We start from the raw sequence: 115,343 nt of genomic DNA, 5'->3' as shown, positions 1-115,343 counted from the left end.
ACTTTATTTACTACTTCTTTAAAGTCAAATTCATTGTAGAATTTATCTGCACTATTAAAGAATACTTGACCTACAAATTTATAAGTTCTAGTTTCACTTTGCTCATCAAAACTTTTCTCAACATACATAAAGTGAGAGATTTTATTTGCAAAGAATAGTGAAGCTAAAAGTACACCTGTAACTACACCAAGTGCTAAGTTATGAGTATAAACTGTAACAGCAACTGTTGCAAGCATTACGATGTTTGTTGAAACAGGAAGTGTTTTTAAGTTTTTAATACTTCCCCAATCAAATGTACCAATTGAAACCATAATCATAACTGCAACAAGTGCTGCCATAGGAATGATTGAAATAATATCTGCAAAGAATACAACCATGATTAGAAGTAAGAAACCAGCTATAAATGTAGATAATCTTCCTCTACCTCCTGATTTGATATTGATGATTGATTGCCCAATCATCGCACATCCAGCCATACCACCTAAGAAACCAGTTGCAACATTTGCAATACCTTGACCTCTTGCTTCTGTTTGTTTATTACTTTTTGTATCTGTTAAATCATCAATAATTGTTGCAGTCATAAAAGACTCAAGTAAACCAACAATGGCTAAAGCAAATGCATAAGGAAAAATGATTTGTAATGTTTCTAAATTAAATGGGATATCAGGTAATAAAAACACTGGTAATGTATCAGGTAATTCTCCCATATCTCCAACATTTCTAACATCCCATCCTACAAAATAAACAAAGATTGTTAAAACTACGATTGTAACAAGCGGTGATGGTAAAAGTTTACCAATTTTAGGAACATAAGGGAAAAGATAGATAATCCCAAGACCAACTGCAGTTAGTGCATATACATGCCATGTTACGTTTGTTAGTTCAGGTAATTGTGCCATAAAAATTAAAATTGCTAAGGCATTAACAAATCCAACAACAACAGCACGTGCTACAAAACTCATAAGTTTATGAATACCAATGTATGATAAAACTATTTGAATAACACCAGTAAGTAAGGTAGCTGCAAGTAAATATTGTAGTCCATGCTCTTTTATTAGTGTAACCATAACAAGTGCCATAGCACCAGTTGCAGCACTAATCATACCAGGTCTTCCACCTACAAATGCAATTACAACTGCCATAGAGAAAGATGCATAAAGTCCAATTTTTGGATCAACTCCTGCAATAATAGAAAATGCGATAGCTTCAGGGATTAAAGCTAGGGCAACAACTAAACCAGATAAAAAATCTGCTCTAATATTTGAAAACCATTCTCTTTTCATGGTTTGATACATAAGATTCCTTGTTTGATGATTTTGAAAGTAAGTATTTTCGCGATTGTATCCAAGTTGTAGTTAACATAGTATAAACTACTTCTTTAATAAGTAAAGAGTTTAACTCTTGACTTTGTATAAAAAAATATATATACTTTCAAAAGTAAAGAGTTTAACTCTTAACTTTTAGAGGAAACAAAATGAAAATTATAGAAGATAAAAAATATTATAAGATGTCTGAATTAGTAGAACTTACAGGGCTTAGTAATCACACAATCTCTTTTTATTTTAAAAAAGGATTATTACCAGATACACTAAGTACTTCAAAAAATATGAAATATTACCCAGAGATTACAATCACTGTTTTAAACCTAATAAAATATTTTAAAGATAATCTAAACTTTTCAATTGATTACATAAAAGAGTTGTTTGATTACTACAATATAAATTTTGATGAAAGATCAGAATTAATACTTCAATCAATTCAGATGTTAAGTAGTGAGATTAAAAATCCAGTTTCAAAAAAAGATTTAGATGAACAAACTTTAAAAGAAGCGATTGATTTGGAGTTAGTAGAATCAAAAGATATTTATTTTAAAACAGAAGTAGGGGTTTTAAAAACATTTGAACAGTTACGAAAATATGAAATCACAAGTCAATTAATCAGTGAATATATAAAAACAAGTAAAAGTTTAGCAAAGTTAGAGCGAGAATTATCTTCAAAAGTATTAGAAAAAACGGGAGTTTTACCTGAAATTTTAGTTTTAGATATTTTAAACTCATTAAAACCGTATATCTTTAATAAATCAACAATTCAAGAGTTTAAGAAGGAAGTATAATGGGAAAAATAAATAATATTAAAACAATAAAGTTCGCCTTTTTATTTGTAGTATTTTGTAATGTTGTAGTTGATGTTGCTCATAAAGTGTTGTTGCAAAATATTGCATTTAAAATTTTTGATGGAAGTACACAAGTTATTTGGATATCTATTATCAATGCCATGATAATAATTCCTTTTTTACTTTTATTTACTGTAAGTGGATATTTATCAGATAAATATAATAAAAAGAATATCTTGATATACGGTGCTATTTCTTCTTTTTCACTGTCTGTTTTAATGATATTTGCATATCTTAGTTCGAATTTTTATTTTGCGATGATTACTTTAGTTTTACTTGCTGTTCAAAGTGCTATTTACTCACCTGCTAAATTTGGTTTAATTATTGATATTTATGGGAAGAAAAATTTATCATCAGGAAATTCAGCACTTCAAGCAACTTCAATTATTGCTATTTTATTCTCAATTGCAAGTGCATCATTTTTCTTTGAAGCATTTTATAATGCAAATAATTTAATTGAACTACAAACTAAAGAGGAGTTACTATCTGCCATATTACCTCTTACATACTATATTTTGCCAGTTGCATTTCTAGAAATGATAGTTTCAGTGCTAGTTTTAAAAAGAGTTCATACCTACTATAAAAAAGATGAAAGTTTAACACTTGATAAAAAAGAGTTATTTCAAGGGAAACTTTTAAAGAAAAATATAAATACAATTTTTTCACATAATGTTATATTCTTATCAGTTATTGGACTATCAGTTTTTTGGGGTGTATCACAAGCTATGATGGCTGTATTTCCATCTTTTGCAAAGCAGTATTTAGGGGTTGTTGATGTATTTGTGATAAATGGTGTTATTGGAGCATCTGGTATTGGTATTGCAATTGGTTCTATTATTTATTCTAGAATCTCAAGACACTATATTGAAGTTGGTACTATTCCTTTAGCAGCATTTGGTATGGCTGGGTCAATATTTGCTGCAACTGTTGTTGGAGAGCCATTTTTAATTGGAGTTTCATTTTTAGTATTTGGTATTTTTGGTGGTATGTTTGTCGTTCCTTTAAATGCCTTAATACAATTTAATGCAAAGAAAAAGACACTAGGAACTATCTTAGCAGGTAATAACTGGTTTCATTCACTTGCTATGTTTATAATGCTTTGTATTACTACGATTGTTTCATATTATGATTTAGACCCATTAAATACTATTTATTTGATTTTATTAATAACAATTGTAGGAACACTTTATACAGTTTATAAACTACCTCAATCTCTTGTTTTACTATTTTTAAAAACAGTTGTAGGATTAAAATACAAACTTGAAGTAAATGGTATAAAAAATATCCCATCAAATGGTGGAGTTTTATTACTTGGAAATCATGTATCTTGGATAGATTGGGCAGTGATTTTAATGTCAGTTCCAAGAGAAGTCAAGTTTGTAATGCATAAACCAATTTATGAAAAGTGGTATTTAAACTGGCTTTTAAAGATGTTTAAATGTATTCCTATTTCAAACATTGGAAGTAAAACCACTATAAAAACAATTGCAAAAGAGCTTGATAATGGAAGTGTAGTAGTACTTTTCCCTGAGGGAAGTATTACTAGAAATGGTCATTTAGGTGAGTTTAAAAGAGGTTTTGAGATGATTTTAAATCTTACTAATAGTGATAATATAACTGTGGTTCCTTTTTATATTAGAGGTCTTTGGGAAAGTTTATTCTCAAGAGCAAATAAAAAATATAAAGACTCTAAAAAAGTAAAAAGTGTAACTGTATCTTTTGCTAAAAGAATGAAAAAAAATAAAGCAAATGTAGTTAGTGTGAAAAATGAGGTAGTAGAACTATCAACAAAATCGTGGAAGAGTCATATAGATGAAATTGAGCCATTAAATGAAGTGATTTTTAATAGATTAAATCAAGTTGGTGATGATATGATATTTGCTGATTCTACAGGACTTGAACTTAGTGGATATAGATTTTTAACTGTTTCAGTTCTTTTTAAAAGATTAATTGAGCAAAGAGTAAATGAACAAAATATAGGTTTACTTTTACCTTCAACAGCAGCTGGGGCTTTTATAAATAATGCAGTTTTAATGATGGGAAAAACAGCAGTAAATCTTAACTATACTAGTGAAATAAACTCTATAAAAGCAGCAATACAAAGTGCACAGATTAAAACTATTATTGCATCAAGCAAATTTGTAGAAAAGTTAGAGCAAAAAGGCATAGATGTAAGTGAGATTTTTGAAAGTGTAAATGTGATTTATGTGGAAGATTTAAAAGAAGAAATTTCAAGACCAATAGGTATTTTAACTTACTTTAGTGTTAAGTTCTTACCAAACTTTATTTTAAAAGCGATGCATTTAACAAAAACAAAAAAAGATGATACAGCTTTAATACTATTTTCTTCAGGAAGTGAAGGAACGCCAAAAGGTGTTATGTTAAGTGGGGATAATATCTTAGGAAACTCTCAACAAGTATCAGCTGTATTAAACTGCAATAATGAAGATAGTATTGTAGGTTCTCTTCCATTATTTCATGCCTTTGGTATAGTTGTGACTACATTTTTACCACTTATTGAAGGTATTAGATGTGTGGCACATCCAGACCCAACGGATGGTTTTGGACTAGGTAAGTTAATTGCAAAATATAAAGCTACTATTATGTGTGGAACTTCGACATTTTTTAGACTATATACAAAAAATCCAAAAGTAAAAAAAGAGATGTTTGAAAGTTTAAGACTTACAGTTGCAGGAGCTGAAAAGTTAAGAGATGATGTAAGAGCTGATTTTGAAGCTAAATTTGGGAAAAGTGTTTTAGAAGGATATGGTACAACTGAAACTGCACCTGTTGCAGCTTGTAATTTACCTGATGAGGTAAGTGAAAAAGGAGAAATCCAAGTAGGAAGCAAGTTAGGAAGTGTAGGTATGGCAATACCTGGAACTACTATAAAGATAGTTGACCCACAAACTTTTAAAGAATTAGATACAAATGAAGAGGGAATGATACTTATTAGTGGTATTCAAGTGATGAAAGGATATCTAAATGATAAAGAAAAGACTTCTGAAGTTATAAAGAAAATTGGAAATAAAAAATACTATATAACTGGTGATAAGGGAAAAGTTGATGAACACGGTTTTGTAACAATTGTAGATAGATACTCAAGGTTTGCAAAACTTGGTGGAGAGATGGTTAGTCTTGGAGCTATTGAAGAAAAAATATCTCAGATTTTAGATTTAGATGAACAAAGTGAAACAGACTATATTGTAACTTCTATTGAAGATGAAAAAAAAGGTGAAAAAATAGTATTATTGATTTCTCATGTAAATGAAGAGAAAGTTGTTAAATTAAAAGAGGATATGATTGCTACTTTTGATAATAAATTAATGATTCCATCATCTATAAAAATTGTTGATGAGGTTCCAAAGTTAGGAAGTGGTAAAAAAGATTTTAAAGGTGCTAAACTTTTAGCTGTAAGTTAGATAAAAAGGTTATTTACCCTTTTTATCTTCTGTATCATTTGCACAGATTAAATTTACAATTTCATCTTGGTTTGAACAAAAGTTCCCATTTTTTTCAATTAAAAATAAGTCCCTTGCATAACCTTTTAAAGTGTGAAGTTTTGCACTTTCAATCTCTACATTAAAGTCATCGAAAATCTTTGCAATATATGCAAATAGACCTTTTTGATCTTTTGCTCTAATTTGCATAGATGCTAAATACATTGTATGATTACAATCAACTGTTACATTCTCTTTTTTGATTATTGGGGCTTTTAATGGCACTTTTTTATTCATATCAAAAGAATCATCAATAATTTTTCTTATATAAAATATTTCATCTTCATCAACTTTTTCAGTAAATGTAATATAAAAGGCTTTTTTGTCATCAAAAAGTTTATAAATATCCATTGTTGCTAGGTTTAATGATTCTAGTTTTCCTAATAAATATCCTAAATTTAGAGGTGTTTTTCTTATAATTCTAATTGTTAATTGTTGTTCATTTGTAATTTTATATTTGTATGTATCTGTTTCATAAGCAATTTTTGCTATATTTAATATATCATCAGCTTTAAGTCTTAAAAATATTTGATTTGAAGAGATATAATTGATTTTCTTTTTAAGAATATTTGGAGACTCTTTATATTTTTTCAATTTTTTTATAGTATCAATTTTTGCTACTCTTCTTTTCCCTTCATTTAGTAACTCTTCATTTTCAAATGCAGGAAGTGAGTTCATATATAACTGTTTTAAAAGTGATGCAGTTGAACTATTGAAAATATTTTTCCCAACAGCTGAAATATCACAATAAGTAACTACATATAGCATTTGCATAGTCTCTTTTGTTTTTACAAGTCCTGTAAATGAAAGAATAGTTTTTTCTGAATAAATATCATCATGTGTTGCCATATAAGACATCATGTTGTGGTACCTTACTAGTCTTGCTCCAATTTTGATTAATTCTTCATCAAAGTCAAAAGATTTAAGCATCTCTTTGAATAGTTTTTCTCCAATTATATGATGGTCTTCTTTTCTTCCTTTCCCTATATCATGAAATAAAGCAACTAATCTAACTATAATTTTTTTCTCTTCACTTAGGCCATCAAAAACCTCTTTAATATGTTCATTATCAATATATTTAGAGAATTTAAGTGTATTAATTGAATGCACATCAACTGGATGTTTATGATATCCATCAAATTGTGGTTGATCCATTATTAATTTTGCTTGGGGAATTAAATAGTCAAATAATCCTGCATTATAAATAAGCTTAATTACTGGATGTAAATTTGGTTTTGAAAGTAAAGCTTTCATATTCTTTTTAAGTTCTTTATTATAAGAAGTTGGAAGTTTACTTTTACTTGCATGATAAATATAAGACCTATCAAATCTCTCAACACTATCAGGTAGTTCTATTAGTTCTTTTAATAAGTTATTCAATGCAGTAGGTTTTTCATTAAATGACCTAAAAATAGTGTTATCAATAATATATTGATTTTTTTTGTATCGTACTTTTCTAAGTTCAGGAATATTTTTAGCTTCAAACATAGCAACTCTTGTAAATTTTTTAACCATTGTTGCTGTAAAAGAGTGAATATTATGTAAGCATGTCATTAATTTGGACATACATTGTCTCTCTTTTGTATATCTAGGTTTATTTTTAAACCCTAATTTAGATGCCAATTCTGGTAAAATATCAAATGTCACTTGGTCTTGTTTTTTCCGTGCAACATTATGTAAAGCATTTCTAACTTGAAAGATATATTCTAAAGATTGTCTATATTTTCTATATTCATCTTCTGTATAGTGAATTCCTATTAATTCTCTTGTATTTTTTATTCCATATAAAACATTAGAAACCCAATAAAGCATATTCGCTTCCCTAACACCTCCATAACCATCTTTGATATTTGGTTCCATTATTAGTGGGTATTTTAAAAGTCTTTGTTTATGCTCTTCTAATTTTTCTAATATAAACTCTTTTTGCTTAGTTAATCTTATACTTTTTAAAGCATTTTCATATCTAAACCATAAAATTTTAGAACCATAAATCATTCTTGATTCTAAAATAGAACTTTTAATAGTAATATCCTCTTTTACAGCATCTTTTATATCTTTTACTTCATGTACTCTTGATCCTAATTTAAGACCACAATCCCATGCTAAAGTTATAAACTCTTCCATAATAGATTTTAAGTTATAACCAGGAATTTCTTCATACAAAAGCATAATATCAATGTCAGAATATATACACAATTGCTCTCTTCCATACGAACCAAGTGCTATTAAACTAATTGGTATTGAAGTACTCATTGGTTGATATGAACCAAAATATTTTCTTAGGATAAATTTATAAAGTGCAACTAAAAACTTATCAGTATGTTTTGTATGTTTTATAAAAAAATCTTTGCCACCTGTTGTTTCAAGAGTAGTGTCTATTGAGTCTACATATTTTCTATAATAGGTTTTGAAAACCTTAGCAATTTCAAAATCTTTAGCGCCACTATCAATTAGTTCTTCTATTTGTATATTTAATTCTGTAATCATATTAATACTTTTATAAAGAGTCTTTATGTGCATCTAGCTTTTTTCTAAGAGTAATTCTGTTTAAACCTAAATGTTTTGCTATTTGAACTTGTGATTTATATTTTTCAATACATGCTTTTAGTAATGGCACTTCAAAAATATAAAGCAAATCTTTATATGAGTTTTCTCCTTCTAAGTTTTCTCCAAAATATTTTTCTAAGAACATTAATATTTCATGCTCTCCAATAGTTTCAAATAGATATGAGAAATAGATAGATTTTCTAAGACTATGTGCATTGTTTGAAATATTAACTATTAATTTATTTGAATTGATATATGGCATATCTAAAATAGAACTTGCTTCTTTTGAGAATTTTTCCACTAAAGATTTTGTATCTTCGCTTCTTTTAGAAAGGTTGGGGATTTCAAGATTTATTGAGAAAATATCTTTTAGTTTTTGATTTAAGTTATCTGTATTTGATATAGCAATGATTCTAATATTATAATCATTTAGCCAGTTAAGAAATAGGTCTATATTGGTTATTTCATTAATTTTGTCTATGATTATAGCTTCATCTTTAAAGGTTAAAATATCATCTTCAATATCTTTTTGGAGGTTTCTTGCTTCATATATTTCTGATTGTGGGAGGATAAATCTAGCTAATGATTTTTTACCAACTCCCATTTCTCCTAAAATAAGGGCATTTACATTTACAGCTTGCAATAATTTAGCAGAGTTTAATATTTCCCTTGATATCTCATCTTGTGCAATATATTCTTGCATATTTTCTCACCTCTCATTATTATATTTAGTATACAAAAACTTTTCGTTAGTTTTTATTATACTGTATAGTTTTAAAATAATTTATTTAAATTGTATAATAAATATACTTACTTGGTTTTCTTTTTTGTAAAATATATAAATACTGTTAATGAAATTAATATAACAGCAATTCCTGCAATCAAATAAAATGCATGAATCATATGGTCATAATTATCAATTGCAATTTTGAATACTACTATAAGAGCTTCAATTGATAATGCAATAATAATCGTAATTAAAAACTTAGTTAACATTTTTGTTTCAACATTTGAATTTTTAGAGTAGGATTTGAAAAATACCTCTTGTTCTAATATTGTTTTAGCTAAATCAAAAATAGCGATACCTAAAGTTAGTGCAATTATAGGTTTAAAAATCATCTCAAGATTTAAATTTGTTTTTGCAAATAGGTAAGTTACAAAATCATATAATGAAAATATAATTGTAAAAAATGATAATGCCATTAGTGTAAAACCAGCAACTATATAAAAAGCTTTAGTTAATCCATGAAATGATTTATTTAACTCTAATAGACTTAGTTTTTCTAATAAAATTTCAATTCTAAAGTCTAAAAAATAGATTTTATCACCTTCTTTTACAGATACTGTAACACAACTACTTCTTGTTGCACTACTAATATATGGTTTTGAAAAAGCTATATTATTTTCTGTGAAATGAAGTTTTGAGATTAGGTGTGATCTATTCTTACCTTTCCCCATGCTATCAGATTTATTTCTTCCAATATTATCTGATATTTGTTCTTTACTATTTTTATCAATAATGTAGACAAGTTCTAGTGAAGGGAAAAGATTATATAAGTGCTTAAATCCTTTTTCTTCATAATTTGAAAGATTACCAAGATTTTTAATACTCTCTTGTAAAAAATACTCTATATCATCTTGATTTTGGTTATAAGTTTCTAAAAACTCTTTCATGAATATCCTGTATATTTTTTATCATATTATACATAAAGTGATAAAAAATATACTAGAAAATACTGTTTATTTATTAGACATTTTAAATTTATATGTAAAAACATTTTGATTTTCAATAAAATCAACTTCATATAAAATATCATATTTATTACATATTGAACTTACCATAGAAAGACCTAATCCTAAGCTCTTTTTACCATTATCATTCTCTTTAAAGTTTCTTTTGAAAATTTTATTTGTATCTTTGATTTTATCTCCATATGAGTAGAAGCTAAGAATGATAAAAGAGTCTTTTTCATAAAGTTTAAAAGTTATTAAAGATAAATTATGACTATGTTTAATAGCATTTGAAATATTGTTATCTATTAGCCTTTCAAGTTCTGTATCACTAATATCAACATAAAGATTCTCTTCAATCTCTTTTTTTATTGTTTTAGCTCTTGTCTTTAAAATATTTTCGAAAAAATCAATTCTTTCATTTATAAAACTACTTATATTTATTTTTTGTTTTTTATAAGAAATTTTTTCATTATCGACTATATATGTTAAATCATCATAAGAGTTTTTAAGCATATCAATAGCTGAATTTGTTTGTCTTAAATATTTATTTAATTCTTTAGTGATAGATTTTTCAATAAATGCAACATTATTCATAATAATTGATAGAGGTGTTTTTATTTGGTCTGTTATAGCCATAATAAAGTCTTTATTCTCTTCTAGTAAATTATGATTTTTTTCTGTAGTTTTTTCTAGTTCTACTAAAGCTTCATAATATTTTTTTGTTGAATAAAATATAATCAATAGAAAAGTTATATGAAATATTAAGAAAATATAAAAATAAAAATCAATTTTTTCATCTAACTCTTTTTTATATGTCATATCAATATCTAGTTTTAAAACAAAATCTCCCATAAGTTCTAAATATTCATTAGATTTTTTTATTAGAGGTGTAAAAATTAGTAAAGAGTTGTCTTCTTCTTTTCTTAATTCTTTTTGTAATCTATTAGAAAGAATAACAAAGTCATCAGTAGCCTTATCTTTTGGGTACATTTTTTTAGATGATATATACTCTTCTTTAGTTTTAGTGAATTTTTTCTCTAAAATATTGTCATAATATTCATCCCCATTTAATTTTCTTTCAATTCTATAAAGATTACTTTTTTTATTTGTTACAAGTTGAACTTTTTCAATGGTATCTTTAAGTATTTTATTAATTTTTTTATTTATAAATCCCATTTCAAAATACAATTCATCATTTATTTTTGAATAGGAATAACTTTTTATTTCAGAATTAATTATATCAATAGATACACTTTGTGATTGGTAGACATTTCCATCATGAGTTCTGTCTAGTTCTAGTCTTGCATCTACTATTAAACCAAGTTTAAAGCCAATGTCAGGTTCATAGGTTGCATCAGTTACTGTATACTCTTTATTTAATAAAAAAAGATGAACATCTTTATTCGTTAAGTCATATTTAGAGTAAATTTCTTTTCTTAAATCTCTAATCTCAAGTTTTGGATTTTCTCTTAGTTTTTTTGTGTAGTATGTATGAATCTCTTTAAAAATTTTTCTATCTGCTTCAATAGCATCTCTAATTGTAGTGAATGTATTTATAATAATACTTTTATTTCTTTCAATAGACTTTTCTATATAAGCATTCACTTTTTTTTCTTGAGACTTTTTATACTCAAAATATACTGCATAAGTAAAATATATTGAGATGATAGTAATGAAGATATTTAAAAGTATAAATTTATATTTATTATTCATGTTAGTTTTCTATAATATAACCTTGTTTTATTTTTGTTTTGATTATATCATATGGTAGTTTTTTTCTAACATCTGCAAGTAATTGTCTTAATGGAAATGAATCTTTTTCCTCACCTTCCCAAACATAATCATAAATTATTTCAACAGGCACTATTTTATTTATATTTTGTAAAAGTACTTCAACTAGTCTTTTTTCTTTATTTCTTAGTTCTATTTCGTTTTCTTTATAAAAAAAGCTTTTTGTATTAAAGTTATAGTATAAATCATCATCAAATTGGATAGTAGAAATATTATTATTTAAAAGTTTATTTACCCTAACTTCTAACTCTTTTATATGAAAAGGTTTTTTTATGTATTCACTGCAACCATATTCAAAAGCTTTGATAAAATTTTCAATTTCTAAAGATGCTGTAATTATAATAATTGGTGTTGTTGAATCTTTTTCTCTAATATATTTTAAAATATCAATACCATTTAGGGAAGGTAAATTTATATCAATTACATATAAATTAATATCTCTATTTGTAATTTTATCAATTTCATCAATAGCTTCAATCCCATCATGAATACTAATTGTGTTGTAGCTTTTCATTTTAAAATATTCAGAAATTACAAAGTTTAATTGAACATCATCTTCAATTACTAATACATTAAAATCCATATTATTAATCCTTTTTATATAAAAAAGTGTACCTAAAAGAAGTAATATTCATGTCACTTCCATGAGTACTTAAATGTGAAACTATCATCTTTCTTTTCACATTTATATATAATTTTATTTTTTTCACATATTTTTTTAATTACATAAACTCCTAAACTTGTATTTGAAGTATCTTTTAGTAATGTTTCTTCGCTTTTTTTAAATAGATTATTTAGAACTAGATTTTTAGAATAGGCTTTGAATTCTAAGTTGTAAATATCATCTTTTTTATAAAAACGAATAATTATATTTGTTTCAATATCACCATTTTTTAGTGCATTTGAAATATTATTATCAATTAATCTTTCTAACTCTATATCATTAAAATCAATTTCATATTTCTCTTTTATATTTAATAGAATACTTTTTTTATTTGCTTGTGCTATTTCATCAAAAAATATAACTCTCTCTTTTATAAAATTTGATATGTCTATTTTTCTTTTTGTATATTTCAAGTTTTTATATGAAATATAATAAGAAAGATTTTCATATGAGTTTGAAAGTGAATTAATTGCTGCATTAACTTGACTAGAATATTTAGAAACATTTGTTTTTAATAAGGTTTCCATAAAAGAAATATTTGTAAGAATAATTGATAGAGGGGTTCTAATTTGATGAACCATATTTGAAATAAAGTTTTTATTATAATTAACTAAATCTTTGTGTTTATTGTTTTCTTTTTCAAGTTTTTCTTGAATTGATTGATATTTTTTCGTAAAGTAAAAAATAATGAAAAGTAAAATGAAGTGTATAACTATAAATAAAATTAGTTTAAATATGATTGTTTGGAAAAACTCTTTTTCTTGTGATATATCTAAGTCTACTTGAAGAATTATATCCCCAGGTATTCCCATAATAGGATTATCTTCTTTTAAAAGAGGTATGTAAAACTTTAAAGTATTATCTTTTTTTACAGACATCTCCTCCCAGTTTTTTGAGGTTTTTATAATTGGATTATTTGTGATTTCATCTTTTGCATATCTTTTGATGTTTGAGTTGTAATCAGCAGTTGTTTCATAAGGCTTTTTATGGGCAACCAAACTTTCATAAAAAAGATTATTATTACTATCTTTCATCACACAAAATAAATCAATATGTGTGTTTGCAACTTTTCTCATTTCATCAAAATCTTTTCTATGATCTAAAGCTTCTTTATAAATAACACCAAGTCCTAAGTAAAGCTCTTCCTCCAATTTTGAGTAAGAATAGTTCTTAAGTTCATAATCTAAAAAGTCTACAGATACATCATTTGAACGATTATATTGGTCAATATATGATAATGAATCTAAACTCTCTTTTGATTTTTTATTAAAACTTAGATTTCTATTTAAGTTTTTTGCTTCTGTTGAGTCTATAACTCTATAATAATACTTATCTACTAAGAAAACTTCTATATCTACTTTTTTATTTTCTAATTGAAACTCTTTTTTTATATTATTTCTTAACTCTTGCAAATTAGCTTTAGGATTTTCCTTTAAGTGATTGTGTAAAGACAAATGTATTTCTTGAGTTAATTCTTTTTTATTTTCTAGTAATTGATTTATACGAACTAAGCTTTTTTGCATATGTGCTTGATTTAAGTTTAAGATTCTTGTTAGTTGTTTTTTTATTTCATCTTTTTGACTTAATACATATGTATCATAAACCATATATATAAAAAATATCGTGATAAAACTTACTGCAATGTGTAGTATAGAGATTTTAAATTTTAAATTCAAAAATAATCCAATTTTGTTTTTTATATTAAATCAAAGAGAAGATTAACTTCTCTTTAATTAAAAACTAAATGCTTTCTTCAAAGAATCACCAACAGCTTTTATCTCTTCGATTTTATCCATAGGATTCGAAGAACTACTATTGTTTTGAGTTGTATTTTCCATAGCTTCTTTTGGAGATGGAACTGAACCTATTGAAGTTGCTTGACCAGAAGCTGGTTTAAAAGTTATTGTTTTCCCATCAATTTTCTTTAAAGGAGCATTATAACTATATTCCATAGGAATTAAAACTTTATATAAAGCTTCACCTTTTTGATTTGTTAATGCACATAAAGCTGTGTCTCCAACTTTACCTTCTTTAAAGAATCTTGGCTCTCTAATATATCCTGCACAAACTGATTCCATTTCCCATTTGTTTTTCTTTAACATTGAAGTAAAGTCATTACCTCTTTTAGAGTTTGAGTCATTTGAACATTTTGAAATACCATTTTCATTTGGACATCTCATTTTTATCATTCTCTCTGCAACTTTGTTTTTATATGCAATTTCTCCAGTTGGAACAGTTTGACCAGTTCTTAAATTTACACAAGAAAATTCTGGATTACTTGTACCAAATTTTTTCTCCCAATTTTCATCTAAAAACATCGTTAAACACTGATGTTGAGTAAGTTTAACTTCGCAAGAGTTTTTACCCTTTGGAGTTAATTTTTTTGTATCAAAATAACCTGTACTTTTAGTGATTTGATTAAGGCCTTTTTTCCACTCATAATCACCCTTTGAACCTATATACATTTTTTTATAATCTTTTGCATCCATAGCACAAGGAACAGATGCTGGATCAAATGCATTTGCATAAGCAGTAGAACTAAATAATAGACCAAATGTTAATAGAGTTTTTAAATATTTTTTCATGTTTTTTCCTTTTGTGTTTTAAAGAGAAGTTTTACTTCTCTTTTTATTTATATTAATCTACAGGGAATGTAGCTTGGTTAGCTGTACTCATACCTGACCATGAATACATACCTCTATTCACAGATAAACTAGAGTTTTTTGTGTTCATCCAGTTTGATAAATCTTGATTGAATACTGTTGCATTTTGGAACATAGAACTTATGTTTGTTACGCTAGAGATATCCCAAGCCCCAATAGGTTGGTTAAATGAAGAGGAACTATTATTTGAACCAAAGAACATCATACTCATATTTGTCACATTACTAACATCCCATCTGCTGATATCTTGATTAAAGGCTAATGCTCCTTGGAACATTGATTCCATTGTTGTAACAGAACTTACATCCCATGCTCCAATATCTTGATTAAATGCTGTTGCATTTGTAAACATTCTTCCCATATCTAACACACTACTAACATTCCATCCACCAATATATTGATTAAATGATGAAGCATTATTAAATAACCAGCTCATACTTTGAACACTACTAACATCCCATCCACTAATATCTTGATTAAACGATGAAGCATTAAAAAATGTATAAGCTAAGTTAGTTACTTTAGATACATCCCAGCTAGAGATATTTCCATTAAAGCTTGTTGCTCCACTAAATAAAAAATCCATTCTTTCTATATTTGATACATTCCATAAATTTAAGTCTGCATTAAATGAAGATGCATATTGAAATAAACCATATAGTGATGTTGCTCTTGTTAAATTTGGAACACCTGCATTTGAAGCAATTCCTGTTAAATTATTTGCATAAGCAAATAACCTTTGCATATTAGACCATTCTATGTCACCCCAGCTAGAAACCTGAACAATTTTATGAGTTTCTTTTTTATTATTTGAATCTAGGAAACTTAAAGCACTTCCTACATAATTAGAATCATTTTTAGCTTCTTCTTTTATTGATACTTGATAACTGCCAGCTGATGGATAAGTACATGTATAGATAGTATTATATGCAAGTGATGTTGTTTCTTGCGTACCATCATTCTCACAATCTATACTTAGTATACTTCCTATATGAGTATTTTTTATACTAAACTCTGTATCCGTAGTATTTGAATTATTAGTTGCATATGATAAAGGAGCTTTAGTTGTATCAATATCTATAATTAATGGATTATTAGTCGTATTCCCACCAGTATTACCACCAGCAGGTGCAGCATTAACAGTAATAGTAACAGTATCAGTGTGAACACCATTGTTATTATCAGTAACAGTTAAAGCTAAAGTATGAGTACCAACTGTAAAATCAGATTTAGTAAATGAAGCATTGTTTGATAATAAAGTACTACCTTCCATCCATTGATAAGAAACAATAGACCCATCACTATCAGATGAAGCTGAACCATCAATAGTAACAGTAGAACCTTGAGTTACAGTTTGGTCAGCACCAGCATTAGCAACAGGAATAACATTCGCAGCAGCATTAACAGTAACAATTACATCATCAGTAGAAGTAGCACCGTCATCATCAGTTACTGTTAAAGTAATATTATGAGTTCCAACAGAGAAATCAGATTTGCTAAATGATGAGTTTGTAGAAAGAACAGTAGAACCCTCCGCCCAAGAATAAGAAGCAATAGTACCATCACTATCAGATGAAGAACTTGCATCTAAAGTTACACTAGTTCCACTAGTTACAGTTTGATCAGCACCAGCATTAGCAACAGGAGCTAAATTAGCTGCAGCTTCAGTAGAGAAAGTAATAACTTTGTCAGTAGTACCACCTAAATCAATATCAGTTCCTGCATAGTTTTTAATAGTATTTTTAATAGTTAAAGTATAATTAGTACTATTGTCTAAATCAGCAAGAGGTGTAATAGTTACTACAAAATTACCATTAGAATCAATTTCTGTATCAAATTCTACAGCAACTGTTGAATTATCAGAATCGTTTGTTAATATAAAGTAACTGTCTGTTAGATATTGTCTTGGAATATCATCATTAAATACAAGCTCAAAATCAGCTTCAATATCAACATTAGTATCTCCATCACTGATATTAGATGCTTGATCATCAAATGTTAATGTAGCAGGTGTAGTACTTGCAACACCATGGAATTCTAAAATATTTTCAATATGTCTTCTAGCTTTTTCTTCACTAACAATTGCCTTTCCTGAAAACCCTGCATTACCTAATAAAGTATCAACAACAGTTCCACTATCTAATAAATCTGTTTGCGTATCATTTGGATCTTCAAATAAATCAAAGTTAGTTTGATCAATTTCAATAGCATCAGTAGATGGGTCAGAATCTAGTGATTGTAAAAATCTACCTAATTTTATAACATCAGCATTAGAAGTATCAGTTCTAGGAACACCTATAATATCTTGTAAAAATATTTTCCCATCAACTGGTACTGCAGTTACTGTACCAAGTTTTACATCTCCTACATAAAACTCAACACTACCATCTGTATATGGGAAGTTACCATTTGCATCTGTATAAGCATCTGCTGAGCCATTTGAGTAAACTACTTTTACTCCTTGTACAAAATCATCAATTAAAGTTGCAGATGATGAGGTATCACTTGAAGAACTACCTCCACAACCAATAAGCATACCAGCAACAACAACTGAAAAACCTAATTGTTTAAATCTGTTCATAACATTTCCTTTTTTAAAGTCTTTAGGAAATGTTATAATTTAAATGTAATTTTTATGTAAGTAAGATGTAATATCTATGTAAGTTTCTTAATTATTTAGTTATAAAGTTTAAATATACTAAACCATCTTCGATTTTTGATTCATAGACATTAGTACAACCAGAATCATTACCAAGTGCTTCGCCACTTGCTAAATCTACATCCCAATTATGTAGGGGACAAGTTACTACATTTTCATGCACTAAACCTTCACTAAGTTTTCCTTGTTTGTGAGGGCATATATTATTAATAGCAAAGATTGAGCCATCTTTTGTTTTAAAAATAGCAATTTCTATTTCACCAATTTTTACAATCCTTGAACCCATTGAAGGGATGCTTTCTACTTCTGTGATTTTGTACCATGCCATTTTTATACTCCTTTTGGCTCAAAACTATGTGAATCTTCTGGATTAATTACGATTTTATCAAACTCTTTAGTAAATCCATCTTCGATTGCTTTTGCCCATGGGTCAACTTGTGCTGATTTTTGTGATTCATCAAATCTAGCTGCCCAGTATTTTCTTTTCTCTTCATTTAACATATCATCTTTGATATATTGTAATCCAACTCTTTCAATCCAGTGAGCTGTTCTTTCTAAGTAGTAAGCATCTTCTCTATAGAATTGCATAAATGCTTTTGTATATTCGTAAACTTCTTCTTCAGTCTCTACTTTACATAGTAAATCTGTAACTCTAACTTTGATACCACCATTTCCTGCAATATGTAATTCCCATCCTGAATCAACACCAATTACACCAAAGTCTTTGATTGTAGCTTCTGCACAGTTTCTAGGACATCCTGATACTGCAATTTTATATTTGTGCGGTGTCCATGAACCCCAAGTAAGTTTTTCTAATTTTACACCCATTCCCATAGAGTCTTGTGTTCCAAATCTACAATAAGTATTTCCTACACATGTTTTAACAGTTCTTAAACCTTTTGCATATGCTTGACCAGATACAAATCCACAATCATTTAAATCTTTCCACATAGGTGCTAATTGCTCTTTTGTAACACCAAACATATCAAGTCTCTGACCACCTGTAAATTTAATAGTAGGAACTTCATATTTAACAGCAATATCAGCAATATCTTTTAACTCTTTTGGAGTTGTAAGACCACCCCAGATTCTTGGAACTACTGAGTATGTTCCATCTTTTTGGATATTTGCAAAGTTTCTATCATTTACTAAAGCACTTCTTTTATCATTCATATATTTATCATCATTGTATTTTGCTAATAAGTAGTAGTTAACTGCTGGTCTACATTTTGCGCATCCATCTTCAGTCTTCCATTGTGCTTTTTTAAATACATCATAAACATTATCAAAGTCACCTTCATCAATGATTTGTTTAATCTCTGCGTGACCTTTATCTGTACATCCACAAATCCCTTGTGGAGTGTTATCATACTCATCACCTAAAGTATTTACTAAAATTTGCTCAACTAAACCAATACAAGACCCACAAGAAGCACCAGCTTTTGTACACCCTTTTACATCATCTAAAGATTTTAAATCTTTGTCTTTAATAGCATTTACAATATCACCTTTACAAACACCATTACATCCACAAACTTCTTCATCATCACTCATAGAGTTTACATCATCACCACCGTGACCTGAATCACCAAGAGCTGATTTTCCAAATAAGATTTTTGTTCTTAAATCACTTATATCTGTGTGTTCTTTTAAAAGTTTTAAATACCAAGATGCATCAGCAGTATCACCATAAAGTACGATACCAATAATTTTATTATCATAAATTACAAGTTTTTTATATACTCCAACTTTTTCATCAAGTAAAATTAATTCTTCAGTTGTTTCATCACCTAAGTAATCTCCTGCACTAAATAAATCAACTCCAGAGATTTTAAGTCTAGTTGATAGTGTTGAACCACTATAACCTTCAACTTCTTTTCCAGCTAATTTTTTAGCTAAAACTTTACCTTGCTCATATAGTGGTGCTACTAATCCATAAGTATTTCCATTGTGTTCAACACACTCACCAACTGCAAAGATTGATTCATCAGAGGTTTTCATGAAATCATCTACTAAGATACCTTTTTTAGATTCAAGTCCTGCATCAATTGCTAACTCTTTATTTGGAATAATCCCTGTTGCAAATACCACGATATTAGATTCAACAGATTTTCCATCACTAAAAGTTACTGTTTCAACTTCAGTAGTACCAGAGATTTCTTTTACAGTTGTGTTTAATTTAAACTCAATTCCATAACTCTCTAGATTTTTTTGTAAAAGTCTTCCACCAGTAGTATCTAATTGTTGAGATAAAATAGAACCACTTCTATGAACTAAGATAGTCTTAACTCCATGCATAGCAATACCATAAGCAGCTTCAAGCCCAAGTAGTCCACCACCAACTACAACAGCAGTTTTAGATTTATCAATAGTTGAAATAATTGTATCAACATCAGCTTTGTTTCTAAAAGCGATTACATTATTTAAATCACTTCCAGGTGTTGTAGGAATAAAAGGATTAGAACCAGTTGCAATTAAAAGTTTATCGTATGATTCTATTTTTCCACTCTTTGAAGTAATAGTTTTATCTTCTTTATTTATTGATACAACTTTATCACCTTTATTTAAAGTAATATTGTTTTCATCATACCAAGATTGGTGATTGATGATAGTATCTTCAAATGTTTTTTCTTGTGATAAAATATATGAAAGCATGATTCTATTATAGTTTACGTAAGGTTCATCCCCATAAACAGTAATATCATACTTGTCATTTTCTAGTTCAAGAAGGTCTTCAATAACCCTTAAACCACTCATTCCGTTACCGATAACTACTAGTTTTTCTTTCACTTTTAATCCTTTTAATCTATTAAATTTATTATTCCATATTAAATGGAATTTGTTGTGTAAAATTTGTATATTTTCTATTCATTAAATCTTAAATTTACATTATATAAATCTCTTATAATATTTATAGTGATCCTAATTAATATCCTAAAGCTTAATATTACATTAATTTAATACTAGATAAGTATTTATTATTAATAGTATTAATGCAACTACTTTCCAAAAAGTCACAGGATCTTTTTCCATAATTGCTGGAGTGTGTTTAGAAGAAAAATTCTTATTTGGTTTTTCTAAATCATAAATAAACTCACTAAGTAAGTTATATCTATTTATAGAACTAACACTCAATCCTTTTTTTAAAGCTTCTTCAAACCATTGTGGTACTTTTACTCTACTGTGAACTAAGGGTTTATACTTTAGTCTGTTCTGTGCTGATTTTGATGTTGATTTTGCAACATCATTTCCATATGGGAACTCTCCACTTAGCATATGATAAATTATTACTGCAAGTGAGAAAATATCTGATTTTGCACTTCCTTGTTCACCTATAAAATATTCAGGTGCAGTGTATAAAGCTGTACCTTGGATATTAAACTGTTCAGCAAAACTATCAATCTCCATAATACCTTCAACTTTAGTTGCCCCAAAATCTATAATCTTAATTTGATTATCTTTATTTATTAAGATATTCTCTGGTCTTAAATCTTGATTTACCATCTCTAAAGTATGAAATGCTTGAAGTCCACTTGCTATTTGACTAATTATTGCTCTTATTTCTTGTAAAGCTGGTTTTGGATTGTCTCTCATCCATTGAGTTAGAGTTTGACCTTCAAAATATTGAGTTAAAATATATAGATAATCTTTTGGTCTATCTAAATCATAAGCTTTTACTACATATTTATTATTGATTCTTCTTGCTATCCAATCTTCAAGTAAGAAACTTTCTAAATAAGCAATATCATCTCTTTTTTCATGAGATGGAGCTTTTAGAACTACTTTTTTATTAGTTTTTTCATCTCTTATTAAATACACATGGCTTCTTGAGTTTTTATTTAAAACTTTTAAAACTTCAAATCCATCAATCTTGTCACCTTCACTTAAAAGTTCTGGTGTTGGTTTTTCAGTGATTTCATTTACTAATTCATTTGAGTCTTTATTTGGTAAATTATCTATTTTAACTATTTGCAAAGTTAAATTATCATCACTACCATTTTCTAAAGCAAGGTTTACTAAGTCTTCACTTAGTAAATTTAAATCACCTTCATAGAAGTTTACTTTTTCTATAAATGTTTCATTTGAAATAAACTCATAAACACCATCACTCATTAGTAAAAAAACATCATCTTTTTCCAAAGATGTTGACTTGTAATCAATATTTAAAACACAATCAATACCCATAGCCCTAGCTAAGTAACTTTTTTCATTTGATACCCATGTCCTATGATCAGTTGTTAATTGAGTTAGTTCATTGTTTCTTAGTTTATAGATTCGAATATCTCCAACATGGAAGATATGAGCAGTAGTAGATTTTAAAACTAAACCACTAAATGTACATACAAAACCACTATCTTTTTCAAGATGGTATCGGTTTTCTTTATTTTTAGCATATAGCCAAGAGTTATTTGCACTTAAAACTTTAGTCCCTGAAGTCTCAACACTCCAAGCTTCACTTGTACAGTAATAATCTTCTAAAAAAGATTGTACACTAACACGACTAGCTTCTTGACTAACGTTACTACTACTAATACCATCAGCAATACATACAGTTATACCTTTTGTTGTTAGAAGTGGTTCTTTAGGAATTACATAATCATGATAATCTTGATTGATTTGTTTGATTCCTTTAGTTGAATAGTGACCATATGATATGGATAGATTTTTATTCATATTAAAGTCCCTTTTTAATATCTTATTAATTTAAAAAAAGGGAAGTAGCGCGAATACTTCCCTATATGTATATAAAATTAAATAATCTGTTTAGCTCTTATGCAGCTTTTTGTTCTTCTTTTGTATTTCTTGTTAAATTTCTTTTTGCACCAGTTTTAACATGAGTGTAGTAAATCATTAATCCAACAAATACTAATCCACCAACTAAGTTACCTAATGCAACTGGAAGTTCATTCCATAATAAGTAATCAACAACTGTGAAATCTCCACCCATAATCATAGAAAATGGGAATAAAAACATATTAACAATTGAGTGTTCAAACCCCATGAAGAAGAACAGCATAATTGGCATCCACATTGCTAACCATTTACCAGAAACAGAAGTTGAAATCATAGCTCCAACAACACCCATAGATACCATCCAGTTACATAACATACCTCTAATAAATACTGTTAACCAACCATCAGTCCCATAAGCAGCATAACCTAAAGTTCTAGATTCACCAATTGTAGAAACTTTTTGAGCAATTGCTCCACCATCAGTATTAAAACCAACTGTAAAAATAAAAGCCATCATACAAGCAACAGTGAAGGCCCCACCAAAGTTACCAAGTGCAACTAATCCCCAGTTTCTTAAGATTTGAGGAATTGTAACTCCAGGTCTTTTATCAATCCATGCTAAAGGTACTAAAGTAAATACACCTGTTAAAAGGTCAAATTTCATGAAATATAACATGATAAAACCAACAGGGAATAAACATGCCCCTAAGATTGGTGAACCTGATTTCATTGCAACTGTGATTGCAAAAACTGCAGCTAATGCTAAAATTGCGCCAGCCATATAAGCTCTAATTAAAGTATCTTTTGTAGACATAAACACTTTTTCTTCACCAGCATCTACCATTTTTGTAGCAAATTCTGAAGGGTTAATATACGACATTTCGAACTCCTTTTTTTATTTTTTCTTGTCTTATGTTTTTCACATAAGCATTAAAACAAGAAAAGTGAGGAAAAAAATAGGATAAATAAAATTATCTGTATAAAAAATAAACAAATGAGTTGTTTTAATTATTGTATAATTGAAATAAAAAGGAATTTTTATAAAAAGGTCTTTAATTTATCTATTTGTATTTTTCTTATTATCTTTATTTGCTTTAATTGGACATACTATTAAAAGTTCATATCAAGTTCAAGAAGAGTTGCTTGAAGAGAGTTTAAAAAATAAAGCCTTGGCAATATTTAATCTAATAGTTGATATGAGACATTGGAATGCTCAATATGAAGGTGTTTATGTAAAGTCTGATAAGCTTGAACCAAATCCATATTTAAATCCTGGATATATAAAATCAGAAGATGGTGAGAAATTAGTTTGGGTAAATCCTGCATTTATGACAAGACAAATTTCAAACATAGCAAGTCAAAGGGATGGTTTTAAACTAAAAATAACAAGTACAAAATTAATAAATAAAAATAATGCTCCAGATGAATTTGAAGAAAAGATTTTAAACTATTTTGATAAAAATATAAAAGCACCATACTATTGGGAAATAAAAGATGATAGTTTTAAGTTTATGGGTGCACTTGTTACTGAAAAAGAGTGTTTAGCTTGTCATGCCCACCAAGGATATAAAGTAGGGGATATTAGAGGTGGAATATCTGTATCCTTTGAAGTAAAAGATGAGTTTGAGAAATTAAAGTTAATTAATGAAGATAAAGAGCAGAGTTTGTTTTTCTTAATTGCAGCAGGTATTGGAGCAATTTTAACTTTATTAATTCATCAAAATATAAAAAGAGTTGATGAAGAAAAAATTTCTGAACTTAATGCATCCCTTGAAGCCAAGGTAAATGAGTTAGATGAATTTAATAAAACACTTCATAAAAAAGTAGAAGTTGAGTTATCAAAACAAAGGGAAAAAGAGAATCTTTTAATACAACAGTCAAAATTAGCAGCACTTGGTGAAATGATAGGAAATATTGCCCACCAATGGAGACAACCTATAAGTGCAGTAAGTGCTATTATGATGAATATTAAATGGACTGCAATATCACAAGGAGCTGATAAAAACTTCATGGATAAAACTATGGGTGAGGCAAATGAACAATTAAAATATATGTCTCAAACTATTGATGATTTTAGAAACTTTTTTAAACCAAATAAAGAAAAAGAGATTTTTGATATAAGAACTGAGGTTCGAAAAGCATATAAAATCATGAAAGCAACTTTAGAAAACTACAATATAAATCTTCAAATATATAATAGAAAAGAGATAGATGTATTTGGATATCCAAATGAGTTTTCACAAGTTGTTTTAAATATTATCTCAAATGCAAAAGATATTTTAATAGAAAAAAGAGTTGAAAAACCAAAGATAGAAATACATTTATCCAAAGATGATGCTTATGCTTATTGTGAAATAAAAGATAATGGTGGAGGAATTCCTTTTGAAGATTTAAATAAAATCTTTGAGCCATATTTTACTACTAAAGATAATAGTGGTACTGGAATTGGTTTATATATTTCAAAAGAGATTATTGTAAAACATATGCAAGGTACACTTGAAGTTGAAAATACAAGCGTTGGTGCAAATTTTATAATATCTGTTCCTTTATATGAAGATTTGGAGGCTTAAGATGGAAAGACTAAAATCAAAAACGATACTGATTGTTGAAGATGAAAAAACTATTAGAGAAAATTTAGCTTCTATGTTAAAGTTCTTTTTTAAAGAAGTACACACTGCAATTGATGGACATGATGGATTAGATAAGTATGAACAATATTTACCTGATATAGTTATGACAGATTTAAAAATGCCAAATATGAGTGGATTTGAATTACTTGAAGAACTTATAAAAAGAGATTCTACTTCATATAAAATAATTGTTTCAGCTCATACTGATAAAGAGTTACTATTTAAAGCAATTGAAAAAGGAATAAATAGATATCTTGTTAAGCCTATCATTGAAAATGAACTCTTTGAAACCTTTGAAGCCTATTTAAAAAATCTTGAAAAAACTCAACCTATGATTATAAAAATTGATGACGATATATATTTAGAAAGTGATAAAAAATCTTTATTTATTAGTGAGCTTGAAATTCATTTAAATAAAAAAGAGTTTTTATTTTTAAAATTATTACTTTCTAATGATAATAAAACATTCACCTATGAAGAGATAGAGAATATTGTTTGGGGTGGTGCTTTAATGAGTCAGTCTGCAATTAGAAGTGTAGTGAGAGATTTACGAAAAAAAATAGGTGAAAAGTATATTATTAATGTTTCAGGAATAGGATATAGATTAAAATAAACATATTATTAATTATTCATTAACTAAGTATTAGGTTACTATTAATTATTAGGGTTTATAATTACTATAAGAGTTAAGAAGGAAACGCGAAGCCTTTTTAATTTAGACTAATTTTATTCATTTGAACTCCTAAAATAAAAAGGTAAATACCTACCTTTTTATTTACTAAATCCTAATTTTTTTCTATTTTTACAGCAGAGTGATTATAATCAGGTTGCAATGAGTCTTTATCTAATAAATCATTTGTTAGATAGTTGATTTCTCTATTACTTATTGGAATAAATATTGTTCCTGTATTAATTGAGTCAGTAATTAAGGCTTTTGTAGTGATCTCACCTCTTTTAGAACTAACTCTTATTTCATCTCCATCATCTATATTTAGTTTTTTAGCATCTTCACTACTTATTTCACAAAAATTTAAATCTTTGTACTTAAGTAAAGTTCTTGGAAGATTTGTTTTTGTTCCACTATGCCATTGATCTCTTGTTCTTCCTGTTAATAAAATAAAAGGATATTTTAGATTTGTTTTTTCACTAAGAAGTTTATTTTCAACAAAATGTAAATTTGCTTTTTTATTTGGAGTAAAAAATTGTCTGTTTTTTCTAATATCTTCTCCCCAAATGAATGGCTCTTTTTCTAACTGTTCATAAGAAGTATCATACATATTGATATGAGGATTTAGTTTTGTCATCTCTTGATACTCTTTGAAAATATCTTCTGGACATTTATAGTTAAACTCATTTTGGAAACCTAATTGATGAGCAATTAGCATAAATATTTCCCAATCAGGTTTACAATCAATTGAGGTTCTTGTTAGTTTTTCTTGTTTAGTTACAGTTCTATCTAGATTAGTTTGCGTTCCTTCCTTTTCACCCCAAGGAGCTGCTGGTAATCTTATGTGTGAAAACTTAGCACTCTCAGAATTTTCATATGCATTTATTTCTACAACAAATGGAATTTTCTTGATTAATTGCTCTACTTTATTTCTATTTGGTAAATGATAGACAGGGTCTGTATGACAGATGATTAAAACATCAAGTTTATTATCTAACATTTCAGTTGCAGTTAGACCTTTTGAATCATTTACTTTATTTGTTTTCCAAAACTCATTTACTTTTTTAATAGACTCTTTATCAAAACCTAAATGAACAGCAAGCATAGTGGATAGTCCACCAACTTCTCTCCCTCCCATTGCATTTGGTTGTCCTGTTAATGAAAGAGGACCATTACCAAGTTTGAATATTTTACCAGTTAATAAATGAATATTAATAAGTGCCAGATTTTTATCAACTCCTTGAACACTTTGATTTAGTCCCATAGTCCATGCAGAGATAATATTTGGGCTTTCTTTAAATAATATCCAGAAATCTTCAAATTGTTCTTTTGTAAGACCTGTTCTTTTTAACATCTTAGTAACAGGGATTCTTTTAAATTTGTTAACTAATAAATCAAAATTATTAACATGATTTGAGACAAAATCATGGTCAATTAAATCCTCATCAATAATTCTTTTTGATATAAGATTTAAAAGATCAATATCACTTCCTGGCTTTATAGGTAAATATAAATCTGCAATTTTTGCAGTATCTGTAAATCTTGGGTCAATTACAACTATTTTCAAGCCAGCTTTTTTAGCTTTTTTTATTCGGTTGTGAAATACTACATGTGCTTCAGCTGTATTTGCTCCAATTAAAATTAGAAGATTAGATTGAAAAATATCATTCATACTAACTGGAACATAATCAATTCCAATTGATTTTTTATATGCAACTACTGCACTTGCCATACAGGTTCTACTATTTGTATCTACATTATTAGTTCCAATAAATCCTTTACCTAATTTATTTGCTATATAGTAATCTTCTGTTAAAAGTTGACCTGATAGATAAAAACCAATTTTCTCTTTTGGTGTTTGAAGAATCTTTTTTGCAATTGTATTTATTGTATCTTCCCAAGAACTAACTTTAAAATCATCATTTATATCTTCTCTTATATGAGGTCTTAATAATCTTGTAGGTGTTTGTATACTTATAAGTTCTGAAACACCCTTTGAACATACTTTTCCTTCATTAGTTGGATAAATTACATCTCCGACTAATCTATCTTTTTCGAATTCTAAACCACAGCCAACACCACAGTAGCCACAAACAGATTTTATTAACATTTTAAACCTTTTAAAATAATATAAGAATTAATGTATAATTAAGTTTATATAATATAAAAATTCACATAAAATCAGTATTATACTAATAAACAATCTATATTCTACTATATTTTAATGAAAAATTAAGAAAAAACTGTACATAAAATAAACAATAAAATTGTAAATTTAATAAAATTTTGTTGTTATAATTGTTTTATCACAACATTCAAGGAGATAAAATGTTAAAACAAGCGTTAAAAGTTGGTTTGGGAATTTCTATTGTTGCTAGTTCTTTACTTGCTGCACCTGAAAAAACAAAATTGAAAATTGGTTTTATTGCACTAACTGATTGTGCTCCATTAGTAATTGCAAAGGAAAAAGGTTTTTTTGAGGAAGAAGGTTTAGATGTTCATGTTGCTAAAGAAGGTGGAGGATGGCCTGGTATTCAGCAAAAAGTTATCTCTGGTGAGTATGATTTTTCTCATGCCTTAGCAGGTATGCCAATTGCTGCAACTTTAGGTATTAATGGAGATGCTCACTTACAAGCGCTTTTATCACTTGATTTTAACGGTAATGCAATTACTTATGGTAATAATATTATTAGTGAGATGGAAAAATATGGTTTAGATAAAACAGCTCGACCTGTATCAGCTGATAGTTTAAAAAAATATATTGATGCAAAAAAAGCAGCTGAAGATAATAATTATCAACCATTAAATTTTGGTATGGTACATCCAGTTTCAACTCATAACTATGAGTTAAGATATTGGATGGCTGGGTCTGGAATTAAACCAGATGAAGATACAACTATTAAACCATTTCCTCCACCAACAATGCCTCAAAACTTAATAGCTGGAAATATTGAAGGTTACTGTGTTGGTGAGCCTTGGAATTCAAGAATAGTACTTAAAGGTCAAGGAAGTGCCCTTGTAACTAATTATGATATTTGGAACAACAACCCTGAAAAAGTTTTACAAGCAAGAGCTGATTTTGTCGAAAAATACCCTGAAACTACAAAAGCAGTTATGAGAGCAGTTATTAAAGCTCAAATGTGGTTAGATGAATCTTGGGAAAATAGAGAAGAGGCTATTAAATATTTAGCTCAAAAGAATTATGTAAAAGCTCCTAAAAATGTTTTACAAAAATCTATGTCTGGAACATTCCTTTATAACAAAGGTGTAGACTCAGCAAACCCAATGTTCAATACATTTGCTAATTACTATGCATCTTACCCATTTTACTCTCATGGTATGTGGTTTATTACACAAATGTATAGATGGGGACAACTTGAAAAACCTGTTGATATGAAAGCAACTATTGAAAAAGTTTATAGACCTGATTTATTCTCAGATGTTGCAAAAGAGGTTGGATATACATTACCTCCAAGTCCTTGGAAAAAAGATGGTGTTGATGAATACAATAAATTTATTGATGGAAAAGTTTGGGATCCAAATAAAGCAGTTGAGTATATCTATGACACATTTGCTGTAACTAACCCAAAAGTTTCAAAAGAAGAATTATTAAAAGTTAATAACTGGAAAGTTGATACTAAACAACCTTCATATGTTTGTCCATATGGACCAGCAGGTTGTGCAGATCCAAAATATGTTACTAAGAAGTAATGACAAACTCGAAATTATTTTAAAGGAAAAGCTCATTTGAGCTTTGTCCTTTTGAATGTTTATTTTTTAGACATTCAAAAGGACAATTTAGTAGTAAAAAAAGGAAGAGTGATGAATAAAGAGTTATTGAAAAAAATAGTATTGCCTTTAATTGTATTGGCAATTATTATACAAGTTTGGTCAACTGTATCAAATATGATTCCAGGTTTTCCAACGCCAGGTGATACATATGTATATGCCTTTGGTGGAGTTACTAGTGATGGTGAAGAATTAGAAGGTGTTTTATCTGATCCATTTTATATAGAAAACCAAGATGATAAAGGGATTTTCTGGCAAGTGATGGAATCACTTAAAAGAGTATTCGCTGGATTTATTATCGCAGTAATTGTCGGTGTTCCAGTAGGACTTGCTATTGGTATGAGTAAAAATATTCAATATGCCCTTGATCCATTTATTCAAATATTCAAGCCAGTTTCTCCACTTGCTTGGTTACCTTTATTGCTATTTGCTTTTAAAGATATTGATAGCACAGCAATGTCTACAATTTTTGTGACATCGATTTGGCCTATTATTATAAACACTGCACTTGGTGTAAAAAATGTTAGTGATGATTACTTAAATGTTGCAAAGGTTTTAAGGTTTAATCCACTTGAAAAGATTACTAAGATTATTCTACCAGTTGCTGTTCCTTATATCTTTACAGGTATGAGACTATCACTTGGAATTGCTTGGCTAGTAATAGTTGCAGCTGAGATGTTAACAGGTGGTATTGGTATTGGATTTTGGATTTGGGATGAGTATAATAACCTTGCATATCACAATATTATCATTGGTATTATAGTTGTTGGTTTAGTTGGATTTATTCTTGATTTAATCATGGGTAAAGTAGCAGATTATTTTGACTACAGAAAAAAGATGTAAGGTAAAGGATATAAAATGAGCGCAAATAATAAATTTGAAAAATTCTTACAATTAGAAAATATTGATAAAACTTTCCCACTGCCAGGTGGAAAAGAGTACAAAGCTGTAGTTAATGTAAATGTAAATATTAAGAAAAATGAAATTATCTCAATTATTGGGCATAGTGGTTGTGGTAAATCAACACTTTTAAATATGATTGCAGGACTTGATGCACAAACTGGTGGAAATATTATTTTAAATAATAAAGAAATAACTGGACCAGGTCCAGAGCGAGCTGTAGTTTTTCAAAACCACTCATTACTTCCATGGTTAACTGTTTATCAAAATATCGAAATGGCAGTAAAAAAAGTAATGCCAGGACTTTCAAAAGCTGAATTGAAAGAAAGAGTAGAACATTTTGTTTCTATGGTAAATTTAGATCATGCAAAAGATAAATTCCCTGGAGAGATTTCAGGTGGTATGAAACAAAGAGTTGGTATTGCAAGAGCTTTATCAATTCAACCAGATGTTTTATTAATGGATGAGCCATTTGGCGCACTTGATTCATTAACAAGAGCAAACTTACAAGAACACTTAATGAGAATTCAACAAAAAGTTCAAAATACAGTTATTATCATTACTCATGATATTGATGAAGCTGTTTTATTAAGTGATAGAGTTATTATGATGACAAATGGTCCAGAAGCAACAATTGGTGAAATCTTAGAAGTAAAATTAGATAGACCAAGAGATAGAGTTGCACTTCAAAGTGACCCAGAATATATTAGATGTAGAGAAGCAATTTTAGACTTCTTATATAAAAAGTTTGCAAAAGAAGATGAATAATATTTAGTTAGATGAGATATTAAACTCATCTTTCATTGTATTTATTAATAGGTTTAAATTTGTTTTATCAACTTCTTGTGCGATGCCTTGAGTAAGATTTAATACATTTTTATGATATTTAGAAAAGAATTCAACCATTTTAGGATCTTTCTTTTCTGGATTATTTACAATCGCTCCGTCATCAAGCATTTTTATTACAAGTTTTCTTTGTCCCATAAATGCAGCATAGTTTATAGGTCTAAATCCATATGAATCAACTATATCAATAATCTCTTTATTAAAATGGCTAATAAGTTTAAAGTATTTGATTCCTTTTTTCTTTAATATTGCAACATGCATAATAGTCCTACCAAAATTGTCCCTTGCAAGAATGTTAATCTTTGTTGTTAAAAGGAGTTTAAATGTATATTCATCTTTTTCTGCAATTGCTTTGTGTAATATTGATTCTCCTGTTTTATTTTTTGCAGCTACATTTACTCCTAAATTAACTAATGATTTTAAAGTATTTAAAAATAACTTTAACTCTTCTTTTGTTTGAGCATCTTTTGTTTCCATTAGTTTAAATAAAATATTATTTCCATTTTTATCTTTTTGATTTATATCAATATTGAATTTTCTAAGAAGTTTAAAAATTTTAAAATTATAATGCATTATAGGTTGAAAAAATAATGGTTCAAATTTAGAAGTTAATTGATCTAAATCAACAGTTCCATACTTTAAAATAAATGCAAAGACTGTTAAATATTCACCTCTTGGAGTTATTCTTCTTTCTAATTCTTCATCAATCTCTTTATTATTTTCAAAATATAAAATCATAAGAAGTAAAATTTCAATAATAGTTTGGTTATTGTGGTTTTTGATATTTGGATTAGCACCTTTTTCTAAATAGAATTTGATTAAATCTAAATATTCAGCTCCTCCTTTTAAAGCTAAATCAAATAAAACTGTTTCCCCAGAAATATTTTTGTGATTGATATTTATTCTATTGTGTTCAAGTAAAACATTAATAAGCTCTTTATCTAAAGATCTAGTTGCTTCAAATAATACATTCTCATTTTTCGCATCAACTGCACTTGCATTAACTCCAAGAATTAGTAACTCTTTTATCATTTCTAAATGACTATGTTTTGTTTCAATATCTTCTTTTGGAGTATTTTTATAGTAACTAATAGATTCCATGAGAAGAGTTTTTTCATCTGCACATTTACTATTAATATTACATCCTAATTCAACAGCTTTTTCTATTAACTCAATATTTTCAGCACCTTTTGAAACTGCATAAAATAAAAAGTTTTTTCCATTGCTATCTTGAATTGTAGGATCTGCACCTAACTCAAGTAGTTGCATAGCTAAATCTTTATCTTTTAAAACTACTTCTTTATGTAAGATTGTATTTTTTTCTTCATTAATTTGATTAATATTTATACTATCAATTTTAGCTATTTTGTCAATGACATCTCGACTTCCATTTGCAATTGCATCAAAAATTAAGTTATTTCCATGAATATCACTGTTATTTAAATTTTTTGTATGTTGTAAAAGTATATCGATAAATTTGTTACTAGCTGTTATTACAGCTTCTTGAAGCACTGTACGCTTGTATTTATTTAAATGATTAACATTAGCTTTATATTCAAGTAATATGTATATAACTTCTCTATCTTTAGCTTGTATAGATTTAAATATTGGTGTTTCTTCTTCATCTGTAAGTGCTTCTATATTTGCACCATGGGATAATAACCATTTTACAGATTGGGCATATCCTTTTTTACAACAATGATGAAGCATAGTTTCATTATTTTCATTCAACCACTCAAGATTTATTTTATTATCTTTGTATAATTGATTGATTTTTTCTTCATTAAATATGTTACTTGAAAGCTCTTTTAGGAATTCTTCTTCATTTATTTCTTTTTTAGATAAAAGTTTTTTTAACATTATTTCACCAATATTTAATTTAGTCGTATTATATATAAATTCTCTTGAAAGAAAACAACTGTATAAATAATATACAATAAAATATTTACAATAGGCTAAAAAATATTTATAATGGTGTTATATAAATTGACAAAGGAGTCTTATGGAAAATTTCACAGATTTAAAATACATATTAGATGGTTTCTTATTTGTATTTTCTGGTGTATTAGTTATGTGGATGGCTGCAGGTTTTGCAATGCTAGAATCAGGTTTAACAAGAACAAAAAATAATGCGACAGTATTAACTAAAAATATCGCTTTATTTGCTATATCTTGTATTATGTACTACTTCGTAGGGTATAATTTAATGTATGGTGATGGTTCATCATTTATGGGAAGTTTCTCAACTATCTCAATGGAAAACGGTGCTGATTCAGCATATCCTGCTGCTGCAGATTTCTTCTTCCAAGTAATGTTCGTTGCAACTGCAGCTTCAGTTATTTCAGGAACAGTTGCAGAAAGAATGAAATTATGGCCATTCTTAATATTTGTTGTTTTCTTAAGTGGATTAATTTACCCAATTCAAGGTCACTGGACATGGGGTGGATCTGAATTAGGTGGTTTAATTGCTGGATTCTCTGACTTTGCTGGTTCGACTATTGTTCACTCTGTTGGTGGATGGGCTGCATTAGCTGGTGTATTAATTCTTGGTGCTAGAAAAGGTAAATATGGTAAAGATGGACAAGTTAGACCAATTCCAGGTTCAAACTTAACATTAGCTACATTAGGTACATTCATTTTATGGATGGGATGGTTTGGATTCAATGGAGGGAGCCAATTAGCATTAGGTTCAAAAGCTGATATTGATGGAATTGCTTTAGTTGTTGCTGATACAAATATGGCTGCTGCTGCTGGTGCTATTGCAGCTGCACTTTTAACTCAACTAATCTATAAAAAAGTTGATTTAACTATGGTTTTAAATGGTGCATTAGCAGGTTTAGTATCTTGTACAGCAGGTCCAGACTTAGGTATGGTTGTAGCGTTTATTGAAGGTATCATTGGTGGAGCATTAGTTGTATTTGCAGTACCATTCTTTGATAAATTAAGAATTGATGATCCAGTTGGTGCTTTATCTGTTCACTTAGTTGCAGGTATTTGGGGAACATTAGCTGTAGGTATCTTTAATCCAGATGTAACAATCATGGCTCAATTAAAAGGTATTGTTGTTATTGGTGCATTCGTATTCATTGTTTCATTTATTATCTGGAAAATCTTAGATATCGTTATCGGATTAAGAGTTGATGAAGAGACTGAAGTAAATGGTCTTGATATTCATGAAACTGGATTAGAAGCTTATCCAGAGTTCAAAAGAGCATAATATAAGTTAGGTAAGGATAAATTATATGAAAAAAATTGAAGTAATAATTAAACCATTCAAACTAGAAGATGTAAAAGATGCTTTAGTTGAAGCTGGAATTACAGGTATGAGTGTTTACGATGTAAAAGGTTATGGTAGACAACAAGGTCACTCTGAATTATACAGAGGGGCTGAGTATGTAGTTGATTTTTTACCAAAAATCAAAATTGATATTGTGGTAAAAGAAGATATGGTTGATGCAGCAATAGAAGCTATTGTTAACTCAGCAAAAACAGGGAAAATTGGTGATGGAAAGATTTTTGTATCTTCTTTAGATGAAGTAGTAAGAATCAGAACTGAAGAAAGAGGAAGTGAAGCTATCTAATTTTTCTACTACAATTTGAGAAAAGTTTACTTTTTCTCAAATTGTATATTTTTTATACAATATAAAAAAACTTACACAGATAATACTGTTATAATAGATCTTATAAATTTACATAAAAGGTCTTAGAATGGATATTCAATCAGTATCTTACATAATCGATACGTTGTATGCAATTTTTGCAATGACGCTAATTATCTTTATGGTTCCAGGTTTTGCAATGTTAGAAGCAGGAATTGTTAGAACAAAAAACGTAACAGCAGTATTAACAATCAATACTCTAATTTATGCAATTGCTTCTATGGCATTTTTACTAATTGGTTACTCTATAGCATTTGGTGATTTTGGAGCTGATGGTATGAGTAAATGGGCAGCATTTTTATTTCAAATGGCATTTGTAGGAAAAGTTGTAAATATTATGAGTGGAGGTGTTAGTGAAAGAGCAAAAGTTATTCCTCTAGCATTTTTTACAATCATAATGGCAGCTATTTTATATCCAATTGTTGTAAATGTTTCTTGGGGAAGTGATTTTTTAGATGGTACATTTTTAGATTTAACTATGTATGACTTAGCTGGTTCTACAGTTATTCACTCAACTGGTGGTTGGGCACTACTTGCAGCAATTTTAATAATTGGAGCTAGAAAAGGAAGATATACAAAAGATGGTGGGATTAGAGTAATTCCAGCTTCAAATATTCCTTTATTAACATTAGGTGCATTTTTACTATGGATTGGTTGGTTTGGATTCAATGGTGGTTCAGTTGGTTCAATTGCTTCAAAAGAGAATGCAGATGCAGTTGCTCTTACAATTATGAATACAAACACTGCAGGTTTAGCAGGTGCAATTATGGTTGCAATTATTATGTATTTCATGTACAAAAAACTAGATTTAACTATGATTTTAAATGGTGCTTTAGGTGGATTAGTTGCAGTAACAGCAGGTCCTGATTTATATGATATTTATACTCCAATCTTAATTGGTGCTGTTGGTGGTGCTTTAGTTGTATTTGGTGTATCTTTCTTTGACAAATTAAGAATTGATGATCCAGTTGGTGCATTATCAGTACACTTAGTAAATGGTATTTGGGGAACATTAGCAGTTGGTATTTTTGCTTCAAATGGAACTGATATTACACTTCTTGGACAAATTAAGGGTATAGTTGTAGTAGGTTTATTTGCTTTTATATCTTCATACATTATATTGTTTATTATTAATAAAATTGTTTCTTTAAGAGCAGATGAAGATGAAGAGATGCAAGGACTTGATGTAGAAGAATGTGGTATTGAAGCTTATCCAGAGTTTAAAAGAGCATTCTAATATCAAAGTAATTTAAGTTTAATAAAAATTTGATAAAATAAATCAATTAAAAAAAGGATTATTAAGTGAAAAAAATTGAAGCTGTAATTAAACCGTTTAAATTAGAAGATGTAAAAGATGCATTAGCTGAAGCTGGTGTAACAGGTATGACTGTGTCTGATGTTAAAGGATATGGAAGACAACAAGGTCACTCTGAGTTATATAGAGGTGCTGAATATGTTGTTGATTTCTTACCAAAAATTAAAATTGAATTAGTTGTTTCTGAAGATCAAGTAGATTCTACTATTGCAATTATTATTGATGCTGCAAAAACTGGAAAGATTGGAGATGGAAAGATTTTCGTTTCAGCTGTTGAAAAAACTGTTAGAATTAGAACTGGGGAACAAGATGAGGATGCTATTTAATGAGCATCACAACATTTGAGATAAATGAACCTTTAGACATGCACCTTCACTTACGTGATGGTGATATGTTAAAATTAGTTGGTCCACTAACATCAAATACGTTTAGTGGAGCACTAATCATGCCTAACTTAGTTCCTCCTGTTACTACAAAAGAGGACTTATTAGCTTACAAAAAAAGAATTTTAGAAGCTTGTGATGGTGATGCTTTTGAACCATATATGACACTATTTTTTAAAAATGATTATACTTACGAATTTTTAGAAGATATAAAAGATGATATTATTGGAATAAAACTTTACCCTGCAGGAATTACAACAAACTCTGAAACAGGTGTTGCTTCTATGGATGTTGAAGTATTAAGACCTACATTAGAATCAATGAGTAAATTAGGAATTCCTTTATGTATTCATGGTGAAACTAATGGTTTTGTTATGGATAGAGAAAAAGAATTTATGCCAATTTATGAATCAATTGCTTCTGCATTCCCTGATTTAAAAATCATTATGGAGCATATTACTACAAAAGATGCAGTTGAATTACTTGATAAATATGATAATTTACATGCAACTGTAACTTTACATCATTTATTAATTACTCTTGATGATGTTGCTGGTGGTATGTTAGCTCCTCATTTATTCTGTAAGCCAATTGCAAAAAGACCAGAAGATAGAAGTGCATTATTAGATGCTGCTTTAAAAGCTCATCCAAAATTAATGTTTGGAAGTGATAGTGCTCCACATCCTAAACATAAAAAAGAGTGTTGTGGTTGTGCAGCAGGTGTATTTACTTCACCAATTGCTTTACAAGTATTAACTGATTTATTTGATAAGTATCAATGTTTAGATAATCTAAATGCATTTGTATCATTAAATGCTCAAAAAATTTATGGGAAAAATCCTGTAAAGAAAACTATAAAATTAATAAAAAAAGATTTTGTAGTTCCTGCTATTTATGAATTTGAAAATGAAAATGTAGTTCCTATGTTTGCAGGAGAAACAATTCCTTGGAGTTTAGAAGATTAAACGATTATTTCGTTTTTTCTTCTAATAATCTTTCTATTGTTTCTTTTCTTTGTTTAGCTTTTTGTTCTCTATCTTTTCTCATTTCTCTTAAAATATCTAAAGTACTTTGCTTTTCTCTATCAAGATTTGATTTTAATTGAATAGCTTTTCTATTATTTGATATTCCAGAGATTGCTGAGAACTTCTCTTTTTTATTGATATAAATCTTTGCAGATGCTGAATTTGCATTTTTATTAAATACAATAACATCATCTACTTTTAATCCTAAGATATCTTCTGCTGTTAATTCAGTCTCAGCCATTATAGATTCAATAGTCATTCTAGCACCAGAAATAAGTGTTTTTATATCTTGTTTTCTAGAAGATTTTCTATTTTTTCCTTCACTAAATACTTTTTCAACAATTTTTGTTAGTAAAGGTTCGAAATAAGAGATTGGATAACAAATTGATAAGAACCCTGATTCTTCATCAACTGTAATTTCAAGAACTACAAGTAAAACAATCTCATGATCTGATACAATTTGAATTGCATTAGCATTTGTATCTCTTGATTCAATTTTATAGTTTATATTTGAAATCTCAGCCCAAGTTTTATTAAGATTCTTGATAAAAACTTTATAAAAATGTTCAAGTATTTCAATTTCAATTTCTGTTAGTTCTCTATTTAAATTGTCACTTGTATTAATTGCACCTGAACCTAAAAGTTCAGCAATAATTTTATGAGAAATTGCAGGGTTACACTCAATTACTATTCTACCTTCAAGTGGTTTTATAGATAATGTATTTAATGAAGTGATTTGAGGAATAGAAAGAATAAACTCACCATAAGTCATTTGCTCAATTGAATATAATTTAACATCAACAATTTTTCGCAGCATCGCTGAAAGGTCAGTAATAAAATCTCTAAGCATTTTATCATGCATAGTATTAAATGCTTTAAATTGTTCAGGTGTTATTCTATTTGGTTTTTTAAAATCATAAATTGAATAATTTTTTTCTTTTGATATAGGCTTTTCTATTGGAGAAGCATCAATATCTTCACCTTGTTCGGCAATATCTAAAAGTGCGTCAATTTCATCTTGACTTAAAAATTCAGCCATATTATCCTCTTACTTCTATTTCAACATCTAACGCACCCATCTCTTTAATCATCTTAATTGTATCAATAATTTCAGTCATAGGTAGTTTCATAACTTTCATTGCTCTTACTAAATCTGTTACAGTAGGCGTACCTTTAGTATTTATCATTGCATTATTTATGTCAATAGCTGGCTTATCTGCAATTTTTACATCATCTCCAATATCTACACCTTTATTGATTTTCAGGTCATTCCACTGTGTATTTGATAGAGGAGATTGTTTTATTCTAAGAGTAAATGAATCTCTAGCAATTGTAACTGGGTCAATTGTTATATCCCCACCTGCAACTACAGTTTCCCTGCTCATATCAATAATAAGCTTCTTTTTAAAAGTAGAATCTAAAGGAATATTTTCAACCATAGATATAAATTTAACCATAGACATATCTCTAGGTTTTTTTACATCAATTGTTCTTGTATCCAAAGCTTGAGCTAATTTTGTTCCAAATAGGTTATTGATTTTTGTTTGAATTAAATCAGCAGTTTTAGCAGAACTTTTATAAAGACTTAGTTGAATAGAATTTTCTTGAGATAAATCATAATCTATTTCATTTTCAACAGTAGCTCCATCATATATAAAACCCGTCGTAAGATTGTTTTCATTTGCAACAATAGTTCCTTGAGCTAATGCATAAACATTTCCATCAACTCCTTTTAATTGAGTAATTAAAAGTTCACCATGATCTACAGATTTTGCATCACCAATAGTTGATACTTTTACTTTGATTTTATCACCTTGTCTTGAAAATGCTGGAAGCTGAGCTGTTACCATCACTGCAGCAATATTTTTAGAATTAATAGAACCAGATGGAATTTTGATATAAGAATTTCTAAGAAGATTTTGTAAGCTTTGCATAGTAAATTTAGCTTTGTCTCCTGTCCCTGCAAGTCCAACAACTAGACCATAACCAATAAGTTGGTTATCTCTTATTCCAATTATGTTTGATATATCTTTTACTGTTTGTGAGTACAAAGATGAGAATAATAGTATAAAAATCAATAAATATTTCAAGTAGTATCCTCCTTTGTTAATTGATATTATTTTATCGAAAATTTAATAAAAAAAGGTATAATCTATCAATAAAATTATTTTTAGGGTTTATAATTTGAATATTTATATTTACGGGAACAGTGGATTTAAAAAAGAGATTCATTCAACATTAGATCATGCTAACATAAAGTTCAAACTTGATGATAACTCTATAATTAAAGATATAAATACTCTTGAAGAGTTGCAAGATACTATTAAAAATAATCCTAATGACATATATTTAATTGATGATGAAAAAATTATAAAAAAGAATTCAAAAATTAAGTTTTTAAATCCAAAAGATGGAATTGAAGAATCTTTCTTATTGGATCATGGAATACCTGATGTTTCAGTTGATTCATTATCTGATATCCCTAAATATATTATCAAAAAACATGATGAATTGTTAAATGAAAAAGAGGATATTCAAAATTCAATTATTGATATAGTAGATGAAGCATATGAAAATGATAAAGATTCAGAAGATGATGAATCTTTTGAATTAGATGAAGAGTTATCAATGCTTTTGGCTAAAGAAGATGATTCTCAAGATGAAAAAATAGATGTTGATAATAATAAAGAAATAGATATTAATTTAGATGAACTTGATGATATATTAGGTGATGATGATTTGGATAGTGAAAATCTCTTAGATGATGAAGAACTATCTAAAATTATGAGCTTTGATGAAGATGTAGGCTTAGATAATATAGATTCAGATTATGATTCTGAAGAGAATTTAAATATAGAAAATGAAGATGGTGATATAGAAGAGTTTTCAGAAGATTTCAATAGTGAAGATTTACTTAATTTTGATACAATAGAAGAAACAGATGAAGTTGATGAAAAAACAGAAGATAAACTAGAAAATATTGAATCTTTACAAGGAGAAAAAATGGGTGATGAATTTTCAGAGTTAGATGCTCTAAGTGAAAATGACATATTAGATGCTTTGGGTGAATTAGATACTCAAGATATTGAAACTTCTCTTCTAGAAGAAAAATCTGTTTCAAAACAAAAAAACAGTGTTGAAATAAATAGTAACAGTGTGAACGAATTAAGTACACTTATAAGTCAACTATTACAAAATAAAACTTTAGAGATTACAATCAAGATAAAAGATTAATAATGGATCTATTGGGAATCGCTGAGAATACTGTTAAAATAATTTTAATTTTGGGCTTGCCTTCTTTAATTGTTAGTATGATTATTGGACTTTTAATATCCATTTTCCAAGCGGTTACCCAAGTTAGTGATGCTTCATTATCTTTTGTACCTAAAATGATATTCGTATCTGCATTTATTTTGATTTCACTTCCTTGGATAGGGGATCATATTGAAACTTATACAAAAGATTTGTGGGATTTGATTTTAGTTTTTGGAAATTAGTATGATTGAAAAACTATATAATTTAAAAAAAACTCAGACAGATCAAAAACTTATGCAAAAAGCTCAGATTCAATCTGAAATTGAAAAGATTGATACGGAGATTTTACTTACTAAGAATAGTATTGATACTGCAACAGTTCAGCAGTTTGGTGCAATTTCAGATTTTACAATATTAACTATTCATAAAAATACAATGAGGGCACATATAAAAAAACTTGAAGGAAACAAAGTTATATTAAATGAAAAATTGGAGACACTAATAGCTGAAATAATTGAATTACAAAAAGAGACTGAACAGTTTGCTTATTTACTCGATGAAGAAAAAAAAGAAGCAATCAAAAAACTTTTATTAGCTGAACAAGAAGCTTCAGAAGAGTATATTCAAAGTAAATATATAAGTGGATAAAGGATTTAAATTTGAAAAAGATTTTATTATTAACTATTTTAACAATATTTTCATTTGCACAAGAAGATACAATTAGTTCATTAACAAAAGAAAAATTAGAGGTTATGGCTTTAAAAAAAGAGTTAAATGATTTTTATAACCAAAAAGAAAAAGAGTATGAAGAGAGAAAAAAAGAATTAGAATTAATACAGTCAAAAATTGAGAGTGAAAAAAAAGCTATCCAGAAAATCCATGATAAAAATTTAGCCTTACTGCAAGATATAGAAAATACAGTTGCTAGTAAAACAGCCAAGATTTATAATGGTATGAAGCCTAAAACAGCTGCATCAATTTTTGATGAGATGATTAACGAAGGCAAAATTGATGATGTTTTTGATATAATATTAAAATTAAAAGAGAAAAATGTAACTGCATTGATGAAGTTTTTGAGCGTTCAAAGTGCTATGCAAATTACAGAAAAACTAGAAAACTTTAATGTGAATGATGTGAAGGAATAATTATGGCAGAAGAAGAAAATAAAGAAGAAGTAAAGCAATCTGGTGGAGGAAAAGGTTTAATTATTGTATTGATTGCCTTAGTGGTAATTTTATTACTTGCTGTTGTTGGAGGTGGATATTTTTTATATTCACAAGGTGTACTTAATGGAAATCAAACTCAACAAGAACAAGTTGTAAAAGAGGATGGTTCTAGAGATTCAGAAACTTTTAAGGCAGATATTAATGATTTAGTTTTAAATATCACTAACTCTAAAGGAAAAGAAAAACTAATGAAATTATCTTTTTCTATTAAAAGTAGTGAACCTACAATTGCAGCTTTAGTTGAAGAGTATAGAGCTGAAATAATTGATGTGGTAATTGCACAAATTAGTGCAAGAAGTTCAGAAGAGTTATTAACAGTTGGTGGTAAAAATTTACTAAAAGATGAGCTAATTTCAGATATTAATAATGTAATTGATGAAGTTACAGCATCTAATGATGATATAAAAAGAAATAGTGTTCAAAAAATACTATTTACATCATTTGTAATTAAATAATAGATTATGATAGTAGCTGTTAAAAGAAATAAAAAACAAAAGTTTTTTAAATATGCTTCTGTTGCATTTGTATTGGCAATGTTTTTTGGTTATTACCAATATATGAGTGCTGAGTTTGAGCAAAAGCAAAAAATTGAACTTGAAGAAAAAAAAGCTATGCAAATACAACAAGAGCAAGAAGCTACTATGAAAAAAAATTTTGAAAAAGCTTTATTATCTGAGATTGAAAAAGCAGTAGATTTAATTGGACAAGCTTATGTTAAGCATGTTAAAATTATTGAAAATAAACTTGTAATAGTTTGTGAACCTAATACAAATTTAGAAGCATTAATGGTTAGATATGGAACTATGGCTTTGACTAAAAAAACTTTAAATGAAATAATTATTGCAATTGATATTAATTATGTAGTAGAGAGTAAATTAAATGCAAGTTAAACTTAAATACCTTATCCCTTTATTTTTTATTAGTTTTTTCACAGCTTGTAGTGCAACAAATCAAAATGAAATCATTTTTGAAAAACCAAAAGCACAAATACCTAAAAAAGCACCTGTTATAAAAAAGAATAAAGGTTCTTTATATTCAATGCAAGGTACATCTTTATTTGCAGATAAAAAAGATTTACAAATTGGTGATATTATACAAATTATAATTGATGAAGAATTAGATTCTAATTCAAATAATAAAAGAGAACTTTCAAACTCTAGTAATACTAATTTAGGTGGTGGTGTTTTCTCTTCAACGGGTGGTGGAGTAGTTGGAAGTGTTACAAATGAATTAAATAGAAACTTAGGAGTTAATTTTGGAACTAATAGTTCTAATAGTGATGCAGGTTCTGTTAAAACACAATTAGATGAAACCTTTTCTACAACAATCTCTGCAATAATCCAAGAAACATATCAAAACGGAAACTATTATATTAGAGGTACAAAAGAGCTTTTAATTGAGGGGCAAAAACAAAAAATTATAGTTACAGGTGTAATTAGACCTTATGATATTACATCTGATAATTCAATAAACTCTTCACAAATTGCTAATTTAAAACTTTTATATGATAAAGAAGGTACAGAATCTGATATCTTAGAAACACCATGGGGAACAAAGCTACTTAGAGCAATATGGCCATTTTAATCTAATATTAAGAAATGTAATGTGATAATTAAGAAAATATTCTAAAAGGAGTCTCAATGCTAAATTCAATAAATGTTTCAAGCACAGGACTTAGTGCTGCAAAAACTGCCGTTGAAAATGTATCTAATAATATAGCTAATGAGAATACTCCTGGATATAAAAAAAGGGTAGTTCAGTTAAGTGAATTAGAACATATGGATACACGATTTACTGGTCGTGGAGTTGACTCAAGTAGTGCATACAGAATTACTGATCAGTATATGTTTGATAAACTGTTGTCTGAAAATACCACAACTAATTACTATGATAAGTTATCTAGCATGCTTGGAAATGTAGAATCAATTTTTTCTGAGACAGATTCTAGCGGATTTTCATCTGATTTAGATAGATACTTTCAATCTGTTGAAAATTTAAGATCTAACCCTAATTCTGAAGTATATAGAACAACTTTAATTTCCCATGGTAATGCTTTAGTTGATTCTATGCAAAATCTTTATAGTTCCATTGAACAACAACAAAAACTAGAGCGATCTGAAATAAATGAAAATGTTGACATTGTCAATAATATATTAAAAGATATAGGACTTGTTAATCAAAAACTTGGTCAATTAAATGAATCTTCAAATGATTTACTTGATAAAAGAGATCAGTTAGAAACAGAACTTGCAAAATATGTTGATATAGAAGTTGATAGAACAGATGGAGATTATGAATTAAGTATTGCAGGAGTAGTTGCTGTAAGATTTAATACTAATGTAAGAGATGTTTCAATTGATGAAGAGAAGATTACTCAAGTTGATAAATATGTAAAAGACAATTCTTTGAATGAATCTATAATTGAATTGTCTGATGGAGTATTTAATAATGGAGATACTTTATCATATAAGTTAAATAACGAGCATGAAGTTAGTGTAACTTATGGAGAAACATTTACTGATAATGAAGGTAATAGCATAACTGTTGGTAGTGATAATTATATTAGAGCATTAGTAGCAAAAATTAATGTTGATCCTGATATGAATGATTATGTAACAGCTTATAATGGTACAAGATATTTAGACTCTTCAGGTGAACTTATTACTGATGATACTCAAGATAATTATTTAAGAATAGAATCAAATATAGCAGGTTTGGATGGTTCTTTTGATGGAAGAATATCTTTAGTAGAAGATAATGATACAAATATCACTGATGATATTTATGATATTCAGGCTAGAAATACTTTTTATAAAGATGATTATCAAAGTACTGAAGCTGAAGATAGAGTATACTTAGCTATTTATGGACAAGAGATATCAGCAAAAGATGGTATTATAAAAGCACAGGTAGAGAATTTAAGTTCTGATAGTTATAACAATAAATACCAATCTTATTTAGATAAATTAGACGCTTTTGCTAAAACTTTAAGTGATTTGACAGATAGTTATATTCAAACAGGAACTGATGAATATATTTATGGAGAGAATGCAAGTGAGAAAAGTTTAGGAACTATTAATGAAATAGGTTTGTTTTCTGGTTCAAGTGTTAGTGATTTAAGATTTAACAGTTCAAGGGTAAATGATTTAAATCAACAAGATTTAGATTATTTAGCAACTATGCAATGGAAAAAAGATATCTCTTTTACCGGAAAAGAACAAGATTCAACTTTGGATACAGTTACTTCTTTAGCGGAGTTCTTTCAAGATATTAAAGTTGGTGTATCCTCAGATGTTGAAACTAATAATTTTTTATTAGAGACACAAGAAAATGTTGAATTATCATTAAAATCATCATATGATCAATTAGTTAAAGTTGATAAAGATGAAGAAATGATAAATTTAATGAAGTTTCAATCTGCTTATACTGCTAATGCAAAAGTAGTAACTGCAATTGATGAAATGATTCAAGTTTTACTTGGACTTAAAAGATAAAGGATAAGTCATGGCTGATGGTATTTTAGGGTTAGGTTCAGGGCAAGCTGCTTCTTTAAACCAAGATTTAATAGATAAATTAAAAGATGCAGAGCGAAAAGCTACGGTTGAACCAATTGAAACAAGTATAGAAGATATCACTTTAGAAAAAGAAGTTTTTACTGAAATAGAGAATAAAGTTTCTGAATTACTAGAAGCTATAAAGCCATTTGATTTATTTGTATCAGGTGGAGTTAATGCCTTTGATGAAAAATCTGCTACAACATCAGGAACATCTGTAGTTTTTGACGCAGCTGATGTATCTGCATTAAATAAAGGGGTTACAACTGTTGAAATAGTTGATTTAGCTCAAAAAGATGTCTATCAAACAAATGCAGTAGATGAAACTACTAAAGATACAGTTATAAACGCTGGAAATTTAGAAATAACTGTAAATGGAGTTTTAGAAACTTTTGATACTACAAACTTAACATACGATCAATTAGCTGAAGAGATTAATGCTAAAGATGGTATGAATGCTTCAGTACAATTAGTTGGAACTGATTCATATAGAATTGTTATTAAAAGTTCAGAATCAGGTGTTGATAATGCCCTTACTATTAGTGGAGCAGCTGCAACAACATTAGGATTAGATTTAGCTGAAAATCATAAATTAACAGCTCAAAATATGGATGCAATTATTGATGGAGTATCATATAGTGTCTCTTCAAATGATATTACTGTTGATGGACTAAAAATTTCTGCAGTTGAGAAAGGAACGTCTTCAATTAATGTAGTTGATGACACTACAACAGTAACAACTCAAATGCAAAATTTTGTTACTTTATACAATGAACTTGTAACAACTATTGATGATGCAACTGGAGCTGATTCTCCTATTTCAAATAGAAGTGGTCTTAGAGAAATTGTTAATCAAATAAAAGATAAATTATTTGGAACTTATGGTGCTAATTCAGATAAATCAATATTTAATTATGGTTTTGAATTAAATAAATCAGGTACACTTAGTATTGATGAAACAGATTTTAACAAAGCTATTGAAGAAGATATGGCCGGATTAAAAGAACTGTTTATTGGTGTAGCTGAGAATGAGGGATTAGGTACTCAGTTAAAAGCAGTTGTAGATGAAATGAATTTTAGTGGTGGAATTTTATCAATATATGAAAATAATATGACAAGTAGGGAATCAACACTTGAAGAAGATAAAACAAAGGCTGAAGAAGCTTTAGATGCTAAATATGAACAATTAGCATTACAATTTAGTTCTTATGGTGCAATTATAAATCAAATGGAAGCATCATTCTCAGGTCTTAAATTAATGATTCAACAATCAACTGCAAGTTAGTAATAACTATTGAGAAAGAAAAGTTATTTTCTTTCTCTTTTTGTATTAAATTAAGGAAATATATATTATACTGTATGGCTAATTTGATTATTATGGAGTAATTATATGGGTTTAGAAATCTATAATCAGCAAAATGCAGTGTCTGATGATCCTTATGTTTTAGTATTAAAGTTATATGAGGGTGTTATAAAATATCTTTCATTTGTAAAAAATGCTATGGAAGAGAATGATGTAGAGACAAAATTTACTTATATAAATAAAACTATTGCTATTTTTGATGAGTTAAGAAATGTTCTTGATTTTGATGGTGGAGATGTTGCATACTATTTAGATGGTTTATACTTATATCAAATCGAAACACTATTTAGTGCTGGAATTGATGATAATTTAAATTCAGTTAATCAAGTTATTAAAGTTACTCAAGGTTTAATAGACGCATGGAAAGACGAGACTGGTCTTTAAAGGCCTTAAGTGAATTAAATTATATTGATTCACTTGAATCTTTTGAAAAAGCAGATGCACTAGTTAGATGGTATAACAACTATTTGACTGATAATTCAATAAATGATTTTGATTTAGAAATTGAAGATTTGAAAAAGTTACAAGAACTTTTTTTTAAAAATATTAATTTTTTGAAAGATCATAAAGAAGAGACAAGACAAGAACTCGTTAATATAAAAAAAATGCAACAGTTTTTAAAAAACTAAATCTTTTGGATTAATACTATTTTCAAATAGATAAGCCCTTATATTTTTAGGGACTTTGGTAATTCTACATATTTCTTTAAATTTTTTATCCATACTAACTTCACATCTTGGACATATATAAATATATTTTTTATTTATTGCAATATTTATTTTATGTGATATTGTTAATTCGCTTTGTTTGAAAATCTCTTCTCTTGCTGCTTTACTTAGTAAAATCCCTCTTTTTTTCAAGCTAGTATCAATAATTCTGATATTTAAATTATTATCATTTTTATTTTCAAAGATTTCCAAATCTTGAAATTTATAAATTGCTTTATCTTTTATGTTTAGGGAGTTTAAGTCATTTTGTAAATACTCAAATGAGTTTTTAATTCCATCTTTAAATTCATTGATTAGTTTATCACTAAAATTATGTCTAAAGTAGTTTCTTTTATATTTTTCATTACTATTTGATTCATCATAAAAGTATTTGATATTTTGCTCTTTTAGATAGTTTTCTAGTTCATCTTTTGAGACATTTAATAGTGGTTTATATATTCTATAGTTCTCTTTATCTTCAAACTCATTAAAACCAATAAGTTCTGCTAATCCTGCACCTTTTGTTAGCTGCATTAAAAACCATTCTAATTTATCATTTAATTGATGAGCTGTGATTAAAGTATCATAAGAGTTTTCTTCTATAATTTCTTCAAAAAATGCATATCTTATATCTCTTGCATTTTTTTCAAAGTTTGAGTTTGATTCTAGCTTAGTATTTTTGATAAAAATTTGTTTATTGTATTTTTCTGCAAGCTCTTTTGCATAAGTTACTTCTTCAATAGACTGCTCTCTTGTATTATAATTAACAATTGTAATATCAAAGGGAATATTTTCATTTAATAGTAAAAAAAATAGTGCAGTAGAGTCAATACCACTTGAGAATGCTAAAAGATTTTTTGACTCTTTAATTGCACTAAAATTTAGATTCATATTTATTTAATCACTGTTGCTAGTAATTTATCTCCAACAAGTTCTGTTACTTTTACAGTGTAGATTTGACCAAATTTGATTTGTTCACCCTCAGGCAATTCATTATCATTGATATAAATCTCACCATCAATATCAGGTGCCCAAATAGTTTTTCTAGCACTTAATAAATACTCATGCTCTTCACTCTCACCATCAACATAAACTTCAAAAGTTTGACCAACTTCTTTTTGTAGTGATTCTTCAGTTGTTTTAGCAATAATCTCACCAAGCTCTTGGGCTCTATCATCAATAATTTCTTGCTCAATTAATTCAGTTGATTTAGCAGCTGCTGTTCCTTCTTCTGTTGAGTATGAAAATACATTTGCTCTATCAAATTTATAGTTTTCAATATAGTGTGCTAATGCTTCATGGTCTTCTAATGTTTCACCTGGATGACCTGCAATAAAAGTAGTTCTTACAAAAGAGTTTGGTTTTGATTTCATATGATCCATAAGCTCATTTAATTGATTAACACCTTTTCCTCTTTTCATAATTTTAAGCATTCTTGGCGTGATGTGTTGTAATGGCATATCAAAGTAGTTTACAAACACTTTTGAATCTGCAATTTTATCAATTAGTGATAAAGTTGTAGTTGATGGATATAGATATAAAATTCTAGCTGTTTTAATACCTTCAATTTTTTCAACTTCAGAAATTAGTTGCTCTAAACCATCTTTATGACCTAAATCTCTTAAAAATGATGATGAATCTTGAGATACAAAAGAGAAATCAATATATCCTTTTGATACTAATGATTTTACTTCCTTTACAAGTGACTCTAAAGTTCTTGAGTGTAGCTTTCCTTTAAATGATGGAATCGCACAAAATGAACAAGTTTGATTACATCCTTCACTTAATTTTACATAAGCATGATAACTTGAACCTGTAATTACTCTTTCGTTTGTATCATTTGCTAAAAATACTTCATTTGTGAAGTTACTTCTTTTTTCATTTACAAGTTCATCAATTTTGTCATAATCACCAACTCCTGTAAATACATCGATTTCAGGTAATTCTTGTTGTAACTCTTCTTTATATCTCTCACTTAAACAACCTGCCATTACTAAAACAGACTCTTTTTTTCTATCATCATGAAGATTTAAAATTGTATTGATACTCTCTTGCTTTGCACTATCAATAAAACCACAAGTATTTACGATAATAACATCAGCATTTTCACTATCACTTGTCATCTCATAATCACTTAGTTTTCCTAACATTACTTCTGAGTCAACTAAGTTTTTTGTACAACCAAGACTTACCATATGTAGTGTTTTTTTAGGTTTTTGTGTTGAAAATTTCATTAATTAATTTTATCCATATATATTTTTCGCGAATTTTATCATAATCCAGTTTTTTTGTAAAATTTAAAGCCAAAAATTATCAAGTAATCTTGTATTTCCAAATCTAGCAACTACTAAAATTATTGTATTTTTTGGTTCAATTGTCTCTATTTCATTAAAATTTCTATCAACAACTGCAACATACTCTACATCAAGTGGTGACATAACATCATAGATTTTGTTTTTTACAACTTGTGAATTTCTTTCACCTTTTGAGATTAAATTTCCTGCCATATAAAGTGATTTAGAAATTAAAACAGCATCACTTCTTTGTTGTGCTGATAAGTAAACATTTCTACTGCTCATTGCTAAACCATCCTCTTCTCTAACTATTTCACAAGGAATAATATTTATAGGTAAGAAGAAGTTTCTTACCATTTGTTGGATTAGGCTTAATTGTTGTGCATCTTTTTTCCCAAAGTATGCGTTTGTTGGTTGAACTAGATTAAATAGTTTTAATACAACTTGCAATACACCATCAAAGTGACCAGGTCTAGTTTTCCCTTCAAGTACATAAGAGTTATTAGGTGCTTTTACCAATACTTCTTCTTTTGTATACATTGTAGAAATTTCAGGCATAAATATATAGTCAACTTTACACATAGAACAGATTTTTTTATCTGCTTCATCCTTTCTTGGATATGCATCTAAATCTTCACCTGGTAAAAATTGGGTAGGGTTTACAAAAATAGAGACAATTACAATATCATTTTCTTCTCTTGCTTTTTTTATAAGTGAGATATGACCATTATGTAGGGCACCCATAGTTGGTACAAATCCTACACTTCCTTTAATATTTTTTCTAATATTTTGTAAATCTTCAAGTGTTTTTAAAACTTCCAACGCTTTATTTCCCTTATTTAAAATTTATTTTTCTTCATAATTTGGATTTAATTTTAGTAGAACTAAATCTGCAATCATATTTCCAATTAGCGTTAAAAATGCACCAATAATAAGTATTCCCATAATAACTGGATAATCATGGCTTAATGCACTTTGATAGAATAGTAATCCCATTCCATCTATTGAAAATATTGTCTCTAATATAACCGAACCACCAATAATTCCTGGAAGTGAAAGTCCAAGTAGCGTGATAACTGGTGGATATAAATTTGGTAAGATATAATATCTTAAAATCTGTTTTTGACTTAATCCTCTAGCCCTTGCAAAAAAAATGTAGTCAGATTTTAGTATCTCAATTGTTAAACTTCTAATATAAAGTATTAAACTTCCAATTCCACCAAATACAATGATGAAGATTGGTAACACTAAATGCCAAGCATAGTCTAAATAGTAAGCTAAACTTCCATCATTTGGAACACTATGAAGTCCAGCAATTGGAACAATCTCAAAGTTTATAGCAAATACTAAAACTAAAATTAGTGCTAAATAAAATGATGGCATTGAAAAACTAAGTAATGATAGTTGTCCTGTGAATCTATCAAAAAATGAGTTTTTATTTAATGCTGATTTAATACCAAAATATAGTGATATGATAAATATTAAAACCATTGAGATAATATTTATTGTTAGGGTTACTGGAATTCTAGTTAGAATTTCATTTTTTACCATCTCACCACTTGAAAAAGAAATACCAAAATCAAGTTGAAGTATTGAAGTAACCCATGAAAAGAACTGTACATATAGTGGTTTATCAAGTCCATAAATAGCTTTTAATTGCTCAATTGATTCAGGTGTAATATTGGGGTTTAACTCTCCACTTGCAAAAAATGAGTTTGGTGCAGCATTTATTGCAATAAATGAAATCAAACTAATTATAAATAACATTGTAAAAAGATATAATACTTTTTTAATAAATAATTTCATAAGAGCATTATACAAAAGATAGGTTTAAAATGATAGGAATAGATGTAACTTCAGTAGATAGAATAGAAAGAATGTATGAAAGATTTGGTTTAAAAGCATATGAGAAATTTTTAAATCCAGAAGAGATAGAACTAGTAAAAAAGCCTGAAACAGCAGCAGGTTTTTGGGCTGCAAAAGAAGCTGCTAGTAAAGCAATTGGGACTGGAATAGGAGCTAGTTGTAGTTTTCATGATATTAAAATAAAAAAAGATAAAAATGGAGCGCCTAAAATAAAGTATAGAAAAAAGGTACGAGATATGTTTAATATCAAAGAGTCACACCTATCAATTACTCATGATAGAGGTTTTGCAATAGCTGTTGTTGTAAATACTTTTAATTAGATTAGTTTTTTGAAGATTTTGCTAGGTATCGCTCAAGTATTATTTTAGCTGCAAGGGAATCAACTCTTCCATCTCTTTTATATTTGATTTCACCTTTCATCATATCTTCTGCTTCAACTGAACTTAGATTCTCTTCTTGAAGTTCATAGGGAATTTTTAGTTCTAGTAGTTTTATAAAGTGATTTATTCTTTTTTGCATATCTTCGCTAGCACTTGGATATCCAACTATTAGTTTTTCTATCTCCCACTCTTTTAAAAAAGCATTAACATCATTTGAAGCTTGATTTCTATTTTTTCTTAAAATTGCAGGCTGTGGAGTTACTATGTTTGAACTTAAACATATAGCAACTCCGATTCTTTTTAGACCAACATCAATGCAGGCTAGTTTCAAGAGATAACCTCATTTGCCACATCAAATCTATTTGCAGTCATTAAGTGAATTTTTGGATGGAATTTATTTAACTCTCTAAATAAATCTCTACTTAAATCCATTCCTACTTTATACTCTTCCTCTTCAGAAATATTATGAGCAGATTCAAGGGCATCAATCCAATATTGAGGTACTTTGATACCTGGAACTTGTGCAGATAAAAATAGTGCAGTTCTAAGTTTCGTGATTGGAAAAACACCAAAAATTAATTGAGCTTTTTGTTTTTCACCTTCAACACCTTCTTTTGCATTTTCAAAAGTTTCTAAAAGTTTTTTAGCAGTTTCTACATCAAAAACTGGTTGAGAGATAATTCCTAAAGTTCCATTTTGAATCTTATTATGCATTTTCTTTTCAATTGAAGCATAAGATTTTGCATAAGAGTTTGTAACAGAAAATGGGAAAATCTGTTTAGGTTCTATTTTAAATGGTCGTCCTGCAAAGTCCATACCATAGTTAAATGATTTTATCATTTTTAAAAGCATAATTGAGTTTGCCTCAAATACACCTTTTGAGTGTGGTTGGTCACTCATTTTTGCTGGATCTCCTGTAAGGGCTAATATTGCTCTAACATCAAAATCATTTGCACCCATTAAATCTGATTGTAATGCTATTTTATTTCTATCTCTCATAGACATTGTTGCAATTACTGGTTTATTAAACTCTTGTTGTAACTTTAATGAAGCAAAAAGAGCGTTATACTTTAGTTTTGCAAGGGGATTATCTGTTGCCGAAAATCCATCAACTTTATCTTGTAAATTAAATTTTTTTATTTTTTCAATAATGTTATGCATTGATGGTTCGTGCTGAGGTGTTGTTTCAAGTGTTAAAAACTTATCCTCTTGCAGTTTTTTAATTAGTGTTTCAAACATCAAAAAAATATTCCTTTTATAATATTTAGTAAAATTTAGTTAATATTATACCTTTTAAAGACTAAAACTAGGGAAAATATATGAAATTAGCAGTATTTGATTTTGATTCAACATTAATGGATGGTGAGACAATAGACTTTTTAGCCGATGAACTGGGAATTGGTGAACAAGTTGCACAAATTACAGAAGAAGCTATGAGTGGAAGATTAGATTTTTTTGAATCTTTAACTACAAGAGTAGGGCTTTTAAAAGGTATGGATTACAACAAGGTAGTTGAAATTTGTAAAGATTTACCTTTAATGCCAGGAGCAATGCAACTTGTGCCAGAACTTCAAAAAATGGGTTATAAAGTAGTATGTTTCTCAGGTGGTTTTAGATTAGGAACAACTCCAGCTAAAGAAAAACTAGGACTTGATGCAGATTTTTCAAATGTTTTACATGAAAAAGATGGAGTATTAACTGGTTATGTTGGTGGAGATATGATGTTTGGTTATTCAAAAGGTGATATGTTAAGAAGACTTCAATCACTTATGGGAATTACAAGAGCCGAAACTTTAGTTTGTGGTGATGGTGCAAATGATTTATCAATGTTTGAAGAAGCTGATACTAGAGTTGCGTTCTGTGGAAGAGATGTATTAAAAAAAGAAGCAAATATTATTATTGATACAAAAGATTTAACACAAATTTTAAATAAAATACAAGGATAATTCAAATGAGTTTAAAAGAAGATATTAACTATTCATTATGGTGTGACTTTATTGAAAGAGATTTCTTAGAAAATAGATTTCAAGAGATTATAAATGATGGAACAATTCAAGGTGCTACATCTAACCCAGCTATCTTTGAATCATCAATTACAAACTCTGTTGCATATAAACAACAACTAGATATGTTACAAGCTAATAATGCTAAAACTATTTATGAAGAGTTAGCTTTAACTGATATTAAAAGAGCTGCTCAACTATTATCAAATTTACATAAAAACGATAGTGATGATGGTTTTATATCTATTGAAGTAGACCCATTATTGTGTGATGATGCTGCTGGGACTATAGAAGAGGGTATTAGATTAAACTCATTAATTGGTGCAGAAAATGTGATGATTAAAATTCCTGCAACTGAGGCTGGATATATAGCTATGAGAGAGTTAACTTCAAAGGGTATTCATGTAAATGCAACATTGATTTTCTCAGTTGAACAAGCTATTAAATGTGCTCAAGCACTTGATGAGGGAATTAAAGAATCAAATAAAGATATAAAAGCTGTTATTTCTGTATTTGTTTCAAGATTTGATAGATTAGTTGATGGTGAATTTGCAACAAAAGGTTTAGAAACTTCTAAATTAGGTATCGTAAATGCAACTAAATGTTATTATGAAATTAATAAGTTTGCAAATCCAAATATTAGAACATTATTTGCAAGTACAGGTGTAAAAGGTGATGAATTATCTCCTAGTTATTATATTGATGCATTGATTTATCCAAATTCAGTAAATACTGCTCCTTTAGGAACTATTGAAGAGTGGTTAAAAGATGGAGCCAAAGAGCAAACTGAAATTATGAGTGAAATAGCTTGTGATGAATATTTTGAGAACCTTTCAAATAAAGGAATCAAAATGGAAGAAATCTATGCAAAACTATTAAAAGATGGATTAGAAGCTTTTAAAGTTTCATTTCAAGACCTACTTTCAAAACTTATCAAATAATTAGTAGTTAGCTTTTAGCTAACTACTTAAAGCCCCTAAATATTACAATTTAATTACACAAAAAAGCTAAACTTATTAAGAATTATTACGTTAAAATCTTCAACTATTAAAATATGAATAAAGGTTATAAAATGAAAACATGGAACCCAAGTAGTTGGAGAGACTTTCCTATTAAGCAACAACCTGAATATAACGATCAAGAGAAGTTAAAAAAGGTTGAAAAAGAGCTTGCATCTTATCCTCCTTTAATTTTTGCTGGTGAGGCATTAAAATTAAAAGAGCAATTAGCAGATGTTGTAAATGGAAAAGCTTTCTTATTACAAGGTGGAGATTGTGCAGAATCATTTGATGCATTCAACGCTGGAAATATTAAAGATTTATTTAAAGTTATGATGCAAATGGCTGTTGTTTTAACTTTCTCTGGAGGTTGTCCAGTTGTAAAAGTTGGAAGAGTAGCAGGTCAGTTTGCAAAACCTAGAAGTGCAGACTTTGAAGAAATAAATGGAATTGCATTACCTTCATATAGAGGTGATATTATAAATGAAGTTGGATTTGATGAGAAATCAAGAAAGCCAAAACCAAAGAAACTTTTAAAAGCATACAATCAAAGTGCATCAACACTAAATCTTTTAAGAGCATTCTCAAGAGGTGGAATGGCTGATTTAAATCAAGTTCACTTATGGAATTTAGATTTTGTAAAAGATAAATATTTAGGTGAAAAATATCAAAGATTAGCAGATGAAATTACTAAAACTTTATCATTTATGAATGCTTGTGGAATTACAAGTGAAAATACTCCACAATTAAGTGAAACTTCACTGTTTACATCACATGAAGCTTTACTTCTAAATTATGAAGAAGCACTTACAAGAAGAGATTCAATTACTGGTGATTGGTTTGATTGTAGTGCACATATGTTGTGGATTGGTGATAGAACAAGAGATTTAAATGAAGCTCATATTGAATACTTTAGAGGGATTAAAAATCCAATTGGTTGTAAAGTAGGTCCTTCTATGAAAGAAGATGAACTTATTAAATTAATTGATGCTTTAAACCCACAAAATGAAGCTGGAAGATTAAACTTAATTGTTAGAATGGGTGCAAATAAAGTTGAAGATCATTTCCCTAATTTACTAAGAAGAGTAAAAGCAGAAGGTAAAAATGTATTATGGTCAAGTGACCCAATGCATGGAAATACTATCAAAGCTGAAAATGGATATAAAACTAGAGATTTTGAAGCAATTTTAGCTGAGGTTAAAAAATTCTTCCAAATTCATAGAGCTGAAGGTACTTACGCAGGTGGTATTCACTTAGAGATGACTGGACAAAATGTTACAGAATGTACAGGTTCATCATCATCTTGTATTACTCAAGAAGGATTAGCAAGTAGATATCACACTCAATGTGATCCAAGATTAAATGCTGACCAAGCTTTAGAATTATCATTTATGATAGCTGACACTTTAAAAGAAGCTAGAGAAAATATGTAAAAAATCACTGGAATTTCCAGTGATTTAACTCTTTTATCTCTCTCTTAAAAATTATACAAATAAAAAATCAATTATTTATATACTATCTTAACTTTCGCACGTTAAATTGATTAAAATTGTAGCTAAATCTCCCTAAAACATTACTCCTTTAGTTAATAATCTTATCCTTGTTGACATAAAAATAATTTAGTTGTTTTTCTATGATATTTTTCTATTTTGAACTCTCAATAAAGCCCTTAAATAGGCACTTTTAGCTATAATATCTATTATATTAAAGGGTAAGAATGCAGATAGAATCCAAGATCATCGGTATTATAAACGATAAGTTAAAAAATCCAATCTATGAAACATTACGTTTGTTAAATATGAAAACTATTTTAACCAAGAGCAATTTTTCTAAAAAAGAGGGAGTTGCTGTTCATATGGTTGTATTACATTTTGTATATATGCTGGTTATGAATAAAAAAATATCAACCTTTATGGATCAAAGTAATGATAGTTTCAAAAAAGATGTATATTATCGATTACTTTCCAATACTTCTTATAATTGGAGAAAACTATTATCTCTTAGTTCTTTAAAGATCTTATCACTACTTCATAAAGTGCAAGATTCAAAGCTAGTAAGAGTTCTTATACTTGATGATACTGTTGAAGATAAAGTTGGTAAAAATATAGAGGGAAGTTGTGACAACCTTTGGAGCAATAAAGCAAAGAGAAAAATCAGAGGTGTAAATGTTGTATCACTAAACTATAGTGATGGTTATTCAAATTTTATGTTGGACTTTGCAATTGCTATGAACAGTTATGCAAGGGTAAAGATAGAAGAGTTTACAAATATTATTGATCATCGAACCAATGCACATAAGCGAAGATTGGAAAGCTTAAAAGGGAAATCACAAATTGCTATAGAGATGATTAAAAGAGCAGTAGCTAGTGGTATATATGCAGATTATCTGCTTGTAGATAGCTGGTATTCTAAACCTGTATTTATAGAAACTATGAATGAACTTGGATTGCAAGTCATTTCAAGAATGGTAAACAATGACAGGATATGGAATTTTACAGGAGAGAAAAAGACCCTTGATGGCATCTATAACAAATTTAAAAAGCTTAAATCTATCAAGATGGGTCAATATGGCAAAAAGATAAAGTTTGAGTATTTTTCAACCATAGTTGAACATAAAAAAGCTGGTAAATTAAAAATTGTTTTTATAAAAACAAAAGAGAATTTAATACCAATCGTATCAACCAATCTTATACTTAGTGATGAAGAGATTATAGATATTTATAAAAGACGATGGGATATAGAACAAGGGTATAAAGAACTTCGTGAACACTTTGGATTCGGAAAAGAAGAGAATCGAATCTATGAAGCTTTGATAGCCAGAATTACACTATCTTTTTTTACATACAATGTTGTTAGCTATATAAATCGTATCAGCAATGAACCTAAAACAATTGGTGGATTGTTTAAAGATTTAGAATGTGAACTTCATACTCTAGCAATAGCTATGCAAGCATTTTTAGCTATTTTAGATGAGATTGCAAAAATTGAAGAAGTTGTCAATAGAAATGAGGATTTTACAGCTATCATTGATCTATTAAGAGATGTGACTGGAAAATTGCTTGGTTTTAGGTGCGAAAGTTAAGATACTATGTTATAATCTCAAAAAGGAGAGAACATGAGATTAATTAGTGGTATTTTATTGTTACTATTTATACTTAGTGGTTGTAGTAAATATAATGATCCTCAAATTGCTGCAAGAATTAGTGAACTTGAATCTAAAGTATCATTAGATGAGTTTGAAAAAGAAGAATTAAAAGACTTGAAACAACAAGGTAGTTCTAATCCTAGTACAGTGATAAATTCTTGTAAGATTTGATTTAAATTTAATATAATATTTTATTATTAATAATTATTTTGCTATTTATTTAATAATTTAAGTAATACTTTTATTAAACTCTTAGGGATTATAAATAATTTATTAATTAATAAAAAGATTATTAATTAATATTAAAATTTAATTAAATTAAACAAAAGTTAATTTTTTTTTAGGTATATTAGGTTTAAACATAGAGGGAAATGATCATACTTAATAAGGGTTACTATAATGTTAACAAAAAAAAGGATTGGAGAGTTTAATATTAAAGAAATCGTAGATTTTTTTGGTACTGAACAAAGCTTAGGTAATGACTATTGGCAAAAAGAAAGAGAAGTCTTATCAAAAACATCAAAAAGAACAAAAAGAAGAATAAATTTAATTACAATGAGCGATAGAAAAAAGCACAAAACTTTTTCTCTATAAACGGATTTTAATTGGATAAGCCGTATGGAATTTTTGAATATGATATAAATATATTTTGTAGTTATATATCATTTCTAACTAACACATCACTCCCCTCTATAAAAAGAAAAGATCAAATAACTTATTTGGACAATTATCTAAAACCTTTTAAAAATGAAAAAACAAAATTATTCTTTATATATGAAAATGAGTATATTGATCAACATTATTTAGATGATTATTCTTCATATCATGTACGATGTTTTAAAACTTATAAAAAAACTTGCGCTAGAATACATTTATTTTGTACAAATAAACATAAAGAACTTAAAAAGAAAATATTAAATAAAGAGTTAAATGATTTTCTAAATAAAAAAGAATCAATTATTAAAAATGATAACTATTTAGGTTTTATAGTAATAAGACCGATTCCTGAAAACTTTTTTGCTAAGGTTTGTTTAAAACCTTACTATGAAAATGATGATAGTAATTTTATTTTAACAAAAGATTATAAAGTTTCATTATTTGGATATACATTTCATATTAAATCAATAGCATTTCAAGAACAAGATAAAATTATTTCGGCATGTGCAACAACTTCTTTATGGAGCTTTTTTCATGCCCATCCTATGATGAATTTAAGAGATTTACCTTCTTCTAATAAAATAACAAGAAGTTCATATGGAAATGAAGTTTGGGAAAGTAGAGAATTTCCAAATAAGGGACTTTCTCCAGAAATGATATCTAAAAGTTTAAAAATGTTTAATTTATCTCCAGAAAAGTTTGAGTTTAAAAAAGCTAAGGAGAAAAAGAAGAAAAGTCTATGGACCTTTTTAAAAACTGAAAAGAATGATGATACAGAAAGAGTTAGTTTATTTAAAGAATATATATATGCTTATTGTTCTAGTAGAATACCATTAATTTTAGGTGTAACAATTTATGATAGAGAAACTAAAGAGAAAAAAGGAATGCATGCAGTAACAGTTCTTGGCTATCATTTAAATCGAGAAAATCAATTAAACTCTAATAAATATTCTGATAGAGTAGAAAAGATTTATGTACATGATGATAGATATGGCCCTTATTTAAAAATAGATTTGATGAATAATAAGTTTGAAGTGAAAATTTTAGAAAATAATAAAACCTCTTCATTAGTAAATGCAAAAGATGAAATTTATGAAACAGATATAATTATATTAGGTGTTTATCATAAGATTAGAGTACCTTATATAAAAGTTTTTGAGTTATGTGAAACATTAGTGGATGTTTTGAAAACTTATGTTGAATATTTGGCTAGAGAAAATCAGAATTTCAAGGAAATTCTTATTATCCTTAAAAATATAGAATGGGATGTTAAGATTAAAGAAAACCGCTATTTAAAAGAAGAATTATTAGAAAGTAATATAAAAGATAGAGAAAAATATTTAACAAAGTCTTTCCCTAAATATATTTGGAGTGCAACGGCTAAATACAAAGACAAAAATATATTTGAATTAATATTTGATGCTACAGATATTCAACTTGGAAATATATTCTTAGATTATATTAAATTTGATGATAGTTTAAGTTTTATTATCGAAATTTTACTAAAGAATTATTCAAAACAAAAAGAAAATGATAACGAAAAACTATATAGTGAAAATATTAAAGGGATTTTTGATTATTTCACACCAGAGAAATGTTATAAAGAAAATTTAGCAGATTTATATGGGTATTTAAATATACCTAGAAATATCAAAGAAAATGAAATAAGTCACGATAATATCGTAAATCAATGTGAAATGATTTTTGATGAAAAAAAAGAATATATCCTAGAAAAAGATTATGAATCTAACAATTTTAAATATTTGTGGGTTATAGATAGAAATGGCTTTTTAAGAATTGGAAAAGAAAAGACTGATTCTGAAAAAGGACATCCTACATTGACTGGTGGAAAGCCAGCAAGAATTGGTGGAGAATTAGAATTTGACATCGAAGATAATACGTGGGTAGTAAACCCTTTTTCAGGTAGATATTCCGATGGCTATGAGGATGATGAAAAAAAGAAATATTTAAATAATGCAATTGTCTATAAATTTAATTTATTTTTCAATAACGATAAATTTAAAGAAAAAGAATTTTAGTATTGAGATAGAAAAGAACACATTTATAAAAAAGTGTTCTTATAATTTTCTTCATTCCAACCTACTATTACATCATTATTGAATTCAATAACAGGTCTTTTAAAAAGCATTGGCTCTTTTACTAGCCATTCAAATTTTCCATTTTCATCTAAATTTAACTCTTTTAATCCAAGTGTTCTATATTTTGTACCTTTTGAATTAAATAAAATATTTATATCAGCTTTTGTAGTCCAAGTTTTTACTTTATCTTCACTTGGAGTCTCTTTTTTAAAGTCAAAGAAATCAACTTCAATATTATTGTCTTTAAAAAATTTTAAAGCATTTCTAACACTATTGCACGTTTTTATTCCATAAACAGTAATCATAATACTACTCTATAATCTTTGGAACGATGAAATAACCATCTTCACTTTTTGGTGCATTTTTTAAGATATGATTTGATAATTCTAAATCTTGTTTCGACTCATCTTCTCTAAGTGGTGTTCCACCTTCAATTGTACTAAAAGTAGCTTCGATATTTGATACATCAATTTCATTTAAGTTTTCAACAAAATTAATAATATCAGCAAGCTCAGATTTTAAATTCTCTTTTCTTGAATCATCAATCTCTAAACTTGATAATTTTGCTAGTTTTTCTATTAATTTATCATCAACAGTCATAATTTCCCTTAGGTTTGAATATTTTTTTATTTTATCTAAAAAAGTTTTTGTAAGGCTTTAATTACTTATTAGCATTACTTAAATATTCATGTGCTAGATATGAACTTCTTGCATAAGGAGTACTGTGAACAAACTCAAAACCTAAATCCAAAGCAATCTTTTTATATCTTTCAAACTGTTCTGGTTTAACATATTCTAATACCTTTGCAAACTCTTTTGTCGGAGCTAAATATTGGCCAATACTTAAAAATTTACATCCAACTTCAATTAAGTCTTTAAATACTTGTACCATCTCTTCTTCAGTCTCACCAAGACCAACCATAAGTGCTGATTTAGTTTTGATTTTATCTCCACCAAGCTCTTTTAATCTTTTTAAAACATCTAAAGATCTTTGATAAGTTGCACCTTTTCTAATTTTATATAATCTAGGAACTGTTTCGATATTATGACCAATAATAACAGCACCTGAATCGACAACTTTTTTTAGTGAGTCATCATTTGCTTGAAAATCCGGAATAAGAATTTCAACTTGAGTATCTTCAGTGTTATCTAAAATACTTTTTGTAACTTCATAGAAGTGGTTTGCTCCACCGTCTTTCAAATCATCCCTTGCTGGACTTGTAATAACTACAAATTTTAATCCAAGTTTTTGAACTGATAGTGTGATTTGTTTTACTTCTTCTTCATTTACATATCCATTTGGATTACCAGTTTTTACATTACAATATTGACATCTTCTTGTACATAAATCACCTAAAATCATAAATGTTGCATTTTTCTTTGCAAAACATTCACTAATATTTGGGCACTTTGCTTCTTGACAAATTGTATGTAACCCTGCATTATTAAGAAGATTCTCCATTTCTACTTGTGCTTTATTTGATAGTTTTTTTCTAAGCCAAACTGGCTTTTTAAATTCAATTTTATTATTTACTGACACTTATTTTCCTTCTAATATCTTATTTAAATTTTCTTCTTCATTTTTTGTTAATTGTGAAATTTTATAATCTACGTTAAAACATTTTTTAAAAGCATCTACTAATCTTTGTTGTGCTTCATCTTCATCTAAAATAATTCCTAAATCTTCTAATGTTGTTCCAATGATAGAACTATTATCTGTTTTTTTAAGTGGTATTGAACCATGTTGAAAAATTAGTTTACTAGTTCTTTTTTGGGCATTACCACCGATTTTTTTACCATTTACTATAATATCATATGTCTCAAATCCAACTTGACAAAAATCACTTTTCATTAAACCTATATCTTCATTATCTTTTACAAATGATGGCTTAAGTCCTAAGTCTTTATAAAAAGTTAATAAAAATTGACAAATTTTTTCGTATGATTCTTTTACTCCTAGATTTCCCAATAGTTTACTAGAAATTAGAAAACTATAAGAGATATCGTGACCGTGAAATAAAACGCCACCACCAGTAATTCTTTTAGAACAATTGTTATTATACTTTTCTTTAAACTCTTTATAGTTATCTAAATCTTGACCTATACCTATTGTAAAAGATTTTTCCCAAGAGTAAACTCTAAATATAATACTTTCTTCAATTTTAAACGAGTTTACAAGTGCTTTATCAATAGCCATGTTTAACTTTGCACTACTTTTAGGAGATAAAATTAATCTTACCTCTTTATTTTCTAACATAAAATTTTTTCCTTTTTACACCTAAATAGCAAATTTTAAAATTTCTTACAATGTTTTTTTCAAATTTAAGTATTTTATAATAAAAAATACATAAAATACACTAAAGTTTGAAATAAACTTAAGAAAATTATATAGTTTAAAATTTAAATTAAATTTAAGAATAAAGAAAATTATAGGATTTTCTTAATATTTGAGTAAAAACTTAATATTTTAACAAATATTTTGAATATATATTTAACTAATAATATAAAGGAGATGACTAAATGTCAGAAATTAACTTAAACGACATTGATCCAGAAGAAACACTAGAATGGATTGATGCCTTAGATGCAGTATTAGAAACAGAAGGTCCTAAAAGAGCTCATTATCTTTTACAACAATTAATTGAAAAAGCTAGAAGAAGTGGAACTTATTTACCATTTAAAGCAACAACTGCATATTTAAATAGTATTGATGTTGATAAAGAACCAAAAATGCCAGGTGATAGAGATATCGAAAGAAGAATTAGATCTGCAATTAGATGGAATGCCGCAATGATGGTACAAAGAGCTTCTAAAAAGAATTTAGAACTTGGTGGACATATTGCATCTTTCCAATCTTCTGCTACATTATATGATGTAGGATTTAATCACTTCTTTAGAGCACCAAATGAAAAAGATGGTGGAGATTTAGTATTTTATCAAGGACATATTGCTCCTGGTATTTATGCAAGAAGTTTTGTTGAAGGTAGAATTAGTGAAGCACAAATGGATAACTTTAGACAAGAAGCTTTAGAAGATGGGTTATCTTCATATCCACACCCAAAATTAATGCCTACATACTGGCAGTTTCCAACAGTATCAATGGGACTTGGGCCTATTCAAGCAATTTATCAAGCAAGATTCTTAAAATACTTAACAAATAGAGGTATTAAAGATTGTAGTGAGCAAAAAGTATATTGTTACATGGGTGATGGTGAGTGTGATGAGCCAGAATCTTTAGGTGCAATTGGTCTTGCTGGTAGAGAAGGTTTAGATAACTTAGTTTTTGTTATTAACTGTAACTTACAAAGACTTGATGGACCAGTAAGAGGAAATGGAAAAATTATTCAAGAACTTGAAGGAAACTTTAGAGGAAATGGATGGAGAGTAGTTAAAGTTATTTGGGGTAGACATTGGGATGAATTAATTAGAAAAGATAAATCTGGTAAATTACTTCAATTAATGGAAGAGACTGTTGATGGTGAGTACCAAAACTTTAAACAAAAAGGTGGAGCATACACAAGAGAAAACTTCTTTAATAAATATCCTGAAACTGCAAAACTAGTTGAAAATATGAGTGATGAAGAAATTTTTGCTTTAAACAGAGGTGGACATGACCCATTAAAAGTTTATGCAGCATATAAAGCAGCAGAAAAAACAAAAGATAGACCAACTGTAATTTTAGCTAAAACTGTAAAAGGTTATGGAATGGGTGAAGCAGCAGAAGGTAAAAATATTGCCCATGGTGTTAAAAAAGTTGATGTTGATTCTTTAAGACAATTTAGAGATAGATTTAAAATCCCATTTAGTGATGAAGAGTTAGAGAACCTTCCATACTATAAATTTGCAGAAGACTCTGTTGAAATGAAATATATGCGTGAGAGAAGAGAAGCTTTACATGGTCCACTTCCTCAAAGAAGACCAAAATTCTCTGAAAAACTTGAAATTCCTACTTTAGAAAAATTCAAACCAGTATTAGATGGAAGTGGTGATAGAGAAATTTCTACAACTATGGCATTTGTTAGAGTATTAAATGTATTAGTTAAAGATAAAAAAATTGGAAAAAGAGTTGTTCCAATTGTTCCAGATGAAGCTAGAACATTTGGTATGGAAGGTATGTTTAGACAATTAGGTATTTACTCTTCAGAAGGTCAAAAATATATTCCTCAAGATAGAGATCAAGTTGCATACTATAAAGAAGATAAAAAAGGTCAAGTACTTCAAGAAGGTATTAATGAACTTGGAGCAATGGGTTCTTGGGTAGCAGCAGCTACTTCATATTCAATCAATGATTGTCCAATGATTCCATTTTATATTTTCTACTCAATGTTTGGATTCCAAAGAACTGGTGATATTTGTTGGGCAGCGGGAGATCAAATGGCTAGAGGTTTCTTAGTTGGAGGAACATCTGGTAGAACAACATTAAATGGTGAAGGTTTACAACACGAAGATGGACATTCACATATTATTGCAAATACAATTCCAAATTGTGTAACTTATGACCCAACATTTGGATACGAAGTTGCAGTTGTAGTTCAAAATGGTATTGAGAGAATGTATGGTGAAAACCAAGAAGATATTTTCTACTATATTACAACATTAAATGAAAACTATAAACAACCAGCTATGCCTGAAGGTGTAGAAGAGGGTATCTTAAAAGGTATTTATAAATATAAAACTATTGAAGCTAAGAATAACTATAAAGTTAAATTATTAGGTTCTGGTTCAATCTTCCAACAAGTATTATCAGCAGCTGATGTGTTAGCAAATGAGTATGGAATAGCTTCAGATATTTACTCTGTTACTTCATATAATGAATTAACAAGAGAAGCTCAAGATGTTGAAAGAAATAATTTATTAGATGTTGATGGTGAGGATAAAGTTGCTTATGTTGACCAAGTACTAGGAAGTGATGATGAGAATATTATTATCTCAACTACTGATTATATGAAATCTTACTCAGAGCAATTAGTTCCATTTGTAAAAGGAACTTTCAAAGCATTAGGTACTGATGGATTTGGTAGATCTGATAGTAGAGCGAATTTGCGAAAGTTCTTTGAAGTTGATTCTGACTTTATTGTATTTACAACTTTAGCACAATTAGCAGATGCTGGAAAGATTGAAAAATCAGTTGTAAAAGAAGCTATGGCTAAATATGGAATTGATGCATCAAAAATCAATCCAGTAAAAGCGTAAGGAGTTAAAAATGGCTAATATTGTAGATATTTTTATTCCAGATTTAGGGGCAGATAAAGACGTAGATTTAATTGAAATCATGGTTGAAGTTGGTGACAAAGTTGAAGAAGAAGATGGTTTAATCACTTTAGAGACTGAAAAAGCATCAATGGATGTTCCCACAACTCATGGTGGAATTGTAAAAGAAATACTTGTAAAAGTAGGTGATAAAATGAACTCTGGTGATTTAATTGCTAGAGTTGAAGTAGTTGAAGAAGAAGCTTCTGAAACACCAGCTAAAGAAGAGCCAAAAGAAGAAACACCTGCACCAGTTGCAGCTTCATCAGAGCCTTCATCTGAAGGTGATTTAAAAGCTGCTCAAGCTGAATTAGAAGCTATTAGTGCAAGTGGAGCTGAAGTTTCTTGTCAATTTGTAAATGAGCAAACAATTTGTACAGTAATTGAAGAGGTACATATTCCAGATCTTGGAAATGATAAAGATGTTGACTTAATTGAAGTAATGGTTGAAGTTGGTGAAACAGTTGCAATGGAACAAGGATTAGTTACACTAGAGACTGAAAAAGCTTCTATGGAAGTTCCAGCACCTCATGGTGGTGAAATTTTAGAACTATATGTTGAAGCTGGAATGAAAGTAAACAGTGGTGATTTAGTTTGTAAAATGACTAAAACAGTAGTTGTTGAGTCTAAAAAACCAACACCAGCAGCTGTAGTTGAAGAGAAAAAAGAAGAGAAAAAAGCACCTGTAACAGTACAAGAAGTAGCAGCTGTAACTGCTCCTGTTGCAAATGCTGTATTGACTGAAAAGTCTAAAAAGGTTTATGCTTCTCCATCAGTTAGAAAAGTTGCACGTGAGTTTGGTGTAGATTTAGGTTTTGTTAAAGGGTCTGGTAGAAAAGGAAGAATTCTAAAAGACGATATTAAAGCTTATGTAAAAGAGCAATTATCTAAACCAGCAGTTGCAGCTGCAACTAGTGGTTCTGGTCTAGGGTTTAATTTACCAGAAGCAAAAGAGATTGACTTTAGCCAATTTGGTGATACTGAAACTGTTGAATTATCTAGAATTCAAAAGATTTCTGGTCCATCATTACATAGAAATGCATTGGCAATGCCACATGTTACACAGTTTGATGAAGCAGATATCACTGAAATGGAAAGCTTTAGAAAAGCACAAAATGCAATTGCTGTAGATTATAAATTATCTCCATTAGTATTTGTATTAAAAGCTGTTGCAAAAGCATTAGAGATTCATCCAAAATTTAATACTTCACTAACTCCTGATGGACAAAGTTTAGTATATAAAAAGTATTTCCATATTGCAGTTGCAGTTGATACTCCAAATGGATTAGTTGTTCCTGTTATTAGAGATGTTGATAAAAAAGGTTTCAAACAATTAGCAGAAGAGTTAAAAGAGATTTCACAAAAAGCAAGAGATGGAAAACTTAAATCAACTGATATGCAAGGTGCTTGTTTCACAATTTCAAGCCTTGGTGGAATTGGTGGTACTAAATTTACTCCAATTATCAATGCTCCTGAAGTTGCAATTTTAGGTTTATCAAAATCTGAAATGAAACCAGTTTGGGATGGTGAAAACTTTGCTCCAAGATTAATGTTACCATTATCTTTATCTTACGATCACAAAGTTATTGATGGTGCAGATGGTGCTAGATTTACAACAACATTATCTAAGCTTTTAAGCGATATTAGATTATTAAGTTTATAAGGAATAAACATGGGTAAAATTGTAGATATAATTATTCCTGATTTAGGTGCAGATAAAGATGTTGACTTAATTGAGGTTATGGTTGAAGTTGGAGATTCTGTTGAAGAAGAAGATGGTTTAATCACACTTGAAACTGAAAAAGCTTCAATGGATGTTCCTACAACTCATAGTGGAGTTGTAAAAGAAATCTTAGTAAAAGTTGGAGATAAAATGAATTCTGGTGATTTAATTGCTAGAGTTGAAGTTGAAGAAGAGGGTGTTTCTGAACCAGTTAAACAAACTAAAACTGAAGCTCCAGCTGCTCCAGTAGTACCAAAAGAAGTAAATGTTTCTTCTGATGCTTCTGAAGTAAAAGGTCAAGTATTAGTTATTGGAGCAGGACCTGGTGGTTATTCTGCTGCATTTAGATGTGCTGACTTAGGACTAGATACTGTACTAGTTGAGCGACACCCAACTTTAGGTGGAGTTTGTCTAAATGTTGGATGTATTCCTTCAAAAGCACTTTTACACGTTGCAAAAGTTATTGAAGAAGCAGAGCATATCAATCATGCAGGTATCAAGTTTGCTAAGCCAGAAATTGATTTACCAGGAGTTGCAGCTTATAAATCAGGAGTTGTAAAAAAACTTACTGATGGATTAGCTGGTATGGCTAAAATGAGAAATGTAAAAGTTATCCAAGGTGTTGCAAACTTTATTGATGATAAATCAGTATTAGTTGATGGAGCAGATGGAAAACAAACAAAAGTTTCTTTTGATAATTGTATTATCGCTGCTGGTTCTCAGTCTTCTAAAATGTCATTTATCCCTCATGAAGATCCAAGAATTTGGGATTCAACTAATGCTTTAGAAGTAAAAGAAGTTCCTAAAAAAATGCTTATTATGGGTGGTGGTATTATTGGACTTGAAATGGGTACAGTTTACCAAAAATTAGGAAGTGAAGTTGATGTTGTAATTAGAGGTCCTCAAGTTATGACTGGAACTGATAAAGATATTGTAAAAGTTTATACTAAAGCAAATGAGAAAAGATTTAACTTTATGTTTAAAACTCAAACTCAAGCTATCATTCCAAAAGAAGATGGAATTTATGTTGAGTTTAAAGGTGATAATGCACCAGAACCTCAAACTTATGATGCAGTTTTAGTAGCAATGGGCAGAACTCCTAATGGACTAAAAATTGGATTAGAAAATACTGGTGTTGAAGTTGATGAAAAAGGATTTATCTCAGTTGATAATCAAATGAGAACAAAAGTTCCTCATATCTTTGCAATTGGAGATATTATTGGTGGACCAATGTTAGCTCATAAAGCAGTTCATGAAGGACATGTGGCAGCTGAAGTTATTGCAGGTCATAAAGTATTCTTTGAGCCTAAACAAATTCCAGGAATTGCATATACATTCCCTGAAATTGCAACTGCAGGTTTAAGTGAAATAGAAGCAAAAGAGAAAGGTATTAATTATGAAGTATCTACTTTCCCTTGGGCAGCTTCAGGTAGAGCATTAGCAGCTGATGTTGCAGGTGCAGGTATGACAAAACTTATCTTTGATAAAGATACTCACCAGTTAATTGGTGGAGCTATTGTTGGAGATAATGCAGGGGAATTACTAGGTGAGATTTCACTAGCACTTGAAATGGATTGTGATGCAGAAGATATTGGATTAACAATTCACGCTCACCCAACACTACATGAATCAGTTGGTATGTGTGCAGAGATTTTCCATGGAAGTATTACAGACCTTCCAAATCCAAAAGCTGTAAAGAAAAAATAAAAGGTTTTTACCTTTTATTTTTGACTTCTTTTTTCGTAAAACTCTTTTTTAAACTCAACCCAATTATCTGCAAGTATTGCCTCTCTTGCTTGTTTCATAAGATTTAAATAGTAGTGAATATTATGCATAGAACCTAATCTATAATATGTCATTTCACCAGCTCTATAAAGATGATTTAAATATGCTCTTGTGAAGTTTTGACAAGTATAACAATCACACTCTTCATCAATTGGTTTTTCATCCTCTTTAAATTTTGCACCTTTGATATTCATCCTACCAAAGCTTGTAAAAAGTGTTCCATTTCTAGCATTTCTAGTTGGCATTACGCAATCAAACATATCAACACCACGTTCAATATTTTCAATTAAGTCTTCAGGTGTTCCAACACCCATTAAGTATCTTGGTTTGTCTTTTGGCATAAATTGTGTTGTCCATTCAACTGTATCATACATATCTTGGTTTGGTTCACCAACACTTAGCCCACCAATTGCAAAACCATCATAATCTTCTAGTGCACATAATTGTTCAGCACTCATCTTTCTAAACTCTTTATCTGTTCCACCTTGGATAATTGCAAAGATATTTTGATTTACTCCAATACCTTTTTCTTGTTGAGATTTATGATATTCAATTGCTTCTTTTGCCCACTTTGTAGTTCTTTCAATTGACTTTTGAATTCGCTCACTAGTATTTGGTAAAGCTACTAAATCATCTAAAATCATCATAATATCACTACCTAAGTCATACTGTGTATCAAGAACACTTTGAGGTGTAAAGTAGTGCTTACTCCCATCAATGTGAGATTTAAACATAATTCCATTTTCATCAGGTTTACTATTGTCACTTAGTGAAAATGCTTGAAAACCTCCACTATCAGTTAAAAATGAGTTTGGAAACTTTGAAAAACCATGAAGTCCACCAAACTTTTTAATTAGTTTGCTACCGGGTCTTAAATATAAGTGGTAAGTATTTCCTAAGATTATTTTAGCTCCCATGCTTAGCATATCATTTGCATCAAGTGCTTTTACAGTTGCTTGTGTGCCAACTGGCATAAATACAGGAGTTGTAATAGTACTATGAGCTGTTTTAATTGTACATGCTCTTGCACCATTTGAAGTTGCGTCTAATTTAAATTCCATTTGAAAGTTTAACCTTTTTATTAAGTAAAAAGGATTATATCTAAAAGTAGGTAATAAAAAGTTATTAGTTTAGCACTAGAAGTTTTATGTTATAATTCTTTCACAATACACACAAGGGTTTTATGATGAAAAAATTATTATTATTTCTAACAGTAACGGTTTCTTTATTTGCAAGTGAAAATAAAATAACTTTAAATGATGCTATAAAAATTGCTTTAGAGAATAATAAGCAAGCTAAAATTTCTAAAATTGCTCTAGAAATTGCTCAAGTTCAATATGAACAAGCTTTAAGTGCAAATTATCCAGCTATAAATGCAATGGTTGTAGGACAGAGAAAAAAAGAGGATTTAATTTATCAACAAAGAGGTGATATTAATTTACCTGCAGATACAGTAAAAGCTCTAACTATGGCAAATTTATTAACTTCAATTAATCCATATACTAGTAGTTTATACACTTTGGATCAAGCACAAGGGGTAATTTCAGCTTTACCAAGTTCAGCTTTTGAAAACCAGACTTTATCAATTGATACTGATACAACAGCATATGGTAGAGATACAGTTAGAGGTAATTTAAGTATTTTATATCCTTTGTTTACTGGTGGAAAAATATCATCTGTAATTGAACAAGCAAAACTAAATAAAATGTTAAATTCAAATAAAGTTACAAGAGCTAATGAAGATGTAGTATTTGATGTAAAAAAATATTTTTATGGATATGTATTAACAACTTAACTTTCGCACCTAAAACCAAGCAATTTTCCAGTCACATCTCTTAATAGATCAATGATAGCTGTAAAATCCTCATTTCTATTGACAACTTCTTCAATTTTTGCAATCTCATCTAAAATAGCTAAAAATGCTTGCATAGCTATTGCTAGAGTATGAAGTTCACATTCTAAATCTTTAAACAATCCACCAATTGTTTTAGGTTCATTGCTGATACGATTTATATAGCTAACAACATTGTATGTAAAAAAAGATAGTGTAATTCTGGCTATCAAAGCTTCATAGATTCGATTCTCTTCTTTTCCGAATCCAAAGTGTTCACGAAGTTCTTTATACCCTTGTTCTATATCCCATCGTCTTTTATAAATATCTATAATCTCTTCATCACTAAGTATAAGATTGGTTGATACGATTGGTATTAAATTCTCTTTTGTTTTTATAAAAACAATTTTTAATTTACCAGCTTTTTTATGTTCAACTATGGTTGAAAAATACTCAAACTTTATCTTTTTGCCATATTGACCCATCTTGATAGATTTAAGCTTTTTAAATTTGTTATAGATGCCATCAAGGGTCTTTTTCTCTCCTGTAAAATTCCATATCCTGTCATTGTTTACCATTCTTGAAATGACTTGCAATCCAAGTTCATTCATAGTTTCTATAAATACAGGTTTAGAATACCAGCTATCTACAAGCAGATAATCTGCATATATACCACTAGCTACTGCTCTTTTAATCATCTCTATAGCAATTTGTGATTTCCCTTTTAAGCTTTCCAATCTTCGCTTATGTGCATTGGTTCGATGATCAATAATATTTGTAAACTCTTCTATCTTTACCCTTGCATAACTGTTCATAGCAATTGCAAAGTCCAACATAAAATTTGAATAACCATCACTATAGTTTAGTGATACAACATTTACACCTCTGATTTTTCTCTTTGCTTTATTGCTCCAAAGGTTGTCACAACTTCCCTCTATATTTTTACCAACTTTATCTTCAACAGTATCATCAAGTATAAGAACTCTTACTAGCTTTGAATCTTGCACTTTATGAAGTAGTGATAAGATCTTTAAAGAACTAAGAGATAATAGTTTTCTCCAATTATAAGAAGTATTGGAAAGTAATCGATAATATACATCTTTTTTGAAACTATCATTACTTTGATCCATAAAGGTTGATATTTTTTTATTCATAACCAGCATATATACAAAATGTAATACAACCATATGAACAGCAACTCCCTCTTTTTTAGAAAAATTGCTCTTGGTTAAAATAGTTTTCATATTTAACAAACGTAATGTTTCATAGATTGGATTTTTTAACTTATCGTTTATAATACCGATGATCTTGGATTCTATCTGCATTCTTACCCTTTAATATAATAGATATTATAGCTAAAAGTGCCTATTTAAGGGCTTTATTGAGAGTTCAAAATAGAAAAATATCATAGAAAAACAACTAAATTATTTTTATGTCAACAAGGATAAGATTATTAACTAAAGGAGTAATGTTTTAGGGAGATTTAGCTACAATTTTAATCAATTTAACGTGCGAAAGTTAAGTTAACAAATGAACTTCATAGATTAGCAAAATCAACATTTCAAAGAATGGAGTTTATTTCACAACTAACAAAAGATTTTTATGAGGGTGGATTAAATTTAAATATTAAAAAAACTGATTATTTATCAGTTCAAATTACAGTAACTTTAATTGAGTCAATTGTTGCAAAGTTAGAACAAAATAGAGAATTAGTAAAATCAGCTCTTGTAAACAGTATGGGATTATCATGGGATAGTGAAATTACACCAGTTTATACAGATAAAGATATTTTACCTCAAAATTATGCTTTAAGTGAACTAATTAAAGAGGCATATAAATCAAATACTGATGTTAGAAATATGGATTTAGCTCTTAAAATAAAAGACGCACAAATAAAAGAAGCTCAATCAGGTCATTATCCTACTGTCGCTCTTATGGGAGAAGTTTCACATACATATAATTCTTACAAATATGGTTACTTAAGTAAGGATCAAGAAGATCAATGGAGTGTTGGTTTTGCAGTTGATATCCCTTTATTTGATGGATTTAGAACAACAAATCTAGTTAAAGAAAAAAAGATAGATAAAAAAAGAATGTATTTACTTCAAGATATGTTAAAAGAGGGAATTGCACTTCAAATTAAAAATGAGTTAACTAAAGCATCAATTGGATTCAAACAAATCCAAACTTTAAAGAAAAGTAAGAAGTTAGCAAAAGAGAATAGAGAATTAAATATAAAAGGTTATCAAATTGGAGCAATTGACCCTGAAGATGTTATTCAAACACAGTATATTGAAGCTTATGTAAAAGCTGATTATTTAAAATATGTTCATGATTACTTACTATCTTTAGCAACTATTGATAAATTAATTGGGCAAGAGCTTAAATAGATATTTTAACAACTACAATTAATATTTTTAAGATATAATATCTTAATGAAAAAGATATTAATTATTTTAGATGGAATTGTTGCAAAGAAGCTTATGCACAGAATTGTGGAGGCTAATACAGGTGATAATAATTACGATGTAATTTACATGAGTGATTTAATATTACCTGTACAAAAGCCTTCAAACTTTACTTTTTACAAACTTGACCCAACTTCAAAATCTAAACTAGCAATGGTGCTAGATAAAAATATTCATACTGAAGTTTTAATGGCACTTAACTCTAAAGATGAGATGTTAAACGTTATTAAAATTATTAGAGAACATAAACAAAATTTACAAATGACAGTACTTGATTATTGGGGAATCAAGGTAAATGACCCACATGTAAATATTTATAGAGGTATTGAAGTTTTAGCAAATGGTATGGTAGAAAAACTTCCAAATGTTCCTGTAGTAGCTCAAAATATTGGTTTAAAACAGGGTGAAATTATGGAAATTAGAGTTCCATTTGGAAGTTCATATGCATACAGATACGTTGGTTCAATTGAACAAAAAGATTGGAAAATATTTGGACTTTATAGAAATCAAAAAATGATTACTATAAAACCATCACTAGTTTTAAAACCAAATGATGTAATTTTAGTAATTGGAAAACCAAAAGTTTTAATGCAAGTTTATAATGCTATTGGAAAAACACAAGGTCAATTTCCTATGCCATTTGGTAGTAATGTTTACTTGTATTTAGATTTATATTTAGAAGATGAAAAGAGTGTAAAAAAAGCACTTGAAGAAGCAAAATTTTTAAATCAAAAATTAAAAAACCAAAAATTAATTGTCAAAATTACTAGACCTACAACTGTTGGTATAATGAATTATATAAAAGAGGAACTAAAATATTTTATTACCATAACCCTGCAAATAGATTATGCAAATAAAGGTTTTAGTAAGATTATTAGAGAAGATGCTAGAAGACATGATATTGGAATGATAATGTTAACTTCTAAAATGTTTAAAGATAAAGAAATGGCAAAAAATGTATTAGCTTTAAAAATTCCTGTTTTTAAAATAGGTAAAGAGAAATTAAAATCTGTTAAAAGTACAGTTGTAGTACTAAATGATACGAAATCCTATGAACAAATTTCTCCTGTAGTATTTGATTTTGCCAGTCAAATTAAAACAAAAACTAAAGTTTATGATTTAGACCCTATTGGTGAAGAAGAGGATAAAACAAATCTTTTAAATCACTTTGAAAACTTATCAAAGATTTTTGATGAGAGGTTAGAGATTATTTCAAGTAATGAAAATCCTATTAGAGAATTAAAAAAACAAAAACATATGTTACAAGTACTACCATTAAAAGAGGAGATGTTTAATAAAAGATTCTCTTTTAAATTTTTATATACAAATAGTGATTTTATCTCATTTGATATGAATAAATATAATCAACTATTAGTACCAGTTGCCCAAGAAGATTAAAGGAAAAAATTAAATGAATTTTGAAAAATACCCATTTGAAAAATTAAATGAACTATTAGCTGATATTACTCCAAATGAAAACTACGCATTATCAGCATTAACTATTGGTGAACCAAAATTTGAAACACCAAAGTTTATTCAAGATGAGTTACAAAACTCAACTGCTTTATTACAGAAATATCCAGCAAGTGCAGGTGAACCTGAATTAAAACAATCTATGATTAATTTTATTAAGACTAGGTTTGGAGTCGAGTTAAATATGTCTCAATTAATTCCAACATTTGGAACAAGAGAAGTATTATTTAACTTTCCACAGTTTGTCTTATTTGATAAACAAAATCCAGTTATGGCATATACAAATCCATTTTATCAAATCTATGAAGGTGCAGCAATTGCTTCAAGAGCTGAGGTTATTCATATTGACTTAGTAAAAGAGAATGACTTTAAAGCAAGTTTAAGTGATGAAGAGTTAAAAAGATGTGATTTAGTGATTTTAAACTATCCAAATAATCCAACTTCTGCTGAGATGACAAAGTCAGAACTTGGTGAGTGGGTTAAAAAGGCACTTGAGTTTGATTTTATTTTAGTAAATGATGAGTGTTACTCTGAAATATATTTTGATGAAAAAGATAAGCCAGCATCTCTTTTAGAAGCTTCTATTGAAGTAGGAAACAATGAGTTTAAAAATGTAATCGTTATGAACTCAATTTCAAAAAGAAGTTCTGCCCCAGGTCTTAGATGTGGAATTATTGCAGGTGATGAAAATATTTTAAAAGAGTATATGAAGTATAGAACTTATGTTGGATGTGCTTCACCTGTTCCTTTACAAAAAGCTGCAACTGTTGCTTGGAATGATGAAGCTCACGTTGAAGGTTTTAGAAAAATTTATAGAAAAAACTTTGAACTAGCTCGTGAGATTTTAGGAATTGAACCACCAAAGGCAACTTTTTATATTTGGTTAGAAGTTGGTGATGAGTTAGAGTTTACTAAAAATCTATTCAAAGAAAAACATATTAAGGTATTGCCAGGAAGTTTCTTAGGAAGAAATGGAATTGGAAAAGGATATGTAAGAATTGCATTAGTTGAAAATGAAACAAAAACAAAAGAAGTATTACAAAGATTAAAGGATTTTATTGATGGAAAGTGAAGACCTATTTCAAGCTAGAACAAACCCAGATTTTTTAAAATATTTAGAAGAAGCTAGAGAAAATTCAATTAAGGCAGGTGATATTGGATTGATGTATGAAACACTAGATTCAATGCTTATTTTAGATTTAGAAGAAGAGAAAATAAATGAACTTTACTCTGCTATTTTAAAAACAGCATTTGAAAATGTTGAAAAGATTGTAAATAAAGATGAAAAATTAAATCTTGAAGGTGATAATTTACTTTATATTAGAGCTTTATATGAGCATGCGATTGAGAAGTGGTCTTATGAAAATTTTGAAGGAGCAAAAGAGTTAGTATTTGTTATAGCAAATATTATTGAAGATGAGAGATTAGAAAAATCTTTAAATGTTTTACTTATAACTTTATCTTCAAATATTCAGTTAGATGAGTTTTATGATTCTAAGGTTAACTTAGATGCTTCAGGTGATGATGAAATTTATGGATATTTTATAACTGAGTTTAATTTTGATATTGATGAGTTTTTAGCTTCAAATGAGGATACATTAAAAACTGAATATGATAATTTAAAACATTTACTAGGAAAATAATTGAAAGTACATTTTATAGGAATTGGTGGAATTGGTCTTTCTGCCTTAGCAAGATTTTTAAATAATGATGGTCATAGTATTAGTGGTTCTGATATGAAAAGCTCACCTATTACAAAAGAGCTAGAAATTGAGGGTATCAAAGTATCTTGTCCTCAAGAGGCTAAAAATATAAGTGAGGATTTTGATTTAGTTATCTATTCTGCTGCTGTTACAGATGAGAATCCAGAGTTAATTGAGGCTAGATTAAAACAAATTAGAACTCTTTCAAGAAAAGAGGCTTTACCAATCGTATTAGGTGACAAGAAAAATTATTGTGTAGCGGGAGCTCATGGTAAATCTACAACAACAGCAATTTTAGCTTCAATCTTACAAAGTAGTGCATTAATTGGGGCTATTTCAAAAGATTTTGGCTCAAACTTTAGATATGTTAATGATTTAGTTGCTTTTGAAGCAGATGAGTCTGATGCTTCTTTTTTACTTTCAAACCCTTATTGTGCAATTGTTACAAATGCTGAACCAGAACATATGGAATATTATCAATATGACTATGATAAATTTTATGAATCATATGAAAGATTTATAGGTCTTGCTAAAAAAAGAGTATTGAATGGTGAAGATAAAGATATTAAGAAATTAAATATAGATACTGAAAATGCAACATTCCTTTATCCAAGTGTTGATATTAAAAACTTATCATATACTTTAAAAGATAAAGAGCCTTGTACAAGATTTGATTTAAAAGATTTAGGTACATTTGAAGTATGGGGATTTGGTTATCATATTGCTGTTGATGCATCACTTGCAATACTTGCAGCATTAAATGAACTTGATATAGAGACTATTAGAAAAAATCTTTTAAAATATAAAGGTATTAAAAAGAGATTTGATATTGTTCAAGCAAATGATAAATTTGTTGTAATTGATGATTATGCTCATCACCCAACGGAGATTGATGCTACAATGAAATCAATTGAATTATATGATAACTTAACAAATTTAGATAATAGAATTGTTTTATGGCAACCTCATAAGTATTCAAGAACACATGATAATTTAGAGGGTTTCAAAAAGTGTTTTAGAAGATGTGATGAACTTATTATTTTACCTATTTGGACAATTCCAGGTGAGCAAAAACTTGAAATAGATTTTGAAAAAGAATTTGCAGCATATAATCCAATTTTTGCAGATAGAATATCTTCAACGAAGGGAAGAATTGATTTAATAAAAGATGAAAAAATTATTAAATCTTACGATACAGGAATTTTTTTAGGTGTAGGTGCTGGAGATATTACATATCAATTAAGACACTAAATAAATAGTTTTTTAATTAAAAATAAAGCTTTCTGTACTAAAATATCTTTATATCAAAAGGTATTAATATGAAAATTTTAGTTGGAAAGTTTTTAAAAAATGAGTCAAGCTCAGGTTTAATCTTAATTTTTGTTACTTTATTAGCTCTTATATTTAGTAATACATTCTTATCAGAATTTTATAATACTTTTTTACATACAAAAATAGAGTTTAAAGTAGGTAGCCTTCTTGAAATTTCAAAACCTTTAATTCTTTGGGTAAATGATGGATTAATGGCTATTTTCTTCTTACATGTAGGTTTAGAAATTAAGCGTGAATTGATACTTGGCCATCTATCGAGTTTTTCTAAAATATCACTACCTTTAATAGCTGCAGTTGGAGGAATGGCAATTCCTGCACTAACTTTTATATTTTTTAATAGCGGTGATGAGTTTGCAATGAAAGGTTGGGCAATACCAACTGCAACTGATATTGCATTTGCCCTTGGTATTTTATCTTTACTTGGAAAACGAGTTCCAACAAGCTTAAAAATATTTTTAATGGCGTTAGCAATTTTTGATGATTTAGGTGCAATTATTATTATCGCACTTTTTTATACAAATGACTTATCTTTTATATCTATATCTTTAGCAAGTGCATCAATTTTTATACTATATATTATGAATCGATTACAAGTGTTATCTTTAGGTTTATATCTTTTAGTTGGTGCAATTATGTGGATATGTGTATTAAAGTCAGGAGTTCATGCAACACTTGCTGGAATAATCTTAGCTTTTATGATCCCTCTAAACGCAATGAATGAAAAAAGAAAGCTAGTATCACCTGCAAAAACATTAGAAGGTTTTATTCATAAATGGGTGGCATTTTTTATTTTGCCAGTTTTTGCATTTGTAAATGCCGGAATTGATTTAAGAGAGATGTCTTTAGATAAAATTACTGAACCTGTATCTCTTGGAATAATTTTAGGCTTGTTTTTAGGTAAACAAATTGGAGTTTTTAGTTTTGCATTCATTGCTATTAAATTAAAATTTGCAAAGCTTCCTAAATGTGTCACTTGGAGTCAAATGTATGGAATTTCAGTTTTAACTGGTATTGGTTTTACAATGAGTCTATTTATAGATTCTTTAGCTTATAATGATTCAAGTTTATTTTTTTATACTGATAAATTAGCTATTTTAATTGGTTCTTTATTATCTGGAGTTTTAGGATATATAATTCTTAGAAGAAGTAGGTCAAAAAAATTTTGTAATGTTTAGTTAAATAACAAATATTTTTCCATTTTCAACTTTAATCTTCCCTTCTAGCTCATATTCAAAAATTTTATTTGAATATTTAGCAAAGGCTTCATCATAACTTGGATTTGACTCACAATATAATAGAACTTCATCTAAAATCTGAGGTTTTATTTGAACACCTAAACTTTCAATAAATTCATCTATATCATAAATAACTTCAATCAGACCTTCTTTGATTAGTTTTTGAGTACCTATACTTTCATTTAATCTATGTGGAATTGTATAAACTTTTTTACCCATTTTTAAAGCATATTCTATGGAAGTTAAAGTGCCAGATTTTTCATCTGCTTGTGTGACTATAAGTATTTCTCCAAGGGCAACTACAATTTCATTTCTTAGAACAAATGTGTAATTTCTAGCTTTTTCTCCTTCTTTATATGCAGATAAAATTAATCCCTCTCTTTCTATATTTGAAATAAGATTTTTATTTACACTTGGATATCTAATATCAAGACCATTAGCTACAACTGCAATTGTATTAGCAGCGCCTGCTGCGTTGTGTGCAATTGCATCAACACCTAGTGCTGCTCCACTAATAATACAAAAACCACTATTGGAAAGTTTTGATGATAATTTATGTGTAAACTCTTTTGCATAGGAATTTGGACGACGAGTTCCAACTATTGAGATTTTTCTTTTTTCTAAAAGTTTATAATTACCAATATAAAAAAGATCTTTGGGATATTTTTTCATATTCTCTAATTCATTTATATGAAATTCTAATTTTCTAATCATAATATTTTAAACCATTTAATAATTTAAAATATTATATCTAAACTATTTTAAATAAGGAAGTTCGTTTATATAAATAGGTTCAACATCTTTTAATAAATGTTTTGATTTGGCTAAAACTTCAGTTGTGATATTATAAGGGTGTCCAATTGCAATTGCAAAGCCTCTTTTTTTTGCAATTATAATTGCTTTTTTTAATTGATTTTGAATATAGTGAAAATCTTTTTCATTATCTAGAAATGTATTTCTTACAATATATGGCATGTTATACTTTTTTGCATATTTTTTTACAACAGAGTTAGCACTTGTTCTACTATCAACAAATATAAAGTTATGCTTTTTTAAAGCTTTAAATAGTTTATCCATTGCTTCATGATTTTCTGTAAATACTGAGCCTGTATGATTATTTGTATAAATAGCTTTTGGATACCATTTTCTAAGTTGCGCTACTCTTTTTTCAATTGTTTCATAAGAGTCATTTATTGTTAAAGTATTTATTTCAGGGCCACTAAATTTACTAGAAGCTTGTAATGGAAAGTGAATCATATAAAAAGGTAAATCTTGTGCTATTGAGGCAGAGTTTTTGTGCCCAGGAGTTGGAGGTAAAAAAGCCATAGTCACTTTGTATCCAACATCTAAAATTCTTCTTTTTTGAGCACTTGTTGTAACATCATCAATTACAATTGCCAATTTTGGTTTATCATTATGGTCAAATTTAAATTTATCTCTTTGAGTTACTATTTTTGATTCATCATATTTTTCTTGAATTTCAATTTTTTTTGTAGATTGTACTTTTTTTTCTACTTTCTTTTCTTCACTAATTTTTGTAGTTTCTTGTTTCTTCTCAATTTTTTTATCTATTATTTTTGGATGATGTTCAATGATATCTTTTTTTACTTCTTCTGTAATCTCTTCATATTTACTATGATAAGTCTCTTCTTGTCTTTTATTTTCGAAGTGTTCATCAAGTTTTTTTTCATCAAACTCTTTAAGTTCATCGGATTTTTCTATTTTTAGAGGTTCTTCTTTTTTTATAATTGTTGAAGTTTTTGTAGTTTTAATACTATTCTCTTTTTGCATTATAAAATAACTTACACCAACTGATAAAATGGCGAATGAGAATATTAGTAAAAATACTTTAGCTAGTTTTTTATTTGATATTTGTGATGATTTAGTTTTATTTGTTTTTTGTTTTTTTTTACTCATATAAAGTAGCTTTATATTTAAGAGAGGAAGTCTCTCTTAAATGATATAAATTAGTTTTTGTCTTGTTGAACGATTTTTTTCTCAGCAATCCAAGGCATCATAGATCTTAAGTTAGCACCTGTTTGCTCAATTAATGAAGCTCTAGAGTTCTTTCTTTCAGCGTTCATTCTTGGGTATCCAGCTTGACCTTCTAAGATGAAGTCTTTTGCAAATCTACCATCTTGAATTTCAGCTAATAATTCTTTCATAGCTTTTTTAGACTCATCATTGATGATTCTCTTACCAGCAATATAATCACCGTACTCAGCAGTATTAGAAATAGAATATCTCATATCAGCAATACCACCTTCATACATTAAGTCAACGATTAATTTTAATTCGTGTAAACACTCAAAGTATGCCATCATTGGATCATATCCAGCTTCAGTTAAAGTTTCAAAACCAGCTTGAACTAATGCAGTTGCTCCACCACATAATACAGCTTGCTCACCGAATAAATCAGTTTCAGTTTCGTCTTTGAAAGTAGTTTCAATAATACCAGTTCTTCCTCCACCTACAGCAGAAGCGTAAGATTTAGCTAATTCTAAAGCATTTCCAGAAGCATCTTGGTGAATAGCGATTAAGTCAGGAATTCCCCCACCTTTAACAAACTCAGATCTTACAGTGTGACCTGGAGCTTTAGGAGCAACCATAATTACATCATTAGTAGCTTCTGGTTCAATTCTTCCATAGTGAATGTTAAATCCATGTCCAAATGCTAAAGTAGCGTCAGCTTTTAAGTTAGGCTTAATTTCGTTAGCGTAGATATCAGCTTGGTTTTCATCTGGTAATAAAATCATTACAACATCAGCAGCAGCAGTTGCTTCACCAACAGTTTTAACTTCGAAACCTTTAGCTTCAGCTTTAGCCCATGAAGAACCACCTTTTCTTAATCCAACAATAACTTCAACACCAGAATCTCTTAAGTTTTCTGCGTGTGCGTGTCCTTGAGAACCAAATCCAATCATTGCAACTTTTTTAGATTTGATTAATTCGATATTACAATCTTTATCGTAGTAAACATTTAATGCCATTAGTCTTTCCTCTAATAAAATTTTTGGTGATTATACAAAAAACTATCTAAATTCTAGGTAATTAAAAAAAATAGTATGATTTTTTAGATAGGATTAGGTTATTAATACTAAAGGAAAAAACTTTGCTAAAAGAGCTATTTACTAAACTTCAATCACAGAATCAAAACTTTAATGAAGAAGAATTAAAATTAATTAAAAAATATGAAGATCAGGGAATCATTCAAAAAAATGAAGATACCTATGAATTAAATTCAAAATATAAAGTTGCCATAGTTAATGTAGGTAAAAACTTAGTAATTTTAGAAGATTTAGTAAGTGAGCACAAAAATATTAAGATTGAGTTTGATAGTTTAAATGGGGCTTATAATGGTGATCTAGTACTAGCAAAAAGAGTTTTTAATCCAAGAAGCAGAACTAAAGCAAAGATTATAAAAGTTTTAGATGGAAAGAGTCATGATATTTTAGTTTATGTAAAAGATGGGAATTTTCATACTTTAAAAGAGAATATTTTACTTCAATCAAAAAAATCAAAAGATTATAAAGAGGGCGATGTTTTACTAATTGATAATAAGTCATTTGATTTGGTTAAAAATATTGGAAATTTAAGTGATGCTAAAATTGATGAATTTATTTCACTATATTTATATCAAGAGACTTTTAGACATGACAAGCCTTTAGAAGTAAATGCAAAAATGGATGATATTAAAAAAAGAGTTGATTTAAGAGAGCTTCCTTTTTGTACTATTGATCCAAATAGTGCAAAAGACCACGATGATGCAATTTATTATGATCAAAATGAAAAAGTATTGTATGTAGCAATTGCAGATGTTTCTTATTTTGTAAAAGAGGGCAGTGAGTTAGATAAATTAGCTTTTAAAAAATCAACTTCTATTTATTTACCTGCAAAAGTTTTACCTATGCTTCCAAATGAACTAAGTGAAGATATGTGTTCATTAAAAGAAGGAGTTGATAGATATGCTTATGTTTTTAAAATATATTTAGATTTAGAAAAACAAGATGTAATTAAAAGTGAACTTTTTGAAGCAATTATAAACTCTCACAAGAAATACTCTTATGGAAGAATTGATAGAGTTATTGAAGGCCATTTTGACCAAACAAGTGCAATTGATAATGAGATATTTAAATACTTACTTCCACTTTATGAAGTTACAAAAGCATATAGAGCTAAAAGATTAAAAACAGGATATGAGTTTAGAACTCAAGAAAACAGATTAAGACTTAAAAATTTTAAAGTTGAATCAATTGAAGTTGAAACTTCAACTGCATCTCATCAATTAATTGAAGAGTGTATGTTGTTAGCAAATATAGAAGCAAGTAAAAAAGTTAATAGTGTAGGAATTTATAGAATTCATGAAGAGCCATCATTAAAAGCTATTTCAAAATTGGTTGATGATGTAAATATATTAGGTGTTAGTGTAAAACTAAAAAATAATGTTCATGAAACAATTACTCATATACAACAAAAAGCAAAATATACTGGACTTGAAGAAGAGATTGATGAACTTATTATTCAATCTCAAACTCAAGCAAAATATAGTTCTAAAAACTTAGGACACTTTGGTTTAGGATTTAAATCTTATTCTCATTTTACAAGTCCAATTAGAAGATATTCAGATTTAGTGTTACATAGAATTTTAAAAACAAAACAGACTCCAAAAGATATAGATGCCATTTGTGAACATATCTCTACAAATGAAAGAAAAGTAGACCAACTTGTTTGGGATTTTGAAGATAGAAAATATGCAAGATGGGCAAAAGATAATATTGGAAACTATATTAAAGTAAAAGTTGTTGATACAGAAAAAGGAAGAGCTGTTTGTGTCGAAAATATGATTGGATTAAAATTGACTTTAGATAACTATAAAGCTCAAAAGCTATTTTCTAAAATGAAAGTAAAAATAAAATCTGCAGATATTGCAACAAAACAAATTGTGGCAACTATAGTGTAGTTGTCTCTTTTAGTGTTGCAAATAATTTGATAACTCTATCATTTATTACATGTTGTCCTAAAAGCTTATCTTTTTTATTTATTAAAACAGGAGCAATTAGATTTACAATTGATTCTTCAATAGGGTTTTGAATTACTAAACAAAAATAGATTTCAAAATCTTCTTTTTTTGAAACTTTTAGTTTTTCTAAAATAGTTTCATCAATTTTAAAACTTAATGGAAATTTATTGATATAATTTATATTTACTAGATGTACTTTTATTTGAGCTTCATTATTTAAAACAAGTGTTGAGAAATACTCATCTTGTTCGATAATATCAGCACTTTCAACAGACTCAAAACCTAAAAGTGGAAGAATTATTTTATACATAAAAAACCTTTTTTTATAAAAATCTATTGTATTAAAAGAGAACTTAGGATATGATATAACTTATGTATAAAAACGAATTTGATAATCATTTTAAAAATAATAAAAAATATAGTGCATATATGTTTTACGGACAATCTAATTATTTAATAGAACACTATTCATTAATGGTGGCTAAGAGTCATGGTAGTATTGATGAGTGTGAGAAACTCTATTTTGATGATTATAATTTTAAATACGCAAAAGATAAACTTCTTCAATCATCACTTTTTTCATCAAACAATATTTTAGTAATTAAATGTGATAAAAAAATACCTAAAAAAGAGGTAGATGAACTAATTCAAGCTTGTAATACAAACAGTGATAGTACAGTTATTTTTTCATGTATGGGAGATAGTGATTTTAAAGCTATGGAGAAAAGTTTTTCTGATAAAACAAACTCTGTTTGTGTTAGATTTTTTAAACCTTTTGATACTGAAGCAGTAAGATTACTTGAAAATGAAGCTAAAAGTTTAAATATAAATTATGAATTGTCTGCTTTAAATCATCTATATTTTATGCATAAAAATGATTTATCATTATGTGTTAACGATCTAAATAAACTTGCGATATTTGATGAAAAAATCACTTCAAATATAATCAATACTCATTGCTTTGGGATAGGTGCTGTTAATTTTGAAGATTTTTTACATGATTTAATTGCTGGAAAAGATATTAGTAATGATTTAGCCTCATTATTAGAAGAGGGAATGAATGAGATTTTTTTATTAAATCAAATTACATCTTTTGTTCAACAGCTTTTTATGATTAGTGCATATGCAAGAGCTATAGGACAACCAAACCCTAAAGAAATATTAGGCTTTATTCCTCCTAAAAATATTTGGGAAAAGAAATCAAAGTTGGCTATAAATATCAAACCTGAAGTTTTTCAAGAGATTTTTAACTATTTATTGCAGATTGAGTTAGATTTTAAAACTTCAAAAATCGATAAGCAAAGTTTATACCTTCAAGCAAGTCTAAGAAAATTCACAGTTTTATTTAGATAAAATCCAAAACTTTACAAAAAACATCCTTGCTGATATTAGGAATGTAAAGAAATACCGGCGAAAACTATAAGGAGATTTAATGTCTAAATTAAAACATTACGAAACAATGTTTATTTTAAAGCCTACATTAACTGAAGAAGAGACTGTAGCACAAATCGAGAACTTCAAAGCAATCATTGAAAAAAATGGTGGAGAAATTGCATCAACTGATGATATGGGTGCTAGAGAATTAGCATACGAAATTGAAAAGTGTAAAAGAGGATACTATTTTGTAGTATACTTTAAAGGTAACCCAGCAGGAATTGCTGAAATCGAAAGAAATTACAGAATCAACGAAAATACTTTAAGATTCATTTTCATTAAATACGAGAGCAAAAAAGAAGTTGCTGCTTGGACAAAAATGAGCGAAGAGGCAGCTAAAAAAGCTAACTAATTCAAAGTAGAATAGGAACCAAATATGTATAATAAAGTAATAATGGTAGGAAATTTAACTAGAGATATTGAATTAAGATATTTACCATCTGGTAGTGCTGTTGCAAAATCTGCAATTGCTACATCTTATAAATTTAAAACTTCAACTGGTGAACAAAAAGATGAAGTTTGTTTTTTAGATTTTAATATCTTTGGTAGATCTGCTGAAGTTGCTAATCAATACTTAAGAAAAGGTTCTAAAGTTTTATTAGAAGGAAGACTTGTATTTGAACAATGGACTGCACAAGATGGATCAAATAGAAATAGACACTCTTTAAGAGTTGATACTATGAAAATGTTAGATTCAAAAAGTGATTCTGCAATGGGTGGGGACAACCAAGGTTATAATCCGCAAGTTGGATCGTATAATCAACCATCTAACCAATACACGCCTCCTTCAAACAATGGTGGTATGAGTAATCAACAAGCTGCTCCAAAGCAGAATTTTGAACAAAGAATACCTGAAATTGATATAGACGAAGACGAAATACCGTTCTAGGAAAAGGATATTAAAATGGCTGAAAGAAGAAAATACGGAAAAAAATATTGTAAATATACTGAAATGAAAGTTGATTTCATTGATTACAAAAATGTAGATTTATTAAAAATTTCTATGAGTGAAAGAGGTAAGATTATGCCAAGAAGACTTACTGGTAACTCTAAAAAATCTCAAGAAATGGTAGAGCAAGCAATTAAAAGAGCTAGACACATGGCTTTAGTTCCATATATTGTTGATACTAAAAACGTTACTGACGCAGCATACGCTAAGTAATTAATAGTTTAACTATTTTACAAAAGGGAGGGCAATTGCTCTCCCTTTTTTTATTTCAAAAAAAGAGTATATATGCAAAATGAGTTATTAAAAGAGGCACTGAAACTTAGATTTGAGTATTATAATGTTTATGCTTCAAAAGAAGAGAAATGGCATAAAAAATATAGAGATAATAAATTGTATGATTTAGTAGTTAAAAGCTTTGAATATGACTTTAAAGATATTGCAATTATGATGCCAAAACTAATTGAGCAGATGAAATAAAAGAAGGAGAAAAACCTTCTTTTACTTAATTGATTAAATGCATGTAGTGCATATGTTTTTCATATTGGTCAACTACATCATTTCTAATTCCATCTTTACTCCAACCCATAATATCATAATCTTGTCCACCCTCAATTAGATGTACAATTGCACAATAATATAACTCATCTTCTGATCTATCCTCTTCATTTTTTTCATCATAAACAAATGCAGGTTTAATTCTAGAGATATTTTTCACTTGATATAAAAAGTTTTTATTTTCACCGAAGTTTGATTCTTCTCCAAGATTAACTACTAAAGTTAACTTGTCATGTGTATCATTTAATGTTACTTCTACATCAAACTCATTTTTTCTTAAAACATTTGCAACATCTTCAAGTGCAGGTTTTGCAACTTTTTCTAAGAATCTTCTAACATTTTTCTTTGTGGGATAATTTACAATATTGTTTAATCTTTTATCCCAATCTTCAGGATTTGATGTAGAAGATCCAAGTGTTGTAGAGTATTGTAAGCTTTCTTTTTTTGCAATATCCAATCGTAAAGCTTTAATAAGTCCATAGGTTGCAACAAGTAGAACTAAACTAAATGGTAAGGCACTGGCAATTGTCATAGTTTGAAGTGCAGCTAAACCTCCTGCAAGTATTAAAATAGAAGCAACAATACCTTCTCCTGCTGCCCAATAAACCCTTTGCCAAATTGGAGTGTTATCATTACCGTTTGAACAAAGCATATCAATTACCATAGAACCTGAATCTGAAGAAGTTACAAAGAATACAATAACCATAATTGTAGCAATAACAGAAGTGACACCACTAAATGGGAAGTTTTCTAAAAAAGCAAAAAGTGCAACAGTAACATCATTTGATACGGTAGTTCCAAGCTGAGTAATTCCATCTGCCAAAATTAAATTAATTGCAGAATTTCCAAAAAAAGTCATCCACATTAGTGTAAATCCAGTAGGTACTAATAATACTCCAAGTGTAAATTCTCTAATAGTTCTACCCCTTGAAATTCTTGCAATAAATAGTCCAACAAAAGGTGACCAAGAAATCCACCATGCCCAATAAAGGATTGTCCAACCACCAATCCAATCAGTTTTTTCATAAGCAAATAGATTAAAAGTACTACTTAAAATATTAGATGCATAAGAACCAATATTTTGAACATATGCTTGAAGTAAAAATACTGTCGGTCCAACTATTAAAATAAATAGCATAAATCCTACTGCAAGAATTAGATTTGTCTCAGATAATCTTTTTATACCTTTATCTAGACCTGTTGTAACAGAAAGTGTAGCAAGTGCAGTTATAACAAGTATAAGTATAACTTGTGTTGTTGGATTAACTGGAACATCCCATAAATAATTAAGCCCTGTATTTACTTGTAAAACTCCATAACCTAAAGATGTTGCAACACCAAAAAGAGTACCAATTACTGCAAAAATATCAACTGCATGTCCAATTGGGCCATAAATTTTATCTCCTATTATTGGATAAAGTGCAGATCTTAATGTTAATGGAAGATTATGACGATAACTAAAAAAAGCTAATATAATAGCTACAATTGCATATATAGCCCAAGCATGTAATCCCCAGTGAAAGAATGTAATTCTCATTGCTTCCCTAGCTGATTCAACACTATTCCCCTCACCAACAGGTGGACTTAAAAAGTGCATAACAGGTTCTGCTACACCAAAAAACATTAAACCAATACCCATTCCAGCTGAAAACAACATTGCAAACCATGAAAGGTTCGAATAATCAGAAGTAGAATGATCGGGTCCTAGTTTAATATCTCCATATTTAGAAAAAGCTAGAAAGGCAACAGTTATTAAAATAATTGCAACAGATAATACATAAAACCAACTACCATTTTCAACAATAACAGCTTGAAGATTTTTAAAAAAAGTGTCAGCAACTTGGGGGAAAATTGAGGCAAATAATGCTAAGAGTATAATTAAAGCCGAAGAGGTCAGAAAAACAGTTTTATTTAACTTACTGGTCAATAATAATCCTTTATTTATATGATTTTATACTCATTATATAAAAAAAAGATTATATTAAGATGATAAATAAAGAAAATTAATTAGTAGTTTAAAATAAAGTCTAATAAAAATAGACTTTATTTCTTTTCCCAAACAACACCATTTGGTGTATCCATAACTGATATATTAAGGGCTGTTAGTTCATCTCTAACTTTATCTGCAGTTTCAAAATCTTTAGCTTTTTTAGCTTCATTTCTTTTTTCAATTAGTTCTTCAATTTGAATTTTCATTGAGTCATCAATTCCAAACTGGAAGTATTCATAAGCATCATTTGTTCCAATTCCTAAAATATATTGAATGAACTCTAGGTTAGCTACAAGTTCTTTTTTGAAAGCTTTATCTTTAGGATTTGCATCAAGCTTATCATTTGCATTATTTATTAATTCATCAATAACTGCAAGGGCTTTTGAACTATTTAAATCATCATTTAAAGCAGCTAATAAATTATCTTTGAACTCTTTATTAATTGCACTTTTACCACCACCATAAACTCTTTTTTTAACTCTGTAAAGTTTATCAAGTCTTTTTTTAGATGAAAGTAGGTCTTCTTCATTGAAGTTAAAATCAGTTCTATAATGAGCTGTTAAAAGATAAAATCTTACAACTTCACCACTGTATGATTTTAAAATATCTTTTAAGAAAAATGAGTTACCTAAAGATTTACTCATCTTTTCTCCATCAATTGTTACAAAACCATTGTGAATCCAATATTTTGCCAACTCTTGATTAGAAGCTGAACATCTAGTTTGTGCTGCTTCATTTTCATGGTGTGGAAATTGTAAATCAGCTCCTCCTCCATGAATATCAATTTGATAAGGAGTATCTTTGTATGCTAAATGTTTATCAATCATAGCAGAACACTCAATATGCCAACCAGGACGACCTAGACCAAATGGAGCTTCAAAACTTACATCTTGTTCTTTTGCATATTTCCATAGTGCAAAATCAGATGGATTTCTTTTCTCACTATTTACTTCAATCCTAGCTTGTGAGTTTTCATCACTTGCTTTGTGTGAAATTTCTCCATAATTAGAGTCTTTTGAAGTATCAAAATATACGCCATCACTTGTTTTATAGGCAATATCTTTAGACATTAGGTTATTAATCATGTCTTTCATTGCTTCAAGATTGTCTAATGCTTTTGGTGTTTTTGTATTTGGTAGTACATTAAGTTCTGACATTTCTCTTCGATATTTTCTTATATAGTTATGCGTTAATTTAAGAATATTAGGGTTTTGTAAATTTAAAGTATCCATTCTTTTTAAAATTTTCTTGTCTTTTGTATATCCTGGCTTAGAAAATTTAAAGGTAGCTAATTTATTAATTATCTTATCATCTATATCAGTAAAATTTTTAACCATAGTAACTTCATAATTATTAGCTTTTAAAACTCTATGAAGTAAATCAAAAGCAATAGCACTTCTTGCATGACCTAAGTGTGAATCATCATAAACTGTAGGACCACAAACATATACTTTTACTTGATTTTCAACTAAAGGTTCAAATAGAACCTTTTGTTTTTTTACTGAGTCAAAAAATTGTAATTTGCTCATCTTCTCTTCTTATTTAAATAGTGCTTCAAGTGATGCAGTATCTGTAGTTTTTTCTTCTTGAGTATTGTTAGTCATTGGGTTTGCACTTGGAGCTGTTCCTTCAATTTCAACTAATTCAATATCATATTTTGTAAGCATTGAAGCTAATCTAATATTTAAACCAGCTTTTCCAATTGCTTTTGATTTTTGATCACTTGGAATTGTAACAATTGCTTTACCTTTTTCGTTTCCTTCAGGCGCTTGTTCAATTTTAACTGAGTTGATAATCGCAGGAGATAATGCTCTTGCAACAAACATTTCTGGAACAGATGAATATTCAACACAATCAATATTTTCTCCATTTAATTGAGATGAAACAGCAGAAATTCTAACCCCCTTTACTCCAACAACTGCACCAATTGGATCAATTTGAGGATCAATTGTAGTTAAAGCAATCTTTGCTCTAGTCCCTGGAATTCTTGCACTTGCTTCAATAGAAACTTTTTCATCTTTTAATTCAGGTACTTCAAGTGTTAAAAGGTTTTCTAAAAATTTTGGAGAAGTTCTAGATATTTCAATGATTAAACCATTTGTTTTATCAATATTTACACCTTTTACTACAGCTTTTACAGTATCACCAACTCTAAAGCTTTCACCTTTGATTCTACTTTTTCGCTGCAGTATACCTTTGATTTCACCAATTTCAATAAATGTATTTTCTGACCTATCAATTCTTGTAACAGTACCCGCTACAGTTTTTCCAATTTTATTTTTATATTTTGCTAAAAGGTTCTCTTCAATAAACCTTTGAATTTTATATTCAAAATTATTATGAAGAATTGTTGCAGCATTTCTTCCCATATTTTCAAACTCAAGATCATAGTTCATAAAATCACCAATTTCTAAAGTAGGATCTATCTCTTTTGCTTCACTTAGAGTAATAAAGTTTTCAGGATTAATTACATTTTCATACTTGTCTAGTTCTTCACCTGATAATCTTTTATCATCCTCTTCAACTACTTCAATTTTTTGGAATAGTTCTAATTTTTTATTTTCCCTATCGATATTTGCATCAAAAACTAGTGAATCATCCACCATTTTTAGTGCTGTTTTAATTAAAGCTTCCTTTAGTGCATTTTCAACATCTTCTATTTGAAGACCTTTTTCATATGCAATTGAATCTAATATATCTATAATCTTATCCATTAATAACCTTTGTTTGTTGACATTGAATTGTTTATTTGTGATTTCAATGTAATATAGAGATATATTATATCCAAATATCCCTTTTATACAAATAAAAGTAATTTTTAGATAATATATTAGACTAATTATTAAAAAAACAAAGGCGTTATGAATGGAATTATTATTTGCAAGAAATGAGTTAAACGAAAAACCAAAAAAAGTGCAATTAGATAAAATCAAAGAAGAGTTAAAAGAGCTAGGTGATAAAATCTTCTATTTTGACAGAGATAATTCTCATAAAGATATGATGGCATTAGTTGATGCATTAGAAGAAGATGGGTACAACGTGTACTTTAGAGAAGTTAAATATGGTTTAGCTGATGATGAATATATGTATGAGGTTCATGCACTTTAATATTAAAAAGCGAGAGATATGAGTTCAAATAAAAAACTATTTATTCAAACACTTGGTTGTCAGATGAATGACACTGACAGTCAGCATATTCAAGCAGAGCTTGAAAAACATAAAGGTTATACTCCTACCCAAAATATGGAAGATGCTGATTTAATCATCATTAATACATGTTCAGTAAGAGAAAAGCCAGTTCAAAAACTTTTTTCAGAAATTGGTCAATTTAATAAAAAGAAAAAAGAGGGTGCAAAAATTGGTGTTTGTGGATGTACAGCAAGTCATCTTGGAAAAGATATTATTAAAAGAGCACCTTACGTTGATTTTGTTGTAGGTGCAAGAAATATATCAAAAATCAAAGATGTGGTTGATGTAAAAGGTTCTGTTGAAATTGCAATTGATAATGATGAGTCAACTTACGAATTTGCAACAGCAAAAACAAATAAATACAGAGCAAGTGTAAATATTTCTATTGGTTGTGATAAGAAATGTACATACTGTATTGTTCCAAGTACTAGAGGTGATGAGATTTCTATTCCACCTGAAATGATTGTTGACCAGGTTCAAAAATCAGTTGACCAAGGTGCAGTAGAAGTTATGCTTTTAGGACAAAATGTAAACTCTTATGGTAGAAGATTTTCTGATGGAAGAGAAAAATATACATTTACAAAACTTTTACAAGATGTTTCTAAAATTGAAGGTCTAAAAAGAATTAGATTTACATCTCCTCATCCTTTACATATGGATGATGAGTTTATCGAAGAGTTTGCAAGAAATGAGAAAATCTCTAGATGTATTCATATGCCTTTACAAAGTGGTTCAACTGAAGTTTTAAGAGCTATGAAAAGAGGATATACAAAAGAGTGGTTTTTAAATAGAGCTGCTAAGATGAGAGAACTTGTTCCAAATCTTAGAATTACAACAGATATTATTGTTGCATTCCCAGGGGAAACACAAGAGGATTTTGAAGATACTTTAGATGTTGTAAATCAAGTTAAATTTGACCAGATATTTAACTTCAAGTATTCTCCAAGACCTGGTACTGAAGCTTTAAATTTAGCTGATAAAGAGATTCCTGATGAAATTGGAAGTGCAAGATTAATTGAGTTAATTGAGTTACATAAAAGATATTTAGAAGAGTCTATGCCAAAACTAATTGGTAGTACAGTAAATGTATTAGTTGAAAGTTTAAAACCAAATGGTGAGGTTTCAGGTTATACAGATAACTATTTACAAGTTTTTGCAAAGGGAAGTGATGAGTTACTTGGTCAGTTTGTAGATGTTAAAATTACTGATGTAACTAGAACAGCATTAAAAGGTGAAGTTGTTTTATAATGCTTAGGTATTTTAAATTAAATGTTTTACCAAATTTACTTTATTATTTAGTTAAAATAATTTATGCTACTAATAAAAAAGTTTATCATCATCCAAAAAATGATGGTAAACCTATTATTATTTGTATGTGGCATGGGGATTTAATGTCTCAGCCATATAACTATTTTAATTTTAGACAAAATGGAGTTGTAAAAGCGATGATTAGCCATAATAAAGATGGTGAAATTATTGCTAAACTTGTTTCAAATTTTAAAATAGGAGCAGTTAGAGGTTCATCTTCAAAAGGTGCTGCTAAAGTATTAATTAGTGCTTTAAAAGAGTTAAAGTCAGGAAATGATTTAGCTATAACTCCTGATGGTCCAAGAGGTCCTAGATATTCTGTTGCAGATGGAATTGTAGCTTTAGCTCAAAAAAGTGATGCTAAAGTTGTATGTTTCAATGCGGTGCCAACAAAGTTTTGGCAATTTAATTCTTGGGATAAGTTTATTTTGCCAAAACCTTTTGGTAGAATAGATTTTTATATTAGTGAACCTTTTGATATAAAAGGTATTGAAATTGAAGAAGCAAAAAAAATTATCAAGGATAAAATGTTAATTCATTCTATGCCATAAAAAATAGGATAAATAGGTATGTTTGCAAAAGAGTCTTTATATATTAATGCAATTAAATACGATACTCAACTAAAATTAGATTATAAAAAACTAAGTGAAAATGATATCGTTGAAACAAACAACTCAGTATTTTTAGTAAATGATGATATTTTACCTTTAGACATTGCATTAAAACTAAATGCTTCTCAAAATCAAGTTGATGAGACTTATATTTCAACTTTACTTATAAGTGATACAACAAAACTAGTTCCAAAAGAGAAATCTGGAAAATTAAAAGATTGTGAAATTGCAAGTTTTAATGATCAATTTGATATTGCAGTTTTAAAAACAACATTATTTGAGACAAAAAACTTTTTTGAAAAAACTGGAATTGATTATATCTATTCTGCATTTCATATTATGAATTTACATTTAGAACAAAATATTTCAAAAGATGAAATACTTGTGTTTTTATTTAATAATAAAGCTTTTATTTTAATTTTAAATAATGAAGGTTCTATTGTATATCATAAGATTGAAGATTTACCAACATTTGAATCAATAAAGAAAACTCATTTTTATGAAGATGATATTGAAGGACAAAAACTTTTTGATGAAATTTACTATTTAGAGTTATCTCAAATTATTCAAAATACACTTAGTGCTTTTTATGAGAAAAAATCAGATAACTTTATTGAAAAAATTACTATTCTTTACACATTAAAACAGTTAAGTGATGATCAAATTAAGAATTTGAAAGATGAGTTACTTTTAGAACTTAATTATCATCCAATAAATATAGATGAAGAAGTATTTGAACTTTCAAAAGATAAACATCAAAAGAAAAGTTTTGTAAAACCTAGAAAGAAAAAGAAAAGAACTAATTACACAAACATATTTATTGTTCTATTTTTTGCAATAGCATTTTTTGCTGTGTTTAAACTTTACACTAATTTTGAAAATACAAATATTGAAAATAATAAAGAAGCTACAGTTAAAAATAAGAGTATAAAGTTACCAGATCATATAAACTTAAATGATAAAATTTCAAAAAGAGTTAAATCAGTTTTAGATTCAATACCGTATGATGTAGTTTTAAATGAATTTGTAATTGATGAAGATTCACTAGTATTAAAAGCTAAATTGCTTAAAACAGATACTTTTATAACATCATTAAAACCTAACTTAGATGAATTATACGAAGATACTCAAATAGAGATTGAAAGTAAAGAAAAAAAAGTTAATATCGAAGCAGTTATTAGTTCTAAAGAAAAAATAGAATTAAAAGATATTAATTATAAACAAAATACTCAAAGTTATATAAAAGATGAATTTTTCCCAATATTAAGAGTTACAGAACAACTAAAAATTTTATTACCAGAAGATACGATTATAAAATTCAAATCTAGTAATAATGGTGATATAACTAAGTTTTATTATCTAGTTAATATGATAGTTAAAACACCTAATGATTTTTACAATTTATTGGATATGCTTAATAATGAGTTATATTCAATTCATGTTATGTATCCAATTAGTATGATAAAAACTATTAATGGATTAGAAGTTGAGTTTAATTTAGTATTTAATCAACCTAAGTAATTTTAAGAGAATTAAAAACTTGATTTACCAAGTTTTTAATTCATTATAAACAGAATCTCTTTCAACAGGTGTAAATCCAGCACTTTTAATTAAATCAACAAACTCTTTTAATGCAACACCTTTTGCACTTCCAGCCCCTGCTGCACTTTGAATAGACTCTTTTTCAATTGTTCCATCAACATCATTTGAACCAAACTCTTGAGCAATTAAAGCTAATTTAACAGTTGAAGTTGCCCAGTATGCTTTAATATTTGGAATATTATCTAAAACAATTCTAGCAATTGCATATGTTTTTAATACTTCTTGTCCAGTAATGGGTGCTTTTACTTTTAAGTAGTTGTTTTCAGTTTGATAAACTAATGGAATAAATGCATTAAAACCACCTGTCTCATCTTGTAGGTCTCTAAGTCTTATCATGTGGTCAATTCTATGTTCAGGAGATTCAACATGTCCAAATAGCATAGTTGCATTACTTTGTTTACCTGCTTTATGCCAAAGTTTATGTATCTCTAGCCATTGTTGTGATGTAACTTTTCCTCCACAGATTTTTTTTCGTACTTTTTCATCAAAAATTTCAGCCCCTCCACCTGGCATTGAATCAATTCCATGGCTAATCATCATATTAATAATTTCTTGATAAGTTAAATTATATTCTGTACTTAAGAAGTGAATTTCAGCTGCTGTTAAAGCTTTTACATGAATAGAAGGGAAATTCTCTTTAATCTTTTTAAACACATCCATATACCATTGTAATCCTGTATTTGGATTGTGAGCTGATACTATATGAACCTCTTTTATATCATTTTTTGAAGAGTTTTTTACAACTTCTAAAATCTCTTCATGGCTCATTGTGTATTGGTGTGGATTTTTTCTACTTGCACTATAGGCGCAAAATTGACAAACATCTTTACATATGTTTGTTGGATTAATGTGTCTATTTATATTAAAATAGGTTTTTTTACCGTGTCTTTCTTCTCTAATTTTGTTTGCATAGTGTGCTAAAGTGAAAAGGTCTAAATCATAAAGTTTAATTGCATCCTCATAATTTAATCTTTCACTATTTTCTAGTTTTTCTATTATACTCATAATTATCCTATCTTATTTACAATCTAAATCTTTAGTATAGTGGTTATTTCTTCCAATATGTATGAATCCTATACATGTTTTATTTAAATCTTTGTCAAAAAATCTAACTTTAAAAACTTTACTTTTATATCTTGTTTCTTTATCTTCTACACTTAATTTATTTATTACTTCCATGTTTTCTACGTTTTTATGACCTAAAGTAGCAATAATTTCACTTAATTTTTGCTCTTTCATTGTTTGTAAAAAAACAAATGAAATAATAGCAATAAATGACATAACAACAATTATAATAACAGTTTTCTTAGGTAATTTTCTAACTTCATAACTCATATCTAATCTTCCTTTAGTGTTTCAAATGAACATTTTTCACCATCATAATATTCAATATTACCATCTTCAATTCTGTAATACCAACCATGAATTTGTAGTTCACCATTTTTAACTTTTTTTTCAATATATGGAAAAGTAAGTAGGTTTTCCATTTGATGAACAATAGAGATTCTTTCTGTTGTTCTATATAATTTTTCCATATCAGATTTATCTCTAATTGCTAGAAGTGTATACTCTTTTGCTCTTTTCCCTAGTTCAAGCCATTTATTAACTTGAGCAAGTTCAGGAGTATTACTTAAGTCTGTATATAAACTTTTACAAGCTCCACAGTGTGAATGACCACAAACAATGATATGTTTTACTCCAAGTACATTTACTGCATATTCAATAACAGCTGAAGTTCCATGATAATCATTGTCTAGATTATAAGGTGGAACAAAATTACCAACATTTCTTAATATAAACATGTCCCCTGGCTTTGTATCAAGCATTAAATCAGGTGTAACTCTACTATCTGAACATCCAATAAAAAGTATTTCAGGTTTTTGACCATTCTCAACTAAATCTTTTACATCACCTTCAAATTTAGGAAAACTTACTTCTCTAAATTTTTTATTTCCTTTTATTAAATCATTTATTAACATTTATTTAACTCTTTTAATATTTTACATACATTATTTAGATTTTCTAAATCCACATCAATTTTTGCAATAAGTCTAATAATTGCTTCTTTTACAGTTGGTTGTCTAATTGCTCCAACTAAAAACCCATTCTCTTTTAAAATAGTTTGTATATCTTTAACTTTTTTATTATCTCCAATTTTTATTGGAATAATAAGACTTTGTGATTTAATATTTAATACCTCATCAATAACTTTTAAATTTTCTTCAATTCTCTTTTTTAAATCTTCTTTATTTTCTTGAATAAAGTTTAATGATTCTAATCCAAGTGCAGTATCAAAAAGTGATGGTGCAGTTGAATATATGATAGGTTTAGCTCTATTTGTTAAAAAATCTATTATCTCTTTTGAAGCTAATATATATGCTCCATATGAACCATAAGCTTTGCCTAATGTTCCCATTTTTATATGGTTTATTGTTGGGGTAATTTTATATAAATCAAAAATACCTAATAAGTTTTCTCCAATAACACCAGAACTATGAGCTTCATCAACTATTAATAATGAGTTTGTTTTTTCTGCTATTTTAAATATCTCAATAGGTGCTAAATCACCACCCATAGAATATACACCTTCAATAGCAATTATATTTCTTCCTTTTCTACAATTATTATTTAGTTTTTCTTCTAAGTCTTTAAAGTCATTATGATTGAAAATAATAACTTGTTCAGATTTTAAAAGTTTAGTAGCTAGTATTCCACTTGCATGATACTCTTCATCAATAAAAAGAGTGTCATTTTTTCTGATTAATGCTTCAATCATAGATATATTTGCTAAAAAACCTGAACCAACAGTTATTGCTGCTTCAAAATTGTTGACTTCACATAATCTATCTTCAAAAATTTTATGAATAGTTGAGTATCCATTTACAAGCATAGATGCTTTAGGTCCATGATATTTCTCTTTTAAGACCCTATTATAAGCATTTTCAAAAATTTTTTTATTTGCAGATAATCCTAAATAATCATTTGATGCAAGATCAATTAGATTTGTGTCATGTAGATCTCTAGTTCTGAAACGATTGGATTTTTTAATTGATGAAAGTTCTTTTAAATACAAAAAAATCTCCATAAGTATTTACATATTGTATCTATTTTTTAATAAATGTGAGGTAAATTTTGTAATTTCCAATTATTGCTAGTCTTTTGCTACTATGAGAGATTATAATTAACCTCTACTAATTTTATATACAAGTCGATAATAGTAAGAGGTGTTTTTTTTGCGACCTTCACCTCTTACTCTTATTTTACTATTTTTAAGTATAAATATCCAGAAAACAGAATATAATATGATAAAAATAGGATGTTTATGCATAACTTTTTTGATAAAAATTCAAATTTTAATATTATATTAGCAGGTATTATAAAACTATTTATTGGGGTTGGAATTGCTCGATTTGCATATACAACACTACTTCCTAATATGTTAGATAATCAAGTATTAACATTAACGTTTTCAGGGATTTTAGCTTCTATTAATTATGTTGGATATTTAAGCGGAGCTATTTTTTCAATCTTTATAAAAAGTTTTCAAACAAAAGTAAATCTTTTTAGATTTGGTGTTGTTTTTTGTATTTTAACAACAATTATTTTAGGTATTACTACAAATGAAACTATATGGCTTATTTCAAGACTAATTGCTGGATTTGCAAGTGCTATGTTACTTGTTGTTGGTGCAGCTATTGTAATGGTTAAGTTAAATTATGAAAATAAAACAAAAGCTATGGGACTTTATTTTATGGGAATAGGAATAGCTTTAGCAAGTAGTGATTTAATAAGTAGATATATCTTAGATAGTTTTAATTGGCAAACTTCTTGGATAGTTTTAAGTGTAGTTGGTAGTTTATTAGCTTTTTATCCTTTATATATTTTATCTTTTGATAAAGATGTTAAAACAAAAAATGAAAAACATCCATTTGATACTTCTTTATTCACTCCTTTTGTAATACTTCTAATTTTTGCATATTTCACTGAAGGCATTGGTTTTGTAATTCAAGGAACATTTTTACCGACAATTATAAAATCAATTGAAGGAATGGAAGATTATGCTGCTTTATCATGGCTTGCTGTTGGATTAGCTGGAATTCCTTCATCAATTATTTGGATGAGGTTAGCTCATAAATATGGAAGTGTAAATATTATAATTATTGCAATGAGCTTACAAGTTATTGGAATACTTATTCCTACAATATTCACTTCACTTATAGCAAGCCTTTTAAGTGGTATTTTATATGGTGTGACATTTGTTGGACTTGTCGCACTTTTTATGAATTTTGGTGGAAAAATTGCATATAAAAACCCTGTTGTATTAATGGGAGCTTTAACCACTGCTTATGGAATAGGGCAAGTTACTGCACCTCTTTATGCTGTATATCTAACACAAAAGTTTGGTTCATACGACTATACCTTATACTTAACTGCGTTTATGGTTTTTATTGGAGTTATTGCTTTATTATTTGCTAAAAGATTAAAGAGTTATATTCTCTAAGAACTCTATATCATTTTCAATTACAATAATTACATCTATGCAATAAGCATTTGTAATTTTTTTTGTTTGAATATAGTAGTCTAAACTTCTTTTGATTTTTGAGAGTTTTGAGTGTGTAATATTATTAATTGCAGTTTCATAATCACTTGCAGATTTTACTTCAATGAAGTGATAGATATTATCTTTTATTGCGATTATATCTATCTCTCCAAGTTTTTTTGCGTAGTAGTTTTGTTCAATTATTTTAAAACTAGTATCTTCCAAAAAAGATATGGCTTTATTTTCAGCCTCATCACCTTTTTGTTTAGTATTCAATCACCCACCACCAACAAATTGTAATAGTTCAATTTTATCATTTTCTTTTGGAGTAAAATTATTCCAATCATCTTTTTTTACAATATTCATATTAACAGCAGCTGCCATTACTTTATCTTCAATTTGTAAATCAGTTATGATATTTTGTAGTGTCGAATTTTCATTAAAATCTTTTGTTTCACCATTTACAATTATTGTCACAATATTCCTTTTTAATATTTTCTTACATTTAATATTTTAAATCTATCACCCATGCCAGTTGGTTCAAGTAGTACTTTTACCTTTTGAGTCTCTTTTAAATAAACATCTTCACTAACATTAGCTTTTAGTATCTCTAAAAGTTCAATTATACCAAAATCAACTAAGGCTTTTAATTGAGTGTCAAATTTTACTTCTATGTTTTCTTTTTGTGTCTGTTTGAAACAATCACTTAGATAATTAAAATGAACATCATAAGTTATATCACTTTTTTTATATAATTTTTCTAAATCTAAGTCTTCTTCAAAAATAGGATAGACATTGTGCTTTTCATAAACCCTTGTGCTAAAATCATTTCTTGGGTATCTATCACCATAATCAAAAGTTAGAAATTCGAACTTTTTGATGTTTTCACATAAAGTATCTACAAAAGATTTATAAGAAAGTGCAACCTCTCCTTTTGTAATAGAGTACTTTTCACAATGTTTTATAATCTCTATATCTTCACATTTTTCAAATTTTATTTTATGATTATCAACAAATGCAATTTGAAGTTCATTTTTATTATTAGTATAAACTAAATCACAATCAAAAGCATCAAAAATTTCATTTGCAACTACAAATGCATTTTCTAATTTTACTTCATTTATATCATTGTAGTGTTTTAAATTTATTATATCACCAAAAGACTCTTCTAAATAGTTTTTTTGTTGTGTTTGTAGTTTTTCATATCTTTCAACTATTGCAAAGTTTAGTGTTTCTAAAAGTTGTGGTTTTAGAGTATAAATAAACTGAATAATATCTGCAAATAAATATCCATGGTGAGCACCAACTTCAACTAAAGTTGTGTTTGTTGGTAAAAAGCCATCTTCTATAGTTTTTATGATTTTTTTTGCAATTGCTCCACCAAAAAATGATGAAGTAGAAACAGATGTAAAGAAGTCTCCATTTTTACCTATTTGTTTATAGTTAGAGTAGTAGCCATCACTTTCGTACAGCCATTCATTAAAATATTTATTAAATCTTTTCATAAATGGATTGTATCAAAAGTGATGTAAATAAATAGAAAAAATCTATTTATTTACAAACATCAATTACAGATTGTTGATTAGGGTATAAATATACTTCAACTCTTCTGTTTAATGCCATATTTGTTGCATTGTTATTTGGAGCTACTGGTTTATCAAAAGAACACCCTTTTGAGAAGATTTGGTTTTGAACTCCACTTGAGTAGATTATATTTCCTACATTTGATGCTCTTTGTTCTGATAAATTTGCATTATATGAATGGCTTCCTCTATTATCTGTATGTCCTACAACTTGAACTAAAGTATTTGGATATTTTTGTAAAACAGAATTAATTTTTGCAATTTTAGCTTGAGCACTTGGTGTTGGTGTTGCTGAATTTGTTTGAAACATCATATCATCTCTAAACATAATTTTTACGTACGTATCTGTATTTGAAACAATTAAATCTGCATTTGGGTCAAGTGCTGCATTTGGATTATTATTTACATTAGTATTTAAACTATCAGCTACTTCTTTTGCTTGTTTATCCATACTATAACCAATTGCTCCACCAATTGCTGCACCTGCAACTGCACCAATCACTTTATTTCTACTTTTACTTCCTCCACCAATGTTATTACCTAAAACTACACCAGCAAGAGCACCAACAGTTGCCCCAATAATAGCTCTTTGGTTATCATCAATAGTTTGGTTACCCGTAGTTCCTGCACATCCAGTTAGCATTGCAGCAATTGCAACTGAAGAAATGGCTGTTTTATAATTGAATAATTTCATTTTTATCCTTTAAAAATTTTATGAATTATTTTAACATAACAATTGTGAAATAAAAGTTGTACAGGTTTAGTAACTACTATGTAATAGATTTGTGATATAATTATTACCATTTAAAAAGGAGAAACTATGGAAAAAAGAACAAAAATATTAGCAACTTTAGGGCCAGCAAGCCATAGTGTTGAAGTAATTGAAGGACTTATAAAAGCTGGTGCAAATATGTTTAGATTAAACTTTTCACATGGTAGTCATGAAGATCACTTAAAAGTATTAAATAATATTAGAACTGCTATGAAGAATCTTAATACAACTGTTGGAGTATTACAAGATATCTCAGGACCAAAGGTTAGAATTGGAGATTTAAAGGAACCTTTTGAATTATTAAGAGGAGATATAATTACATTTCTAAAAGATGAAATTGTAGGATACAAAGAAGCTGATAAAAAGTATGTAGTATCTATTAATTATCCTGATATTTTAGACAAAATAAAAGTAGGTGAATATATCTATTTATATGATGGAACAATTAGAGCAAGAGTAATTGAAACAGAAGATGAGGTTAAAGCACAGATTGAAAACCATGGTATTTTATCATCTAAAAAAGGAGTGAATTTTCCAAATACTGTAATTGATATTGATGTAATTACTAAAAAAGATGAAAAAGATATTGCTTGGGGTGTTGAAAATAAAGTAGATTATTTTGCTATTTCATTTGTGCAAAATGCAAAAGATATGCAAAGAGCAAGAAATTTATTAGGTGATTATAGTGGTAAATTAATTGCAAAGATCGAAAAATTCGATGCAGTTGAAAATATTGATGAGATTATTGAATCAAGTGATGGACTTATGGTTGCAAGAGGTGATTTAGGAATTGAAGTTCCTTATTATGATGTTCCAACAATTCAAAAAATGTTAATCAAAAAAGCAAATAGCGTAGGAATGCCTGTAATTACTGCAACTCAAATGCTTTTATCAATGACACAAAATGAAAGAGCAACAAGAGCTGAAATTTCTGATGTTGCTAATGCAGTATTAGATGGAACTGATGTCGTTATGCTTAGTGAAGAGAGTGCAGTAGGGGTTGACCCAATAAATGTAGTTACAACTATGAGTAATATTATTGCAAAAACTGAAGATATGTATAACTACGGAAAACAAACACGATTTGAGCATTTAGATGAGTTTGATAAAATTCAATCAGCAGTTACAAGTTTAGCAGATGATTTAGGGGCTGATGGGATTTTAGCTCTTACAAGCTCAGGAAAATCTGCGTTTAAGATGTCAAGATATAGACCCAAAACTCCAATTTTAGCCTTTACTCATAAAAAAAGAGTACTAAATGGACTAAATGCAATTTGGGGAGTTGAACCAATTGCAATTATTAAAGAGTCTCAAGCTTCTAAAATGTTTCAAAAGATGTTAAAAGAGCTTGATAAAAAAGCACTATTAAATAAAAATGGATTATATATTGCAACTGTTGGTTATCCAGTTGGAATGCCTGGAAGTACAAATACAATTAAAATTTTAACTCCATCAGAGATTGAGTATTATTTAAATTTCAGTGCTAAGTAAAAAATGATGTAAAACTTCTTAATGAAGTTTTACATACATTTCAAGTAGTGTTAGTTGTTTGTCTATTTGATAAATCTCTTTATCAAATTTCTTTATTTTTGCAGAGTTTTGTAGCGTATCTAAATCACTTTGCGTTTTAAGTTCAGCCTCTTTTTCTTCTTTTATAATTGATAAAATAGAGTCATAAACCTCTATATCTTCATTTGTAATTTTTATTCTTTCTTCTATCATATCTAATTTTTGTAAATTAGTTTTGAAAAAGTTTTTTTCATCAGTAATAGTTGTTTCTAAACTTAATTTTGATTTTAAGTAATCAATTTTTTTACTTTGGATGTCATTAAAAGTTCTACTATCAAGTGGTACATTAATTGTTAAACCGTAAGTTTCGCTATTTTCTTTTATATTTTGATTATCTGTATCATGATATTTTGAATAATTATAGTATGCATTTACACTTGGTAGATATTTAGCCATAGTCATAAAAGAATAATTACCTTTTTTTTCTATGTCTGCTTTTGCTTTTTTAATTTCAATATTATTCTTTAAAAACTCTTCTTTTGAAAACATTTTAAAAATTGGCAATTCAAAGTTTATATACTCTTTTGATGAAATTGAGTTAAAGTTATTTATTAAATTCTCTTTTTGATATTTTAAATCAACAAGAGTATGTTTTGTAGTATTTAATGTCAAAAGTGCATTATCTAAGTATGAAGCATCTAAAAAACCATTTAGTACTTGCTCTTTTTTTCTATTAACATCTATTTTCGCATTTTGAAGTGTTAATTGAGCTTTTTGAATATTTAAATCTGTTTTTTTGATATTAAAAAGTATTTCAACGGCATTTTTAATTAACTCTTTTTTTTGCTGATCAATTTCAAGTTTTGCATAATCATAAGTAGAATCTGCATATTTAATTGCTTTATATATTCCACCACTTTGAAAAATAGGTTGATTTATAGAAATTATAGATTGGTCAGTATTAAACTCTTCCCCAAGATTTTTTTTATATTGATATGTTATTGGATTAATCCAATCTTTTTTTAGTTTAGAACTGTCTTCTTTTATTTGTTCATTAGAAAGCTCAATTATTTTTTTTCTTGGGTCTGATAAAATTGAATCATCATAAATTATAGGTTCAGCAAAAAGATTTACTGAACCAAATAGTGTTAATAAAGCTAGTGTTTTTTTACTTGATTTTGTCAAGTGCATTTTGTAACCTTTTAAATCCTTCATTCATCTCTTCTTTTGAAATAGTTAGAGGAGGAAGAAGTCTTAGTGTATTTTTCCCAGCTTTTAAAACTAGGACACCACACTCAAATGCTGATTTTATTATTGCTGCTAGTGTATCAGCATCTTTTACTCTAAGTCCTTTGATTAATCCTAAACCAACATTTTGAGTAAATAGCTCACTATTATTTTTATATATTTCATTTAATTTATCATTAAAATAAATCATTGTTTCATCTAAAGTTCCTGCATCTTTATGCTCTTCAAGAATATTTAAAACTTCAAGTGCAGCAGTTGTTACTAAATAGTTACCTCCAAAAGTAGAACCATGATCACCTGGACTAAAAATATCTTTATGTTTAGTTAGGACTGCTCCAATAGGAACACCACCACCCAAACCTTTTGCAAGTGTAATAATATCTGGTTCAATTTCATATAAATTTGAAGCTAAGAATTCACCTGTTCTATAAACACCTGTTTGAACTTCATCAATGATTAATAAAATCTCTTTTTCTTTTAAAAATTTAGCTAATTCTTGAACTTCTTGTTTATCAAATGGTTGAACTCCACCTTCACCTTGAACAAGTTCAATCATAACGGCAACTGTTTCATCATCAATTGAGCTATATAAATCTTTAATTGCATTTTTATAACTAAATCCATCTGGATAAGGAGAAAAATGTGATGCATGCATTGATTCTTGACCAGTTGCTTTTACAGTTGTAATAGTTCTTCCATGAAAAGAGTTTTCTAAAGTTAAAACTTTATATTTTTTGTTTTTAAATTTAGTCTCTCCATATTTTCTAGCAATTTTAATAGCACCTTCATTTGCTTCAGCACCACTATTTGAGAAAAATGTTCTAATATCATAACCTGATAATTCAGCAAGTTTTTTAGCTAGCATTGCTTGTGGTTCAATTGCATATAAATTTGAAATATGAGTTATATTTGAAACTTGCTCATAAATCTTATCTGCAACTCTTTTATTTCCATGACCTACACTAACTACTGCAATTCCAGAAGTAAAGTCTATATAATCTTTGTCTTGGTCATCAAAAAGTGTTGCATTTACACCTTTTTTAAAATTCACATAATTTCTTGCGTACGTATGAAGTACATAATCTTTATCAATTTGCTCTAACATCTATTTTCCTAAAAGTTTTTAAAATTTATGAATGATTATATCTAATCATATATTTAATCTAAGTCATTTATTGCTTTATCATAATATCTATTTAAATCAAACAGTCCAAATTTTAGTTTATCTTGCTTTTTAAACTCATTTGTAAACCAATCATAAACATCCCAAAACTTTGGATTTGCTCTATTTATTGCATATTTTAGTAGTCTTTTCTTATGCTCTTTTGTATCTTGATAATCATAAATTAAATTAAAAAAATCACTTAATTCATTTTGTTTTACTACTACAAAAATATTAGGGTAAGATCCTATAAAACCTTTAATAAAATTGATTCTATCTTTTTTAGCATCTAATCTTCCCTCCTCGTCAAACATAAGTGCTACATTATCATGCCATCTATTTATTACCATTGAGTAAATAAGTGAATTTCCGTCATTTAACTCAATTTTTATATATGCCAAATTGGATTTATCATTTGTATAGTTTTGAATTAGTTTTGAGTTATTTGGTAAAGTTAACATTTTTAATGTTTCATTTATCTGATCTATATTTTCATAATTTTCTAATATATTTGAAGGCCGATAATCCTCTTTTATATAATTTATTTTGTCTAATTCTGTGTTTGTGTATTTTAATACTTTATTTACAAATTCTTTTTTATAGTTAGTTGTTTCATAATTAATACTTGTTTGGTTTTTAGATGGAACATAATAAGTGAAGTATCTAGCAATCCATCCTTTATACCAAGAGTTAAAATACTCTTTTCTACTCTCTTTTGGTAAAAACTCTAAAAAATTAGTTTCTCCCTCAATTCTTAGTCTATCCATATGTTTTCGCACTAAAAATTGATGCTGTGTACTTCCAAATACATCAAATCCTGCAACTAAAGAATAGTAAAGTCTCTCTAATAGTGGAAAATCAATAAGCCAAAGAGTTCTTGGAATATCACCCAATGCACCTTTATGAACTGATGCTGAATCAAAGTGTCTATAAATAGTTAGTATTGCATCATTTTGTTCTTTTTGATTGCCTTTCCAAATAGCTTCAAATGGAATTCCATTTTTGTAGTATGCATTATATATAGCATTTTTGCTTTTATAGTATTCAACAGCTTGCTCATAATTTTCAACAACTGAAAATGTCTCTATTAGATTTGGATTATCTCCATATTTATTTGGAATAGATAAATTATGTAAATTTGCATCTAAATAGTATTTATTTTTTACAGCTAAGTCATATTTTGGGTCCATAAACATAACCCAAAAGTGGTCATTTATTACATTTAGAGCAATTTGACCTTTACAAACAGGACCTCTAATATAAGTCATAATTACATAATGAATATCATCAAGTAAAAATTGATATCTACTAATTGAGGGTATTTGTTTAAAAGTTTTTAGTGCATTTGTAGAAATTCTTGAATCATATGGAGGCATATATGGTTTTTCAATCCATTTAGGTTTTATAAAAAGTTCATTGTATCTTTTAAGTTTTTCATCATTCATTTCATAAACCATATGGGTTTTATGAACGATTGTTGATTTTATAAGTCTAAATCTATAATAGAAATCATCTTCAATTTTATCATATGGAAATCTTGTTGCTATTATTTGTACAGGACCAGTTTTATTTTTAGCTCTAACTAATTCAAAGAAGTTATTACTGTTTTTATCAAAAGAGATATGTGCTAAAAAAAGATGTTCATATATATATCTAGCACTTACTTGATTTTTAATATTTGAATTATTAAAAAAATTTTCAAATCTTTCTATCATATCCTTTTCATTTTTTAGTATTTCAAATTCTTCATCACTATTTAAATCTTTTTGTTTTAACCAAGAAGTCAAAAGATTATGCTCTTTTTGTGAAATTACTGGAAATCCGTAAGGCATACCATGATATGGTTTTTCTTCTAAGTAATCATTTAACTCATTTTTATTTTGAATACAAGATAATTCATCTGTTTCAGGGGAATAGGTTCCTTTATTTAAAGGATTATTTTGTTTTTGTTTTAACAGTTCAATCATAATTGAACTTTGTAAATCCTCTAGAGTATCACTAACAGAATAGAAATTCTTCTCTCTCCACTGTTTTTCATTTAAAGCATCTACAAAAAGTCTACTAGGAGTAATGGCTTTTAATCTATTCTCATAAATAGATTCTTTGTTTGCGCCTCTTTTTAAACCTTCAAATGAAGAAAGCTTTAATTGACAAGGTGAGTTATAGCAAGAGTGACATGTTACACATCTATTATCTAAGATAGGTTTTATATCTTTGATATAAGAAATTTGAGCATTTTCATTTGCAAAAATAGTTTTTGTAAAAAATAAAAATATTAGTAAAAAAAAGGGTATTTGTAACTTCATAAATAAATCCTAAAATATAATCAAATATATTATACAGAAATTTAAATTTTTAAACTCCTTTTTGCTAAAATCAAAACTAAAATTAAAGGAAAAAAATGCAGCATTTGATTAGAACTTCTGACTTTTCTAAAGAGGAAATTTTAGGCCTTTTTGATGACGCTAGAGAGTATTTAAAATTTGAGCCAAATGAAATTTTAAAAGGTAAAATTATAGTAACTTTGTTTTTTGAAAATTCAACAAGAACTAGAAGTTCATTTGAAATTGCAGCTAAAAGATTAGGTGCTGAGGTAGTATCGCTTGATGTTGGAACATCTTCAACTTCAAAGGGTGAAACTATTTTCGATACAGTTGCAAATATTAATGCAATGAAACCTGATGCAATTATTATTAGACATTCTGAGTGTGGATTACCTGAAACTTTAACTGGATTTGTAGATTGTCCAATTATTAATGCAGGTGATGGTAAACATGCCCACCCAACTCAAGCATTACTTGATTTATTTACTATTTATGATCATTTTGAAGGTCAAACTGATGGTAAGAAAGTTGCAATTGTAGGTGATGTTAGAACTTCAAGAGTAGCAGGTTCAAATAGAAGATTACTTCCTAGATTTGGGATGGAAGTATGTTTTGTAAGTCCTGAGTGTTTTAGATACGAAGGTGATGATTTTGCAACTTATACAAGTTTAAATGATGTAATTGATGAACTTGATGTAATTATGAGTTTAAGAACACAGCTAGAAAGACATAATCAAGTATATTTTGAATCTTTAAATGAGTATGCAAAAGATTTTTGTATTACAAGTGAAGTGATGGGTGATAGAAATATTTTATTATTACATCCAGGACCAGTAAATAGGAATGTAGATATTTCTGATGAAATGTTAAAAGACCCTAGAAATAAAGTATTAGAGCAAGTAACAAATGGTGTTGCAATTAGAGCAGCAGTTCTTAAAAAACTAATATTAGGTTAATTTGAACACAGAAAATTTAAAAGAGATCCTAAATAATTATGGCTCAGCCAAAGAGCCATTTTTATTTGTGATATCCTATGATTTATCAAAGTTTTATATAAAAAAACTATGTGAGCTTCCTTCACATATAAAGTATGAACTTGATTTTCATGAACCTTTAAAATCAAACCAAAAATCAAAACTTGAAAAATTTCCAATCTCTTTTGAAGAGTATAAAAAGAAGTTTGATGTAATTCAAGAGCATATTAAAAATGGAAATAGTTACTTATTAAATCTAACAAGTCAAACAAAAATAAAAACTAAATATTCACTTGATGAAATATATGAAAAAACACATGCAAAATTTAAATTAAGATATCAAAATGAAAATGATAATTTTGTATGTTTTAGCCCAGAGAGATTTATTCAAATAAAGAAAAACAAGATTTACACTTATCCCATGAAAGGCACTATTGATGCAAGCTTACCAAATGCGTCAGCTAAAATTTCAGGTGATATAAAAGAGATGGCTGAACATACAATGGTTGTAGATTTACTTAGAAATGATTTGGGAATAGTTGGTTCTAAAGTTAGAGTAAATAAGTTTAGATATTGTGAGAAAATTAATGCTGGAAATAAAAAGCTTTTACAAGTTAGCTCTAAAATATCAGCTCATTTAGAAGAAAATTGGAATGAAAAAATAGGGGATATATTAACTTCTATTTTACCAGCTGGTTCAATAACTGGAACACCAAAGAAAAAAACTATTGAAATACTTGAAAATATAGAAGGATTTGAGAGAGATTTTTATACAGGTGTTTTTGGAGTATTTGATGGAACTAATTTAGATAGTGCTGTTATGATCAGATTTATTCAAGAAGATACAGATGGCAATAAATACTATAAAAGTGGCGGTGGAATTACATGCGATAGTGATGCATCACTAGAGTATCAAGAACTCATTGATAAAGTATATTTACCTTTTTAAAAAATAAGTAACTTTTTTGTAACTAAAATAACATAAAGTTTTACACTAATTTTTTAAAGGTGTAAAATGTATAAGAAAGATACTATATTTATAATTGAGTATTCAAAGGGAAGTGATAAAGGTTTTGATGGGTTTAGGCCAGATACTAAACCTATATTAAATGCTATTTGCGATGCTACAAACTTTAAAACAGAAATTGTTTTTTTCAAACCAAATAAAAAATATCAACTTTTAGAGTATTTAAAGAAAAATGCTCATGCTGTCATTTCAAGAATTAATCCAGGGAATTTAAAACAAGTAGATGAATATTTCCAGTTTTTAAAAGCACTTAGTGATAGTGATATTGAAGTGCATACTCATCCAGATGTTATGATTAATCTTGATTTTAAAGATATACTAGCAAAATTAAAAGATACAAAACTTGGAGATAGAGAGTCATATTTTTACCATCAATTTTCAGATTTTGCTTCAAAGTTTCCCAATGATTTAAAAAAGTATGGAATTAGAGTTTTAAAAACAAATTATGGCTCAACTGGTGAGGGTGTTTATTTAGTTAGATTGCAAGATGATGGTTCAATTATCTCTACTGAAGCTGTTAATAATGAAAAATACTATTATGATGATATTCATGAGTTTATATCTAAATTTGAGAAAAACTTTGAAGAAGATAATGAATACGCTGAATATTTTCAAGGAAAAACAGGTTTTGTTGGTTGTAGATATTTAGAAAGAATTAGTGAAGGTGAAATTAGAGTTTTACTAGTAAATGATAAACCAATTTCTGTTGTTCATAAAAAACCACAAGATGGGGCTTTTTCTGCTACTTTATTTTCAGGAGCTAAATATAACTATGAATCACCAAATGAAGAAAAATGGAAAGATGTAGTTACTTTAACTATAGAAGGATTAAAAGATTTAAAGCCTTACTTAGCAGGACAGAATTATCCTCTTCTTTGGACAATGGATTATATATTAGATTATGATGAAAATGGAAATGATAAATATATTCTCTCAGAAATAAACTGTTCTTGTGTAGGAATAACAACTCAATTACAATATGCAAATGAAGTTGCAAAGGTTTTTGCAAAAAAATAGTGAATAAATAAACTTTCCTATGTTATGATACTTTAAAAAATAAAAAGAGTAAAATGAGTATAAAATATTTTGAAACTATCAAATGTGAAGACTTTGAGATTTTTAATTTAGAGTATCATGAAAGAAGAATAGCTAAAACTATAGGATTAAATCTAAATTTACAAGAGTATATTTATCCTCCAAATAGTGAACTTTTAAGATGTAAGTTAATCTATGATGAATCAGGTATTTTAAGTGTAGATTTTTATCCATATAAAAAAAGAGTTATTGAGACTTTTAAAATCCTTTATGATGATTGTATAGATTATTCTAGTAAGTATTTAAATAGAACTTGTTTGGATGAATTATTTGAATTAAAAGAAGATTGTGATGAAATCATTATTGTTAAAAATGGTGTAGTAACTGATACCTCAATAGCTAATATTGCTGTGTATTATGAAAATCAGTGGTATATTTCAAAAGAGTCTTTACTTGAAGGTACTACAAAATCTAGGTTGATTAAAGAAAAAAATTTAATAGAAAAAAACATCACAGTTGAGATGTTAAAAAAATCAGAAAAGATAGCTTTATTAAATGCAATGATTGATTTTGATGTAATAGAAAATTATTCATTAAGAACATAAACTCTGTTTAAAAGTTTTTCCCATTTATTCTCTTTTCCCCATTTAATTCTAACTTTTTTAGTAAAACCTTCAGGGTTAAATCTATAAGAATCTATTTCATTGAATGCAAACTTGGGAATTAACTTTTTTCTTTTTGTAAAGGGAATTACTTTAAAGCTAAGATTATCTAATACAAGTGGTGTTGATTTTATATTTTCTAAGTATAAAAGTACCATATGAGAATCTCTTTGACCTTTTATATCAACTACAGCAAAATATAGTTTTTCTTTTGGAATTCCTAGTTCAAGAAGTGTAAAATACTTTGTTATTGCATAATCTTCACAATCACCATGGCCTTGAATTAAAAACTCTTTAGGTGTTGCCCAATAATCAATTGATGAGTTTTCTGCTAAGTCATAGGCTGGTAATATTTTATTAACAAAAGAATTTATATGTGATAATTTTCGAATTAAGTTATAGTCTTTAACTTTTATTTTTAGTTCTTCATATTTTTTTAACCTATTAACTATAAAAGGCTTCTTTACAGACTTATTAATATATTTTATATCTTTTTTATTTAGTTTAAATTCATAGGCATTTAATGTGAAAGCAAATAAAAAAATAAGGATAATAGTTCGTTTCATTCGATATAATATCAATAAAAAATTAAAATAGGTATTAATTATGATTAAAGATATTATTGAAAATGAAGATTATAAAGATTTAGTTTCTAAACAAGTAAAAGAGGTTATGGATTTTTTATTATTAAATGATAAAGAGTTTTCAATAACTGGAAATTTTGATGCTATAACATTTGAACCTGAATTACCTGATGTGATTAAAACTCAACTTCCTAAATATCCATTATTTATTTTAAGTAATTATACATATTCAACAATTGCATTAAATGAAGAGTATATAACATTTGAAGCAGGATTTGGTAATGAAAACTTTGGTTCTATTGTTAAAGTTCCACTACAATCAGTTTTTCAAGTTATTTTAGATGAATCAATTCTGTTTTTAAATCCTGTTGCAACAGTAGAAAAATTTAATAAGAATAGAAAGTCAAATTCTATGAATGTATTTAAAAACAATCCAAATAATAAGAAATTTAATTAAAAAGAGTTAAATAGGCAAATGCCTATTTAATGTTAGTTATTTGGTGAAAATTTAAATAGTGCACTACCCCAAGTTAGTCCACCACCAAAGGCATCGAATAATACCATATCACCTTTTTTGATTTTACCTTGCTCATATGCATAGTTCATTGCCATAGGAATTGAAGCAGCTGAAGTATTACCATATTTATCAACTGTAACTACTGTTTGCTCTTCATTCATTCCTAATGCATCACCTACAGCTTTTATAATTCTATAGTTTGCTTGATGAGGAATAAAATGATCAATGTCATCATTTGAAAGATTATGTTTTTTCATCATAACTTGAACATCTGATGTTAAAGTTTTAACAGCAAGCTTGAAAGTCTCATTTCCTTTCATTTTTATACATGCCATTTTTGCATCAAGTACTTCTTGTGAACATGGATTTAAACTTCCTCCACCTGGAGTTTTGATTAAATCATCATAGTTTCCATCACTTGAACAATTTACATCTACAATTGCTTCGTCTTTATTTTCAGTTGCAGAAATAATTGCTGCTCCTGCTCCATCACCAAAGATAAAACAAGTCCCTCTATCTGTGTAATCTAAAATTGAAGTATATTTTTCTGCTCCAATAATTAAAACATTTTTTTTCATTCCTGATTCAATAAATGCTTTAGCAACTGATGTAGCATAAACAAAACCTGTACAAGCTGCACTTATATCATAAGCCATAACAGGAGGTAAACCTAATTTAGATGCAATTACACATGCTGTAGAAGGCATACATAAAAAGTCAGG

At 28.2% G+C, this 115,343-nt stretch carries 107 protein-coding genes (2 of these 107 running past the window's edge); 58 read left to right on the top strand and 49 right to left on the bottom strand.

The genetic code is table 11. The features are described 5' to 3' along the window. Window positions 1-1,295, bottom strand: partial view of a SulP family inorganic anion transporter gene (locus APAC_RS11845; protein WP_130234308.1) — the 5' portion only. It extends 196 nt beyond the left edge of the window; only the first 1,295 of its 1,491 coding nucleotides appear in the window; the start codon lies at window positions 1,293-1,295; its stop codon lies off the left edge, out of view. Window positions 1,296-1,474: 179 nt separating this feature from the next. Here APAC_RS11845 and APAC_RS11840 point away from each other — a divergent pair, with 179 nt between their 5' ends. After that, complete coding sequence (locus tag APAC_RS11840; RefSeq protein ID WP_130234307.1) at window positions 1,475-2,113, top strand: MerR family transcriptional regulator; 639 nt, start codon at window positions 1,475-1,477, stop codon at window positions 2,111-2,113. Next, window positions 2,113-5,595, top strand: coding sequence for an acyl-[ACP]--phospholipid O-acyltransferase (locus APAC_RS11835; protein ID WP_130234306.1), 3,483 nt, complete (start codon window positions 2,113-2,115; stop codon window positions 5,593-5,595). The genes APAC_RS11840 and APAC_RS11835 overlap by 1 nt, the downstream gene beginning before the upstream one ends. Window positions 5,596-5,604: 9 nt before the next feature. Here APAC_RS11835 and APAC_RS11830 read toward each other — a convergent pair whose 3' ends face one another. The 12 genes from APAC_RS11830 to APAC_RS11775 form a co-directional block, all read right to left on the bottom strand. Beyond that, window positions 5,605-8,160 (bottom strand): [protein-PII] uridylyltransferase family protein, encoded by a 2,556-nt coding sequence (locus APAC_RS11830; RefSeq protein ID WP_228255916.1) that lies wholly within the window; start codon window positions 8,158-8,160, stop codon window positions 5,605-5,607. Window positions 8,161-8,170: 10 nt separating this feature from the next. After that, entirely contained in the window at window positions 8,171-8,923 is a 753-nt protein-coding gene (locus APAC_RS11825; RefSeq protein WP_130234305.1) for a helix-turn-helix domain-containing protein, read from the bottom strand. 107 nt (window positions 8,924-9,030) lie between these two features. Further along, window positions 9,031-9,894 carry a hypothetical protein gene (locus APAC_RS11820; protein ID WP_130234304.1) on the bottom strand — a complete coding sequence of 288 codons (864 nt, stop codon included), beginning with the start codon at window positions 9,892-9,894 and terminating at the stop codon, window positions 9,031-9,033. 66 nt (window positions 9,895-9,960) lie between these two features. Then, window positions 9,961-11,667 (bottom strand): sensor histidine kinase, encoded by a 1,707-nt coding sequence (locus tag APAC_RS11815; RefSeq protein WP_130234303.1) that lies wholly within the window; start codon window positions 11,665-11,667, stop codon window positions 9,961-9,963. 1 nt (window position 11,668) lies between these two features. Next, window positions 11,669-12,328 carry a response regulator transcription factor gene (locus APAC_RS11810; RefSeq protein WP_130234302.1) on the bottom strand — a complete coding sequence of 220 codons (660 nt, stop codon included), beginning with the start codon at window positions 12,326-12,328 and terminating at the stop codon, window positions 11,669-11,671. Window positions 12,329-12,381: 53 nt separating this feature from the next. Beyond that, entirely contained in the window at window positions 12,382-14,085 is a 1,704-nt protein-coding gene (locus APAC_RS11805) for a sensor histidine kinase (RefSeq protein WP_130234301.1), read from the bottom strand. 57 nt (window positions 14,086-14,142) lie between these two features. Continuing rightward, the gene (locus APAC_RS11800) at window positions 14,143-14,994 is read right to left on the bottom strand and encodes a hypothetical protein (RefSeq protein ID WP_130234300.1); all 852 of its coding nucleotides are present in this window, start codon (window positions 14,992-14,994) and stop codon (window positions 14,143-14,145) included. A 52-nt stretch (window positions 14,995-15,046) separates the two neighbouring features. Further along, entirely contained in the window at window positions 15,047-17,653 is a 2,607-nt protein-coding gene (locus tag APAC_RS11795) for a BspA family leucine-rich repeat surface protein (RefSeq protein WP_130234299.1), read from the bottom strand. Between the two features lie 91 nt (window positions 17,654-17,744). Beyond that, entirely contained in the window at window positions 17,745-18,059 is a 315-nt protein-coding gene (nirD, locus tag APAC_RS11790; RefSeq protein ID WP_130234298.1) for a nitrite reductase small subunit NirD, read from the bottom strand. 2 nt (window positions 18,060-18,061) lie between these two features. After that, complete coding sequence (nirB, locus tag APAC_RS11785; protein WP_130234297.1) at window positions 18,062-20,521, bottom strand: nitrite reductase large subunit NirB; 2,460 nt, start codon at window positions 20,519-20,521, stop codon at window positions 18,062-18,064. Between the two features lie 162 nt (window positions 20,522-20,683). Beyond that, window positions 20,684-22,405, bottom strand: a complete 1,722-nt coding sequence (locus tag APAC_RS11780; protein WP_130234296.1) for a bifunctional protein-serine/threonine kinase/phosphatase — start codon at window positions 22,403-22,405, stop codon at window positions 20,684-20,686. Between the two features lie 97 nt (window positions 22,406-22,502). After that, window positions 22,503-23,345 carry a formate/nitrite transporter family protein gene (locus APAC_RS11775; protein WP_130234295.1) on the bottom strand — a complete coding sequence of 281 codons (843 nt, stop codon included), beginning with the start codon at window positions 23,343-23,345 and terminating at the stop codon, window positions 22,503-22,505. 259 nt (window positions 23,346-23,604) lie between these two features. Here APAC_RS11775 and APAC_RS11770 point away from each other — a divergent pair, with 259 nt between their 5' ends. Both APAC_RS11770 and APAC_RS11765 read left to right on the top strand, forming a co-directional pair. Next, window positions 23,605-25,035 carry an ATP-binding protein gene (locus tag APAC_RS11770; protein WP_228255915.1) on the top strand — a complete coding sequence of 477 codons (1,431 nt, stop codon included), beginning with the start codon at window positions 23,605-23,607 and terminating at the stop codon, window positions 25,033-25,035. Window position 25,036: 1 nt separating this feature from the next. Continuing rightward, a complete protein-coding gene (locus APAC_RS11765) occupies window positions 25,037-25,708 on the top strand; it encodes a response regulator transcription factor (RefSeq protein WP_170170165.1) in 672 nt (223 codons plus the stop codon). A 172-nt stretch (window positions 25,709-25,880) separates the two neighbouring features. Here the strand turns inward: APAC_RS11765 and APAC_RS11760 are convergent, their stop codons facing one another. Next, the gene (locus tag APAC_RS11760; RefSeq protein WP_130234292.1) at window positions 25,881-27,872 is read right to left on the bottom strand and encodes a molybdopterin oxidoreductase family protein; all 1,992 of its coding nucleotides are present in this window, start codon (window positions 27,870-27,872) and stop codon (window positions 25,881-25,883) included. A 218-nt stretch (window positions 27,873-28,090) separates the two neighbouring features. On the opposite strand from APAC_RS11760, the gene APAC_RS11755 reads away from it, so the two are divergent. From APAC_RS11755 to APAC_RS11745, 3 genes are all read left to right on the top strand, one after another. Further along, window positions 28,091-29,473 (top strand): CmpA/NrtA family ABC transporter substrate-binding protein, encoded by a 1,383-nt coding sequence (locus tag APAC_RS11755; protein WP_130234291.1) that lies wholly within the window; start codon window positions 28,091-28,093, stop codon window positions 29,471-29,473. 111 nt (window positions 29,474-29,584) lie between these two features. After that, window positions 29,585-30,394, top strand: coding sequence for a nitrate ABC transporter permease (gene ntrB, locus APAC_RS11750; protein ID WP_130234290.1), 810 nt, complete (start codon window positions 29,585-29,587; stop codon window positions 30,392-30,394). A 15-nt stretch (window positions 30,395-30,409) separates the two neighbouring features. Next, on the top strand, window positions 30,410-31,219 hold the full coding sequence (locus APAC_RS11745) for an ABC transporter ATP-binding protein (RefSeq protein WP_130234289.1): 810 nt from the start codon (window positions 30,410-30,412) through the stop codon (window positions 31,217-31,219). Between the two features lie 3 nt (window positions 31,220-31,222). Here the strand turns inward: APAC_RS11745 and APAC_RS11740 are convergent, their stop codons facing one another. Beyond that, window positions 31,223-33,157, bottom strand: a complete 1,935-nt coding sequence (locus tag APAC_RS11740) for an ankyrin repeat domain-containing protein (RefSeq protein WP_130234288.1) — start codon at window positions 33,155-33,157, stop codon at window positions 31,223-31,225. Window positions 33,158-33,299: 142 nt separating this feature from the next. Between APAC_RS11740 and amt the strand changes: the two genes are divergently transcribed. From amt to pyrC, 5 genes are all read left to right on the top strand, one after another. Then, window positions 33,300-34,514, top strand: coding sequence for an ammonium transporter (gene amt / locus APAC_RS11735; RefSeq protein WP_130234287.1), 1,215 nt, complete (start codon window positions 33,300-33,302; stop codon window positions 34,512-34,514). 25 nt (window positions 34,515-34,539) lie between these two features. Beyond that, window positions 34,540-34,878 (top strand): P-II family nitrogen regulator, encoded by a 339-nt coding sequence (locus APAC_RS11730; protein ID WP_130234286.1) that lies wholly within the window; start codon window positions 34,540-34,542, stop codon window positions 34,876-34,878. 127 nt (window positions 34,879-35,005) lie between these two features. Further along, window positions 35,006-36,193 carry an ammonium transporter gene (locus tag APAC_RS11725; protein ID WP_130234285.1) on the top strand — a complete coding sequence of 396 codons (1,188 nt, stop codon included), beginning with the start codon at window positions 35,006-35,008 and terminating at the stop codon, window positions 36,191-36,193. Between the two features lie 65 nt (window positions 36,194-36,258). Beyond that, window positions 36,259-36,597, top strand: coding sequence for a P-II family nitrogen regulator (locus tag APAC_RS11720; protein ID WP_130234284.1), 339 nt, complete (start codon window positions 36,259-36,261; stop codon window positions 36,595-36,597). Continuing rightward, a complete protein-coding gene (gene pyrC / locus APAC_RS11715; protein WP_130234283.1) occupies window positions 36,597-37,619 on the top strand; it encodes a dihydroorotase in 1,023 nt (340 codons plus the stop codon). Before APAC_RS11720 ends, pyrC begins: the two co-directional genes overlap by 1 nt. A 4-nt stretch (window positions 37,620-37,623) precedes the next feature. Here pyrC and fliM read toward each other — a convergent pair whose 3' ends face one another. Together fliM and APAC_RS11705 are read right to left on the bottom strand one after the other, a co-directional pair. Beyond that, window positions 37,624-38,718 (bottom strand): flagellar motor switch protein FliM, encoded by a 1,095-nt coding sequence (gene fliM, locus APAC_RS11710; protein ID WP_130234282.1) that lies wholly within the window; start codon window positions 38,716-38,718, stop codon window positions 37,624-37,626. Window position 38,719: 1 nt separating this feature from the next. Further along, window positions 38,720-39,769, bottom strand: a complete 1,050-nt coding sequence (locus APAC_RS11705; RefSeq protein ID WP_130234281.1) for a flagellar basal body P-ring protein FlgI — start codon at window positions 39,767-39,769, stop codon at window positions 38,720-38,722. A gap of 94 nt (window positions 39,770-39,863) precedes the next feature. Between APAC_RS11705 and APAC_RS11700 the strand changes: the two genes are divergently transcribed. The 11 genes from APAC_RS11700 to APAC_RS11650 all read left to right on the top strand — a co-directional run bounded on the left by APAC_RS11700 (window position 39,864) and on the right by APAC_RS11650 (window position 47,706). Then, a complete protein-coding gene (locus APAC_RS11700) occupies window positions 39,864-40,913 on the top strand; it encodes a hypothetical protein (protein WP_130234280.1) in 1,050 nt (349 codons plus the stop codon). A gap of 2 nt (window positions 40,914-40,915) precedes the next feature. Continuing rightward, window positions 40,916-41,176, top strand: a complete 261-nt coding sequence (locus APAC_RS11695; RefSeq protein WP_130234279.1) for a flagellar biosynthetic protein FliQ — start codon at window positions 40,916-40,918, stop codon at window positions 41,174-41,176. Window position 41,177: 1 nt separating this feature from the next. Next, entirely contained in the window at window positions 41,178-41,582 is a 405-nt protein-coding gene (locus tag APAC_RS11690; protein WP_130234278.1) for a hypothetical protein, read from the top strand. 11 nt (window positions 41,583-41,593) lie between these two features. Continuing rightward, on the top strand, window positions 41,594-42,079 hold the full coding sequence (locus tag APAC_RS11685; RefSeq protein ID WP_130234277.1) for a MotE family protein: 486 nt from the start codon (window positions 41,594-41,596) through the stop codon (window positions 42,077-42,079). A 2-nt stretch (window positions 42,080-42,081) separates the two neighbouring features. Further along, window positions 42,082-42,615, top strand: a complete 534-nt coding sequence (locus APAC_RS11680) for a flagellar basal body-associated FliL family protein (RefSeq protein ID WP_130234276.1) — start codon at window positions 42,082-42,084, stop codon at window positions 42,613-42,615. A 6-nt stretch (window positions 42,616-42,621) separates the two neighbouring features. Then, the gene (locus APAC_RS11675) at window positions 42,622-43,050 is read left to right on the top strand and encodes a hypothetical protein (RefSeq protein ID WP_130234275.1); all 429 of its coding nucleotides are present in this window, start codon (window positions 42,622-42,624) and stop codon (window positions 43,048-43,050) included. Beyond that, window positions 43,040-43,744, top strand: coding sequence for a flagellar basal body L-ring protein FlgH (locus APAC_RS11670; protein ID WP_130234274.1), 705 nt, complete (start codon window positions 43,040-43,042; stop codon window positions 43,742-43,744). The genes APAC_RS11675 and APAC_RS11670 overlap by 11 nt, the downstream gene beginning before the upstream one ends. Window positions 43,745-43,800: 56 nt before the next feature. After that, entirely contained in the window at window positions 43,801-45,654 is a 1,854-nt protein-coding gene (gene flgK, locus APAC_RS11665) for a flagellar hook-associated protein FlgK (protein WP_130234273.1), read from the top strand. Window positions 45,655-45,664: 10 nt separating this feature from the next. Further along, window positions 45,665-46,999 carry a flagellar filament capping protein FliD gene (fliD, locus tag APAC_RS11660; protein WP_130234272.1) on the top strand — a complete coding sequence of 445 codons (1,335 nt, stop codon included), beginning with the start codon at window positions 45,665-45,667 and terminating at the stop codon, window positions 46,997-46,999. Between the two features lie 105 nt (window positions 47,000-47,104). Continuing rightward, window positions 47,105-47,461 carry a flagellar export chaperone FliS gene (fliS, locus tag APAC_RS11655; RefSeq protein ID WP_130234271.1) on the top strand — a complete coding sequence of 119 codons (357 nt, stop codon included), beginning with the start codon at window positions 47,105-47,107 and terminating at the stop codon, window positions 47,459-47,461. Beyond that, window positions 47,437-47,706: a hypothetical protein gene (locus tag APAC_RS11650; protein ID WP_130234270.1), complete on the top strand. Its 270-nt coding sequence runs from the start codon at window positions 47,437-47,439 to the stop codon at window positions 47,704-47,706. Before fliS ends, APAC_RS11650 begins: the two co-directional genes overlap by 25 nt. On the opposite strand, the gene tilS is transcribed toward APAC_RS11650, so the two are convergent. The 4 genes from tilS to APAC_RS11630 form a co-directional block, all read right to left on the bottom strand. Beyond that, window positions 47,695-48,675 (bottom strand): tRNA lysidine(34) synthetase TilS, encoded by a 981-nt coding sequence (gene tilS, locus APAC_RS11645; protein WP_130234269.1) that lies wholly within the window; start codon window positions 48,673-48,675, stop codon window positions 47,695-47,697. The genes APAC_RS11650 and tilS overlap by 12 nt on opposite strands. Before the next feature lie 2 nt (window positions 48,676-48,677). Then, window positions 48,678-50,018, bottom strand: a complete 1,341-nt coding sequence (rimO, locus tag APAC_RS11640; protein ID WP_130234268.1) for a 30S ribosomal protein S12 methylthiotransferase RimO — start codon at window positions 50,016-50,018, stop codon at window positions 48,678-48,680. Between the two features lie 63 nt (window positions 50,019-50,081). After that, window positions 50,082-50,900 (bottom strand): pantoate--beta-alanine ligase, encoded by an 819-nt coding sequence (gene panC, locus APAC_RS11635; protein ID WP_130234267.1) that lies wholly within the window; start codon window positions 50,898-50,900, stop codon window positions 50,082-50,084. A 24-nt stretch (window positions 50,901-50,924) separates the two neighbouring features. Next, the gene (locus APAC_RS11630; RefSeq protein WP_130234266.1) at window positions 50,925-51,884 is read right to left on the bottom strand and encodes an ABC transporter permease; all 960 of its coding nucleotides are present in this window, start codon (window positions 51,882-51,884) and stop codon (window positions 50,925-50,927) included. A 29-nt stretch (window positions 51,885-51,913) separates the two neighbouring features. Here APAC_RS11630 and acpS point away from each other — a divergent pair, with 29 nt between their 5' ends. After that, entirely contained in the window at window positions 51,914-52,264 is a 351-nt protein-coding gene (acpS, locus tag APAC_RS11625) for a holo-ACP synthase (RefSeq protein WP_130234265.1), read from the top strand. 1 nt (window position 52,265) lies between these two features. On the opposite strand, the gene ruvX is transcribed toward acpS, so the two are convergent. Together ruvX and APAC_RS11615 are read right to left on the bottom strand one after the other, a co-directional pair. Further along, entirely contained in the window at window positions 52,266-52,655 is a 390-nt protein-coding gene (ruvX, locus tag APAC_RS11620) for a Holliday junction resolvase RuvX (protein WP_130234264.1), read from the bottom strand. Then, entirely contained in the window at window positions 52,652-53,563 is a 912-nt protein-coding gene (locus tag APAC_RS11615) for a methylenetetrahydrofolate reductase (RefSeq protein ID WP_130234263.1), read from the bottom strand. The genes ruvX and APAC_RS11615 overlap by 4 nt, the downstream gene beginning before the upstream one ends. Before the next feature lie 80 nt (window positions 53,564-53,643). On the opposite strand from APAC_RS11615, the gene serB reads away from it, so the two are divergent. The 7 genes from serB (at window position 53,644) to APAC_RS11580 (ending at window position 61,166) form a co-directional block, all read left to right on the top strand. Further along, entirely contained in the window at window positions 53,644-54,270 is a 627-nt protein-coding gene (serB, locus tag APAC_RS11610; protein WP_130234262.1) for a phosphoserine phosphatase SerB, read from the top strand. Window positions 54,271-54,275: 5 nt separating this feature from the next. After that, entirely contained in the window at window positions 54,276-55,268 is a 993-nt protein-coding gene (locus APAC_RS11605) for a transaldolase (protein WP_130234261.1), read from the top strand. A 131-nt stretch (window positions 55,269-55,399) separates the two neighbouring features. Next, window positions 55,400-56,758 (top strand): class II 3-deoxy-7-phosphoheptulonate synthase, encoded by a 1,359-nt coding sequence (locus APAC_RS11600; protein ID WP_130234260.1) that lies wholly within the window; start codon window positions 55,400-55,402, stop codon window positions 56,756-56,758. A gap of 284 nt (window positions 56,759-57,042) precedes the next feature. Then, window positions 57,043-58,407 carry an IS4 family transposase gene (locus tag APAC_RS11595; RefSeq protein ID WP_130232179.1) on the top strand — a complete coding sequence of 455 codons (1,365 nt, stop codon included), beginning with the start codon at window positions 57,043-57,045 and terminating at the stop codon, window positions 58,405-58,407. 33 nt (window positions 58,408-58,440) lie between these two features. Then, window positions 58,441-58,641 (top strand): hypothetical protein, encoded by a 201-nt coding sequence (locus APAC_RS11590; RefSeq protein WP_130234259.1) that lies wholly within the window; start codon window positions 58,441-58,443, stop codon window positions 58,639-58,641. A gap of 228 nt (window positions 58,642-58,869) precedes the next feature. Continuing rightward, complete coding sequence (locus tag APAC_RS11585; protein WP_130234258.1) at window positions 58,870-59,064, top strand: hypothetical protein; 195 nt, start codon at window positions 58,870-58,872, stop codon at window positions 59,062-59,064. 125 nt (window positions 59,065-59,189) lie between these two features. Beyond that, window positions 59,190-61,166, top strand: coding sequence for a hypothetical protein (locus APAC_RS11580; protein WP_130234257.1), 1,977 nt, complete (start codon window positions 59,190-59,192; stop codon window positions 61,164-61,166). 23 nt (window positions 61,167-61,189) lie between these two features. Here APAC_RS11580 and APAC_RS11575 read toward each other — a convergent pair whose 3' ends face one another. From APAC_RS11575 to APAC_RS11560, 4 genes are all read right to left on the bottom strand, one after another. After that, window positions 61,190-61,531 carry an arsenate reductase family protein gene (locus APAC_RS11575; RefSeq protein ID WP_130234256.1) on the bottom strand — a complete coding sequence of 114 codons (342 nt, stop codon included), beginning with the start codon at window positions 61,529-61,531 and terminating at the stop codon, window positions 61,190-61,192. 4 nt (window positions 61,532-61,535) lie between these two features. Beyond that, a complete protein-coding gene (gene gatC / locus APAC_RS11570) occupies window positions 61,536-61,826 on the bottom strand; it encodes an Asp-tRNA(Asn)/Glu-tRNA(Gln) amidotransferase subunit GatC (RefSeq protein WP_130234255.1) in 291 nt (96 codons plus the stop codon). Window positions 61,827-61,887: 61 nt separating this feature from the next. Beyond that, window positions 61,888-62,766, bottom strand: coding sequence for a lipoyl synthase (gene lipA / locus APAC_RS11565; protein ID WP_130234254.1), 879 nt, complete (start codon window positions 62,764-62,766; stop codon window positions 61,888-61,890). Beyond that, complete coding sequence (locus tag APAC_RS11560; protein WP_130234253.1) at window positions 62,767-63,483, bottom strand: lipoate--protein ligase family protein; 717 nt, start codon at window positions 63,481-63,483, stop codon at window positions 62,767-62,769. A gap of 263 nt (window positions 63,484-63,746) precedes the next feature. Here APAC_RS11560 and aceE point away from each other — a divergent pair, with 263 nt between their 5' ends. From aceE to lpdA, 3 genes are read left to right on the top strand one after another with little or no spacing between them, the layout of a single operon-like run. Beyond that, window positions 63,747-66,419, top strand: a complete 2,673-nt coding sequence (gene aceE / locus APAC_RS11555; RefSeq protein ID WP_130234252.1) for a pyruvate dehydrogenase (acetyl-transferring), homodimeric type — start codon at window positions 63,747-63,749, stop codon at window positions 66,417-66,419. Window positions 66,420-66,429: 10 nt separating this feature from the next. After that, on the top strand, window positions 66,430-68,139 hold the full coding sequence (gene aceF, locus APAC_RS11550) for a dihydrolipoyllysine-residue acetyltransferase (protein WP_130234251.1): 1,710 nt from the start codon (window positions 66,430-66,432) through the stop codon (window positions 68,137-68,139). Window positions 68,140-68,148: 9 nt separating this feature from the next. Further along, entirely contained in the window at window positions 68,149-69,906 is a 1,758-nt protein-coding gene (gene lpdA, locus APAC_RS11545) for a dihydrolipoyl dehydrogenase (protein ID WP_130234250.1), read from the top strand. A gap of 14 nt (window positions 69,907-69,920) precedes the next feature. Here the strand turns inward: lpdA and tgt are convergent, their stop codons facing one another. Beyond that, the gene (gene tgt, locus APAC_RS11540; RefSeq protein WP_130234249.1) at window positions 69,921-71,045 is read right to left on the bottom strand and encodes a tRNA guanosine(34) transglycosylase Tgt; all 1,125 of its coding nucleotides are present in this window, start codon (window positions 71,043-71,045) and stop codon (window positions 69,921-69,923) included. A gap of 125 nt (window positions 71,046-71,170) precedes the next feature. Here tgt and APAC_RS11535 point away from each other — a divergent pair, with 125 nt between their 5' ends. Further along, entirely contained in the window at window positions 71,171-71,779 is a 609-nt protein-coding gene (locus APAC_RS11535; RefSeq protein WP_170170164.1) for a TolC family protein, read from the top strand. Here APAC_RS11535 and APAC_RS11530 read toward each other — a convergent pair. Further along, a complete protein-coding gene (locus APAC_RS11530) occupies window positions 71,776-73,140 on the bottom strand; it encodes an IS4 family transposase (RefSeq protein ID WP_130232179.1) in 1,365 nt (454 codons plus the stop codon). The two genes, APAC_RS11535 and APAC_RS11530, sit on opposite strands and share 4 nt — an antisense overlap. Before the next feature lie 243 nt (window positions 73,141-73,383). On the opposite strand from APAC_RS11530, the gene APAC_RS11525 reads away from it, so the two are divergent. The 6 genes from APAC_RS11525 to nhaA all read left to right on the top strand — a co-directional run bounded on the left by APAC_RS11525 (window position 73,384) and on the right by nhaA (window position 79,966). Further along, a complete protein-coding gene (locus tag APAC_RS11525) occupies window positions 73,384-74,205 on the top strand; it encodes a TolC family protein (RefSeq protein ID WP_130234247.1) in 822 nt (273 codons plus the stop codon). Between the two features lie 45 nt (window positions 74,206-74,250). Next, window positions 74,251-75,681 (top strand): COG3400 family protein, encoded by a 1,431-nt coding sequence (locus tag APAC_RS11520; protein WP_228255914.1) that lies wholly within the window; start codon window positions 74,251-74,253, stop codon window positions 75,679-75,681. Window positions 75,682-75,694: 13 nt separating this feature from the next. Continuing rightward, a complete protein-coding gene (locus tag APAC_RS11515) occupies window positions 75,695-76,828 on the top strand; it encodes a succinyldiaminopimelate transaminase (protein WP_130234245.1) in 1,134 nt (377 codons plus the stop codon). Beyond that, window positions 76,818-77,399, top strand: coding sequence for a hypothetical protein (locus APAC_RS11510; RefSeq protein ID WP_130234244.1), 582 nt, complete (start codon window positions 76,818-76,820; stop codon window positions 77,397-77,399). The genes APAC_RS11515 and APAC_RS11510 overlap by 11 nt, the downstream gene beginning before the upstream one ends. After that, window positions 77,400-78,710 (top strand): UDP-N-acetylmuramate--L-alanine ligase, encoded by a 1,311-nt coding sequence (murC, locus tag APAC_RS11505; protein ID WP_130234243.1) that lies wholly within the window; start codon window positions 77,400-77,402, stop codon window positions 78,708-78,710. It abuts the gene before it with no gap. 68 nt (window positions 78,711-78,778) lie between these two features. Continuing rightward, window positions 78,779-79,966: a Na+/H+ antiporter NhaA gene (gene nhaA / locus APAC_RS11500; protein WP_130234242.1), complete on the top strand. Its 1,188-nt coding sequence runs from the start codon at window positions 78,779-78,781 to the stop codon at window positions 79,964-79,966. On the opposite strand, the gene APAC_RS11495 is transcribed toward nhaA, so the two are convergent. Genes APAC_RS11495 through ilvC form a run of 3 tightly spaced genes read right to left on the bottom strand, consistent with a single transcriptional unit; the run spans window position 79,967 to window position 83,016 of the window. Next, entirely contained in the window at window positions 79,967-80,740 is a 774-nt protein-coding gene (locus APAC_RS11495) for a DNA-processing protein DprA (RefSeq protein WP_130234241.1), read from the bottom strand. It abuts the gene before it with no gap. A gap of 42 nt (window positions 80,741-80,782) precedes the next feature. Then, on the bottom strand, window positions 80,783-81,943 hold the full coding sequence (locus APAC_RS11490; protein ID WP_130234240.1) for a divergent polysaccharide deacetylase family protein: 1,161 nt from the start codon (window positions 81,941-81,943) through the stop codon (window positions 80,783-80,785). A gap of 50 nt (window positions 81,944-81,993) precedes the next feature. Beyond that, window positions 81,994-83,016 carry a ketol-acid reductoisomerase gene (gene ilvC, locus APAC_RS11485; RefSeq protein ID WP_130234239.1) on the bottom strand — a complete coding sequence of 341 codons (1,023 nt, stop codon included), beginning with the start codon at window positions 83,014-83,016 and terminating at the stop codon, window positions 81,994-81,996. 122 nt (window positions 83,017-83,138) lie between these two features. Here ilvC and APAC_RS11480 point away from each other — a divergent pair, with 122 nt between their 5' ends. Beyond that, window positions 83,139-84,986 (top strand): RNB domain-containing ribonuclease, encoded by a 1,848-nt coding sequence (locus tag APAC_RS11480; RefSeq protein ID WP_130234238.1) that lies wholly within the window; start codon window positions 83,139-83,141, stop codon window positions 84,984-84,986. Here the strand turns inward: APAC_RS11480 and fliW are convergent. Continuing rightward, window positions 84,976-85,356: a flagellar assembly protein FliW gene (gene fliW / locus APAC_RS11475; protein WP_130234237.1), complete on the bottom strand. Its 381-nt coding sequence runs from the start codon at window positions 85,354-85,356 to the stop codon at window positions 84,976-84,978. The genes APAC_RS11480 and fliW overlap by 11 nt on opposite strands. A 62-nt stretch (window positions 85,357-85,418) precedes the next feature. Here fliW and holA point away from each other — a divergent pair, with 62 nt between their 5' ends. From holA to APAC_RS11450, 5 genes are all read left to right on the top strand, one after another. After that, entirely contained in the window at window positions 85,419-86,399 is a 981-nt protein-coding gene (gene holA / locus APAC_RS11470) for a DNA polymerase III subunit delta (RefSeq protein ID WP_130234236.1), read from the top strand. 79 nt (window positions 86,400-86,478) lie between these two features. Beyond that, on the top strand, window positions 86,479-86,832 hold the full coding sequence (gene rpsF / locus APAC_RS11465; RefSeq protein ID WP_130234235.1) for a 30S ribosomal protein S6: 354 nt from the start codon (window positions 86,479-86,481) through the stop codon (window positions 86,830-86,832). Between the two features lie 24 nt (window positions 86,833-86,856). Next, window positions 86,857-87,369 carry a single-stranded DNA-binding protein gene (locus APAC_RS11460; protein WP_130234234.1) on the top strand — a complete coding sequence of 171 codons (513 nt, stop codon included), beginning with the start codon at window positions 86,857-86,859 and terminating at the stop codon, window positions 87,367-87,369. A gap of 15 nt (window positions 87,370-87,384) precedes the next feature. Continuing rightward, window positions 87,385-87,642: a 30S ribosomal protein S18 gene (gene rpsR, locus APAC_RS11455; RefSeq protein WP_130234233.1), complete on the top strand. Its 258-nt coding sequence runs from the start codon at window positions 87,385-87,387 to the stop codon at window positions 87,640-87,642. Between the two features lie 72 nt (window positions 87,643-87,714). Next, complete coding sequence (locus APAC_RS11450; RefSeq protein WP_130234232.1) at window positions 87,715-87,906, top strand: hypothetical protein; 192 nt, start codon at window positions 87,715-87,717, stop codon at window positions 87,904-87,906. A gap of 25 nt (window positions 87,907-87,931) precedes the next feature. Here APAC_RS11450 and APAC_RS11445 read toward each other — a convergent pair whose 3' ends face one another. The 3 genes from APAC_RS11445 to nusA form a co-directional block, all read right to left on the bottom strand. Then, a complete protein-coding gene (locus APAC_RS11445; protein WP_196781790.1) occupies window positions 87,932-89,911 on the bottom strand; it encodes a BCCT family transporter in 1,980 nt (659 codons plus the stop codon). A gap of 116 nt (window positions 89,912-90,027) precedes the next feature. Then, a complete protein-coding gene (gene cysS, locus APAC_RS11440; protein WP_130234230.1) occupies window positions 90,028-91,503 on the bottom strand; it encodes a cysteine--tRNA ligase in 1,476 nt (491 codons plus the stop codon). A 9-nt stretch (window positions 91,504-91,512) separates the two neighbouring features. After that, complete coding sequence (nusA, locus tag APAC_RS11435) at window positions 91,513-92,688, bottom strand: transcription termination factor NusA (protein WP_130234229.1); 1,176 nt, start codon at window positions 92,686-92,688, stop codon at window positions 91,513-91,515. Between the two features lie 151 nt (window positions 92,689-92,839). On the opposite strand from nusA, the gene APAC_RS11430 reads away from it, so the two are divergent. Genes APAC_RS11430 through APAC_RS11415 form a run of 4 tightly spaced genes read left to right on the top strand, consistent with a single transcriptional unit; the run spans window position 92,840 to window position 96,603 of the window. Beyond that, window positions 92,840-93,082, top strand: a complete 243-nt coding sequence (locus tag APAC_RS11430) for an HP0268 family nuclease (RefSeq protein ID WP_130234228.1) — start codon at window positions 92,840-92,842, stop codon at window positions 93,080-93,082. An 18-nt stretch (window positions 93,083-93,100) separates the two neighbouring features. Continuing rightward, window positions 93,101-94,411 carry a tRNA (N6-isopentenyl adenosine(37)-C2)-methylthiotransferase MiaB gene (gene miaB / locus APAC_RS11425; RefSeq protein WP_130234227.1) on the top strand — a complete coding sequence of 437 codons (1,311 nt, stop codon included), beginning with the start codon at window positions 93,101-93,103 and terminating at the stop codon, window positions 94,409-94,411. Beyond that, window positions 94,411-95,022 (top strand): lysophospholipid acyltransferase family protein, encoded by a 612-nt coding sequence (locus APAC_RS11420; RefSeq protein ID WP_130234226.1) that lies wholly within the window; start codon window positions 94,411-94,413, stop codon window positions 95,020-95,022. Before miaB ends, APAC_RS11420 begins: the two co-directional genes overlap by 1 nt. Before the next feature lie 18 nt (window positions 95,023-95,040). Continuing rightward, window positions 95,041-96,603: a hypothetical protein gene (locus APAC_RS11415; RefSeq protein WP_130234225.1), complete on the top strand. Its 1,563-nt coding sequence runs from the start codon at window positions 95,041-95,043 to the stop codon at window positions 96,601-96,603. A 24-nt stretch (window positions 96,604-96,627) separates the two neighbouring features. Here APAC_RS11415 and mqnE read toward each other — a convergent pair whose 3' ends face one another. Genes mqnE through APAC_RS11395 form a run of 4 tightly spaced genes read right to left on the bottom strand, consistent with a single transcriptional unit; the run spans window position 96,628 to window position 99,757 of the window. After that, window positions 96,628-97,689: an aminofutalosine synthase MqnE gene (mqnE, locus tag APAC_RS11410; protein WP_130234224.1), complete on the bottom strand. Its 1,062-nt coding sequence runs from the start codon at window positions 97,687-97,689 to the stop codon at window positions 96,628-96,630. 12 nt (window positions 97,690-97,701) lie between these two features. Next, on the bottom strand, window positions 97,702-98,019 hold the full coding sequence (locus APAC_RS11405; protein ID WP_130234223.1) for a hypothetical protein: 318 nt from the start codon (window positions 98,017-98,019) through the stop codon (window positions 97,702-97,704). A gap of 2 nt (window positions 98,020-98,021) precedes the next feature. Then, complete coding sequence (locus APAC_RS11400) at window positions 98,022-98,663, bottom strand: carbonic anhydrase (RefSeq protein ID WP_130234222.1); 642 nt, start codon at window positions 98,661-98,663, stop codon at window positions 98,022-98,024. After that, window positions 98,657-99,757 (bottom strand): aminotransferase class I/II-fold pyridoxal phosphate-dependent enzyme, encoded by a 1,101-nt coding sequence (locus APAC_RS11395; RefSeq protein ID WP_188353763.1) that lies wholly within the window; start codon window positions 99,755-99,757, stop codon window positions 98,657-98,659. The genes APAC_RS11400 and APAC_RS11395 overlap by 7 nt, the downstream gene beginning before the upstream one ends. Window positions 99,758-100,006: 249 nt before the next feature. Here APAC_RS11395 and APAC_RS11390 point away from each other — a divergent pair, with 249 nt between their 5' ends. Continuing rightward, window positions 100,007-101,185 carry a YbfB/YjiJ family MFS transporter gene (locus APAC_RS11390; RefSeq protein WP_130234220.1) on the top strand — a complete coding sequence of 393 codons (1,179 nt, stop codon included), beginning with the start codon at window positions 100,007-100,009 and terminating at the stop codon, window positions 101,183-101,185. On the opposite strand, the gene APAC_RS11385 is transcribed toward APAC_RS11390, so the two are convergent. The 4 genes from APAC_RS11385 to APAC_RS11370 are packed head-to-tail and all read right to left on the bottom strand — an operon-like array spanning window position 101,165 to window position 103,501. Beyond that, window positions 101,165-101,500 (bottom strand): YraN family protein, encoded by a 336-nt coding sequence (locus APAC_RS11385; RefSeq protein WP_130234219.1) that lies wholly within the window; start codon window positions 101,498-101,500, stop codon window positions 101,165-101,167. The two genes, APAC_RS11390 and APAC_RS11385, sit on opposite strands and share 21 nt — an antisense overlap. Beyond that, window positions 101,501-101,701, bottom strand: coding sequence for a sulfur carrier protein ThiS (gene thiS, locus APAC_RS11380; protein ID WP_130234218.1), 201 nt, complete (start codon window positions 101,699-101,701; stop codon window positions 101,501-101,503). It abuts the gene before it with no gap. A gap of 11 nt (window positions 101,702-101,712) precedes the next feature. Then, window positions 101,713-102,729 carry an SAM-dependent methyltransferase gene (locus APAC_RS11375; RefSeq protein ID WP_130234217.1) on the bottom strand — a complete coding sequence of 339 codons (1,017 nt, stop codon included), beginning with the start codon at window positions 102,727-102,729 and terminating at the stop codon, window positions 101,713-101,715. A gap of 46 nt (window positions 102,730-102,775) precedes the next feature. Continuing rightward, entirely contained in the window at window positions 102,776-103,501 is a 726-nt protein-coding gene (locus tag APAC_RS11370) for an OmpA family protein (RefSeq protein ID WP_130234216.1), read from the bottom strand. Between the two features lie 126 nt (window positions 103,502-103,627). Between APAC_RS11370 and pyk the strand changes: the two genes are divergently transcribed. Continuing rightward, window positions 103,628-105,070, top strand: a complete 1,443-nt coding sequence (gene pyk / locus APAC_RS11365; RefSeq protein WP_130234215.1) for a pyruvate kinase — start codon at window positions 103,628-103,630, stop codon at window positions 105,068-105,070. Between the two features lie 18 nt (window positions 105,071-105,088). Here the strand turns inward: pyk and APAC_RS11360 are convergent, their stop codons facing one another. From APAC_RS11360 to APAC_RS11350, 3 genes are read right to left on the bottom strand one after another with little or no spacing between them, the layout of a single operon-like run. Beyond that, window positions 105,089-106,279, bottom strand: coding sequence for a TolC family protein (locus tag APAC_RS11360; protein WP_170170163.1), 1,191 nt, complete (start codon window positions 106,277-106,279; stop codon window positions 105,089-105,091). After that, window positions 106,257-107,441, bottom strand: coding sequence for an aspartate aminotransferase family protein (locus tag APAC_RS11355; RefSeq protein ID WP_130234214.1), 1,185 nt, complete (start codon window positions 107,439-107,441; stop codon window positions 106,257-106,259). Before APAC_RS11355 ends, APAC_RS11360 begins: the two co-directional genes overlap by 23 nt. Window positions 107,442-107,494: 53 nt before the next feature. Next, window positions 107,495-109,804, bottom strand: a complete 2,310-nt coding sequence (locus APAC_RS11350; protein WP_130234213.1) for a fatty acid cis/trans isomerase — start codon at window positions 109,802-109,804, stop codon at window positions 107,495-107,497. Between the two features lie 95 nt (window positions 109,805-109,899). Here APAC_RS11350 and APAC_RS11345 point away from each other — a divergent pair, with 95 nt between their 5' ends. From APAC_RS11345 to APAC_RS11330, 4 genes are all read left to right on the top strand, one after another. Further along, window positions 109,900-110,778, top strand: coding sequence for an aspartate carbamoyltransferase catalytic subunit (locus APAC_RS11345; RefSeq protein ID WP_130234212.1), 879 nt, complete (start codon window positions 109,900-109,902; stop codon window positions 110,776-110,778). Between the two features lies 1 nt (window position 110,779). Beyond that, entirely contained in the window at window positions 110,780-111,745 is a 966-nt protein-coding gene (locus APAC_RS11340; RefSeq protein WP_130234211.1) for an aminodeoxychorismate synthase component I, read from the top strand. 66 nt (window positions 111,746-111,811) lie between these two features. Then, window positions 111,812-112,840, top strand: coding sequence for a Cj0069 family protein (locus APAC_RS11335; RefSeq protein WP_130234210.1), 1,029 nt, complete (start codon window positions 111,812-111,814; stop codon window positions 112,838-112,840). Between the two features lie 53 nt (window positions 112,841-112,893). Next, window positions 112,894-113,463: an aminotransferase class IV gene (locus APAC_RS11330; protein WP_130234209.1), complete on the top strand. Its 570-nt coding sequence runs from the start codon at window positions 112,894-112,896 to the stop codon at window positions 113,461-113,463. Here the strand turns inward: APAC_RS11330 and APAC_RS11325 are convergent. Next, window positions 113,445-114,086, bottom strand: coding sequence for a transglutaminase-like cysteine peptidase (locus APAC_RS11325; RefSeq protein ID WP_130234208.1), 642 nt, complete (start codon window positions 114,084-114,086; stop codon window positions 113,445-113,447). The genes APAC_RS11330 and APAC_RS11325 overlap by 19 nt on opposite strands. A 40-nt stretch (window positions 114,087-114,126) precedes the next feature. Here APAC_RS11325 and APAC_RS11320 point away from each other — a divergent pair, with 40 nt between their 5' ends. Then, window positions 114,127-114,561 (top strand): hypothetical protein, encoded by a 435-nt coding sequence (locus APAC_RS11320; protein WP_130234207.1) that lies wholly within the window; start codon window positions 114,127-114,129, stop codon window positions 114,559-114,561. A gap of 32 nt (window positions 114,562-114,593) precedes the next feature. Here the strand turns inward: APAC_RS11320 and APAC_RS11315 are convergent, their stop codons facing one another. Next, on the bottom strand, window positions 114,594-115,343 hold the 3' portion of the coding sequence (locus APAC_RS11315) for a beta-ketoacyl-ACP synthase III (RefSeq protein ID WP_130234206.1). The gene runs 249 nt beyond the window's last position; 750 of the gene's 999 nt are visible here — the last part of the coding sequence; its start codon lies off the right edge, out of view; the stop codon is at window positions 114,594-114,596.

The organism is Malaciobacter pacificus (assembly GCF_004214795.1).
Taxonomy (GTDB): Bacteria; Campylobacterota; Campylobacteria; order Campylobacterales; family Arcobacteraceae; genus Malaciobacter_A; species Malaciobacter_A pacificus.
The sequence above is the reverse complement of the archived record's forward strand: the minus strand, read 5'-3'. Positions and strand labels throughout refer to the sequence as shown.

Coding starts and splice junctions, on each gene's coding strand:
- APAC_RS11740 (WP_130234288.1), bottom strand. CDS start 33,157: ATGTTAAAAAAACTTTTATCTAAAAAAGAAATAAATGAAGAAGAATTC.
- APAC_RS11585 (WP_130234258.1), top strand. CDS start 58,870: ATGTTAACAAAAAAAAGGATTGGAGAGTTTAATATTAAAGAAATCGTA.
- APAC_RS11360 (WP_170170163.1), bottom strand. CDS start 106,279: ATGCACTTGACAAAATCAAGTAAAAAAACACTAGCTTTATTAACACTA.
- aceE (WP_130234252.1), top strand. CDS start 63,747: ATGTCAGAAATTAACTTAAACGACATTGATCCAGAAGAAACACTAGAA.
- APAC_RS11330 (WP_130234209.1), top strand. CDS start 112,894: ATGAGTATAAAATATTTTGAAACTATCAAATGTGAAGACTTTGAGATT.
- APAC_RS11765 (WP_170170165.1), top strand. CDS start 25,037: ATGGAAAGACTAAAATCAAAAACGATACTGATTGTTGAAGATGAAAAA.
- APAC_RS11405 (WP_130234223.1), bottom strand. CDS start 98,019: ATGAGTTATGAAGTTAGAAAATTACCTAAGAAAACTGTTATTATAATT.
- gatC (WP_130234255.1), bottom strand. CDS start 61,826: ATGACTGTTGATGATAAATTAATAGAAAAACTAGCAAAATTATCAAGT.
- APAC_RS11390 (WP_130234220.1), top strand. CDS start 100,007: ATGCATAACTTTTTTGATAAAAATTCAAATTTTAATATTATATTAGCA.
- APAC_RS11520 (WP_228255914.1), top strand. CDS start 74,251: ATGAAAAAGATATTAATTATTTTAGATGGAATTGTTGCAAAGAAGCTT.
- APAC_RS11650 (WP_130234270.1), top strand. CDS start 47,437: ATGGAAAGACGAGACTGGTCTTTAAAGGCCTTAAGTGAATTAAATTAT.
- rimO (WP_130234268.1), bottom strand. CDS start 50,018: ATGAAATTTTCAACACAAAAACCTAAAAAAACACTACATATGGTAAGT.
- APAC_RS11320 (WP_130234207.1), top strand. CDS start 114,127: ATGATTAAAGATATTATTGAAAATGAAGATTATAAAGATTTAGTTTCT.
- APAC_RS11695 (WP_130234279.1), top strand. CDS start 40,916: ATGGATCTATTGGGAATCGCTGAGAATACTGTTAAAATAATTTTAATT.
- APAC_RS11510 (WP_130234244.1), top strand. CDS start 76,818: ATGGAAAGTGAAGACCTATTTCAAGCTAGAACAAACCCAGATTTTTTA.
- APAC_RS11370 (WP_130234216.1), bottom strand. CDS start 103,501: ATGAAATTATTCAATTATAAAACAGCCATTTCTTCAGTTGCAATTGCT.
- APAC_RS11325 (WP_130234208.1), bottom strand. CDS start 114,086: ATGAAACGAACTATTATCCTTATTTTTTTATTTGCTTTCACATTAAAT.
- fliM (WP_130234282.1), bottom strand. CDS start 38,718: ATGGCTGAATTTTTAAGTCAAGATGAAATTGACGCACTTTTAGATATT.
- APAC_RS11825 (WP_130234305.1), bottom strand. CDS start 8,923: ATGCAAGAATATATTGCACAAGATGAGATATCAAGGGAAATATTAAAC.
- nirD (WP_130234298.1), bottom strand. CDS start 18,059: ATGGCATGGTACAAAATCACAGAAGTAGAAAGCATCCCTTCAATGGGT.
- APAC_RS11760 (WP_130234292.1), bottom strand. CDS start 27,872: ATGTTAATAAAATCTGTTTGTGGCTACTGTGGTGTTGGCTGTGGTTTA.
- nhaA (WP_130234242.1), top strand. CDS start 78,779: ATGAAAATTTTAGTTGGAAAGTTTTTAAAAAATGAGTCAAGCTCAGGT.
- APAC_RS11415 (WP_130234225.1), top strand. CDS start 95,041: ATGTTTGCAAAAGAGTCTTTATATATTAATGCAATTAAATACGATACT.
- APAC_RS11420 (WP_130234226.1), top strand. CDS start 94,411: ATGCTTAGGTATTTTAAATTAAATGTTTTACCAAATTTACTTTATTAT.
- APAC_RS11670 (WP_130234274.1), top strand. CDS start 43,040: ATGCAAGTTAAACTTAAATACCTTATCCCTTTATTTTTTATTAGTTTT.
- APAC_RS11795 (WP_130234299.1), bottom strand. CDS start 17,653: ATGAACAGATTTAAACAATTAGGTTTTTCAGTTGTTGTTGCTGGTATG.
- APAC_RS11350 (WP_130234213.1), bottom strand. CDS start 109,804: ATGAAGTTACAAATACCCTTTTTTTTACTAATATTTTTATTTTTTACA.
- rpsF (WP_130234235.1), top strand. CDS start 86,479: ATGTCTAAATTAAAACATTACGAAACAATGTTTATTTTAAAGCCTACA.
- APAC_RS11815 (WP_130234303.1), bottom strand. CDS start 11,667: ATGAATAATAAATATAAATTTATACTTTTAAATATCTTCATTACTATC.
- APAC_RS11595 (WP_130232179.1), top strand. CDS start 57,043: ATGCAGATAGAATCCAAGATCATCGGTATTATAAACGATAAGTTAAAA.
- ntrB (WP_130234290.1), top strand. CDS start 29,585: ATGAATAAAGAGTTATTGAAAAAAATAGTATTGCCTTTAATTGTATTG.
- APAC_RS11820 (WP_130234304.1), bottom strand. CDS start 9,894: ATGAAAGAGTTTTTAGAAACTTATAACCAAAATCAAGATGATATAGAG.
- pyrC (WP_130234283.1), top strand. CDS start 36,597: ATGAGCATCACAACATTTGAGATAAATGAACCTTTAGACATGCACCTT.
- APAC_RS11490 (WP_130234240.1), bottom strand. CDS start 81,943: ATGAGTAAAAAAAAACAAAAAACAAATAAAACTAAATCATCACAAATA.
- APAC_RS11495 (WP_130234241.1), bottom strand. CDS start 80,740: ATGATTAGAAAATTAGAATTTCATATAAATGAATTAGAGAATATGAAA.
- tgt (WP_130234249.1), bottom strand. CDS start 71,045: ATGGAATTTAAATTAGACGCAACTTCAAATGGTGCAAGAGCATGTACA.
- miaB (WP_130234227.1), top strand. CDS start 93,101: ATGAGTTCAAATAAAAAACTATTTATTCAAACACTTGGTTGTCAGATG.
- APAC_RS11810 (WP_130234302.1), bottom strand. CDS start 12,328: ATGGATTTTAATGTATTAGTAATTGAAGATGATGTTCAATTAAACTTT.
- APAC_RS11730 (WP_130234286.1), top strand. CDS start 34,540: ATGAAAAAAATTGAAGTAATAATTAAACCATTCAAACTAGAAGATGTA.
- APAC_RS11525 (WP_130234247.1), top strand. CDS start 73,384: ATGGAGTTTATTTCACAACTAACAAAAGATTTTTATGAGGGTGGATTA.
- APAC_RS11800 (WP_130234300.1), bottom strand. CDS start 14,994: ATGAAAAAATATTTAAAAACTCTATTAACATTTGGTCTATTATTTAGT.
- APAC_RS11375 (WP_130234217.1), bottom strand. CDS start 102,729: ATGAAAAGATTTAATAAATATTTTAATGAATGGCTGTACGAAAGTGAT.
- APAC_RS11450 (WP_130234232.1), top strand. CDS start 87,715: ATGCAAAATGAGTTATTAAAAGAGGCACTGAAACTTAGATTTGAGTAT.
- APAC_RS11560 (WP_130234253.1), bottom strand. CDS start 63,483: ATGTTAGAAAATAAAGAGGTAAGATTAATTTTATCTCCTAAAAGTAGT.
- aceF (WP_130234251.1), top strand. CDS start 66,430: ATGGCTAATATTGTAGATATTTTTATTCCAGATTTAGGGGCAGATAAA.
- APAC_RS11535 (WP_170170164.1), top strand. CDS start 71,171: ATGAAAAAATTATTATTATTTCTAACAGTAACGGTTTCTTTATTTGCA.
- flgK (WP_130234273.1), top strand. CDS start 43,801: ATGCTAAATTCAATAAATGTTTCAAGCACAGGACTTAGTGCTGCAAAA.
- holA (WP_130234236.1), top strand. CDS start 85,419: ATGTATAAAAACGAATTTGATAATCATTTTAAAAATAATAAAAAATAT.
- APAC_RS11460 (WP_130234234.1), top strand. CDS start 86,857: ATGTATAATAAAGTAATAATGGTAGGAAATTTAACTAGAGATATTGAA.
- APAC_RS11775 (WP_130234295.1), bottom strand. CDS start 23,345: ATGTCGTATATTAACCCTTCAGAATTTGCTACAAAAATGGTAGATGCT.
- APAC_RS11840 (WP_130234307.1), top strand. CDS start 1,475: ATGAAAATTATAGAAGATAAAAAATATTATAAGATGTCTGAATTAGTA.
- lpdA (WP_130234250.1), top strand. CDS start 68,149: ATGGGTAAAATTGTAGATATAATTATTCCTGATTTAGGTGCAGATAAA.
- APAC_RS11400 (WP_130234222.1), bottom strand. CDS start 98,663: ATGTTAATAAATGATTTAATAAAAGGAAATAAAAAATTTAGAGAAGTA.
- APAC_RS11530 (WP_130232179.1), bottom strand. CDS start 73,140: ATGCAGATAGAATCCAAGATCATCGGTATTATAAACGATAAGTTAAAA.
- APAC_RS11355 (WP_130234214.1), bottom strand. CDS start 107,441: ATGTTAGAGCAAATTGATAAAGATTATGTACTTCATACGTACGCAAGA.
- APAC_RS11675 (WP_130234275.1), top strand. CDS start 42,622: ATGATAGTAGCTGTTAAAAGAAATAAAAAACAAAAGTTTTTTAAATAT.
- APAC_RS11630 (WP_130234266.1), bottom strand. CDS start 51,884: ATGAAATTATTTATTAAAAAAGTATTATATCTTTTTACAATGTTATTT.
- APAC_RS11430 (WP_130234228.1), top strand. CDS start 92,840: ATGGAATTATTATTTGCAAGAAATGAGTTAAACGAAAAACCAAAAAAA.
- rpsR (WP_130234233.1), top strand. CDS start 87,385: ATGGCTGAAAGAAGAAAATACGGAAAAAAATATTGTAAATATACTGAA.
- pyk (WP_130234215.1), top strand. CDS start 103,628: ATGGAAAAAAGAACAAAAATATTAGCAACTTTAGGGCCAGCAAGCCAT.
- APAC_RS11755 (WP_130234291.1), top strand. CDS start 28,091: ATGTTAAAACAAGCGTTAAAAGTTGGTTTGGGAATTTCTATTGTTGCT.
- APAC_RS11615 (WP_130234263.1), bottom strand. CDS start 53,563: ATGTTTGAAACACTAATTAAAAAACTGCAAGAGGATAAGTTTTTAACA.
- APAC_RS11725 (WP_130234285.1), top strand. CDS start 35,006: ATGGATATTCAATCAGTATCTTACATAATCGATACGTTGTATGCAATT.
- APAC_RS11780 (WP_130234296.1), bottom strand. CDS start 22,405: ATGAATAAAAATCTATCCATATCATATGGTCACTATTCAACTAAAGGA.
- serB (WP_130234262.1), top strand. CDS start 53,644: ATGAAATTAGCAGTATTTGATTTTGATTCAACATTAATGGATGGTGAG.
- amt (WP_130234287.1), top strand. CDS start 33,300: ATGGAAAATTTCACAGATTTAAAATACATATTAGATGGTTTCTTATTT.
- fliS (WP_130234271.1), top strand. CDS start 47,105: ATGGGTTTAGAAATCTATAATCAGCAAAATGCAGTGTCTGATGATCCT.
- APAC_RS11830 (WP_228255916.1), bottom strand. CDS start 8,160: ATGATTACAGAATTAAATATACAAATAGAAGAACTAATTGATAGTGGC.
- nusA (WP_130234229.1), bottom strand. CDS start 92,688: ATGGATAAGATTATAGATATATTAGATTCAATTGCATATGAAAAAGGT.
- fliD (WP_130234272.1), top strand. CDS start 45,665: ATGGCTGATGGTATTTTAGGGTTAGGTTCAGGGCAAGCTGCTTCTTTA.
- APAC_RS11575 (WP_130234256.1), bottom strand. CDS start 61,531: ATGATTACTGTTTATGGAATAAAAACGTGCAATAGTGTTAGAAATGCT.
- ilvC (WP_130234239.1), bottom strand. CDS start 83,016: ATGGCATTAAATGTTTACTACGATAAAGATTGTAATATCGAATTAATC.
- APAC_RS11605 (WP_130234261.1), top strand. CDS start 54,276: ATGAGTTTAAAAGAAGATATTAACTATTCATTATGGTGTGACTTTATT.
- APAC_RS11345 (WP_130234212.1), top strand. CDS start 109,900: ATGCAGCATTTGATTAGAACTTCTGACTTTTCTAAAGAGGAAATTTTA.
- APAC_RS11335 (WP_130234210.1), top strand. CDS start 111,812: ATGTATAAGAAAGATACTATATTTATAATTGAGTATTCAAAGGGAAGT.
- mqnE (WP_130234224.1), bottom strand. CDS start 97,689: ATGAGTATAATAGAAAAACTAGAAAATAGTGAAAGATTAAATTATGAG.
- tilS (WP_130234269.1), bottom strand. CDS start 48,675: ATGAATCTAAATTTTAGTGCAATTAAAGAGTCAAAAAATCTTTTAGCA.
- APAC_RS11835 (WP_130234306.1), top strand. CDS start 2,113: ATGGGAAAAATAAATAATATTAAAACAATAAAGTTCGCCTTTTTATTT.
- APAC_RS11680 (WP_130234276.1), top strand. CDS start 42,082: ATGGCAGAAGAAGAAAATAAAGAAGAAGTAAAGCAATCTGGTGGAGGA.
- APAC_RS11600 (WP_130234260.1), top strand. CDS start 55,400: ATGAAAACATGGAACCCAAGTAGTTGGAGAGACTTTCCTATTAAGCAA.
- fliW (WP_130234237.1), bottom strand. CDS start 85,356: ATGTATAAAATAATTCTTCCACTTTTAGGTTTTGAGTCTGTTGAAAGT.
- APAC_RS11515 (WP_130234245.1), top strand. CDS start 75,695: ATGAATTTTGAAAAATACCCATTTGAAAAATTAAATGAACTATTAGCT.
- APAC_RS11690 (WP_130234278.1), top strand. CDS start 41,178: ATGATTGAAAAACTATATAATTTAAAAAAAACTCAGACAGATCAAAAA.
- acpS (WP_130234265.1), top strand. CDS start 51,914: ATGATAGGAATAGATGTAACTTCAGTAGATAGAATAGAAAGAATGTAT.
- cysS (WP_130234230.1), bottom strand. CDS start 91,503: ATGAGCAAATTACAATTTTTTGACTCAGTAAAAAAACAAAAGGTTCTA.
- APAC_RS11745 (WP_130234289.1), top strand. CDS start 30,410: ATGAGCGCAAATAATAAATTTGAAAAATTCTTACAATTAGAAAATATT.
- APAC_RS11590 (WP_130234259.1), top strand. CDS start 58,441: ATGAGATTAATTAGTGGTATTTTATTGTTACTATTTATACTTAGTGGT.